At 67.5% G+C, this 114190-nt stretch carries 100 protein-coding genes, 3 tRNA genes and 2 pseudogenes (1 of these 105 cut by a window edge); 40 read left to right on the top strand and 65 right to left on the bottom strand.

Annotation, left to right across the window (positions count from 1 at the left end; translation table 11 throughout):
* The 11 genes from AC1DRE_RS07220 to AC1DRE_RS07170 all read right to left on the bottom strand — a co-directional run.
* Positions 1 to 44: the 5' end (the start) of a glycoside hydrolase family 32 protein gene (locus AC1DRE_RS07220; protein WP_476983986.1), read on the bottom strand. It extends 3697 nt beyond the left edge of the window; only the first 44 of its 3741 coding nucleotides appear in the window; its start codon is at positions 42 to 44; the stop codon falls past the left edge of the window.
* A 135-nt stretch (positions 45 to 179) separates the two neighbouring features.
* Entirely contained in the window at positions 180 to 1721 is a 1542-nt protein-coding gene (locus tag AC1DRE_RS07215; RefSeq protein ID WP_476983985.1) for a glycoside hydrolase family 32 protein, read from the bottom strand.
* Complete coding sequence (locus AC1DRE_RS07210; protein WP_476983984.1) at positions 1718 to 2857, bottom strand: ABC transporter ATP-binding protein; 1140 nt, start codon at positions 2855 to 2857, stop codon at positions 1718 to 1720. Before AC1DRE_RS07210 ends, AC1DRE_RS07215 begins: the two co-directional genes overlap by 4 nt.
* On the bottom strand, positions 2854 to 3789 hold the full coding sequence (locus tag AC1DRE_RS07205) for an ABC transporter ATP-binding protein (RefSeq protein WP_476983983.1): 936 nt from the start codon (positions 3787 to 3789) through the stop codon (positions 2854 to 2856). The genes AC1DRE_RS07210 and AC1DRE_RS07205 overlap by 4 nt, the downstream gene beginning before the upstream one ends.
* Positions 3786 to 4838 (bottom strand): ABC transporter permease, encoded by a 1053-nt coding sequence (locus tag AC1DRE_RS07200; protein WP_476983982.1) that lies wholly within the window; start codon positions 4836 to 4838, stop codon positions 3786 to 3788. Before AC1DRE_RS07200 ends, AC1DRE_RS07205 begins: the two co-directional genes overlap by 4 nt.
* 12 nt (positions 4839 to 4850) lie before the next feature.
* On the bottom strand, positions 4851 to 5828 hold the full coding sequence (locus tag AC1DRE_RS07195; RefSeq protein ID WP_476983981.1) for an ABC transporter permease: 978 nt from the start codon (positions 5826 to 5828) through the stop codon (positions 4851 to 4853).
* Between the two features lie 157 nt (positions 5829 to 5985).
* A complete protein-coding gene (locus AC1DRE_RS07190) occupies positions 5986 to 7665 on the bottom strand; it encodes an ABC transporter substrate-binding protein (protein WP_476983980.1) in 1680 nt (559 codons plus the stop codon).
* 78 nt (positions 7666 to 7743) lie between these two features.
* On the bottom strand, positions 7744 to 8826 hold the full coding sequence (locus AC1DRE_RS07185; RefSeq protein WP_476983979.1) for a LacI family DNA-binding transcriptional regulator: 1083 nt from the start codon (positions 8824 to 8826) through the stop codon (positions 7744 to 7746).
* Between the two features lie 402 nt (positions 8827 to 9228).
* Positions 9229 to 9304 (bottom strand) — tRNA-Phe (locus AC1DRE_RS07180).
* 48 nt (positions 9305 to 9352) lie between these two features.
* Positions 9353 to 9426 (bottom strand) — tRNA-Asp (locus tag AC1DRE_RS07175).
* 115 nt (positions 9427 to 9541) lie between these two features.
* Positions 9542 to 9614: transfer RNA gene (locus tag AC1DRE_RS07170), tRNA-Glu, on the bottom strand.
* 174 nt (positions 9615 to 9788) lie between these two features.
* Here AC1DRE_RS07170 and AC1DRE_RS07165 point away from each other — a divergent pair.
* Complete coding sequence (locus AC1DRE_RS07165; protein ID WP_476983978.1) at positions 9789 to 10811, top strand: PHP domain-containing protein; 1023 nt, start codon at positions 9789 to 9791, stop codon at positions 10809 to 10811.
* A 77-nt stretch (positions 10812 to 10888) separates the two neighbouring features.
* Here AC1DRE_RS07165 and AC1DRE_RS07160 read toward each other — a convergent pair whose 3' ends face one another.
* Together AC1DRE_RS07160 and AC1DRE_RS07155 are read right to left on the bottom strand one after the other, a co-directional pair.
* The gene (locus tag AC1DRE_RS07160; protein WP_476983977.1) at positions 10889 to 11434 is read right to left on the bottom strand and encodes a methyltransferase family protein; all 546 of its coding nucleotides are present in this window, start codon (positions 11432 to 11434) and stop codon (positions 10889 to 10891) included.
* 82 nt (positions 11435 to 11516) lie between these two features.
* Positions 11517 to 12119 (bottom strand): LysE/ArgO family amino acid transporter, encoded by a 603-nt coding sequence (locus tag AC1DRE_RS07155; RefSeq protein WP_476983976.1) that lies wholly within the window; start codon positions 12117 to 12119, stop codon positions 11517 to 11519.
* A 69-nt stretch (positions 12120 to 12188) separates the two neighbouring features.
* Here AC1DRE_RS07155 and AC1DRE_RS07150 point away from each other — a divergent pair, with 69 nt between their 5' ends.
* From AC1DRE_RS07150 to AC1DRE_RS07125, 6 genes and pseudogenes are all read left to right on the top strand, one after another.
* Positions 12189 to 13070 carry an ArgP/LysG family DNA-binding transcriptional regulator gene (locus AC1DRE_RS07150; protein WP_476983975.1) on the top strand — a complete coding sequence of 294 codons (882 nt, stop codon included), beginning with the start codon at positions 12189 to 12191 and terminating at the stop codon, positions 13068 to 13070.
* A gap of 131 nt (positions 13071 to 13201) precedes the next feature.
* Positions 13202 to 14227 (top strand): class A beta-lactamase, encoded by a 1026-nt coding sequence (gene bla / locus AC1DRE_RS07145; RefSeq protein WP_476983974.1) that lies wholly within the window; start codon positions 13202 to 13204, stop codon positions 14225 to 14227.
* 134 nt (positions 14228 to 14361) lie between these two features.
* Complete coding sequence (locus tag AC1DRE_RS07140; RefSeq protein ID WP_476983973.1) at positions 14362 to 15351, top strand: DMT family transporter; 990 nt, start codon at positions 14362 to 14364, stop codon at positions 15349 to 15351.
* A gap of 9 nt (positions 15352 to 15360) precedes the next feature.
* Entirely contained in the window at positions 15361 to 15789 is a 429-nt protein-coding gene (locus AC1DRE_RS07135) for a metallopeptidase family protein (protein WP_476983972.1), read from the top strand.
* Positions 15790 to 15803: 14 nt separating this feature from the next.
* Positions 15804 to 15977: pseudogene (locus tag AC1DRE_RS07130) on the top strand (cation diffusion facilitator family transporter); the annotation flags it as partial.
* A 73-nt stretch (positions 15978 to 16050) separates the two neighbouring features.
* Positions 16051 to 17199, top strand: coding sequence for an alpha/beta hydrolase family protein (locus AC1DRE_RS07125; RefSeq protein ID WP_476983971.1), 1149 nt, complete (start codon positions 16051 to 16053; stop codon positions 17197 to 17199).
* Here the strand turns inward: AC1DRE_RS07125 and AC1DRE_RS07120 are convergent.
* On the bottom strand, positions 17196 to 17417 hold the full coding sequence (locus tag AC1DRE_RS07120; RefSeq protein ID WP_476983970.1) for a hypothetical protein: 222 nt from the start codon (positions 17415 to 17417) through the stop codon (positions 17196 to 17198). The two genes, AC1DRE_RS07125 and AC1DRE_RS07120, sit on opposite strands and share 4 nt — an antisense overlap.
* 148 nt (positions 17418 to 17565) lie before the next feature.
* Here AC1DRE_RS07120 and AC1DRE_RS07115 point away from each other — a divergent pair.
* Positions 17566 to 17903 (top strand): annotated as a pseudogene (locus tag AC1DRE_RS07115) (cation diffusion facilitator family transporter); the annotation flags it as partial.
* Between the two features lie 6 nt (positions 17904 to 17909).
* Here AC1DRE_RS07115 and AC1DRE_RS07110 read toward each other — a convergent pair.
* Positions 17910 to 19829, bottom strand: a complete 1920-nt coding sequence (locus AC1DRE_RS07110; RefSeq protein WP_476983969.1) for an EAL domain-containing protein — start codon at positions 19827 to 19829, stop codon at positions 17910 to 17912.
* A 459-nt stretch (positions 19830 to 20288) separates the two neighbouring features.
* On the opposite strand from AC1DRE_RS07110, the gene AC1DRE_RS07105 reads away from it, so the two are divergent.
* The gene (locus tag AC1DRE_RS07105) at positions 20289 to 21704 is read left to right on the top strand and encodes a C40 family peptidase (protein ID WP_476983968.1); all 1416 of its coding nucleotides are present in this window, start codon (positions 20289 to 20291) and stop codon (positions 21702 to 21704) included.
* Positions 21705 to 21729: 25 nt separating this feature from the next.
* On the opposite strand, the gene AC1DRE_RS07100 is transcribed toward AC1DRE_RS07105, so the two are convergent.
* The 5 genes from AC1DRE_RS07100 to AC1DRE_RS07080 form a co-directional block, all read right to left on the bottom strand.
* The gene (locus tag AC1DRE_RS07100) at positions 21730 to 22605 is read right to left on the bottom strand and encodes an ABC transporter permease (RefSeq protein WP_476983967.1); all 876 of its coding nucleotides are present in this window, start codon (positions 22603 to 22605) and stop codon (positions 21730 to 21732) included.
* A 49-nt stretch (positions 22606 to 22654) separates the two neighbouring features.
* On the bottom strand, positions 22655 to 23692 hold the full coding sequence (locus AC1DRE_RS07095) for an ABC transporter ATP-binding protein (RefSeq protein ID WP_476983966.1): 1038 nt from the start codon (positions 23690 to 23692) through the stop codon (positions 22655 to 22657).
* A complete protein-coding gene (locus AC1DRE_RS07090) occupies positions 23689 to 24906 on the bottom strand; it encodes a LolA family protein (protein ID WP_476983965.1) in 1218 nt (405 codons plus the stop codon). The genes AC1DRE_RS07095 and AC1DRE_RS07090 overlap by 4 nt, the downstream gene beginning before the upstream one ends.
* Positions 24907 to 25034: 128 nt before the next feature.
* The gene (locus AC1DRE_RS07085) at positions 25035 to 27758 is read right to left on the bottom strand and encodes a PEP/pyruvate-binding domain-containing protein (RefSeq protein WP_476983964.1); all 2724 of its coding nucleotides are present in this window, start codon (positions 27756 to 27758) and stop codon (positions 25035 to 25037) included.
* A gap of 48 nt (positions 27759 to 27806) precedes the next feature.
* Entirely contained in the window at positions 27807 to 28838 is a 1032-nt protein-coding gene (locus AC1DRE_RS07080; RefSeq protein WP_476983963.1) for a universal stress protein, read from the bottom strand.
* Between the two features lie 459 nt (positions 28839 to 29297).
* Here AC1DRE_RS07080 and AC1DRE_RS07075 point away from each other — a divergent pair, with 459 nt between their 5' ends.
* Positions 29298 to 29930 (top strand): FAD-dependent monooxygenase, encoded by a 633-nt coding sequence (locus AC1DRE_RS07075; RefSeq protein WP_476984151.1) that lies wholly within the window; start codon positions 29298 to 29300, stop codon positions 29928 to 29930.
* 25 nt (positions 29931 to 29955) lie between these two features.
* On the opposite strand, the gene AC1DRE_RS07070 is transcribed toward AC1DRE_RS07075, so the two are convergent.
* Positions 29956 to 30585 (bottom strand): copper resistance CopC family protein, encoded by a 630-nt coding sequence (locus AC1DRE_RS07070; RefSeq protein WP_476983962.1) that lies wholly within the window; start codon positions 30583 to 30585, stop codon positions 29956 to 29958.
* Between the two features lie 112 nt (positions 30586 to 30697).
* Here AC1DRE_RS07070 and AC1DRE_RS07065 point away from each other — a divergent pair, with 112 nt between their 5' ends.
* Both AC1DRE_RS07065 and hutG read left to right on the top strand, forming a co-directional pair.
* The gene (locus AC1DRE_RS07065) at positions 30698 to 32143 is read left to right on the top strand and encodes an NCS2 family permease (protein ID WP_476983961.1); all 1446 of its coding nucleotides are present in this window, start codon (positions 30698 to 30700) and stop codon (positions 32141 to 32143) included.
* Between the two features lie 97 nt (positions 32144 to 32240).
* On the top strand, positions 32241 to 33212 hold the full coding sequence (gene hutG / locus AC1DRE_RS07060; RefSeq protein WP_476983960.1) for a formimidoylglutamase: 972 nt from the start codon (positions 32241 to 32243) through the stop codon (positions 33210 to 33212).
* 9 nt (positions 33213 to 33221) lie between these two features.
* Here the strand turns inward: hutG and AC1DRE_RS07055 are convergent, their stop codons facing one another.
* Together AC1DRE_RS07055 and AC1DRE_RS07050 are read right to left on the bottom strand one after the other, a co-directional pair.
* On the bottom strand, positions 33222 to 35174 hold the full coding sequence (locus AC1DRE_RS07055; protein WP_476983959.1) for a D-apionate lactonase family protein: 1953 nt from the start codon (positions 35172 to 35174) through the stop codon (positions 33222 to 33224).
* Between the two features lie 110 nt (positions 35175 to 35284).
* A complete protein-coding gene (locus tag AC1DRE_RS07050; RefSeq protein WP_476983958.1) occupies positions 35285 to 36028 on the bottom strand; it encodes a FadR/GntR family transcriptional regulator in 744 nt (247 codons plus the stop codon).
* Between the two features lie 216 nt (positions 36029 to 36244).
* Between AC1DRE_RS07050 and AC1DRE_RS07045 the strand changes: the two genes are divergently transcribed.
* From AC1DRE_RS07045 to AC1DRE_RS07015, 7 genes are all read left to right on the top strand, one after another.
* Positions 36245 to 37609: an MFS transporter gene (locus tag AC1DRE_RS07045; RefSeq protein WP_476983957.1), complete on the top strand. Its 1365-nt coding sequence runs from the start codon at positions 36245 to 36247 to the stop codon at positions 37607 to 37609.
* Positions 37610 to 37710: 101 nt separating this feature from the next.
* Complete coding sequence (locus AC1DRE_RS07040; protein WP_476983956.1) at positions 37711 to 39456, top strand: dihydroxyacetone kinase family protein; 1746 nt, start codon at positions 37711 to 37713, stop codon at positions 39454 to 39456.
* Positions 39453 to 39923: a ribose-5-phosphate isomerase gene (locus AC1DRE_RS07035; RefSeq protein ID WP_476983955.1), complete on the top strand. Its 471-nt coding sequence runs from the start codon at positions 39453 to 39455 to the stop codon at positions 39921 to 39923. The genes AC1DRE_RS07040 and AC1DRE_RS07035 overlap by 4 nt, the downstream gene beginning before the upstream one ends.
* Positions 39907 to 40725: a triose-phosphate isomerase family protein gene (locus AC1DRE_RS07030; protein WP_476983954.1), complete on the top strand. Its 819-nt coding sequence runs from the start codon at positions 39907 to 39909 to the stop codon at positions 40723 to 40725. The genes AC1DRE_RS07035 and AC1DRE_RS07030 overlap by 17 nt, the downstream gene beginning before the upstream one ends.
* Complete coding sequence (locus tag AC1DRE_RS07025; protein ID WP_476983953.1) at positions 40722 to 41537, top strand: sugar phosphate isomerase/epimerase family protein; 816 nt, start codon at positions 40722 to 40724, stop codon at positions 41535 to 41537. Before AC1DRE_RS07030 ends, AC1DRE_RS07025 begins: the two co-directional genes overlap by 4 nt.
* Position 41538: 1 nt before the next feature.
* On the top strand, positions 41539 to 42399 hold the full coding sequence (locus tag AC1DRE_RS07020) for a phosphogluconate dehydrogenase C-terminal domain-containing protein (protein ID WP_476983952.1): 861 nt from the start codon (positions 41539 to 41541) through the stop codon (positions 42397 to 42399).
* A 180-nt stretch (positions 42400 to 42579) separates the two neighbouring features.
* Complete coding sequence (locus AC1DRE_RS07015) at positions 42580 to 42813, top strand: hypothetical protein (protein ID WP_476983951.1); 234 nt, start codon at positions 42580 to 42582, stop codon at positions 42811 to 42813.
* 24 nt (positions 42814 to 42837) lie between these two features.
* On the opposite strand, the gene AC1DRE_RS07010 is transcribed toward AC1DRE_RS07015, so the two are convergent.
* The 4 genes from AC1DRE_RS07010 to AC1DRE_RS06995 all read right to left on the bottom strand — a co-directional run bounded on the left by AC1DRE_RS07010 (position 42838) and on the right by AC1DRE_RS06995 (position 47576).
* On the bottom strand, positions 42838 to 43074 hold the full coding sequence (locus AC1DRE_RS07010) for a hypothetical protein (RefSeq protein ID WP_476983950.1): 237 nt from the start codon (positions 43072 to 43074) through the stop codon (positions 42838 to 42840).
* 165 nt (positions 43075 to 43239) lie between these two features.
* On the bottom strand, positions 43240 to 44832 hold the full coding sequence (gene hutH, locus AC1DRE_RS07005) for a histidine ammonia-lyase (protein ID WP_476983949.1): 1593 nt from the start codon (positions 44830 to 44832) through the stop codon (positions 43240 to 43242).
* Positions 44829 to 46532 (bottom strand): urocanate hydratase, encoded by a 1704-nt coding sequence (gene hutU, locus AC1DRE_RS07000; RefSeq protein WP_476983948.1) that lies wholly within the window; start codon positions 46530 to 46532, stop codon positions 44829 to 44831. The genes hutH and hutU overlap by 4 nt, the downstream gene beginning before the upstream one ends.
* A 216-nt stretch (positions 46533 to 46748) precedes the next feature.
* Positions 46749 to 47576 (bottom strand): IclR family transcriptional regulator, encoded by an 828-nt coding sequence (locus AC1DRE_RS06995; RefSeq protein ID WP_476983947.1) that lies wholly within the window; start codon positions 47574 to 47576, stop codon positions 46749 to 46751.
* Positions 47577 to 47805: 229 nt separating this feature from the next.
* On the opposite strand from AC1DRE_RS06995, the gene AC1DRE_RS06990 reads away from it, so the two are divergent.
* On the top strand, positions 47806 to 48723 hold the full coding sequence (locus AC1DRE_RS06990) for an SDR family oxidoreductase (protein ID WP_476983946.1): 918 nt from the start codon (positions 47806 to 47808) through the stop codon (positions 48721 to 48723).
* 7 nt (positions 48724 to 48730) lie between these two features.
* On the opposite strand, the gene AC1DRE_RS06985 is transcribed toward AC1DRE_RS06990, so the two are convergent.
* The gene (locus tag AC1DRE_RS06985) at positions 48731 to 50392 is read right to left on the bottom strand and encodes an HNH endonuclease signature motif containing protein (protein ID WP_476983945.1); all 1662 of its coding nucleotides are present in this window, start codon (positions 50390 to 50392) and stop codon (positions 48731 to 48733) included.
* 205 nt (positions 50393 to 50597) lie between these two features.
* Here AC1DRE_RS06985 and AC1DRE_RS06980 point away from each other — a divergent pair, with 205 nt between their 5' ends.
* The gene (locus tag AC1DRE_RS06980; protein WP_476983944.1) at positions 50598 to 52103 is read left to right on the top strand and encodes an amino acid permease; all 1506 of its coding nucleotides are present in this window, start codon (positions 50598 to 50600) and stop codon (positions 52101 to 52103) included.
* Positions 52104 to 52131: 28 nt separating this feature from the next.
* On the opposite strand, the gene AC1DRE_RS06975 is transcribed toward AC1DRE_RS06980, so the two are convergent.
* Positions 52132 to 52866 (bottom strand): hypothetical protein, encoded by a 735-nt coding sequence (locus tag AC1DRE_RS06975; protein ID WP_476983943.1) that lies wholly within the window; start codon positions 52864 to 52866, stop codon positions 52132 to 52134.
* A gap of 331 nt (positions 52867 to 53197) precedes the next feature.
* On the opposite strand from AC1DRE_RS06975, the gene AC1DRE_RS06970 reads away from it, so the two are divergent.
* Both AC1DRE_RS06970 and AC1DRE_RS06965 read left to right on the top strand, forming a co-directional pair.
* On the top strand, positions 53198 to 53476 hold the full coding sequence (locus AC1DRE_RS06970) for a hypothetical protein (protein ID WP_104173761.1): 279 nt from the start codon (positions 53198 to 53200) through the stop codon (positions 53474 to 53476).
* A gap of 37 nt (positions 53477 to 53513) precedes the next feature.
* Entirely contained in the window at positions 53514 to 54149 is a 636-nt protein-coding gene (locus AC1DRE_RS06965; protein ID WP_476983942.1) for a LysE family translocator, read from the top strand.
* A 41-nt stretch (positions 54150 to 54190) separates the two neighbouring features.
* Here AC1DRE_RS06965 and AC1DRE_RS06960 read toward each other — a convergent pair whose 3' ends face one another.
* The 3 genes from AC1DRE_RS06960 to AC1DRE_RS06950 form a co-directional block, all read right to left on the bottom strand.
* A complete protein-coding gene (locus tag AC1DRE_RS06960) occupies positions 54191 to 54682 on the bottom strand; it encodes a hypothetical protein (RefSeq protein WP_476983941.1) in 492 nt (163 codons plus the stop codon).
* A gap of 139 nt (positions 54683 to 54821) precedes the next feature.
* Positions 54822 to 55571 carry a 3-hydroxybutyrate dehydrogenase gene (locus AC1DRE_RS06955; protein WP_476983940.1) on the bottom strand — a complete coding sequence of 250 codons (750 nt, stop codon included), beginning with the start codon at positions 55569 to 55571 and terminating at the stop codon, positions 54822 to 54824.
* Between the two features lie 77 nt (positions 55572 to 55648).
* Positions 55649 to 57028: an MFS transporter gene (locus AC1DRE_RS06950; protein ID WP_476983939.1), complete on the bottom strand. Its 1380-nt coding sequence runs from the start codon at positions 57026 to 57028 to the stop codon at positions 55649 to 55651.
* A gap of 133 nt (positions 57029 to 57161) precedes the next feature.
* Between AC1DRE_RS06950 and AC1DRE_RS06945 the strand changes: the two genes are divergently transcribed.
* Positions 57162 to 58058, top strand: a complete 897-nt coding sequence (locus AC1DRE_RS06945; RefSeq protein WP_476983938.1) for a LysR family transcriptional regulator — start codon at positions 57162 to 57164, stop codon at positions 58056 to 58058.
* A 192-nt stretch (positions 58059 to 58250) separates the two neighbouring features.
* Entirely contained in the window at positions 58251 to 58979 is a 729-nt protein-coding gene (locus AC1DRE_RS06940) for a GAF and ANTAR domain-containing protein (RefSeq protein WP_476983937.1), read from the top strand.
* Positions 58980 to 59169: 190 nt separating this feature from the next.
* Here the strand turns inward: AC1DRE_RS06940 and AC1DRE_RS06935 are convergent, their stop codons facing one another.
* Positions 59170 to 60108 carry a spermidine synthase gene (locus AC1DRE_RS06935; RefSeq protein ID WP_476983936.1) on the bottom strand — a complete coding sequence of 313 codons (939 nt, stop codon included), beginning with the start codon at positions 60106 to 60108 and terminating at the stop codon, positions 59170 to 59172.
* 205 nt (positions 60109 to 60313) lie between these two features.
* Here AC1DRE_RS06935 and AC1DRE_RS06930 point away from each other — a divergent pair, with 205 nt between their 5' ends.
* The 7 genes from AC1DRE_RS06930 to AC1DRE_RS06900 all read left to right on the top strand — a co-directional run bounded on the left by AC1DRE_RS06930 (position 60314) and on the right by AC1DRE_RS06900 (position 66803).
* On the top strand, positions 60314 to 61357 hold the full coding sequence (locus AC1DRE_RS06930) for an NAD-dependent epimerase/dehydratase family protein (protein WP_476983935.1): 1044 nt from the start codon (positions 60314 to 60316) through the stop codon (positions 61355 to 61357).
* Between the two features lie 142 nt (positions 61358 to 61499).
* Entirely contained in the window at positions 61500 to 62525 is a 1026-nt protein-coding gene (locus AC1DRE_RS06925; protein WP_476983934.1) for a hypothetical protein, read from the top strand.
* Positions 62522 to 62944, top strand: coding sequence for a phage holin family protein (locus tag AC1DRE_RS06920; protein WP_476983933.1), 423 nt, complete (start codon positions 62522 to 62524; stop codon positions 62942 to 62944). The genes AC1DRE_RS06925 and AC1DRE_RS06920 overlap by 4 nt, the downstream gene beginning before the upstream one ends.
* A gap of 15 nt (positions 62945 to 62959) precedes the next feature.
* A complete protein-coding gene (locus tag AC1DRE_RS06915) occupies positions 62960 to 63568 on the top strand; it encodes a DUF3618 domain-containing protein (protein WP_476983932.1) in 609 nt (202 codons plus the stop codon).
* A 75-nt stretch (positions 63569 to 63643) separates the two neighbouring features.
* On the top strand, positions 63644 to 64789 hold the full coding sequence (locus tag AC1DRE_RS06910) for a YihY/virulence factor BrkB family protein (RefSeq protein WP_476983931.1): 1146 nt from the start codon (positions 63644 to 63646) through the stop codon (positions 64787 to 64789).
* Positions 64790 to 64877: 88 nt separating this feature from the next.
* Positions 64878 to 65732 carry a universal stress protein gene (locus tag AC1DRE_RS06905; protein ID WP_476983930.1) on the top strand — a complete coding sequence of 285 codons (855 nt, stop codon included), beginning with the start codon at positions 64878 to 64880 and terminating at the stop codon, positions 65730 to 65732.
* 69 nt (positions 65733 to 65801) lie between these two features.
* Positions 65802 to 66803, top strand: a complete 1002-nt coding sequence (locus AC1DRE_RS06900) for a zinc-dependent alcohol dehydrogenase family protein (RefSeq protein ID WP_476983929.1) — start codon at positions 65802 to 65804, stop codon at positions 66801 to 66803.
* A gap of 85 nt (positions 66804 to 66888) precedes the next feature.
* Here the strand turns inward: AC1DRE_RS06900 and AC1DRE_RS06895 are convergent, their stop codons facing one another.
* Together AC1DRE_RS06895 and AC1DRE_RS06890 are read right to left on the bottom strand one after the other, a co-directional pair.
* Positions 66889 to 70056: a beta-phosphoglucomutase family hydrolase gene (locus AC1DRE_RS06895; protein ID WP_476983928.1), complete on the bottom strand. Its 3168-nt coding sequence runs from the start codon at positions 70054 to 70056 to the stop codon at positions 66889 to 66891.
* A 104-nt stretch (positions 70057 to 70160) separates the two neighbouring features.
* Positions 70161 to 71174 carry a polysaccharide deacetylase family protein gene (locus tag AC1DRE_RS06890; RefSeq protein ID WP_476983927.1) on the bottom strand — a complete coding sequence of 338 codons (1014 nt, stop codon included), beginning with the start codon at positions 71172 to 71174 and terminating at the stop codon, positions 70161 to 70163.
* Between the two features lie 252 nt (positions 71175 to 71426).
* Here AC1DRE_RS06890 and AC1DRE_RS06885 point away from each other — a divergent pair, with 252 nt between their 5' ends.
* Complete coding sequence (locus AC1DRE_RS06885) at positions 71427 to 73328, top strand: heavy metal translocating P-type ATPase (RefSeq protein WP_476984150.1); 1902 nt, start codon at positions 71427 to 71429, stop codon at positions 73326 to 73328.
* Here the strand turns inward: AC1DRE_RS06885 and ppsA are convergent.
* The 8 genes from ppsA to AC1DRE_RS06845 form a co-directional block, all read right to left on the bottom strand.
* Positions 73280 to 75661: a phosphoenolpyruvate synthase gene (gene ppsA, locus AC1DRE_RS06880; protein WP_476984149.1), complete on the bottom strand. Its 2382-nt coding sequence runs from the start codon at positions 75659 to 75661 to the stop codon at positions 73280 to 73282. The genes AC1DRE_RS06885 and ppsA overlap by 49 nt on opposite strands.
* A gap of 75 nt (positions 75662 to 75736) precedes the next feature.
* Entirely contained in the window at positions 75737 to 78244 is a 2508-nt protein-coding gene (locus AC1DRE_RS06875; protein WP_476984148.1) for a cation-translocating P-type ATPase, read from the bottom strand.
* A gap of 192 nt (positions 78245 to 78436) precedes the next feature.
* Positions 78437 to 79246 carry a glycosyltransferase family 2 protein gene (locus AC1DRE_RS06870; RefSeq protein WP_476983926.1) on the bottom strand — a complete coding sequence of 270 codons (810 nt, stop codon included), beginning with the start codon at positions 79244 to 79246 and terminating at the stop codon, positions 78437 to 78439.
* On the bottom strand, positions 79243 to 80652 hold the full coding sequence (locus tag AC1DRE_RS06865) for a PIG-L family deacetylase (RefSeq protein WP_476983925.1): 1410 nt from the start codon (positions 80650 to 80652) through the stop codon (positions 79243 to 79245). The genes AC1DRE_RS06870 and AC1DRE_RS06865 overlap by 4 nt, the downstream gene beginning before the upstream one ends.
* Complete coding sequence (locus AC1DRE_RS06860) at positions 80646 to 81716, bottom strand: acyl-CoA dehydrogenase family protein (protein ID WP_476984147.1); 1071 nt, start codon at positions 81714 to 81716, stop codon at positions 80646 to 80648. Before AC1DRE_RS06860 ends, AC1DRE_RS06865 begins: the two co-directional genes overlap by 7 nt.
* Positions 81717 to 81891: 175 nt before the next feature.
* Positions 81892 to 82371: a Dps family protein gene (locus AC1DRE_RS06855; RefSeq protein ID WP_476983924.1), complete on the bottom strand. Its 480-nt coding sequence runs from the start codon at positions 82369 to 82371 to the stop codon at positions 81892 to 81894.
* A gap of 122 nt (positions 82372 to 82493) precedes the next feature.
* Entirely contained in the window at positions 82494 to 83171 is a 678-nt protein-coding gene (locus tag AC1DRE_RS06850) for an O-methyltransferase (RefSeq protein ID WP_476983923.1), read from the bottom strand.
* Between the two features lie 87 nt (positions 83172 to 83258).
* Positions 83259 to 83612 (bottom strand): thiamine-binding protein, encoded by a 354-nt coding sequence (locus AC1DRE_RS06845; RefSeq protein ID WP_476983922.1) that lies wholly within the window; start codon positions 83610 to 83612, stop codon positions 83259 to 83261.
* A gap of 112 nt (positions 83613 to 83724) precedes the next feature.
* Between AC1DRE_RS06845 and AC1DRE_RS06840 the strand changes: the two genes are divergently transcribed.
* Positions 83725 to 84360: a TetR/AcrR family transcriptional regulator gene (locus AC1DRE_RS06840; RefSeq protein WP_104173782.1), complete on the top strand. Its 636-nt coding sequence runs from the start codon at positions 83725 to 83727 to the stop codon at positions 84358 to 84360.
* Here AC1DRE_RS06840 and AC1DRE_RS06835 read toward each other — a convergent pair.
* From AC1DRE_RS06835 to AC1DRE_RS06805, 7 genes are all read right to left on the bottom strand, one after another.
* Positions 84343 to 84681, bottom strand: a complete 339-nt coding sequence (locus AC1DRE_RS06835) for a hypothetical protein (RefSeq protein WP_476983921.1) — start codon at positions 84679 to 84681, stop codon at positions 84343 to 84345. The genes AC1DRE_RS06840 and AC1DRE_RS06835 overlap by 18 nt on opposite strands.
* 13 nt (positions 84682 to 84694) lie before the next feature.
* Positions 84695 to 85414, bottom strand: a complete 720-nt coding sequence (locus AC1DRE_RS06830) for a GAF and ANTAR domain-containing protein (RefSeq protein ID WP_476983920.1) — start codon at positions 85412 to 85414, stop codon at positions 84695 to 84697.
* 79 nt (positions 85415 to 85493) lie between these two features.
* Positions 85494 to 86231, bottom strand: coding sequence for a GAF and ANTAR domain-containing protein (locus AC1DRE_RS06825; protein WP_476983919.1), 738 nt, complete (start codon positions 86229 to 86231; stop codon positions 85494 to 85496).
* Positions 86232 to 86245: 14 nt separating this feature from the next.
* Positions 86246 to 86560 (bottom strand): hypothetical protein, encoded by a 315-nt coding sequence (locus AC1DRE_RS06820; RefSeq protein ID WP_476983918.1) that lies wholly within the window; start codon positions 86558 to 86560, stop codon positions 86246 to 86248.
* Positions 86561 to 86680: 120 nt separating this feature from the next.
* Positions 86681 to 86992 (bottom strand): AzlD domain-containing protein, encoded by a 312-nt coding sequence (locus AC1DRE_RS06815; protein WP_476983917.1) that lies wholly within the window; start codon positions 86990 to 86992, stop codon positions 86681 to 86683.
* Positions 86989 to 87771, bottom strand: coding sequence for an AzlC family ABC transporter permease (locus tag AC1DRE_RS06810; RefSeq protein WP_476983916.1), 783 nt, complete (start codon positions 87769 to 87771; stop codon positions 86989 to 86991). The genes AC1DRE_RS06815 and AC1DRE_RS06810 overlap by 4 nt, the downstream gene beginning before the upstream one ends.
* Positions 87768 to 88247, bottom strand: coding sequence for a DoxX family protein (locus AC1DRE_RS06805; RefSeq protein WP_476983915.1), 480 nt, complete (start codon positions 88245 to 88247; stop codon positions 87768 to 87770). The genes AC1DRE_RS06810 and AC1DRE_RS06805 overlap by 4 nt, the downstream gene beginning before the upstream one ends.
* 88 nt (positions 88248 to 88335) lie before the next feature.
* Between AC1DRE_RS06805 and AC1DRE_RS06800 the strand changes: the two genes are divergently transcribed.
* Together AC1DRE_RS06800 and AC1DRE_RS06795 are read left to right on the top strand one after the other, a co-directional pair.
* The gene (locus tag AC1DRE_RS06800; RefSeq protein ID WP_476983914.1) at positions 88336 to 89244 is read left to right on the top strand and encodes an ABC transporter ATP-binding protein; all 909 of its coding nucleotides are present in this window, start codon (positions 88336 to 88338) and stop codon (positions 89242 to 89244) included.
* Positions 89241 to 90878 carry an ABC transporter permease gene (locus tag AC1DRE_RS06795; protein WP_476983913.1) on the top strand — a complete coding sequence of 546 codons (1638 nt, stop codon included), beginning with the start codon at positions 89241 to 89243 and terminating at the stop codon, positions 90876 to 90878. Before AC1DRE_RS06800 ends, AC1DRE_RS06795 begins: the two co-directional genes overlap by 4 nt.
* Positions 90879 to 90920: 42 nt before the next feature.
* Here AC1DRE_RS06795 and AC1DRE_RS06790 read toward each other — a convergent pair whose 3' ends face one another.
* A complete protein-coding gene (locus AC1DRE_RS06790) occupies positions 90921 to 91820 on the bottom strand; it encodes a glycerophosphodiester phosphodiesterase (RefSeq protein ID WP_476983912.1) in 900 nt (299 codons plus the stop codon).
* Between the two features lie 50 nt (positions 91821 to 91870).
* Between AC1DRE_RS06790 and AC1DRE_RS06785 the strand changes: the two genes are divergently transcribed.
* Positions 91871 to 93211 carry a DUF445 domain-containing protein gene (locus AC1DRE_RS06785; protein ID WP_476983911.1) on the top strand — a complete coding sequence of 447 codons (1341 nt, stop codon included), beginning with the start codon at positions 91871 to 91873 and terminating at the stop codon, positions 93209 to 93211.
* A gap of 9 nt (positions 93212 to 93220) precedes the next feature.
* On the opposite strand, the gene AC1DRE_RS06780 is transcribed toward AC1DRE_RS06785, so the two are convergent.
* The 8 genes from AC1DRE_RS06780 to AC1DRE_RS06745 all read right to left on the bottom strand — a co-directional run bounded on the left by AC1DRE_RS06780 (position 93221) and on the right by AC1DRE_RS06745 (position 103832).
* Positions 93221 to 94447: an MFS transporter gene (locus tag AC1DRE_RS06780; RefSeq protein ID WP_476983910.1), complete on the bottom strand. Its 1227-nt coding sequence runs from the start codon at positions 94445 to 94447 to the stop codon at positions 93221 to 93223.
* Positions 94448 to 94484: 37 nt separating this feature from the next.
* Positions 94485 to 95330: a respiratory nitrate reductase subunit gamma gene (gene narI / locus AC1DRE_RS06775; RefSeq protein ID WP_476983909.1), complete on the bottom strand. Its 846-nt coding sequence runs from the start codon at positions 95328 to 95330 to the stop codon at positions 94485 to 94487.
* 2 nt (positions 95331 to 95332) lie between these two features.
* Positions 95333 to 95953, bottom strand: coding sequence for a nitrate reductase molybdenum cofactor assembly chaperone (gene narJ / locus AC1DRE_RS06770; RefSeq protein ID WP_476983908.1), 621 nt, complete (start codon positions 95951 to 95953; stop codon positions 95333 to 95335).
* A complete protein-coding gene (narH, locus tag AC1DRE_RS06765) occupies positions 95950 to 97641 on the bottom strand; it encodes a nitrate reductase subunit beta (RefSeq protein WP_476983907.1) in 1692 nt (563 codons plus the stop codon). The genes narJ and narH overlap by 4 nt, the downstream gene beginning before the upstream one ends.
* Positions 97641 to 101351, bottom strand: a complete 3711-nt coding sequence (locus tag AC1DRE_RS06760) for a nitrate reductase subunit alpha (protein ID WP_476983906.1) — start codon at positions 101349 to 101351, stop codon at positions 97641 to 97643. The genes narH and AC1DRE_RS06760 overlap by 1 nt, the downstream gene beginning before the upstream one ends.
* Before the next feature lie 135 nt (positions 101352 to 101486).
* Positions 101487 to 102236 (bottom strand): LamB/YcsF family protein, encoded by a 750-nt coding sequence (locus AC1DRE_RS06755; protein WP_476983905.1) that lies wholly within the window; start codon positions 102234 to 102236, stop codon positions 101487 to 101489.
* Complete coding sequence (locus tag AC1DRE_RS06750; protein WP_476984146.1) at positions 102220 to 103125, bottom strand: hypothetical protein; 906 nt, start codon at positions 103123 to 103125, stop codon at positions 102220 to 102222. The genes AC1DRE_RS06755 and AC1DRE_RS06750 overlap by 17 nt, the downstream gene beginning before the upstream one ends.
* A gap of 116 nt (positions 103126 to 103241) precedes the next feature.
* Positions 103242 to 103832, bottom strand: a complete 591-nt coding sequence (locus AC1DRE_RS06745; protein ID WP_476983904.1) for a hypothetical protein — start codon at positions 103830 to 103832, stop codon at positions 103242 to 103244.
* Between the two features lie 73 nt (positions 103833 to 103905).
* On the opposite strand from AC1DRE_RS06745, the gene AC1DRE_RS06740 reads away from it, so the two are divergent.
* Positions 103906 to 105240 (top strand): MFS transporter, encoded by a 1335-nt coding sequence (locus AC1DRE_RS06740; protein ID WP_476983903.1) that lies wholly within the window; start codon positions 103906 to 103908, stop codon positions 105238 to 105240.
* Positions 105241 to 105284: 44 nt separating this feature from the next.
* Here the strand turns inward: AC1DRE_RS06740 and AC1DRE_RS06735 are convergent, their stop codons facing one another.
* The 6 genes from AC1DRE_RS06735 to AC1DRE_RS06710 form a co-directional block, all read right to left on the bottom strand.
* A complete protein-coding gene (locus AC1DRE_RS06735) occupies positions 105285 to 107660 on the bottom strand; it encodes a glycoside hydrolase family 65 protein (protein WP_476983902.1) in 2376 nt (791 codons plus the stop codon).
* 55 nt (positions 107661 to 107715) lie between these two features.
* On the bottom strand, positions 107716 to 108513 hold the full coding sequence (locus AC1DRE_RS06730) for an HAD family hydrolase (protein WP_476983901.1): 798 nt from the start codon (positions 108511 to 108513) through the stop codon (positions 107716 to 107718).
* A gap of 143 nt (positions 108514 to 108656) precedes the next feature.
* Positions 108657 to 109667, bottom strand: coding sequence for a LacI family DNA-binding transcriptional regulator (locus AC1DRE_RS06725; RefSeq protein WP_476983900.1), 1011 nt, complete (start codon positions 109665 to 109667; stop codon positions 108657 to 108659).
* A gap of 175 nt (positions 109668 to 109842) precedes the next feature.
* A complete protein-coding gene (locus AC1DRE_RS06720; protein WP_476983899.1) occupies positions 109843 to 110460 on the bottom strand; it encodes an alpha/beta hydrolase in 618 nt (205 codons plus the stop codon).
* Positions 110461 to 110544: 84 nt separating this feature from the next.
* Positions 110545 to 111765, bottom strand: a complete 1221-nt coding sequence (locus tag AC1DRE_RS06715) for a beta-ketoacyl-[acyl-carrier-protein] synthase family protein (protein ID WP_476983898.1) — start codon at positions 111763 to 111765, stop codon at positions 110545 to 110547.
* Positions 111766 to 111902: 137 nt separating this feature from the next.
* Entirely contained in the window at positions 111903 to 112406 is a 504-nt protein-coding gene (locus AC1DRE_RS06710) for a MarR family winged helix-turn-helix transcriptional regulator (RefSeq protein WP_476983897.1), read from the bottom strand.
* Positions 112407 to 112525: 119 nt separating this feature from the next.
* Here AC1DRE_RS06710 and AC1DRE_RS06705 point away from each other — a divergent pair, with 119 nt between their 5' ends.
* Both AC1DRE_RS06705 and AC1DRE_RS06700 read left to right on the top strand, forming a co-directional pair.
* Positions 112526 to 113752, top strand: coding sequence for an FAD-dependent oxidoreductase (locus AC1DRE_RS06705; RefSeq protein ID WP_476983896.1), 1227 nt, complete (start codon positions 112526 to 112528; stop codon positions 113750 to 113752).
* 114 nt (positions 113753 to 113866) lie between these two features.
* Positions 113867 to 114124, top strand: a complete 258-nt coding sequence (locus tag AC1DRE_RS06700; RefSeq protein ID WP_214956179.1) for a DUF6458 family protein — start codon at positions 113867 to 113869, stop codon at positions 114122 to 114124.
* The last annotated feature ends 66 nt before the right edge of the window (positions 114125 to 114190 follow it).

The raw sequence follows: 114190 nt of genomic DNA, 5'->3' as shown, positions 1-114190 counted from the left end.
CCGAGCGCGGCCGCGGTGAAACCTGCAACTAACCTTTTGGACATTCAGATCGCCTTTGATCTTGGACAATGCTCAGGATGGATTGATTTAGGGCATCGGTTGGAAGGCCATCGACTGCTCCGTAACGGCCGTTATGAAGCCCCAAAAGGGCCGTTACGGAGCAATCGACGATGGTGGCGTCAGGGGAACAGCGGGCGGGGGCCGCCGAAGACTCCCGCCATGCGCCAGGCGTCCAGCTGCTGCAGCCGGACCGTTCCAGCCGCCGACAGCCGGACGGTCTCCCCGCCGAGGGATGGATACGCCCGGGCCGTCAGCGGCTTCCCGTTGACGAAGATTTCCAGCGCCGAGCGGTCCACCAGGACACGCAGGTGCAGCTTGCCGCCGGGCAAATGCACCGGGCCGGATTTCTCCCCGGCATCCACGGTCCGGTCCAGGCTGCTGTGCTCGCGGTCCAGGAGCACATAGGACTGCGCGAAGCCGCCGCTGCCGACGTCGTATCCGATCTCGATGACTGTTTCCTCGGCCCCGGTAGCCAGGATCCCCAGCCGGAAGACGCTCCCCGGCTCCATCTCGAGGTTCAGTTCAAGGTCCAGCTGGTTTCCCGAAACCCCGGCGAGCACCTCACTCGCGCCAACGGTGCGGGGACCGATCCGGACATGGTCACGCCGCAGCGACTCCACCTCCGGCACAGGAGCGAACGACAGTTCCCCGTCCGGGTCGAGGGTGGCCACCCGGGGCAGGCTCATCACGCCCGACCAGCCGGCCTCCACCATGGCGGCCTCCGTCCGGCCCTCCTGCAGCCAGCCGAACATGACCCGGCGGCCGGACTCGTCCGCGAAGGACTGCGGGGCGTAGAAGTAGCGGCCGCCGTAGTCGAGCCGGTGAAGTTCCCGGGGCGTGTACGAATCCCAGGCGTAGCGGCCTGTCCAGTAGAGCGGGTGGTGGGTGTCGCCGTCGTGCCAGGCGGAGAAGACGAGCACGTCGGTGGCCGGCTCCTGGGATTCCACGGCTCCGTCCCCCAGAATCCCGCCGCCTGCGCGGAACAGGTCCACGCACTCCCACATGGTGCCCTGCCAGTCCGTGGCCGCCTGGTCGCCGGAGGCGGCATCGCCGATGACCAGCGGGCCGATGTACTCCCAGCGGCGGAGGTCGGCGGACTCGTACAGGAAGGCAGTTCCCCCGCGGCCGCGGATTCCGGATCCCACGAGCTGGCGCCAGACTGATCCCTCACGCCAGACGCAGTGGTCGCGGTAGGCGGTGATGTCCACACCGGCCGGCGGCGCCGGAATCACCGGGTTTTCGGGTGCTTTGGTCCAGGCCAGGAGGTCCGGTGAGCCGACCGCCACGCAGGGCAGTTCGCGCTCCCCGAGCCGGCCGGAGTACACCAGGGTGGGCGTGCCGCCGTCGTTCACCAGCACACCGGACCAGCAGCCGTCGGCGTCCGGGCCGTCGGAAGGCTCCAGCGCCACGGGCTGGTCGGTCCAGTTGACCAGGTCCGCGCTGGTGGCATGGCCCCACAGGATGCGGTGGTGGAAGGCGCCCTCCGGGTTGTACTGGTAGAAGAGGTGGTAGGTCCCGTTCCACTGGCTCACCCCGTTGGGATCGTTGAGCCAGCCTGCGGGCGAGACGAAGTGGAAGCGCGGGCGGTGCGGGTCTGCCTCGGCCCGTGTGACGAGCTCATCCCGTGGCACGGTGGCCAGGGGGTGGGTCAGTTCGGTCATGCGGAAGCCTTGTTTTCTGTGCGGGATTCGTCGGTTGGCGACGCGTCGTGAGGTGTCGGGGGCACGGATTCGAGGGGCTCGGCGGACAGGGCATGGCTGGCTGCCGTTGCCGGTGGCCGGTACAGGTGGCAGCGGACCCAGTGCTCGTTGGCGGGATCGCCCACGCGGTGCCGGACGGGTTCGGTGGCGGAACAGCGCTGCTCCGCGTCGCCGTCGAACGCGCACGACGCCGACTCCATCACCGCTGCGCGCAGCGCCGCACGCTCGTGCGGGTCATAGGACCCGGTGCGGGCGGGATCCGGCACCGCCGAGACCAGCAGCCGGGTGTAGGGGTGGGCCGGGTTGGCCAGCAGGTCCAGCGATTCACCTTCCTCCACGAGTTCCCCGGCGAACATCACGGCGATCCGGTCTGCCAGGTAGCGGGCGGAGGCGAGGTCGTGGGTGATGTAGAGCATCGAGATGCCCTGTTTATCCCGCAGCTGGCGCATCAGGTTCAGGATGCCGATCCGCACGGAGACGTCCAGCATCGAGGTGGGTTCATCCGCGAGGATCACTTCCGGTTCAACGGCGAGCGCCCGGGCGATGGCCACGCGCTGCCGCTGCCCGCCGGAGAGTTCGTGCGGATAGGAGTTGAGCATGTCCGGGGTAAGTCCCACCGTCGTCATCAGCTCATCCAGGCGGCGGCGCAGCTGGTCCGGTGTCCCGGCCTTTCCGTGCAGCGTCAGGGAGCGGGTGAGGAAGTGTTCGATCCGGTGGACCGGGTTGAGCGAGCCGAACGGATCCTGGAACACCATCTGCAGCCGGGACCGGTATTCCCTGGATGCCTGGAACCGGTCGCGTTTGAGAACGTCCGTTCCGTCGATCAGGATCTGGCCGGCGGTGGGCTTCTCCAGCCGGGCGATGCAGCGGGCCAGGGTGCTCTTGCCTGAGCCGGACTCCCCCACGAGCGCCACGATCTCGCCTTTCCTGATGGCGAGGTCCACGCCGCCGAGCGCCCGGACCGAGGCCTGCGAGAAGAGGCCGCCGCTGTGGAAGTCCTTGACCAGGCCTTTCACTTCGAGGGCGGGAGCTCCCGTTTGGGTGAGGTCCTGCTCCTTGGCTGCCGGTGCCGGCCGTGCTGAAACCGGGGTGCTCATGGCTGTGCTCCTTGGAGGGCGGGAAGGGGGGACACGAAATGCGCGGGCGACACTTCCTGGAGATCGGCGATGTTGCTGAACTTCACGCCGTCGGCCAGGCCCGTCAGGGGAACACGGGGTCCGGTGAGCGGCGGGAACGCGCCCATCAGTGCCTGCGTGTAGGGGTGGAGCGGGGCGGCGTGGATGGCCTTGGCTTTGGCAGTCTCGACGATCCGGCCGCCATACATCACTGCCATCCGGTGCGAGAGCTCCACCATGAGGGACATGTCGTGAGTGATGAACAGGACGGAGAAGCCCAGTTCGCGCTGCAGCTCCTTGATCTGGGCCATGATCTCCTGCTGCACCACCACGTCCAGCGCGGTGGTGGGCTCGTCCAGGATCAGCAGCGAGGGCTTGAGCGCGACCGCCATCGCGATGACGGCGCGCTGACGCATGCCACCGGAGAGCTGGTGCGGGTAGGACTTCAAACGGGCGGGGTCGATCCGGACGAGTTCGAGCAGTTCGGCAGCCCGCCGCAGCGACTCCTTCCGGGTGTAGCCGGCGTGGGTGGTGTAGATATCCACGATCTGGTCGCCGATGGTCATCACCGGGTTCAACGAGTTCATGGCGGATTGGAAGACCATGGCCACGTCCTGCCAGCGGAAGCGGCGCAGCTCTTCCGGCCGCATGGCCAGGACGTCCTTGCCGCCGAAGCGGATGCTGCCGCCGGCGATTTCCGCCGGGTCCCGCAGGAGCCGCATGATGGCGTTGGCAATGGTGGATTTACCGCAGCCGGATTCGCCGGCCAGGCCGAAGATTTCGCCGACGCCGATGCTGAAGGAGACACGGTCGACGGCGGTGGTGGAGCGCGTGTCGCCGCGGTACTTCACGGTGAGGTCCTTGATTTCCAGGACAGGTTCGTGGGAGCCAAAGGAGGTCTGGGAGACGGTCATGCCGATGCTCGCTTTCCGGGTTTTGCAGGAGTGCGCGCGGGCTTGGGCTTGCGGATCTTCCGCAGCTGAATTTTCCTCAGTCGAGGGTTGGTGACCTCGTCCACCGCATAGTTGATCAGCGACAGCGAGAACGCCACCAGCGCGATGCACAGGCCGGAGGGCACGAACACCCACCAGCTGCCGGTGAGCAGGGCGCCCTCGTTGCCGGCCCAGTAGAGGTTATTGCCCCAGGAGACCGTACTGACGTCACCCAGCCCCAGGAACTCAAGGCCGGCCTGGGCGCCGATGCCGTAGATGATGCAGGCCAGCAGCGTGCCCATCACGATGGAGGCCATGTTGGGCAGGATTTCGCGGAACATGATGCGCAGGGGCCGTTCACCAGTGACCACGGCCGCGGCCACGAAGTCCTTGGACCGGATGGACAGTGCCTGCGAGCGCAGCACCCGGGCCGAGCCGGCCCAGCCGGTGACCACCAGGACCAGGATCACGGTGCCCAGGCCCGGCGGCAGGAACGCGGCCAGGATCACCAGGAGCGGCAACCCGGGCAGGAGCAGGAACACATTGGTGGTGAGGGACAGGGCCTCGTCGATGAACTTTCCGAAGTAGGCCGAGGCCAGGCCCACGAGGATGCCGATGAACGTCGAGGCGAAGCCCACGGTCAGGCCCACGAACAGGGAGCTGCGTGCGCCGTGGATGGTAAGGGCCAGGACGTCCTGGCCCTTGGCGGTGGTGCCCAGCCAGAATTCGGCATCGGGCTCCTGGGACGCCATGCCGGTGATTTTGGAGGGATTGTCCGGGTAGAGGACGGGGGCCAGGAGCGCCAGGGCGATGAAAACGAACAGGATGGCCGCGCCGGTCATGGCCTTCTTGTTGGTCAGCAGGCCGTGCAGCAGGCTGCGGTTGGGCCTGCGGACGGAGGCTCCGGGCGGGAGTCCGGCGCCGCCGTCGGGCGTTCCTGCCGTGTTTCCGGCCAGGGCGCCCGGCGGAGTGCCGCCGCCGGGGGTCTCCCCCGGCACGGTGGAGGCGGTGGTTGCGATGGAGGAGGTCATGGCCCGTCCTTCCTAGTTGGCGCGCACGCGCGGGTCGAGGCGGACGTAGAGGATGTCCACGAGGAAGTTGGCCAGCAGCACGGCGGCCGTGATGGTCAGGAAGAGCCCCTGCATCAGCGGGTAGTCAAGGCCCTGTACGGCGTTGAGGAGCTGGTAGCCCACGCCGGGGTAGGCGAACACCACCTCGGTCAGCAGCGCACCGCCCACCACGAAGCCCAGGCTCATGCCGAAGCTGGTGACGGACGGCAGCATGGCGTTGCGGGCGGCGTAGCGGAACATGATCCGGCCCGGGCGCAGGCCCTTGGCCTCGGCCATGGTGATGTAGTCCTCGGCGTTGGTGGCGATCATCGTGTTGCGCATTCCCAGCATCCAGCCGCCCACCGAAACCAGCACGATGGTGAGGGCCGGCAGCACCAGGTGCATGCCGACGTCGGACATGAACTCCCAGCTGAAGCTGGGCTCAATGGTGTCGCTGAACGCGTGGCGGATGGGGAACCAGCCCAGCGTGACGCCGAACAGGTAGAGGGCACCCATCGCGAGCCAGAAGTACGGGAAGGACCCGATGAAGATCAGGAAGGGAGGCAGCGCAGAGTCGATGGCTCCGCCGCGCCGCCAGGCGGCCAGGATGCCGAGCAGGTTGCCCACGACGGCGGCAATCACCAGCGCGGTCCCGCCCAGCAGGAGCGTCCAGCCCACCTGCGAGGCGATGACTTCGGTGACCGGGGTGGGGAAGCGGGAGATGGAAACGCCCATCTGCCCGGTGACCATATTGTGCAGGTAGCCGACGTACTGCTCCCAGATGGGCCGGTCGTCCACGCCGAGCAGCTTGCGCAGGGCGTCGATCTGTTCGGGCTGCATGCGGTCCTGGGTGCGGGCGAACATGCGGGATACGGGGTCCCCCGGCATAAAGCGCGGGAGGAGGAAATTCAAAGTGACGGACACCCAGAAGGCGATCAGGTAGAAACCCAGGCGGCGCAGGATAAAGCGCACGGTTTCCCTCCATTCGGGAATTGCGGAGATGGGGCCCCGTTACCGAAGGCCCCAAGCGAGCTTGCGGGTTTGGGGAGGTAGTGGGGAGTGGCGCACACCCGGCGCCGGAAACAGCACCGGGTGTGCGGTCTGGAGCGGCCCCGGAGGGTCCGCGGCCTTACTTGGCCGGTTCCAGCGAGGTCAGGACCAGCACCGTGGTGGGTGCCCGGACCGAGAGGGTGGCGTACGGGTTTTCTTCCGTGGGCCAGCCGGTGAAGCGCGTGTTGTTGTAGGCGCCCCATTCCGGCCCTGCGAACAGCGGGATGGCGGGGGCAACGGCGCTGTACTCCTCCTGGAGCTTGTCCGCGATCTCGTGCTGCTTGTCCTGGTCGGTGGCAGCCGCGAATTCGGTCAGCAGGGCGTCGGCCTTGGCGTCGCCGAAGCGGTGGTAGTTCTCGAACGTCTTCTCCCCCACCGGCTTGACCGTGGCGGTGCCCATCATGCCCGCGAAGTACTTGTACGGGCTGGGATCGTTGGCGCTCCAGACGATGCCGGAATCGAAATCACCGGTCTCATAGCCTGCAACCACGGCTGCCCAGTCCGGGGAATCAACCTTGGCCGTGACGCCCACCTCGGCGAGGTTCTGGGCGATCACGTTGGCCACGGAGAGCCAGTCGGAGGACGCCGCGCCCACGGAGATCTTGAACTCGAATGGCTTGCCGTCCTTCAGCGTGCGCTTGCCGTCGGCGCCCTTGGGGTAGCCGGCCTTGTCCAGGAGCTTGTTGGCCTCGTCAACGTTGAGCTTCGTCCAGTCGCAGTCGTCCTGGACGTCCTTGTTCTTCCAGGTTTCGTAGTTCCCGGACAGGCCGGTGCAGTCCGCCGGCTGGGTGTAGCCGCTCATGCCGATCTTGGTGACCTGCTCACGGTCCACGGCCATGGAGAGGGCCTTGCGGACGTCCGTGTCGTTGAACGGGGCCTTGGTGGTGTTGAGCTGCCAGTTGATCATGGAACCCGTGGGCGGGAACCAGTACTTGCGGTGGTCCGGGTCCTTGGAAATGAAGGTCTTCTCGATGTTGGGCATGTACTGCGGGGCCCAGTCCACGTCGCCGTTCGCGGCGGCGAGGTTGGCGCCGTCGTTCCCGGCGAAGGCGAGCATCTTGATGCCGGCGATCTTCTGCTTTTCCGGCTGCCAGTAGTTGGGGTTCTTCTTGAGCACAAACGACTGGGCCTGGAAGGTGTCCACCTCGGTGTACGGGCCGGTGCCCACGGGCTTTTCGTTGGCGTCCTTCTCGGGGTCCGCAATCTTGGACCAGACGTGGTCCGGCAGGATGCTCAGCTGGCCGAGGTCGAACAGCGCCGGGGACCATGCGGTCTTGAAGCTGAACTTGACCTGGTTGGTGCCTTCGGCCGTGACCGTGTCCAGGTAGTCGTATCCACCCTTGATTTTCTTCTGCAGCGCGAACGTGGTGACCACATCGGCCGGGACCAGGGGCTGGCCGTCGGACCACTTCACGCCGTCGCGGAGGGTGAAGATGATGGACTTGCCGTCCTCGGCTGCCTTCCATTCGCTGGCCAGCCACGGGGTGGTTTCACCCTTGGCCGGGTTGTAAACCAGTAGGGATTCATAGATGGCCTGCTGGGTCATGGGAGCCACGGTGGGGGCGAACGGGTTGAAGTTCCGGACGAACGTGCCCATGTCCTCGCGGGGAATGGTCAGGAGCGCGCTTTGGGCCGAGGCGTCAGCCTTCGCGGAGCCGGAGTTCCCCGCATTGGCGGAACACCCGGTGAGCACCAGGGCACCCATGGCCAGGCCGGCCGCCGCGATGCGGGCAGACCTCAGGAATCGTGCTTGTGTCATGATGGATATCTCTTTCCTCGTCTTCGCTATCGAAGGTGAAGGTGTGGTTGGGGTTGCTGTTCAGTAGTTGATTTGCCGTCAGACTGAATAGCGTTCTAGCAGCGGACAGTCGACCATTTGCTGATGTGCAGTGATCGGCTGTCCGGCTGTAAGGCTTGCGAGTGTCTGGACACCCAGCGCACCCATCTCCTCGAAGGGCAACGCAACCGTCGTCAGTTTGGGCCTGAGGTAGGCCGCGATGAGTTCCTGGTTGTCGAAGCCGATCACGGCGATGTCTTGGGGGATGGTCAGCCCGCGCTCCTTGATGGCGTCGTAGGCGCCCATAGCCATCCGGTCGTTGAGGCAGAACAGTGCAGTTGGCCTGCCTGCCCCAGCGGGATATTTGTCAAGAATTTTGCAGGCGGCCTCGTAGCCGCCGTCCGCCGTCGCGTATCCCGAGACTACAAGATCAGGATCCAGTTCCAGCCCTGCTTCGGCCAGTGCGTCACGGCACCCCTCCAGTCGTCCGACGGCGGCGGGGATGTTCGGATCCAGGTTGATGACACCGATTCTGGAGTGGCCTGCCTGGAGCAAACGCTCGACGGCGACACGCCCACCGGCGCGTTCGTCCGGGACGATCGAGGGCAGCTTCCCGTCCGCGTCGAAGCAGTTGATCAGGACAGTGGGCACCTCATTGGCGCTTTTCGGAACGTGCACGGCCCGGTGGAAGGTGGCCGCATAGAGGAGTCCTTCCACCCTCTGCTCCAGCAGCTTTTCAAAGGCTGCATCCTCCATGCCCTGGTTGGGTCCTACGGCATCGGCCTGGTCTGAAGGGGCGATGAGCAGGAACCGGCGGGAGAGCCAGGCCTGGTCCTGTGCGCCCTTGATGATGTCCACGGCGAACGGTGCCGTGACGATCTCCGTGACGATGCCGTACCAGTCGCTGCGCTGGGAAGCCAGGGCCCGGGCACCGGCGTTGGGCCGGTAGCCGAGTGTCTGGACCGCTTCGAGGATGCGGTGCCTGGTGTCCTCCGAGATGCTGGCGTTCTCCCGGTTGCTGAGGACGAAGGACACCGCGGTACGGGAGACGCCGGCAGCCTTGGCCACGTCCGCCATGGTGACGCCGCGGTGGCCGGGGGCCGACGGAGTCGCCTCCGCTGCGGTGGGTGTGGTGTTCGCCATTGAATGCTCCGGGTGTCTTGCCAACACTGGCCGCCGTGGTCAGCTGAATCTTCTTTAGTAACGCGCGTTACTTCGAGCGTGTGATTTAGGTTACGCGCGTTACTAGGATTCTGTCAACGGGTTTCGTGGGGATATTCCTGGGCTCGCACCTTGGGCCGGTAACAGCCACGCTGGCGCCGGACTCTGTGGTCGAAGGGGCGCCGCCGACGCGGTCGGTCGGTCCGGGCTGGCCTGGCCGCAAAGTCCCCTCAAAACGGTCCACTCCCCTGCAGACGGCTGGGGGAAAAGACCAGCTAAGGCGGAATACTACTCGGCACCTGGCCCTGGAGCTGCTGCGTCTCGGCGGCAGGATTGCTGGTTAAAGAAGAAAAGCACCAGTTCCGAAGAACTGGTGCTTCCCAGTGGTGGCTCCGACCGGCGTCGATCCGGTGACCTTTCGATTTTCAGTCGAACGCTCTACCAACTGAGCTACAGAGCCTAGGTGACATGTCACCTTGACGGCCGGAATTTCTTCTGGCAATCAGAGCGACCCTGACGGGACTTGAACCCGCGACCTCCGCCGTGACAGGGCGGCGCGCTAACCAACTGCGCTACAGGGCCTTGCTTGTTTACTGCTTGTACTGCGTGTTTCTTGCGTCCTGCAGTATCGCTACTGCAATTTTTCAAGGCCTTTAGCCTACCAGACTTTTCGGTCCGGTTTGACCACTTCCTTGCGTACCCCCAACGGGATTCGAACCCGTGCCGCCGCCGTGAAAGGGCGGTGTCCTAGGCCGCTAGACGATGGGGGCCTGAACTCAATCCGGCTCATTCAGGGCAAAAATAAAGGGCCGAAGCCTTTCGTTTTTGTCCTTTCGAGTTGCTCCGAACTGGACCTCTAAAACTATAGAGCCTACTTCCGGAATATCCAAAATCGGCCTCCCGCAGGTGCCGGATTCGGTGCCCGTCGGGTGCAAGATGGACTGATGGACGCCGTTGATGCCCTCAATGAGATCGCCTTCTGGCTCGAACGCGAGCTGGCCCCCACGTTCAAGATCCAGGCGTTCCGAAAGGCGGCCGCCATCATCGGGGCCCTGGACCCGGACGAGGTGGCAGCGCGGGCACGCAACGGCCGGCTGAAGAGCATGAAGGGCATCGGGGACAGAACCTTTGAAGTCATCCGGCAGGTGGTCGACGGCGGCGTCCCCGACTATCTCGAGGGCCTGCGGAAGCGCGGGCAGCAGCCACTGGCAAAAGGCGGCGCCGAACTGCGTTCCGCCCTCCGCGGTGACCTGCACAGCCACAGCGACTGGTCCGACGGCGGGTCCCCGATCGAGCTCATGGCTGACGCCGCCCGGACGCTGGGCCGGGGCTACCTCGCCCTGACGGACCACTCGCCCAACCTCAAGATCGCCAACGGGCTGAGCGCCGAACGCCTGACGGAGCAGCTGGACGTTGTTGCGGGGATCAACGACGGCGACGGCAGCGGCTTCCGCCTGCTGGCCGGCATCGAGGTGGACATCCTGGAGGACGGCACCCTGGACCAGTCGCCGGACATGCTGGACCGGCTGGACATCGTGGTGGCGAGCGTCCACTCGAAACTCCGGTCCGACCGGCGCACCATGACCGACAGGATGCTCGGCGCCATCAACGACCCGCACATGAATATCCTTGGCCACTGCACCGGGCGCCTGCTGCAGGGGTCGAGGGGAACCCGGCCCCAGTCCGAGTTCGACGCCACGCGGGTATTCGCCGCATGCGCCGAGCAGGATGTCGCCGTCGAAATCAATTCCCGTCCCGAGCGGCAGGATCCCCCGGACGAGCTGATCCGGCTGGCCCTCGACGCCGGCTGCCTCTTCAGTATCGACAGTGACGCCCATGCGCCCGGGCAGCTGGATTTCCTGCAGTATGGCGCCGAGCGCGCGGCTTCCAACGGGGTGCCCGCCGAGCGGATCGTCACCACGTGGCCGCTGGACCGGCTGCTGGAGTGGGCCGGCCGCGGAAAATAGCTGCCGGTCCGGTCAGCCCGTCGGCGGCCTCCCCTCGCTGGCGCGCTCCACCCATCGGCGACCTACCTGTACTGCGACTAGCGCCGGGGTGACCCCGGACCCTCTGGGCGCCACGGCGTGAGCCTGGGTAGCCAGCGTGGGACGTTGCGGCGGTACTCGTCGTATTCCGCACCGAACTTCCGGGTCAGCACCGGTTCCTCGTACAGCCGGACGAACGCCACCACCGGGACGGCCCCGATGGCCAGCGCCAGAAAGAGCTTCGGCTGCCCAAGCAATAGCCCTTGCCCTGCGACCGCCGCTGCTATGGACACGTACATCGGATTCCGCACGTACCGGTAGAGCCCGCCCACCACCAGATGCTTGGGAGGCGCAAAAGGCGCGGGGGTGCCGAGGCCCTCCACCGCGAAATGCACGAAGGAGTTCGCAATCACCGCCGCGCCGGCTCCGATCAGCAGTGCGCCAGTGACCTGCGCCGGCACACCCCCGGGGACAGGCGCCGCCACGTCCCAGCCAGTGAGGAGCCAGGGAACCACACCGGCCACTGTTGCCGGGGCAACAGCGAAAGCCGCCGTGCCGATGGCTGCGCGCCTTCTGTCGCGGGCCGAAGCTGCGGATGCTGTCATACCAGCAATCGTGAACCCGCCCCCTAGCGCGGGCAAGTGCCGCCCGGCCCTGTCCTTCCGGCGGGACGGGGGCGGGCGGTACTCAGACGACCAGCGAGATGGCCATCGTCACCATGACGGCGGCGATGACGGCATCGAGAACGCGCCACGCGCTCCGGCGCCGGAAGACCGGGGCCAGGAATCGTGCGCCGACGCCCAGTGCGGTGAACCAGGCGATGCTGGCCAAACACGCCCCGGCAGCAAACCACCAGCGGCCGTCCGGGCCGTGCGTGCTGGCCAGCGACCCGAGCAGCAGCACCGTGTCCAAGTACACATGCGGGTTCAGCCACGTAAAGGCCAGGCCGGTTCCCAGGACAGCGACCCAGCTGATGGCCTGCCCTGTCCCGAGCTGTCCGAGCGCCTGCCCGCGGATGGCCCGCCAGGCGGCGAAGGCTCCATACGCGGCCAGGAAAGCAGCCCCGACCCAGCGCACCGCTTCGAGCGCTGCCGGAGCCTGTTCAATCACGACGCCGATGCCCGCTACGCCCAACAGGATGAGCACCAGGTCCGATACGGCGCAGACGGCGATGACCAGGGCGACATGCGAGCGCTGGAGGCCCTGGCGGAGGACGAAGGCGTTCTGGGCACCGATGGCCACGATGAGGGACAGGCCGCTGGCCAGGCCTGAGAGCAAGGGAAGGATCACCCTCCCAACGGTAGGGGGATCGTCATCATGAAACCAGATAAACATTCTGCTCATAGATAAGATGAGCTAATGATAGACATCCATCCGGACCAGGCCCGGACGTTGGCAGCCATTGTCACGCAGGGAAGCTTCGATGCCGCGGCTAGCCACCTGTCGGTTACCGCCTCCGCCGTCAGCCAGCGCATCCGCGCCCTCGAAGTCGCCGTCGGCCGCCCTGTCCTGCGGAGGACACGTCCGATTGAACTCACCGAGTCCGGCCAGGCAGTGGTGCGGTTCGCCCGGCAGCTCGAAATGCTGTCCGCCGACCTCGCCGATGAACTGCAGCCCGGCAACCCCCATCCGGACACCCGCCTGACCCTCGTGATCAACAGCGACTCGCTGCACACCTGGGCGCTGGCCGGGCTGGCTGCGGTGGCCGGCACAGTCCAGCTGGAAATCCTGCGCGAGGACCAGGATTATTCGCTGGAGCTCCTCCGCAGCGGCGCAGCGGCCGCGGCCATCACGGCCACCGCCAAACCGGCCCCGGGCTGCACCTCCCGGCGGCTCGGCGTCATGCGCTACCTGCCGGTCTGCACGCCGGCCTTCGCCGAAACCTGGTTCGACGGCGGCGCGACGGCAGGTGCCTTTGCGAAGGCACCGGTCATCATCTTCGACCGCAAGGACGACCTGCAGGACCGCTACCTGCGGCGGTTCAGCCGCAAGCCCCTCCAGCCGCCGCGCCACTATGTGCCTGCAGCCCACGAGTTCGGCGAAGCGATCCGGCTGGGCATGGGCTGGGGCCTGCTTCCCGAGATTGAACTCGGCGACGACCTGGACCAGCGAACACTGCAGACCCTGGCCGCCAAATCCTTCGTCGACGTCCCGCTGCACTGGCAGCAGTGGCGCTACGGATCAGCCGTGCTGGACGGCGTGGCGGCGGCTATCCAGGACGCGGCCAGCGTGCTGAGATGAGAGGCGGTGCCCGGCCCCGGCAGGTTCCTTTGGATGGCGGCCGGAGCGCTGCCGGCTCCAGTAGCACCCCGAATGACAGCTTAGTAAAAGTGATTGACAAACTGCGGTGACATCGGTTGAGTGGACCTCGCGTGCACCCCGTCGGCGCGATCGGCATTAGCCTCGGCGATCCGGACGGCGGTGCGGGAAACAGGCCCAACACACGGGGAGCAGCCATGGCCGGACGCACTTCAAACCTTTCGCGGCGGACCCTGCTCACGGGAGCCCTGGCGGCGCCTGTGGCAGGAGGCATCGCCCTCGCCGGGGCACCGGTCGCAGCAAGTTCCCAAGGGCCGGCCGCGGCCAGTGTGCTCCTTCAACGGAGGGACTGGCTGATGCGGAGGGTGGAGCGGCTCGAGCGGGAGTTCTCCGCGAGAGTTGGGCTGTTTGTGGCAGACGGGCTCACCGGCGCGGAGTTCGGGCACCGGGCCGACGAACGGTTCGCCATGTGCTCCACGTTCAAGGTCTACGCCGCGGCCGCTGTGCTGGAACGCGCCCGGGAAGGACTGACGGACCTCAACCAGGGCATCCGCATCGATCCCGCCGGCGTGGTGGTGAACTCACCCGAATGCACCGACTTTGCCGGGAGCACCCTGCCGCTGAAATGGTTCTGCAAAGTGGCGCTGACGCACAGCGACAACACAGCGGGAAACCAGCTGCTGGAGGAACTGGGAGGACCGGCTGCGATCGGCGCCTACGCCCGGTCACTTGGCGACACCGAAACACGGCTTGACCGCTGGGAGCCCGAGCTCAACAACGCCGAGCGCGGTGATCCGCGGGACACTTCCACGCCGCGGGCCCTCGCGCAGGGGTACCGGAAACTGCTGCTGGGCAACGCCCTCAGCCCGGAAACGCGGACCCGGCTGACAGGCTGGATGCTGGCCAACGTCACGTCGGGAGCCCGGATCCGGGCGGGCCTGCCGGGCGGATGGACATCCGCGGACAAGACCGGCGCCGGGCTGTTCGGCACCGTGAACGACGTCGGCATCATCCGGAATCCCGCCGGCGAACCGCTGGTGCTCGCCATCCTCACTGACTCCGCCACCGGCGTGGCCGACACACCGGGGAACAACGAGCTGGTCGCGGCAGTGACCCGGGCGGTGACCAGCGGAAAGTGACGCGCGGATTTGACCGGCGAAGAGTAGCCCGCCGAAAGCGTCCGGCTGTCAGCCGGGAAAGTTTGGCAGGATCTCGACTAGACGTGACCGATTTCCGCCAGCCGCAGCGCTGCGGCGAGGGTTAGATTGGCAGCATGGCTACCACCGCCGCACCCGGCCCCACTCCGTCAGCAGGCCCCCACGAAGGGTCCCCGCATGCTGCCCCCGCACCCGCCCCGCAACCCGTGCCAGCCACGCGCAGCGTCGCCAACAGGAGCGCGCCGGTCAACAAACTTGGAGTGGCCGCCGTCGCCGTCACGGTGGTCCTGTGGGCCTCCGCCTTCGTGGGCATCCGCGCGGTGGGCCCAAGCTTCTCCCCGGGTTCCCTGACCCTGGGACGGCTGGCGATTGCCGCCGTCGTGCTGGGCGTGGTGGTGCTGCCCAAGCTCCGGAACCTGCCCCGAGGACGTGAGTGGTGGCCGATCCTCGCGTACGGCGTGATGTGGTTCGGCGGCTACAACGTGGCCCTCAACGCCGCCGAGCACATGCTGGACGCCGGCACCGCAGCCCTGCTGATCAACGTCAACCCCATCCTGATCGCCGTGATGGCCGGGGTAATCCTCAAAGAGGGATTCCCGCGCTGGCTGATCATCGGCAGCCTGATAGCGTTCGCGGGCGTGGCTGTCATTGCGCTGGGTTCCGGCCAACGGTCGACGGCGGACGTGCTGGGCGTGCTGCTATGCCTCCTGGCCGCCGTGCTCGCCGCCGTCAGCGTCATCGTCCAGAAGCCGGTGTTGAGGAAATTCCCCGCGGCGCAGGCCACCTGGTTCGGCATCATGATCGGTGCCCTCTGCTGCCTGCCGTTCAGCGGCCAGCTGGTGGTCGAACTGCAGCAGGCCCCGCTGCCGGCCACGCTGGGGCTTGTCTACCTGGGGATCTTCCCGACGGCGATTGCGTTCACCACGTGGGCGTACGCGCTGTCCCTCATTGATGCCGGAAGACTGGCCGCCACCACGTATCTGGTCCCCGGCACCACCATCCTCATCTCCTGGCTGGTGCTCGGCGAAGTGCCTACGGTGTGGGGCCTGGTGGGCGGGGTAATCTGCCTGGTGGGAGTGGGGCTGACGCGGCGAAAGTCCCGCTAGAGTCTTGGTATGCCCGCCAACCTGCCGCCAGGTCTCCCCATCGTCCCGGACGGCGCCGACAACGACGCGCCATTCCCCATGACCGAGGAAGACTTCGAATCGGCCGTCAGCGACGCCCTGGAGCGCATCCCGCCGGACGTGGCGCAGGCCATGGACAACGTTGCCGTGTTCATCGAGGACGATTACGTCCCGCAGCCCGGCGAGGACCCGGACACCGTGCTGCTGGGCCTCTACGAGGGTGTCCCGCTGACCGAGCGGGACGCCTGGTGGGGCGCCGGCTCGCTCCCGGACCGCATCACCATCTACCGCCAGCCGATCCTGGACATCTGCTCGTCACGGGAAGAGGTCATCCAGGAGGTGGCCATTACCGTGACGCACGAGATTGCGCACCACTTCGGCATCAGCGACGAACGGCTGCACGAACTCGGCTGGGGCTAGCTAGCCTTGTAGGCATGGGCCGCAGCCACGGCCACTCACACGGCATCCCTGCCGCTGGCACGGGCACTGCCAAGCACCGCAAACGCCTGATCGCCGTCCTCAGCATCACCCTGGCCGTGGTCCTGACCCAGGTCGTCGGCGCCGCGATCTCCGGTTCCCTGGCGCTGCTGGCCGACGCCGGACATATCAGGCGCCGAAGGGACGTTACGATGTGTGGGTTCCGTTGTTCTGCCTTGATCGGCGCTGGAGGATGAAGACCTAATGCAGACGTCACGGCGCATCCTGGCCTGCATGGCGTTCCTTGTACCGGCCGCCGGGCTATCTGGGTTCGCTGTCATCATGGCCCGCAAGATCGTCAAGCGGGGCCCAAAGGACTACCGCCGGGCCGAGGTGACACAAGACGGACGACGAATCCGCATCGATTTGGATGACTACACCAAAGCCCCGGGCGACTTCGGCGTGTTCGACCCCGCGACAGAGAAGTACACAGGAGTCAGCGAAGTCACGCTGATCAATGAGGATCAAAAGTACGTAGAGCGGCGGATTGATCCGCCCGGCTCCGCGCCGGGACGTCTGGGGCCAATCGTCGATTGGACCCCGGATGTGTTCTTCGAGCCCTCTGCTGTCGGCGGACGCTACAAAGAGGTGGACGTCCCCACCGCCTACGGTGCGGCGCCTGCATGGCTGTTCGAGGGAAACACTGACGTATGGGTGATCCACATCCATGGCAGCTGGACGGACCGCTCAATCATGTTCCGAGATGTCCACGCTTTCAGTTCATTGGGATTCACCTCCTTGGTTCCCACATTTCGCAGCGACCCGGAGGTCAGCCCACCACAGGCCGAATCGAGTCACCTTGGGCAAACTGAATGGCGTGACGTGGAAAGCGCTGTGACCTACGCCGTAGCTCATGGAGCCAGGCGCATCATCCTCTCCGGCTGGTCGATGGGTGGCACCATTGCCCTGCTCACAGCGGAGCGCAGCGCCCACCGGGACCGGATCGTAGGGATTGTCCTGGTAGGGCCCGTCACGAGCTGGCGTAAGACCATCACAGCAGGGGCGGCGCGGGCCGGCGTCCCGGCGATTGGTGCCGGCCTTGTCATGTGCCTGATGCAGACTCCCCCATTCGCGAAGATGCTCGGGCTGGAGGAGCCAATCGATTTCAATGCACTTGACTGGGTAGATGTACCTAACCGGGTGGAAGTCCCGACCCTGGTCCTGCACTCCATCGCAGACCAAGAGGTTCCCTGGGAGATCTCGGCGGCGTTCCAACGCGCGAATCCGGCCACCGTCACCCTGATTCCCCTACCCGAGGCGCACCATACCCAGGAGTGGAATGCCTCGCCTTCTACCTTCACCAACGAACTCACGAGTTGGATCAGCAAAACGATCTTGACCCAGCAAGGCTAGGTCTGCGCGTCTAGCTTGGCCTCAATTTGGCTGATCCTGCCCTGAACAGACTCCGGGAAGTCCATCAAGTTCACTCGCTCGTAGTTGTGCAGAACAATGAGGCTTTTGTAGACGCCACTTTCGAGCGTTTCATTGAAAAGGTCCCACGCCGGACTGACTCGTGATCGATCTGCATTAGCCCGCATCCTCAACGCAGTAAGCCAGAGCGCATCGATCATCCAGAGACGCAACCTCGGGAGCTGCTTCGACAGGAAAAGAATCAGCCACCCCGCCGCCGTCACCGAGAGGCCTACATAGAAAAGGCGGTCAAACCATGATCCGATCGCCTGGGCGAAGGCATGCCAGGGTGAGAAATGGAATGGCTCGATGATCCTCCCCCGGGCGTGGCACCTGCTCCGCGATGTGGTGGACGTGCTCCTGGAGGCCACCCCAAGGGCGTTGAAGTCCAGATGATCCGCGAACACATCCTGTCCGTGGACGGGGTGGTGTCCGTGCACGACATCCACATCTGGACCATCACCTCCGGTGTACCGGTCTTCTCCGCCCACGTGGTGGTGGAAGACGCCGTGCTGAGTGCCCGCGGCGCAGACCAGGTGCCGGACAAACTAACCACCTGCCTGGGCTCGCACTTCGACACCGAGCACTGCACGTTCCAACTGGAGCCCGAGAGCCACGCCGAGCACGAGTCCCACCAGCACGCCTGAGCGGCACTAGGGAATCCACCGCTGTTCGTCCAGGTCCCTCAGCTCCTGCGCCCGCCCTACGGAGAGCCCGTCGAGGATGGCCAGGTGCGAGTCGAGTCCTACCGGCCGTTCGCTGGGACGTCCCAGCAGGTAGCCCTGCCCGGCAATGACGGGCTGATGCCCGGCAGCAGCAGTGCCCCGTTGCAGCAGCATGGTGAGCATGCCGGGTTCTTCGATTCCCTCGGCTATGATCCATCCTCCGGCCTGCTGGACGAAGGTGACGGCGGCCGCCACCGTGGCCACCGCCGAGGGGTCGTTGTCGAGACGGGAGATAACGTCTCCATCAATCTTGATGATGTCGAATCGGACCAGTCCGAGGGAATGCAGGCCTGCGTTGCTCTTGCCCATGTCGTCCAGGGCCAGCCGGAAGCCGCGGCCCTGGGCATGCCTGAGCGTGCGGATCGAGTCCGGATGGTTCAGCCCGGCCTGCTCCGTGACCTCCAGGACGACGTCTTCAGCCTCCAGTCCCGCTGCCGCCAGCTCGGCGACCAGATGGTCAAGATCGAAGTAGGGCAATCCGTCCGGGTGCACGTTCAGGAACAGCAGCCCCTCCCAGTGCTGCCTGCCAACCGCCGACAGCACCGCTGACCGCGCCCGGGCGTCCAGGGCCGCGGCCATGCCGAGACGTTCGGCGAGTTCGAACGCCTCCTGCGGCCCGTTGATCCTCGAACCTGCCGGCAGGCGTAATAGTGCCTCGTGGGCGAGCACCACGCCACGGCGCAGGTCCCAGATGGGCTGGAACGCCACGTCGAGCGGCTCCGTGCTTGAGACCAAAGCGGTCAGCTCGTCGATTTTCTCGGCGCTGCCAATGTGGCCTTCGGCCATGGATTTGAATGAGACGCTTTGACGCCGGCCCAGGCGTTTCGCCTCGTAGAGCGCCGCGTCGCTGTGCTCCCACAGTTCGGTCACGGTCAGCGACTCCCCTGCGCTTGAGGCGACGCCCGCGCTGAACGTCACGCCCGGGAACCGTCTGGCAAGGGCCGCGCGGACCTGATCGAGCGCTTCGGTTGCCCGGTCCTCGTCGCTGCCGGGCAGGATGACTGCGAATTCGTCGCCGCCGAGGCGGAACGGAGTGTCGGTCGCCGGAAGTACCTGGAAGGAGTCGGCGAGGGCCTGCAGGACGCGGTCGCCGTGGCTGTGCCCCAGCCGGTCGTTGATCTGTTTGAATCCATCAATGTCGAGCAGAACCAGGGTGGTGGTGGCTAACCTTGTATCCGCCAGCGTCGCCTCAAGAGAGGGCTGGAACGGCCGGCGCCCCGCCAGGCCGGTCAGCGGGTCCCCGTCAGCCTGCTGCTGTGTTCGCATCTGGTGGCGCTGCAGGGAGCGTCCCCCGAAGACATACGACAACGGTATGGCGACCAGTATCGCAGTGAACAGTCCCAGGATTTTGTGCGGCCCAAGGTCCCCGATCAATTCCGTGATGATGTCCGCGTGCTGGTCAATCTCCAGTATCAGGGTTCCTTCCGGCGCGGACACCGGCACCAGGAACTCATACCGCGTGATGCCCTTACCCCCGATTTCGGCTTCGGTTTCAACGGTGGTCTCGCCGGTGGACAGCACCTCGGCAAAGCGGGTGGCGTCAGCATGATCCGACGCGCCGCCGTCCTCGCCGCCGCGTAAGATCAGCGTCCCTGCCGCGTCAAACAAGCCAACATACACAGTGCCTTGGCTGTGCTGCAGATGGCGGACCTCCGCCGCAACCCCCTGCTCGCGCCGCAGCGGGTCCGTCTCGTCTGCGAGGACTTGCTCAAGCCTTTCGGCCAGTGCCTCGTAGTTCCGCCGGGAATCCTCGACGCCGCGGTCGATGATGTGCTGGCGGGTGACGCCGTACTCAATAAAGCCGGCAACCAGCATCGCGGCCGACACCGCGAATACCCAGCGAACCATGAAGGACAGCCCTTCAGCATTGAAGCCGCGGCGCCTTCCGTGGCGTCCGGGGCTCCGGCGCCCGGCCCCACGGCGCCCGGGCTTGGGGGAGGGTCCGCTGTCAGGTCCGCCATCCGCCCATAGGTGGTGCCCACGTCTTTCCACAACGCCCCCGTCGCAAGGAAGAACGGATACCCTGCACGGGCAGGGAGCCGATTAGGGGCCACGATAGTCGAACAGGCCTGTTGTCCGACAGGGATTCCGTCCGCTGGGCCGGTTTTAGCGACACGCCGCAATAAATGTGACGAAATTACATCATTGTTGTTTATGTTATTGATGTGACCAGTGTTGCCAAAGTTGCTGCTGGCACGTAGCCTCGGGTGTGCCGGATCTCCGTAGCGGGGCATTTACTTGTGAAAATCACGCGTGAAAAATTCAAACTCCTCGCTCAGTCCGGCCTGACTGCTGCGAGGTTTATTGATGGGTTTGACCGGATCCGGCCGCAAAGCGGCTGTGCTGTGCACCGCCGTCGTACTCCTCGGATCCCTTACCCTGCCCGCCCAGGCCGCACCGCTTCCGGGCACGACCGTGCCGGCTGTGACGGTTCCGGCGTCGCCGGAGATTCCGTCCCCGGAAGAGATCGCGGCAGCCAAAGCCAGTGAAAGCGCGACGGCGGACCAGGTCACCCGGATCGACCGCCTCCTGGCGGACGCCGCCGCAGCCCAGGAAGCCAGCTTCGCGGCGGCCATGCAGGCCAACAATGCCTACGGTGATGCCCTGGTCACGCTCGAGATCCGCCGGGATGCCGCCACGCTCGCCTCGGCGAAGGCCGCGTCCGCCGAGGCCGAACAGGCGAAGACCCGCAAGCAGGTGGGACAGCTGGCCGGGGACCTCTACCGGAACGGCGGGCTCAATCCCGCACTGAGCACTTTTGTCAGTGGCAATGGCGATACACTGCAGCAGGCCGCCACCCTTGAAGCCATCTCTGCCGGCCGCAGCCGGGCCTTCGAAGCCGCGGAAAACGCCGCCTCGGCCGCGAAGTCACTGACCGCGGCGGCGGAAGACGCCAACCGTGCCGCCGACGATGCCGCCAGGTCGGCCGAGGACCGCAAGGTTGATGCGGAACGCGCCAACGCTGCCCGGACGAAGGCGGTGTCCGAGGCGAAGGCCCAGCGGACCGTACTGGTGGACCAGCTCGCAAGCCTCAGGAACACCACCGTGGCGCTCGAATCCGCCAGGGTGGACGCCCTGGACCGCCAGCGCGCCCAGGACCGGCTGGCGGCTGTCACCGCGGCCGCTGCCTCCCAGGCAGCGGACCAGGCCGCCGCGGCACCGGCCACCCCAGCACAATCCCCGGCAGCACAGAACCGGCCGGCGGCGCAGACACCGGCCGCACCGGCCGCTCCCGCGGCCCCGGCGGCGCCTGCTCCTGTGGCGCCCGCTCCCGTCCGTCCCGAACCGGTCACCCCTCCGCCGGCCGTTCCGGCTCCGGCTCCGGCTCCGACTCCGGCCCCGTCCCCGGGCGGCTCAAACCAGACCGCTATCTCGGCAGCGTTGGCCAAGGTGGGATCCCCCTACTTCTACAAATACGGCGGTTCCGGACCGCTGGGCTTCGACTGCTCCGGCCTGGTACAGAACGCCTTCGCCGCGGCCGGCAAATACCTACCGCGCACGGCAGCCCAACAGTATGCGCAGGCACCCGTGCACGTGCCGCTCTCCCAGGCACAGCCCGGTGATCTCCTGGTCTGGGGGTCGGCCCCCGATTTCTACCACGTGGGGATCTACCTTGGCGGCGGGCGCGTGGTCCAGGCCCTCAACCCTGAGGACGGCATCACGGTGACGGACCTGGCCTGGATGGCCGGAATGCAGCTGCACCCCACGGTCGCCCGTTACTAGGAGCAAAGGGGACCGGCTCCGGCAGCTAGGACAGAATGTCCTTCGTGACGAACCGGCCGTAGGCGAGCGCCCCGAAGACTGCAATGTATCCGGCCTGCAGCAGCGCATTGTTGCCGAAGGAATCCCAGGCAATCGGCTGGCGCAGCAGGTCGGCAAACCCGAACCAATAGTGGGTGAACAGCCAAGGGTGCAGCCACTCCAGCTGGGGCAGTTCACCCAGCACCTGGGACACCACCGAGGCCACGATGGTGGCGGCCATGGCACCCACCGGCACATCCGTCAGCGTGGACAGGAACAGCCCGACGGCGGAGAGCCCCAGCAGTGACACCGTCAGGTATGCGGCCACGAGCAGCAGGCGCACCACCGCTTCCTCCGGGCTGACCACGTCGCCGGACAGCAGTGTCACCGGACCCACCGGAAACAGCGCTGAGCCAATGCCGGCTCCCGCCAGTGCCACCACCAGCGGGGCAACAATGCAGAATGCGGCAGCCCCGGCGTATTTGACCAGCAGGAGCCGCACCCGTCCGGCCGGAGCCACGAGCAGATACCGCAATGTCCCCAAGCCAGCCTCGCCGGCAATCGTGTCGCCAGCCACCACCCCCACGGTGAGCGGCAGGAAAAGCGGCACGCAGACCAGCATCGCCGTCACGCCCACAAACAGCCCGTTCTGGGTGATCCTGTCCAGGAAGGCGGGTCCCCGGCCCGGCGGTACGGCCGAGGAGGCCCGGACGGCGATTGCCATCAGCACCGGCACGGCGGCGAGCGCAAGCATCATGGCCCAGGTCCGGCGTCGGCGAAACAGGACGGTCAGTTCGGAGGCCAACAGCGGCCACCCGGAGGGTGGCCTTCCCGACGGCGGTTCGGCCGTGCGTACGTCGACGGCACCGTCCGTACTGCTCATGTCCCCACTGCGCACTTCCCCAAAGGGCACTTCTTTGTCAGGCACGTCTCTATTGGGCAATGTCGAACCCCTCCCCCGTCAGCGCCACAAAGCGGTCCTCCAGGCTGCCCTGCTCCACAGCGAAGCCGCGGACCCGCACCCCGGCCGCCACCAGGGCGGCCACTATGGCCTCCGGTTCCACATCGCCGCCCGGGGGCGCGGCAGCGTCAGTACGCCCGACAGGACCGGCCTTCCGGCCGGGGCCTGCCTGCCCGCCCGTCTCCCCAACGGAGGCGGAATACACCAGCGCTCCGTTGCTCCGGCCGCCCACGGGAGTCATGCCCAACCGGGCGAAGACATCCTCGGCAAGGCCGGCGTCGGGCGTTACCAGGCGGATCCTCGCCTTGCCCGCGTCGCGCAATTCCGGGAGCGTTCCCTGCGCCACCAGCCGTCCGGCGCTCATCACGGCCGCGTGGGTGCAGATCTGCTCCACTTCGGCAAGCAGGTGGCTTGAGACGAAAACCGTGGCGCCGTCCGCCGCAAGTGACCGCACCAGGGAGCGGACCTCGCGCGTTCCCTGCGGGTCCAGCCCGTTGGTTGGCTCGTCGAGCACCAGCAGTTCCCGGGGTGAGAGGAGCGCGTTGGCGATGCCCAGGCGCTGTTTCATGCCCAAGGAGTACGCGCGGACCTTCTTCCCAGCGGCGTGTGTCAGGCCCACGCGTTCCAGCGCAGCCTCCACCCGGGCACGCCGTGTGGAAGCTTCCGCATGGGGGTCCGCGGCATCGAGGCGCCGCAGGTTGGCCGCCCCCGAGAGGAACGGGTAGAACGCCGGGCCCTCCACCAGGGCGCCCACCCTGGGGAGGACCTCGCGGAACCTGTCCGGCATCTCCAGCCCCAGCACGCTGACGGAGCCGTCGGTGGCGCCGGCGAGGCCCAGCAGCATGCGGATGGTGGTGGTTTTTCCGGAGCCGTTGGGCCCCAGGAAACCAAAGACAGACCCCGTCGGAACGGACAGATCAACTCCGTCCACGGCCAACTGATGGCCGAACCTCTTGCTGAGACCGTGCGTCTCTATGGCGAGTTCTCCGCCTCGGCCCGCGGCTGTCACCTCGCGGCAGCAGCGGTTAGCAGGCGCTCCGCAGGAACAGACCCGGCGAAGACTCGGCCGTCATCGGTGAACAGCACATTCACGACGGCGGTGCTGAAGAGCCGTCCGCCAGGCACTGCAACGGCCGCCTGCTGAAGCAGCGGATCATCGGACACCATCGCACCGGCCTCCGCGGACGCCGGGCTGGCGGGGAATTCAACTACCGTCTCCCAGCCGGTACCGGTCACTGTCGGTCGCGGCAGCCCGCCATTGGGATTTTGGTAGTCCGGGCGTACCGCATCGGGCGGAATTGTGCCAGGATCCACGGCGCCGCCCGGATCAACGGCATCAGGGACTACGCCGCTTTCCGTTCCGTGCATGGGCCCGGGCCCTTTCCCCGGATGTCCTGTCCCGTGGGCCGGGACTTGAATTTCCTTGACGGTGGCGCCCGGAGGCGGGTTGAAGGCGAACAGGGAAGCGTCCGGCGCCTCGAGCGTCAGGCTGGTGAACGCCAGCTTGAAGGCCGGCTCCGCCTGGCCGCGGGCCTTCAGTTCGACGCTGAGCGGCAGGCCGCTCTGGCCATCAACCGCAATGGAAACCGAACCGATCAGGGTACCTTCTGTCCGGGGTGTGATCACCAGGTTGTAGGCAGCCCGGCCTGCAACGTTGACCTCCGGAAGCACGGCAACTTCAGTGGTGGGATCGGCGGCGGCAAGCAGTCGCTGCGCCAGTTCCTCCGGCGTCGGCATTACACCGTGCACTCCGGCGTCCGGATGCTTGTACTGGCCGAAATCCCTGGAGTGGCCGGCGTCGGCGGGAAGCGTCAGGTGCGTGGCGGTGTTGTCCTTGGAGCTGTAGAGCCATACCTGGTCACCGCTCCGCACCGCATTGCGTTCAGCGAGGCGGTCCAGCACCTGGACTCGTACGTTGCTGGGTCCGTCCAGGAAGACCCGTGCTGTGTGCGGGCCGCTCAACAGCTCCAGGACGGAGGCGGCGCCGCTCCCGGACGACGGGCCTGCCTGGGGCAGCTCGGGAAGGCCGATCTGGGAGGTCTGTTCGAGGGTCCCGGAGAGGGACGGAGCAGTGTGCTGTGCCACCAGGGCCAAGACCTCGGCCGGGGATTTGGCGGGCAGCGGGTCCCCCGCGTTTGCAGGCAGGGAGCCAGCCAGCGCAGCGGCGGCAATTACGGCAGGCACGGCAACGGCGGGCATCCACCGCAGCCACTTTCTGGTCATGACAACTCCGCTCCGAGATCGCAGCCTATTGATTCCAGAGTACGCCTCGGGCCCGCCTGCTACACCCCTTGGAAGAGCTTCCGGGCTGCCTGTTTGGCCGGCGGTTCGGCTGGCGCGTCAGTCCGCGGTCAGCCCGCCGCCGGCGCGACTGTGCCGGCCCCGCCGTCGAGCGTGATGACCTGGCCGGTGCTGATGGCGGAGGTGGCGTCCGGGACGCCCACGACAGCGGGAATGCCGTACTCCCGGGCGACTACTGCGCCGTGGGAGTTGGGGCCGCCCATTTCCATCACCAGACCCCCGGCGGTGAGGAACAGTGGCGTCCAGCCCGGATCCGTTGACGGGGCCACCAGGATTTCGCCCGGTTCCAGCCGGGCTCCGTGCGGGTCCAGGATGACGCGTGCCTTGGCGGTGACGGTTCCGGCCGAGGCCGGCGTGCCGGACAGGACTCCGGCCGCGGCTCCCGTTCCGCCGCGGGCCTGTACCGATTCCGGTTCTGTCCCGTCGGACAGCAGCACCCGCGGGATGCGGCGGCGGCCCAACTCGGCATCGTAGGCCTCCCGGCGCTCCGCCACCAGTGCCCGCATGGATGCCCCGGCCAGACCCCGGTGCGCTTCGGCGAAGTCGAGGAAGAAGATGTCGCCGGCTTCGGCGATGCGGCCGGCGGCGGCGAGCTCCGCTCCTACCGCCGAGAGCTGCTGCCGTACCGAGCCCAGGCCTTCGACGAGGCGGTATTTCGGCAGTTCGCGCAGCCCGGCAAACAGCCTCGTCCGTTTCAGGGCGCCCCGGACCAGGCGGGCGCGGAGCCTGCCCGCCGGGCCGCCGCGGCTCCCTGCGGCAGCTGCGAGCCGCTCGATCCGCGCCTCCGCTTCGCGGGCGGCATTGGCGAACTGCCGGTCCGGCGCCAGCGCGGGATCGTCGAGCTTGAGGTAATTCGCGAGGACGCCGAGGATGTGCCCGGGATCGTCGGACCAGCGGGGCATGCCGAGATCGATTTCCGCGACGGCGCGGTGCCCGTACCGTCCGAGGAATCCCGCCAGCCCGGACTGCACGACGGCGGGCAACTCACCTGCGCGGTACCGCCGGGCCAGTTCCGGCGGTGACGCCTCAAAGGCTGCGGCGGCCCCGGCGTGGGCACGGATGTCCGTGGCGAGCTGCCAAAGGGCAAGGTCCATCTCCGTGGTTACGTTGTTGGGCAACCCGCGCAACACGGGCTGCAGGGCACCGGGCACCGCGCCCTGGCCTGACAGCCTCCCTGCGAGGTCCAGCAGCGCAAACCCCAATGCCGGCAGCGGGAGCACGGCCGGGATAATCGGGAAGAGCTCCTCACCGAGGATGCGTTCAGCGTGGTTCAGCCGTTCCGCCGCCGTGGCATTGGCCGGGACCACGAGGGCAGCCCTGAGCCGCTCGCCGAGACCATCCACGCGCCGGAGTGCCGCTTCCGGGCGGAACAGTGCACGGAGCAGCGTCTCCGGAATCCGCATCCTGGCTGCCACCGGGCCAACGTGCCGGACCAGCCGCCACGGGGTCCTGAGCGTGACGGAGAACCGGGGATCGGCGAAGAGTCCGCGCAGGACGGCGGCGGACCGGGCTTCCATGACGTCGAAGACCCTGGGCACGATCGCTCGGCCCACGCTGCTGCGGACAACAGGAGTGAGGTCGAAAAAGAGGCGCTGCCCTGCCTGCCTGAACGGGGCCGGCCCGTTGCGCGGCACCGGCACGTCAAAGCCTGCTGCGCGTGCAACGGAGGACGCAATCAGTTTGAGGCCGGCCATCCCCATCGGCGTGAGCGGCCTGGTCAGGCCCTGGGCAAGGCTGAAGCAGAGGTACACGCGGGTACCCTCCCGCTCCGGCAGGTCAAGACGGGGATCGGGAAGAGGGTACAGCGTGGTGATAGGCCGGGATTGCGTCAGCCAGAGCTTGTCCGCGCCGTCGATGGCCCATTCGATGTCCTGCGGGGAACTGTAGTGCCGCTCCACGCGGCTGCCCAGCGCGGCAAGCGACCGCACCTGGACATCAGTCAGGGAAGGGGCGGAATCCGGCGCCAGCGTGACCCGCTCGGTGCCGCCTCCCGGCACCGGCCGGATAGCGATCCCCTTGTCCCCGGGCCGCCGTTCCAGGATCTCCTTGGAGTCCGCGTCCACGACAAAGTGGTCAGGGTTCACGGCTCCGGAAACCACCGCCTCGCCCAGCCCCGGGCTGGCGTCGATCACGGCTTCATGGCGCCTGCCTGTCACCGGGTTCGCGGTGAACAGGACCCCGGCAACGGCGGCATCCACCATTTCCTGGACCACCACCGCGAGCGCCACGGTGGAGGGGCTGATCCCGTGAGTGGCCCGGTAGGTCACCGCACGGTCGGTCCACAGCGAGGCCCAGCACTGCCGCACCGCCGCCAGCACGGCATCGGCGCCCACGACGTTGAGGTATGTGTCCTGCTGCCCGGCGAAGCTCGCGAAAGGAAGGTCCTCGGCTGTCGCCGAAGACCTTACGGCCACGGGGACGTCGGTCCCCAGTGCCGCATAGGATTCCCGGACGGCCCCGGCAATCTCCGGCGGAATCTCCACGCCAAGGATGAGTTCCCGCGCCCGGGCCGCCAGCCCGGCCAAGGCTTCAAGGTCACTCGTTCCGGTGGCGGCCAGCGCGCTGTGCACCCCTTCGAGTCCCGCGGGACCCACTGCGTTCCGGTACGCATCCGTGGTCAGGCAGAATCCGGGCGGAACGGGCAGCCCCGCACCGATGGTTTCGCCGAGGTTGGCGGCCTTGCCACCCACCCGCGCCAGCATTCCGGCATTGGTCAGCTCCAGGCCCAGCACCAGGCCATCCGCCGACGCATCAGGGGTGTTGACCTGGTTCACTGCTGGCCTCCTGGTGTGTGCGCTGGGCGGACGGGCTGGGATGTCCGGCTAGGCCGCTCCGAGCATGGGCCCGAAGCTGGCCCGGTCCGCAAGCCGCGGATCGTCCCTGTCCGGAACCACCAGCACAGGTCCCTTGGCATGGTGAAGGATGCCGTCCGACGTCGACCCCAGCAGCATTCCGGTGAAGCCGCCGCGGCCGCGGGTGCCCACAACCACCAGCTCCACATGCCTGCTTTCGTCAACAAGCACATCTACGGGCGAGCCGTCCACGAGCTGGGTCTCTACGGTCAACTTGGGATAGTGGCTCTTCAGCCAGGCCACTCCGGCATCGAGCTGCACGCGGATGTCCGCGAACAATGCTTCCCTGTCCATGGGCGCCGGAACCCATGCCAGCGAACCGCTGTACTGCGGCACGGCGCAGACCACGCGAAGCGGGGCGCCCAGCCGTTCGGCCTGGTCCGCGGCCTCCAGCACGGCCACGCGGGCCTGCTCGGAGCCGTCAACGCCGACAACTACTACGTGCTCGACCGGCTGGTGGCCGGACTTGGCCTGCTCGGCCTTGATGTGCTTGTCGTCCGTGGTTTCGCCCAGGCGGTCGGCGCAGATCAGCGGCACAGTGACAGTGGGGCACTTTGCATGTGCCGGTAGGGCGCTGCTGACCGAGCCCAGGAGCCTGCCCACGAAGCCGCCCCGGCCGCGGGTGCCGAACACCAGCAGTTCAGCGGTTTCGGACATTTCCAGCAGCACACCGGAGGCGTCGCCGTTCTCCACGGAGGCGTCAACCTCGATGTCATAGGGGGCCACTTTGTCCATGGCCTGCTTGAGGATGGCCTCGGCGCCCTCACGGATCACCGAGTCGTCCACAGTGGCATAGCCGCCGTCCAGGCCGGACGCCGCGAAGATCGGCACGGAGTAGGCGGTCACGATATGGAGCGGGCGGCGGCGGCGTTCGGCTTCCCGGGCGGCCCACACGAGTGCGCACTGGCTATGGTCGGAACCGTCCACGCCCACAACAATCCCCTCGGGGGCGGCAGAACCGCCGTCGTCATCCCTTGACGGGTGCACCTGATCTCGGCCCATGGGGTCCGCCTCCTCGCGATACTGCCTGATGTTGCCGCTATTCTGCCAGAAGTGTCTGCCCGCGGCGTGAACCGGGAGCCAAGTACTGCTAATGGCTGAAAATCAGCTCTCTCTGATAACTATTCTCGGTTGCGGAACTGTAAGCAAGCGGCCTCAAAACGCCGCTCGGAGAGGCCCCGGACCCCCAAGCTGGCTCCCACTTTTTACAGCGCGGAAACATAGAGATCCCACCTCCGATGACGAAAATTACAGGTGTGAGATTGTTGGGGTAGCCAATGTCCGGCAAGGGCTATCCAGAGGTCGAAAAGTTCTGTAGTGTCGAGGCGTTGCGAATCTGAGATATGTGTTTCAGAACACACCATCCAGCTTCATGCGCGGCGGCCGGACTTTGGGGGTTACGGAAAGTGCAGGAGGGATCTGCACAGTGAACCATTCGAGGAGGAAGCAGCAGTGTCGAGCATGCCAATTTATGGCGGAACCGAGCAGACCACCACGGTGATTATCGGCTCAGGGCTGCCGGGCCTGGCAATTGCCAGCGAGCTCCGGCGGCGCGGCGTGGATTCCATCACCGTGGATGCGCTCGAAACCCTGGGCGGAATCCAGTCCGCCAAAACCACGTCCCTGCCCCGGTGCGACGCACCGAATTCAGCCACCATGCAGGAGCGAAACGAAATCCTCCGGCACCTGCGGAACTACGCCAGCAGCCACAACCTGGATATCCGCAATAACACCCGGGCCGTGCAATTGAACCTGCTGGGCACCGGGCTCTCCGAACCGTCCACGCACCAGTGGGCTGTCCACACACCTGACGGCGTCCTGCTGGCCCACCACATCGTCCTGACCCGCGGTGCACACAGTCAGCTGCGCCGCATGCTTGCCGACCTCGGGCTGGCCCTGGGGCAGAACCTGGCGGCCGCCATGCGCGCCATCGGCATCTACCTCGTCGGGGTTGGGGAACTCATCACACCCACGCCCAAGGAAGTGCTCCGCCAGGCAAAGGTTGTTGGGCAGGCGATTTCCGCCAAGGTTTATCCGGACAGTGTCCCGTCGGTGCTTACGGGAAGCTTCGCCGCACTGCAGGCGCGGGCCTAGCCCGGACGTCCTGTCCGGGCCGGACCTACTGCTCCTCGCCGGCCGCGCCGGCGTCGCCGTCCGGGGTCTTGAGGTTGCGTTTTGCCAGCACGGCCAGCGCCACGAGGATACCCAGGGCCGTTCCGGCAAAGAGCACCAGGCTCCATGGGAACGGCTCGGCAGCGTCCGGCGCAGGCTCCGGCGCCGTTGTGGTGCCGGGCTGGGCGGTGCCCGCCGTAGGAGCCGGCGCAGGTGTGGTCGAGCTGCCCGGACCCGCAGTCCCGGAGCCCGGGGCCCCTGCGGTGGCGGTAAACGTGAAGGTGCCCTCGATCGGGTGCGAATCGGAACTGACCACTCGCCACACCACGGTGTACTCCCCTGCGGGAGCACCGGCCCGGAGCTTCTGCGAGGCCACGTTGTCCACGATCTCCACGGGGCCCTCTGCCCAGCTGGTGCCTGCCGCATCCTTCACCTGGATCTGCGATCCGAGGGCCAGGGGGTCGTTGTTGAACGTGACCGACACCTTCTCCGGAGGTGTGGCCACGGTGGCTCCCTGGGCCGGGCTGCTGGATTCGGCGGCGTCGTGGGCTGAAGCCGGCGCCGCTGCAGACAGCACGGCGGCCGCGAAAAACAGTGCCCCGAGAAGGGCGCTCAGCAAGTGGCGGATGGGACGCATGGGGGGCTACTCCTGTGTGTTGGCTTCCTTACAGACTAGGCGAAATCACGGGGTTGCAACCCGCCCACCTACTAGGATTCAAGTAATCCCCACCACTCTCCCCGGAGGACTAATGCTTAAACAGGGCTCTGCACTGGACCGGTACTTCAAGATTTCCGAACGGGGGTCAAACTACTCCCGCGAGATCCGCGGAGGCTTTGCCACCTTCTTCGCCATGAGCTACATCGTGGTGCTGAATCCCCTGATCCTTTCCGGACCCGACTCCAGCGGCGCAACCCTGGGCTTCCCTGCCGTCGCAGCCGTCACCGCCTTCGTGGCAGGCGTCCTGACCATCCTCATGGGCGCCTGGGCAAAGCACCCGTTCGCCATGGCCACCGGGCTGGGCGTCAACGCTTTCGTGGCCGTGACCGTGGCCACCAATCCGGGCCTGACCTGGCCGGACATGATGGGCCTCGTGGTGCTCTCCGGCGTGACCATGCTGATCCTGGTCCTCACCGGGTTCCGCACCGCGGTCTTCAAAGCCGTTCCGGACGGGCTTAAGACGGCCATTGTCGTGGGCATCGGCCTGTTCATCGCCCTGATCGGGCTGGTCAACGCCGGTTTTGTCCGCCGTATCCCCGATGCCGCCGGCACCACGGTACCGGTGGGCCTTGGCTTCGATGGGAAGCTCCTGGGCTGGCCCACCCTCGTGTTCGTGTTCGGCCTGATCCTGACCATCGCCCTGGTGGTCCGCAAGGTCAGGGGCGCCATCCTGATCGGCATCGTGGCCTCCACCGTGCTCGCCGTGATCCTGGAATTCACCCTGCACATCGGCCCGAGCTTCTCCCCGGGCAAGCCGTTCAACCCGCAGGGCTGGTCCCTGGTGGCCCCGACCTTCACCGAGTGGGCCGCGCCCGACCTGTCGCTGATCGGCAAGGCCAACCCCATCGGGGCCTTCGAGCACCTGGGCTTCGTAGCGGCAACACTGCTGGCATTCGTGATCCTGCTGAGCATCTTCTTCGACGCCATGGGCACCATGGTGGGCCTGGCCAACGAGGCCGGAACCGTGGACAAGGACGGCAACATCCCCGACGTGGACCGCGTGCTGCAGATCGACGCGCTCGGCGCAATCGTGGGTGGAGGCGCCTCCGTCTCCTCCAACCAGATCTATGTGGAATCCGGGGCCGGCATCGGCGAAGGCGCACGGACGGGCCTGGCGTCGATCGTCACCGGCCTGCTGTTCCTCGTGGCCATGTTCTTCACCCCGCTGATCAACCTGGTGCCGTTCGAGGCCGTGGCCCCGGCGCTGGTGGTGGTTGGCTTCCTGATGGTCTCCCAGGTGGGCAAGATCGACTGGCAGGACTGGGGCATCGGGATTCCCGCGTTCCTCACCTTCAGCCTGATGCCGTTCACCTACTCGATCGCCAACGGCCTGGGCGCCGGCTTCATCGCCTACGTCCTGATCCGCACCTTCCAGGGCCGCGCGCGCGACGTCCACCCGCTCATGTGGGCCGTGGCGGCCGCGTTCCTGCTCTTCTTCGCCGTCGGCCCCCTCGAGCAGGCACTGGGCATCCACTAGCGTCCCAGCAGGCGGCTTTTGGGGCATGTCCGGGATTTGGGACAGGCAGACGGCGGCGGGGCTGGTTTTGGGGGCACTGCTGCGGTGAGCTTGGAGTATGCCTCACACAGCTCTAACAGTCGACGTCCCGCCGCTCACGTGGAAGGGCCGTTTCGACGGCGACGGCGCCGAGCACCGCCGCTGGTGGCAGGCCGTCACGCCGTATCGCCACGAGCCCGCCGCTCCCCTGCCCGGCCACGCAGGACCCGGCAGCCGACCCGCCGTCATTCTCGGCTTCAGCAGCGACGCGGGGGTGTTGCGCAACAAGGGCCGGGTGGGCGCCGCAGCGGCCCCCCGCGCCATCCGGGCCGCCCTCGGTCCGCTCGCCTTCCACCTCCCGCGCGAGGTGTTCGACGCCGGTGATGTGGCCGTCAAGGACAACGCGCTGGAGGCCGGCCAGGCGCGCGCCGGGCTGGCAGTTTCTGAAATGCTCGACGCCGGCAACCTCACCGTGGTGCTGGGCGGCGGCCACGAGACCGCGTTCGCCAGCTACCTTGGTGTGGCCGGTTCCGAAGCCGTCCGCGGCGGGAAGCGGCTGGGCGTGCTGAACCTGGACGCGCACTTCGACCTCCGCGACGCGCCGGAGCCGTCCTCCGGCACACCCTTCCTGCAGATGGCACGGGCGGAGGAGGCCGCCGAACGCAGACTGAACTACGCCGTCGTCGGAATTTCAGAGCCCAACAACACCCGCGCCCTGTTCAGGACCGCCGAACGGCTGGGCGTGAAGTACCTGCTGGATGAGGAGTCCTCCGCGGAGGCCACCCGGAAGTTCGTGGCCGACTTCCTGGATAGCGTGGATGTCCTCTACCTGACCATCGACCTCGATGTGCTGCCCGCCGCCGTGGCCCCGGGAGTCAGTGCCCCGGCCGCGTTCGGGGTGCCCCTGGCCGTGATCAGCGCAGTGTGCCGGCAGGTGGCTGCCAGCGGGAAACTGCTGCACCTGGACATCGCCGAGCTGAACCCGGAATTCGACATCGACCAGCGCACGGCCAAAGTGGCCGCGCGGCTGGTCAACACGCTGCTGGGCTAGAGGCCGGGGTCAGTCCCCGAAGGTGACGACGGCGGTGGACCACGGTCCCAGCGTTACAGCCAGAACTCCGTCGTCCGGTGATGAGGCCTCCGCGGGATCCGCAACCGCGGTGGCGCCGGCCGCGGCCCCGATCACCGTCACCTGTGGTTTCGCATTGGCGCCGCCCGGCAGGGATAGGACCGCTGTGGCTTCGCGCGGGCCCAGATTGCCTAGGAACACCTGCAGGCCGGCGGCTGACTGCACCGGGTAGACCGTCAGCAGGGTCTTCCCGGCGGCCCGTTGAACCGGCTGCCGGGTGGCCGCCAGCACAGGTTCCCCCTTGCACGCGGCCAGCTTTTGCAGTAGCTCCCCCACGGGATTGAGGGTGCCGTCTGCTGCAGCGATGCCCCGCGGAGATCCGGCCTCGAAGTACGTCGCGGAGGCCACGCCCTCGAGGGTGAGGGCCTGGAGGCTGGCCAGGGTCCACGCTGCGGTGAAGCTGTGGTCCTGGAGCTCATCGCCGTCGGCGTGCTGCTCAAGGGCGTGGAACCGGGGCTTGAGGGTAATGGGCCCCACATGGACAGGGCGCCCTTCCCCGAGCCTTACGGCATTGGCCGCGGCGACCCCGTGGATGGGTACGGTCTCCACGATGTGGGCAATCTCCGTGCTGTGGACCTGCGGCGTGAGGCTGAAGGCGAGGGCATCGGCGTCCTGCGGGACGGGGCTGCCGCCGGCAATCCACCGGTTAAGTTCGGTGAAATGCGAGCGGGTGCCGGCCAGGAGTTGCCCGGTGAATCCTGCGAGCTGCAGCGGCTGCTTCAGCGCGGCAAACGCCGCCGGATCCGTGCACTGCGTTTCGGGGTGGAACAGTCCCAAGCGGACAATCCGCGACAGCTGCCCGCCGAGGGCTCCGCTGAGGGCTTCCGCCACGCCGTCCGCGGACGCGGAAACGACCCGTACATCCAGCGCCGCACCGTGGCGGTCGGCCTCCCGGGCTGCGGCGGCAAGCTTGGCCGGCCAGAGCTCCCGGGGTTCGTACAGTTCCACCAGGACGGCGTCGAGGCCTGGAAGCTGCGCTCCCTCCCCCGCATTTGCAGTCGCCGTTCCGGCCGGGTCCGCTCCGGCCGGGTCCACGGAGAGCGCCAGCGCCGGGACGGTGCCCGCCGGCTCGCCAACCGTGAAAGCCACGCGGTCGTAGCCGCCGGGGGCGGGGTTGTCCGGCGTCTCGATGCTGAGGGCCTCAATGCTGACCGACTGGGTCACGGTGTCACCCGCGGCCACGTCCACCGGGATGGGCAGTGCGGACGGGGTGCTGTAGGTCTTGAAGGACCCGTCGCTCCAGTTCCGCTGGTCCTCGGTTTCGAAGATATCCCCGGAAAAGCCAAGGTCGAAGGCGGTCCCCGCGTCCGCCCACTCCAGCGAGGAGATGTCCGTGAAAACCAGGTCCGGCCTGATGTCCGTGGGGAAGGCCCCGGCGGTTACGTTGCCGTCCGGCGACACCACGCTGACGTCCCGTCCGGCTTCGCTGGTGGGATGGAGGACCACCAGGCCGATCCGGTTCCGCCGGAACGCCGTCTTCGCCCGGCCCGAGAACGATACCTCCACCGTGGCAGGAGTGATCCGGAGCATCAGCATGGCTTCGAAGGCGGGGGCAGCGGCATCCGCCGAGCCGGGTGCCGCATAGTCGACGTGGAGACGGAGGCTGACGCCGTCGTCGTCCTTCAGTTCGGCAAGGTCCCGTACCGACGGCGCAAAAGTACGCCATTCGTGGTCCCGCACCACCGCTTTGATGGCACGAAGCACGGGCCTGCCGCCGTAGCTGATGTTCGCCAGTTCGTCCCCCACCAGCTCCGCCGTCCAGACGCCCACGGCGAGCTTGCGGACCTGCGGATCAAGGCGCCGTTCGAGCGCGGGGCGCTGGTCGGATCCCGACTGGGCGGACAGTGTTGCGGAGTGCAGTGTTGCGGAGTGCTCGGTAGTCACGGAGGGCTGCTCTCTGGTGGCTGGTGACTGCACCCAGCTGACCCAGGGCGGTCCTGTCGCCTTGACGATATCGGATGGGGCGCGGCGGCTCAATGGCCGTCCGCCAGTGGTTACTGCGCGGCGTCGTAGCCGGCCAGCAGGCGGCGCGAGGCTGTGGTCATATGGGAGGCCATGGCTTCCGTGACTGCTTCGGCATCGTGTGATTCGAGCGCCTCGAAAATGGCCCGGTGCTCTGCGAGCGCGGCGGCAGCGTGCCCTTCATCCGTCAGGGCACGGTCAACCCAGATCCGCAGCAGCGAGCGGATGCTCTGCAGAAGTTCCTGCAGCACCTGGTTTCCGGAGCTGATGGCGATTTCCTTGTGGAAGGCGGCGTCAGCTTCCACGAATGCTGCCAGGTGGTCCAGGTTCTTTTCCATGGCATCGAGGTTGGCGCGCATGCGCCCCAGTGCGTCGTCCGTGATCCTGGCCGCAGCAAGCTGCCCGGCCTGGACCTCCAGGCCGCTCCGCAGCTCAACCAGCTCACGCGTCCTCGGCTCACCCAGCATGAGTCCCCAGCTAAGGGTCCGCGGCAGGAGTTCGGAGACGCCGTCGCGCAGATACGTCCCTGACCCCGGGCGGACGATCACGATGCCCAGGATTTCCAGGGCGGCCAGCGCTTCGCGGACCGCCGAGCGGCCCACCCCGAGCGAAGCTGCCAGCTGGCGTTCGGCAGGAAGGCGGGTTCCGGCGGCGATGTCACCGCTGGTGAAGTAGGCCATCAGCCTCTCGGCCACCTCGGAGACGACAGAACCCTGCCCCATGGAACCGAGCGCGGCACTGATTTTGGCCGTCGAGGCGGCGGAGTTTGCTGACACAGTCTCAGCGTAGCAACCGGACGCTCCCCTGAATGGCATCCGCACACGCGGGAAATAAATCAGTCAACCGGTTGACCAATTTACCGTTTCGCCCTTATGGTGGAAGTCACAGGCCTAGCCCCCCACCTTGATACGCACACCGGGCGCTATGCCTCGAAACCAGCCCCACGCCTCCAGCGCAGGATGCGGCCGGGACACCAACATCTAGGAGTCAACGTGGACACCACACAATCGGTGGTCGAAAAATCTGCAATCAGGAAAGTGGCAATCCGGCTGGTGCCGTTCGTTGCCCTGATGTTCTTCATCAACTACCTGGACCGGACAGCCATTTCGTTCGCCGGCCCCAACGGCATGAACACCGATTTGGCCCTCTCGGCAGCCCAGTTCGGCTTCGCGTCCGGCGTCTTCTTCATCGGCTACATCCTGCTCGAGATCCCCAGCAACCTGGCACTGCACAAGTTTGGTGCCCGCCGCTGGCTGGCCCGGATCATGGTCAGCTGGGGCATCGTGTCCCTGCTGTTCACCTGGGTGGGCAGCGTGGAGCACCTCTACATCCTGCGCTTTATCCTGGGTGTGGCCGAGGCCGGCTTCTTCCCCGGCGCCATCCTCTTCCTCAGCCTCTGGGTTCCGTCCCGGCACCGCAGCAAGATCCTCGCCCTGTTCTACTTGGCGCAGCCGCTGACCACCGTGATCGGCGCCCCGCTGGCCGGCCTCCTCATCCAGCAGCACGGCCTCTTCGGCCTCTCCGGCTGGCGCGTTATGTTCCTCGGCGTGGCGCTTCCGGCCATCATCGTCGGCATCATCGCCTGGTTCTACCTCGCTGACTCCCCCGCGAAAGCCAAGTGGCTGACCGCCGAGGAAAAGACCTGGCTGACCGGCGCCCTGGAGACGGAAAAGAAGGCGACCACCGCCAGCAACAAGCACGTCAGCGTCCGCACCGTCTTCGGCAACGGCAGGGTCTGGATGCTCTCGGCCATCTACTTCGGCTTCATCTACGGCCTGTACGCACTCGGATTCTTCCTGCCGACCATCATCGCCGGGTTCGAAGGCATCTACGGCACCAAGTTCGACGTGCTCCAGAAGGGCCTCATCACTGCCATCCCGTACCTGCCGGCGGCCTTCGCCCTGTACTTCTGGTCCAAGGACGCCACCAAGCGCGGCGTCAAGACCTGGCACATCGCCCTTCCGGCCCTCATCGGCGGCCTGAGCATCCCGCTGGCACTGTTCGCCGGTTCGCCGGCCGCCACGATCGCCGTCATCACCATCACGGCCATGTCCATCTTCGCCGCACTGCCCAACTTCTGGACGGTACCTACCCAGTTCCTCACCGGCGCAGCAGCCGCTGCCGGCATCGCCCTGATCAACACCGTGGGCAACCTGGCCGGCTTCAGCGCCGGCTACGTCACCGGCTGGCTCAAGGACCTGACCGGCGGGTACACGGTGCCGATGTTCGTCGTCGGCGGCTTTATGCTCCTGTCCTCCATCCTCATGGTGGCGCTGAGCCGCTCCGGCAAGGTCAGCGAAGGCATCCAGGCTGAAGCGTTGGACCCCGCGGGGGCCGGACACCACGCCGAGCCGTAACAGACCCGGAGGCGTCCCCTTTGCCCGGGGACGCCTCCGCACCAACCCAACAACCCGGTGGGCGAGCCACCGGAGCGAGCCATAACTCCAGGAGCTTTCCCATGACCCGCCTGTTCAATGAACCCTCAGCCTTCGCTGACGAGATGATCGAAGGCTTTGTTGCCTCCCACGGCCGCTGGGTGAAACGCGTCTCCGGCGGCGTCGTCCGCAACACCAGGAGCACCCCGGACACGGTGGCCCTGGTGATCGGCGGGGGCTCCGGCCACTACCCGGCGTTCGCCGGCCTGGTGGGACAGGGCCTGGCGCACGGCGCCGCGATGGGCAACCTTTTCGCGTCCCCCTCCGCGCAGCAGGTCTACAACGTGGCGAAAGCGGCCAACAACGGCGCCGGTGTGCTGCTGGGCTACGGCAACTACGCCGGCGATGTCCTGCACTTCAACCAGGCCCAGGACCGCCTCCGCAAGGAAGGCATCGACTGCCGCAGCATCGCCGTCACCGACGACGTCTCCTCCGCCCCGCTGGCCGAGCGCGCCAAACGCCGCGGCATCGCCGGGGACCTGACCGTCTTCAAGGTGGCCGCCGCGGCCGCCGAAACCGGCCACTCCATGGACCGGATCATGGCCATCGCCGAGCGCGCCAACGACCGTACCCGTTCCTTCGGCGTGGCCTTCACCGGCTGCACCCTGCCGGGCGCCGACCACCCCCTGTTCTCCGTCCCCGCGGGCCGGATGGCCGTGGGCATGGGCATCCACGGCGAACCCGGCATCGGCGAGACGGACATCCCGACGGCGGACGAACTCGCCGAACTCCTCGTTTCCAAGCTCCTCACCGAAGTCCCCGAGGGCCTGGAGACCAAGGGCGCGCGCGTTGTCCCCATCCTCAACGGCCTGGGCAGCGTCAAGTACGAAGAGCTGTTCGTCGTCTACCGCCGCGTCGCCCAGCTCCTGGCCGGGGCCGGCCTGGAAGCCGTGGACCCGCAGGTGGGCGAACTCGTGACCAGCTTCGACATGGCCGGCACCTCCCTCACCCTCTTCTGGCTCGACGACGAACTCGAGACCCTCTGGAACGCACCTGCCGACGCCCCGGCCTTCCGCCGCGGCGCCGTGAGCGCGGCAGCGCTGGAGGCGTCCGACGGCGGCGAGCCTGCCGACGTCGAACTTTCCATTCCTGACGCAACGGAAGAGTCCCGCGCCGGCGCCGTCCGGGTCCTCGCCGCGCTGGGCGCCGCGAAGGCCGTGGTGGACGCCAACGCCGACGAGCTCGGCCGGATCGATGCCATCGCCGGCGACGGCGACCATGGCATCGGCATGGAACGCGGCGTCCGCGCCGCCGTCGAGGCAGCCGGCGACGCCGTCGCCCGCGGTGCCGGGGCCGCCACCACCCTGCACTTCGCCGCAGATGCCTGGGCCGACAGGGCCGGCGGCACCTCCGGCGCCCTCTGGGGCATGGCCCTGCGGGCCGTCGGTGACGCCGTGGGCGACACCGAAGCGCCCGACGCCGGGGCTGTCGCCGCCGGAGTGGCCGGCGCCGCGGCCGCGATCATGGACTTCGGCAAGGCCAAGCCCGGGGACAAGACCCTGGTGGACGTCCTGGTCCCGTTCCGCGACGCCCTGGCTGCCGGCGTCGGGGCGGGCAGGTCCCTCACCGACGCGTGGGGCGCCGCCGCCACCGTTGCGCAGCAGGCCGCCGAAGACACCGCCGCACTGCTGCCCCTGATGGGCCGCGCCCGCCCGCACGCGGAGAAGAGCCTCGGCACCCCGGACGCCGGAGCGGTGTCCATGGCCCTGATCGTCCGGGCCATTCACAACACCCTCACCGAACAGACAGCTATTAAGGAGAAAGCATGAGCGCCAAACTGCGCCTGGTCATCGGAGCCGACGACGCCGGATTCGAATACAAGGAAGCCCTGAAGGCTGACCTGGAGGCATCCGACCTGGTCGAATCCGTGACCGACGTCGGGGTGGATGCCACCAGCCACACCCCCTACCCGTCAGTGGCCATCGCCGCCGCCGAACTGATTGCCGCCGGCAAGGCCGACCGCGCCCTGCTGGTGTGCGGCACCGGGCTTGGCGTGGCCATCGCCGCGAACAAGGTCCCCGGCGTCCGCGCGGTCACCGCGCATGACAGTTTCTCGGTGGAACGCTCCGTGCTGAGCAACAACGCCCAGGTCCTCACCTTCGGCCAGCGCGTCGTCGGACTGGAACTGGCCCGCCGGCTCGCCCGCGAATGGCTCACCTACACCTTTGACGAGACCTCCGCATCGGCCGACAAGGTCACCCTGATTAAGGACTATGAAGGTGTCACTTCCTGCTAAGCACTCCGGCCCTCAGCGCGCCAGTTCAGTGATCGGCGTCAGCCTGAAGATGTACTTCGGCTACGAACGCACGCTCGAATACTGCCGCGAAGTTGCCACCATTGCGTTCGCGCACCCGGCAGTCCAGAGCGGCGACATCGAACTGTTCGTGCTGCCCACTCTGCCGGTACTTCCCGAAGCGGCCCGCATCCTCGGAACCGCAGGGGCAGCCGCCGGCGCCCAGGACATCTTCTGGGAAGACGAAGGGCCCTACACCGGCGAGGTCGGCGGCAAGACCGTTGCCGAACTCGGCGGCAAGTACGCAGAAGTGGGCCATGCCGAACGCCGCCGGATCTTCGGCGAGGACGACAGGATCATCGGGCTGAAGACCGCTGCGGCGTACCGCAACGGCCTGACCCCCGTCCTGTGCGTGGGCGAACTCGTGCAGGGCTCCGTGGAGGAGGCCGTCACCCTCTGCAGCAACGAGATCGACGCGGCCCTGGTTCGGGCCCAGTCCCTCGGACCCGCAGGCCGGACCATCGTGGCCTACGAGCCGCAGTGGGCCATCGGCGCACCCGAACCGGCCACCCCGCAGTACATCAGTGCCGTCATCGCCGGGCTGGATTCGCACCTGCGCTCCCTGCCCGGGCAGGCCGGGAGCCGGGTCATCTACGGCGGCAGCGCCGGTCCCGGCCTGATCAGCCAGCTCGACATGTCCGTCGCCGGGCTGTTCCTGGGCCGCTTCGCCCACGATCCGAAGGCGCTCAAGGCCATCCTGGACGAGGCCGCCGCACGGCTTGCCGCGAACAAGGTGGCCGCATGAGCCCCGTTGGCGAGGGTTCACGAATAGGCCTGAGCAGCTACGCGTTCTTCTGGCAGCTCTCGGACCAGGTCTCCGAGCCGCTCAGTATCCACCAGGCACTGGAGCGGACCGCGGCCCTGGGCGTGGAACTCTTCCAGATCTGCGACTACGCCCCGCTGGAATCCATGACCGAGACGGAACTCGAAGCCGTGCGGGCCACCGCGGACCGCCTGGGCGTCGCACTGGAACTGGGCACCAAGGGCATCCGCCCGGACCACCTGCGCAGGTTCCTGCACATCGCCGGGATCCTCGGTTCTCCCCTGCTGCGGACCATGTTCAACGTCCCGGGCCACACCCCGACGGCGGACGAGGCGGCAGCAATCCTCGCCGACGTCCTGCCGGAATTCCAGGCGGCCGGGGTGAAGATCGCGGTGGAAACCTACGAACAGGTCCCCACCTCACGGATCCTGGACGTCATCCGCCGCGTGGACAGCCCCTACCTGGGCATCTGCAGCGACCCGGCCAACACGGTCGCGGCGCTGGAGATGCCGCGTGAGGTGATTGACGCCGTCGCGCCTTACGTCCTCAACATGCACATCAAAGACTTTGCGTTCAGCCGCAAGGAGGGCTGGGTCGGGTTCACTTACTCCGGCGCGCCCCTCGGCGAAGGCCTTCTCGACTATGACTACATGGCCGGGAAGTTTCAGCCCAAAGAAAGAAACATCAACCAGATCGTCGAACACTGGCTGCCGTGGCAGGACTCCGAGGCGGAAACCATCCGCCTCGAAAACCAGTGGACCCAGCAAAGCATCGATTTCCTAAGGAGCAAGTGAAATGTCAGCAGAACAATTGACCGTCGCCGTCATCGGAGCCGGTGGCAAAATGGGGATGCGCGTTTCCCGGAACCTCCAGAAGAGCGCCCACACCGTCTTCTACAGCGAGAACTCCCCCGCAGGCCAAGACCGCGTCCGCACCGAAGGCCGCGAGCTCACCTCCACCGACGACGCCGTCAAGGGCGCCGACGTGGTGATCCTCGCCGTCCCCGACACCGTCCTGGGTGTTGTGTCCGAGGGCGTGGTCCCCCAGATGAAGGCCGGCGCGATCCTGCTCACCCTGGACCCGGCCGCGGCCTACGCCGGGCTGCTGGCCAAGCGCGACGACGTGGTCCAGGCCGTGGCGCACCCGTGCCACCCTTCCGTGTTCCTGGAGCGCACCACCAAGGAGGAATGGGCCGACACCTTCGGCGGCGAAGGCGCCCCGCAGAACGTGGTGGCCGCCATCGACGAGGACGCACCGGCCACGACCCGCGATTCGGCCGAGGCCGTCATCCGCACCATCTACGCCCCCGTCATCGACGTGCACTGGGTCACCGTGAAGCAGCTCGCCATCCTCGAACCCACCCTGGTGGAAACCGTTGCCTGCATGATCGGCACCCTGCTCAACGAGGCGCTGCACGAGACTGTGCACACCGCCGGCGTCCCGGAGGAAGCAGCCAAGGCCATGCTGTTCGGCCACGTGCAGATCGCCCTGACCAACGCCCTCCGCGGTTCCAACCCGTTCTCCGAGGCCTGCGAAATCGCCATCCAGTACGGCAAGGACACCATCATCAAGGACGACTGGAAGAAGATCTTCGATGACTCCGAACTGGACGGCGTCATTGCCAAGATGCTGAAGCTGGACGCCGTCAAGCGCTAGGCGATTTGGTCCCGCCAGGGGCAGCAGCCTCGCTCCCGGAAGGCTGAAAACAGGCTGTCCCGCAGGACTTCGGTGGACCCGAAATCCTGCGGGACAAATGCCTGACATCTTACGTTTTTTGACAACGCCGGTAGACTGGTCTGTGGCCAAACCGGCAATCAGTTTAGAGAAAGTCCTGCAATGAGCTCCGCCATCATGGAATCCCAGACCAACGTTCGGTCCATCCGCCTCACCTTTTCGACAGCCGAGGAGGTTCACGACGGCTTGGAGAGCGCCGTCCGGGAGCTCATCGAAGCCGCCGTCGAGGACGGGAACTGCGGTATCCGCGTTACCCGCCACGAGCCCGGCGCCTACACCGTGGCCCTGGACGACTCCGTGCCGTTCGGTGAGACCTACGAGGACATCGCCGCCTAACTACGGCGGCTTAAGTCCGACGGCTTACGTCCTGCGGACCTGGACGCCGTCGGATTTCATAAACAGCTGGTTTTCCGACGGGCTTGAAGGCACCAGCCAGAGCACGTTTCCACTTACGGAAATTTCTTCAACTTCACCTGCGGCCACCACATGCGCATGCTTGAGAATTTCCACCCGTTCGCCTGCTTTGAGGCTCCTCCAGTCGGAAACCGTGGCAGCAAATGCCATCCGCCTGGACAGAACCGTCCCCCGTGCTTTCATTGAACTTCTACCCCTTTGTATATGTTCGTTTGCCGCAACATCGTTGGTGTGGACTTCATCACTACATCTTTAGTTCTACTACAATTCCCGGGCCCCCGCCCGTTGTGTCGCGTAGTGTTTCGGGGGCGCCGGGAATTTGTCATTCCTGATGCACAATATTCACTTTTAGGCCAGAATTCCGACGGCGGATTCGGCTGCCGCACGGACCTCGCCGGACGCGACGAGCCGGTCTGCGGCCTCCAGTTCCGGCGACAGGAACCTGTCGGTGCCCGGACCGTCCACCACGTTGCGAAGTGCCGCGATGACCGCCGTGCCGGCCGGTCCCGGAGTCAGTTCCCCTCCGGACAGCTGGATCCGCATGTCGATGGCCCGTGCCGAGGTCACCAGCTCGATGGCCAGGACGCGGCGCAGGTTCTCCACGGCCTTCCTCAGCTTGCGCGCTGCGTGCCAGCCCATGGACACATGGTCCTCCTGCATGGCGGAGCTCGGGATGGAATCCACCGAGGCCGGTACGGCGAGCCGCTTGTTGTCCGAGACGAGCCCGGCCTGCGTGTACTGGGCGATCATCAGGCCGGAGTCCACCCCGGGATCCGCGGCCAGGAAGGCCGGCAGCCCGTGTGAACGCGCCGGGTCCAGCATGCGGTCCGTGCGGCGTTCCGCGATGGAGCTCAAATCCGCCACGGTGATCGCCAGGAAGTCCAGGACATACGCCACGGGAGCGCCGTGGAAATTGCCGTTGGAGCTGACCCGGCCGTCCGGCAGGACCACGGGGTTGTCGATGGCCGCGGCGAGTTCACGCGAGGCGACGAGCGCCGCGTGGTCCACCGTGTCGCGGACGGCACCGGCCACCTGGGGTGCGCAGCGCAGTGAATACGCGTCCTGCACCTTGGTGTCGTTGATGCGGTGCGACGCCACGATCGGGGAATTGGACAGTACCCGCAGCATGTTGTCCGCAGACGCCGCCTGGCCCGGGTGCGGACGGAGCGCGGCGTGCAGCTCGGGCAGGAACACCTGGTCCGTGCCGAGCAGCGCCTCGACGCTGAGCGCGGCGGTGATGTCCGCCGTCGTGAGCAGCTGGCGGATGTCCGCGATGGCCATCAGCAGCATGCCCAGCATGCCCTCAGTGCCGTTGACGAGCGCCAGTCCTTCCTTCTCCGCGAGCGTGACGGGTTCGATCCCGTATGCAGCGAGGAGCTCGGCGACGGTGCGGCCGCCCTTGGCGCCATACAGCTCACCGTCGGGGCCGGTGGCTTCACCCTCGCCCATCAGGACCAGGGCGCAATGGGACAGCGGGGCGAGGTCGCCGGAGCAGCCGAGCGAGCCGAATTCGCGGACCACCGGCGTGATGCCGGCGTTGAGCACGTCCACCATGGTCTGCAGGACGACGGGCCGGACGCCGGTGCGGCCGGAGGCGAGGGTCTTGGCGCGCAGGAACATGATGCAGCGGACCACTTCACGCTCCACGGCCGGGCCCATTCCGGCGGCGTGGCTGCGGATCAGTGACTTCTGCAGCTGGGTGCGCAGCTCGTTGGGGATGTGCCGGTTGGCCAGGGCCCCGAAGCCGGTGGAGATGCCGTAGGCGGGAACCGCACTGTGTGCGAGGTCGTCAATGTGGGCGCGGACCTTTGCAACCGTGTCCAGCGCTTCCTGGGAGATGGTCACCTTTGCGTCGTGGCGGGCGACGGCGACGACATCCTCGGGTGTCACACCGCTGGAGCCGAGGGTGACGGTGAGCGGTGCTTGGGTTATTACAGTCACTTTGCAGTTCCTTCGTTCATCGGGATGCGGACGCCGCGTTCTTTGGCGACGTCGAGGGCGCGGTCGTAGCCGGCGTCGGCGTGGCGGATGACGCCCATGCCGGGGTCGTTGGTGAGGAGGCGTTCGAGTTTTTCGGCGGCGAGGTCGGTGCCGTCGGCGACGGAGACCTGGCCGGCGTGGATGGAGCGGCCGATGCCGACGCCGCCGCCGTGGTGGATCGAGACCCAGGTCGCGCCGGAGGCGGTGTTGAGCAGGGCGTTCAACAGCGGCCAGTCGGCGATCGCGTCGGAGCCGTCGGCCATGGCTTCGGTCTCCCGGTACGGGGAGGCGACGGAGCCGGAGTCGAGGTGGTCCCGGCCGATCACGATGGGGGCCTTGACTTTGCCTTCCTTGACGAGCTGGTTGAAGAGCAGCCCGGCTTTGGCGCGTTCGCCGTAGCCGAGCCAGCAGATGCGGGCCGGCAGGCCTTCGAACTCGACCCGTTCCTGGGCGGCGTCGATCCAGCGGTGCAGGTGCTTGTTCTCCGGGAACAGTTCCTTGATCGCCGTATCGGTGACGGCGATGTCCTCGGGGTCCCCGGAGAGCGCGACCCAGCGGAACGGGCCCAGGCCCTCGCAGAACAGCGGGCGGATGTAGGCCGGGACGAAGCCGGGGAACTCGAACGCGCGGTTGTAGCCGCCCGTGCGGGCCTCGTCCCGGATGGAGTTCCCGTAGTCGAAGACCTCGGCACCGGCGTCCTGGAACTCGACCATGGCCTGGACCTGGCGCGCCATCGAGGCCTGGGCCTTCTTGGTGAACCCTTCGGGGTCCGCGGCGGCCTCGGTGTGCCATTCCTCCACCGTGATGCCTTCGGGCAGGTAGGACAGGGGGTCGTGCGCACTGGTCTGGTCCGTGACGATGTCCACGGTGAGCTCGCCGGCGTTGTGGCGGCGCAGGATCTCGGGGAAGACCTCCGCGGCGTTGCCGACGTAGCCGACGGACCAGCCGCGGCGCTCTTCCTTGGCCTTGAGGACCTTGGCGATGGCGGTGTCGAGGTCGGTTTCGACCTCGTCGAGGTAGCGTTTGCCGGCGCGGCGGCGCAGGCGGGTCTCGTCGACGTCGACAATCAGGCAGGCGCCGTCGTTCAGCGTGACGGCGAGCGGCTGGGCGCCGCCCATGCCGCCGCAGCCGCCGGTGAGGGTCAGGGTGCCGGCGAGGGTGCCGTTCTCGTCCCCGGTGAGTTTGCGGGCGATCGCGGCGAAGGTTTCGAACGTGCCCTGCAGGATGCCCTGGGTGCCGATATAGATCCAGGACCCGGCGGTCATCTGCCCGTACATCATCAGGCCCTCGGCCTCGAGCCGGCGGAACTCGGGCCAGTTCGCCCAGTCCCCGACCAGGTTCGAGTTCGCCAGCAGCACCCGCGGCGCCCACTCATTGGTCCGGAACACACCCACGGGCTTGCCGGACTGGACCAGCAGGGTCTCGTCCTTCTCCATGGTTTCCAGAGTGCGGGTGATCGCGTCAAACGCGGCCCAGGACCGGACGGCGCGGCCGGTGCCGCCGTAGACCACCAGGTCATCGGGGCGTTCGGCGACCTCGGGATCGAGGTTGTTCATCAGCATCCGCAGCGGGGCTTCGGTCTGCCAGGACTTGGCGGTGAGCTCGGTACCGCGGGCTGCTTTGACCGGGCGGGCACCGGTGGTGAAATCGGCGGGTGCCATGAGGGGCTCCTTCGTGTGCTTGGTGATTGGTGATGGTGGTTCGGGCGGAATGAGGTTCTGTATCCACTAAAGCCTGTCCGGACGGACGGAAACAGGGCCTTCCGGCGAGTGCTGTCCGGGATTCCAGACGCGCCCGGCCTCCCCCAACTAAGTAGCAGCAGGTGTCGTTTTGGGCGCTCAAAACGACCCCTGCTGCTACCTAGTTGGGCCGGGGAGTTACTGGGCGGGGCGGCCGTGGATGCGCACGGAGAGTTCGTCGGCCACTTTCCGGATGCGGGCTGCGAGGGCGGGCCACTGGTCCGCCGGGAGCTTGTCCTCGAGGAAGGTCACGGCGACCGCCGCCGTCGGCCATCCGACGTGGTCCGTCACCGCGGCTGCGATCGAGCCGAAGCCGGGGGTTACCTCGCCGTGTTCGGTGGCGTAGCCGCGCTGCCGGACCTGGTCCAGGTGCGAGGACAGCGCCGAGTACTTCATGATGGCGCCTTCCACCTCATGCCGGGCCGTGAAGGCGGCGGCGTTCGGGTACAGCGCGCGGACCTGCGACTTGGGCAGCGCCGCGAGGATGGCCCGCCCGCTGGCGGTGAGGTGGCTGGGCAGCCGGACGCCGACGTCGGTCACCAGGGACGGCCGGTTCTTGGCGCGCTCCTCCACGATGTACAGCACGTCACGGCCATGGAGCACCGCGAGGTGCGCGCTTTCACCGATAACGTCCACCAGCGAGGCGAGCATCGGCCGGCCAATCCTGGACAGCGGCTCCTGGCGCGAATAGGCGGAGCTGAGTTCGAAGGCACTGATGCCCAGCCCGTAGCGCTGCTCCTCATGCAGGTGCATCACGAAGCCGTTTGCTTCCATGACCCCCAGCAGGTGATAGACACTTGATCGCGGCAGGCCCAGCGCAGTGGCAATGTTCGACGCCGCCATGGGCCCGCGCTTGGAGGCCAGCAGTTTGAGGATGCGCAGGGTGTTTTCTGCCGCCGGAACTTTCGACGTCACCTTTGTTGCCGTCCTTGATACCGCCCGAACGGGCGCCTCGACATCGGCCATGCTGTCCTCCATCGTTCGCGGGCGGACCCTTCGACTGATGATGGGCAGGTGTCCGGTATCCCGTACTTAAGCGTGCGCCCTCGCCGGGTGCCCCGACACGCCATCGAACCACATAGCCGTCCGGGATACCAGACCTTCGCCCAGGGGAGGCGCGGCCGGTGCTTCGATGGAGGTCACGGACCGTTGCCGCCGCCGTGGCAGCCAGCGCATAAGGGTGGGGAACGCAGCTATGACCAAACCGTTGGCAGGAAAAGTCGCCCTCGTCGCCGGGGCCACCCGCGGAGCAGGACGCGGCACCGCCGTCGCGCTCGGCGAAGCCGGGGCCGCCGTGTACTGCACCGGCCGCAGCACGCAGGGCCAGCGGTCCGATTACGGCCGGCCGGAGACCATCGAGGACACTGCCGTGCAGGTCACGGCCGCCGGCGGGGCGGGCATCGCCGTCGGCGTGGACCACCTGGATCCGGCGGCGGTGGAGTCGCTCGTGCAGCGGATCGACGACGAACAGGGACGCCTGGACATCCTGGTGAACGACATCTGGGGCGGGGAAAACCTCATCGAATGGGACACTCCGGTGTGGTCGCACAACCTGGGCTCCGGCCTGCGGATGCTGCATACCGCTGTCGATACGCACCTGATCACCAGCCACTTCGCGCTGCCGCTGCTGATCCGGAACCCCGGCGGCCTGGTGGTGGAAATGACCGACGGCACCCGCGAATACAACGCGGACCATTACCGGGTCTCGACGTTCTACGACCAGGCCAAGAACGCAGTGCTGCGGCTTGCCTTTAGCCAGGCGGAGGAACTGAAGCCGTTTGGCTGCACCGCGGTGGCGCTGACGCCGGGCTGGATGCGCTCCGAAATGATGCTGGAGCATTTCGGCGTCACGGAGGCCAACTGGCCGGACGCCGCGGCAACGCAGCCCCACTTCGCCGCGATCTCCGAGAGCCCGCGCTTTGTGGGCCGCGCCGTGGCGGCCCTGGCGGCTGACCCGGACGTGAACCGGCGCACCGGCGGCTCCTTCTCCTCCGGCGGCCTGGCGCTCGAGTACGGCTTCACCGACACCGACGGCTCGCGGCCGGACTGCTGGCGTTATCTGGTAGAAGTCCAAGAGGCCGGACGCCCGGCTGACGCCACCGGCTACCGCTGAGGCTCCGTCACGCCGCTGCCCGTGCGGGCGCGGCGCAATCCTGGGAGTCCTCGCGGGCCTCGGCGGTCAGCAAGAGCCATAGGTCAGCAAATGGGTCTTCGGGCACTGCGTCGTCGTGGGGTTGGCGTGGCAAGTCCCACTCCGGCAATGGGTCGTCGGGCAGCAGATTTTCGAGAACTGCCAAGTCACGGCCTCGATCCCGGTTAGGCGGCGAGTCTTCGGGACTCGCAGTGTCAAAGCTATTGGCCATGGCCAGGAGCGCGGCTGGCCACCGTGGCGGTTCCCAGTCGGGTTGTTCGCTGGGATAGCGGCGTCCGGTAGGAGAGGTCCAGCCGGGCGGTTCATGGGCGTTGGCGCCGGTTGGTGTCCATGCGGTGGCGTGTCTGAGCCGGTGGTGCTTGGGGCACGGTTGGCCGAGGTTGCTGATCCCGGTGGTCCCGCCGCAGGCCCAGGCGAGGAGGTGGTCGGCGTCGTTGTCCAGGGACTGGTTGTTACAGCCGGGGAACGGGCATTTCCCGTCCCTGAGACGCAACCATTGCCGCAGTGTTTTGGGAATACGGTAGCTTGTCCTGCCGATCTCCAGCGGAACACCATCCCGCGGGTCAATCAGCACCCGCAGGAACGACGACGCACCGTCGGCCACCAGGGCACGGCCCACGGACGGCGGCACCGGCCCGTACCCGTCCAACATGGCCGGTTCCTCGGTCAGACCCAGCAGCGAGAACACCGGAACGGTAATGAGGACCTGCGCTGCCGGTGCGGGAATCCCACTCAACGGCACAAGACCGTCCCGGTCCACGCCGCCGCCGGCAACACCATTCGCGGTGCCCGCCGGGGTTCGTTCACGGCCTGCAGTGAGGAGCCAGGTCGCGGTGATGTCGGCGCGGAGCTGGGTAAGGGTCCTGGCCTCGTCCGCGCCTTGGAGGGCCCTTGCGGCGGCGGTGGCACGGTTCCAGATCCCGGCGGCCTGGCCGGCGGGCAGATAGGCGGAAAGCCAGGCCATGCCATCGCGGTCCGGGGTGAACTCCACCCGCCGGTCGGCAGCGCTGCGGGCGTGGCGTTTTTCGATACTGACCGGGTGGTGCCGTTCCCGCCAGGTACGGGCCTTCGCCCGGAACCGTCCGGGGACGAGGTCCCCTGCCTGGCAGCCGCGCGCCGGAGTGGGTGCGGCCGGATCCAGGAAATGCGCCTCCAAAGCCGCAGCCCCTGCCTTGTCGAGGTTCATGGTCTCGTCGACCATCACCCGGGCATGCTGCCACGTGATGTCCCCGGCCTGCAGCGCGGACAACGTCAGCGGCAGGGTAGTGATCAGTGTGTGCGCTTCGGCCAGGAAGGCACCGGCACTGCGTTCGCTGACCGTCAGGACACACGCGACTTCGGCGGTCATGGCCATGTCCTGGGCGGTCCGTTCCTGCGGGGACACAGCAGGCGCCGCCATCGCCGCGGCGGCATCGGCGTACCCGGCGGCCAGACGCACCTTCAGGGCAGCCATTCCGGCTTCCACCCGAGCGAGCCGGGCCAGCCCGTCCAAACACGCATCCGCCTGGTCCCGCGCAGGATCAGCCCCCTCCGGGCCCGGACCATCAGAACCGCTGCGGAGCCCACCAGCCAGCGCCGCGACAGAAGCCTCCACGGCTTCCAACGCCCCCACCACGGCTCTGCTTTCCATACCCACAGCATCCCAGGAGGCACCGACATTATTGATCGCCATTTATCGCCCCGACGCCGGGGCCGCAACTGTCCGTTCGCGCAAGGACTCCGGAACCGAACAGTCTGGAATGAAAGACACCAAGAGCCCGTGAGTCTGATCACAGCCGCCCCGAACATGGTCTGCTGGATAGCGATCCCCCTCCCAATGACGAGAAGGTATTCGCATGCAACAAGCCCAGACAGAAGCCAAAACGGTGGCGCCCGAAAACAGCACCAGCGCCGGCGGCACGGTCCGCGCCGCCGCGGGCGCCGCCGTCGACACCGTCCTGAACCGCGGACTCAATGTCCGGCACATCCGCTTCATGGCGCTCGGCTCGGCCATCGGCACGGGGCTGTTCTATGGATCGGCCTCCGCCATCCAGAAGGCCGGCCCGGCGGTACTCCTCGCGTACATGATCGGCGGCGCGGCCGTGTTCATGGTGATGCGGGCACTCGGCGAGATGGCCGTACGGCACCCCGTTTCCGGTTCCTTTGGCCAGTACGCCAGCCGCTACCTCGGCCCGCTTGCCGGCTTCGTGACCGGCTGGACGTATGTCTTCGAGATGGCGATCGTCGCCATCGCCGACGTCACCGCCTTCAGCATCTATATGGGGTTCTGGTTCCCGGAAGTGGAGCGGTGGATCTGGGTCCTGGCCATCATCTTCTTCCTGGCGGCCCTGAACCTGCTCAGCGTCAAGGTCTTCGGCGAGCTGGAGTTCTGGTTCTCGCTGATCAAGGTGGTGGCCATCATCGCCATGATCGCCGGCGGCGCCGCCATCATCATCTTCGGCTTCCAGGCAGGCGGTACAACGGTGGCCCCCGGTATCGGCAACCTCGTGGAGCACGGGGGCATGTTCCCCAACGGCTTCGAAGGACTCCTGGCGTCGTTCGCCGTCGTGATGTTCGCCTTTGGCGGGATAGAGACCATCGGCGTCACTGCCGGCGAAGCGGCCGATCCCAAGAAGGTCATTCCCAAGGCAGTCAACACCGTGCCCGTGCGCGTGCTGCTGTTTTACGTTCTGACCCTGGCCGTACTGATGAGCCTGTTCCCGTGGAACGAAGTCGGCACCAACGGCAGCCCGTTCGTCCAGATCTTCAGCGGCCTCGGCATTCCGGCCGCCCCGCACATCCTCAACGCAGTGGTGATTACCGCGGCCCTGTCCGCCATCAACAGCGACATCTTCGGTGCCGGACGCATCCTCTTCGGGCTGGCCCGGCAGGGCCACGCCCCCGCCAGCTTCGGCAAGGTCTCCCGCCACGGAGTCCCGTGGATGACCGTAGTGATGATGGCAGTCGTCCTGTTGGTGGGCGTGGTCCTGAATGCAGTGATGCCAAAGGACGTGTTCCTGCTGATCGCCTCGATCGCCACCTTCGCCACCGTCTGGGTGTGGGTCATGATCCTGGCGTCCCATGTGGCAATGAAGCGGGAGATTGCACGTAAGGGCCTGCCGGCGTCGGAATTCCCGTCGCCCTGGTGGCCGGCGGCATCCATCCTGACCATCGCGTTCATGGCCATGGTGATCGTCATCCTGGGCGCCTTTGAAGACTCCCGGGTTGCACTCTACGTGGGCGCCGTGTGGCTTGGAGTGCTCGTGCTGGCATACCGGCTGTGGGTCCGCGGCCACGGCCGTTCCCGCGCGGAACTGGTGGATGAGACGGCGTCGATCCCCGTGGTGGAAGCCCGCCGCTGACACGCGCCGGGCCGCAACACCTGATGGGTCACCCCGACGGAAGCCAGTCGACGTGCGAATCGTAGTCATACACACGGCACACCCGCCGGTCAGTCTGGGCCGGGCCGTCCGCGGGCTGTGTGGTGACGGAGAGTTCGACGTCGTAGGACTCCAGGCCGGGACCCGCCGTTGACCGGTGCGGGGTTCCGGCATACTCCACGGAAACCAGCGAGTAGGGCCGCGGTACAACAGGTCCGCTGACGATCCCGGAATTGGCCGCGTCGCTCTGCAGGCGGCGGCTGCAGCTGTCCGTCACGCGCTGGACTGCCCGGGCGTCGGGGGCGGCGCCGGCCGGTTCGCCCGCGGGCGGCTGCCCGGACGACGGCGGTGCAACGGGCGGTGCGGCAACGGACGACGGCGGCTGGCCGCCCGGCGGTTGGCCCGCCGTCGGGGTGGCGGCCGGATCCGGAGCGGTCGCCGCGGGGTCCGCCGTAGCCGGCGCCGGGGAGCCCGACACCTGGCCCTGCGGCGCCTCACCGTTCGACTCCTGAGCATTGGAAGGCGCCGGGGAGCCCGGCGCGGCAGCAACCGGCGACTGACCAGCTGGCGCCTCAGCAGTTGTCGCTCGAGCTGCGGGCGGGGTGAGTTGAGCTGCACCGCCCGCCGCCGTCCCGGCTCCGCCGGGGATCTGGGCCAGGCCCACCACAACGGCCACCATGGCAACGGTGGCAGCAGCAACTCCCACCTGCCCGGGAATCTGCCTGCCGGATGAATTTTTTCGCACAGCCGCCCCTCACGACGTCGCGGGCCGTAGTCCCCGAGCCTAGGGCCGCTGCGGCGTGCCCGCACGCGTGCGCCCTACCTGTCTTTGCGGGCAGTCACTCAGGCCGCTGCCCGGTTGCCACCTGCCCTGCCGTCACGAAACGGGCCAAGTAGTCGGGCAAAAATTTCGAGTGTCGTACGGTACAGAAGGGGTAGGAGTTACGCGTGCGACGCGTGGGGTTTGGCTTTTACGGTGGTCAGCAGGCGCAGACCGGACGATTTGAACGCCTTGCCGCAAAATCCGGACCGCCTGCGAGTCCTGCTGGTCCAGGCACTGCAAAGGAGTGGTTTCGATGAAGGATCTTCGAGTTTCCCGGCCCGCCCTCCCCCGCGACAGGCGCCGCCTGATCTGCTGGCTCAACGACGCGGCCGAGAAGGTGCGCACGGCCTCGGTGCCGTTCAAGATCGGGGACGTTGTCCTCGGCGATGACCCCTTCAACGGCCGCCGGCTCGGCGTGGTGGCCGTGATCCGCGGTACGTCGCTTGGCCTGCGGACGGCGGCCGACGCCCACCCCGACCTGGTTCCCGAGTTCGTCTACTACGACTACCGCCAAGTGAGGCGGCCGGACTAGCATCCGATCCGACGGACCGGCGGCGCTAGAATCAGGCATGGTTCCACTGAGCAATCTGCTGACGTTTGCCCTGGCCGCGGCCGTTCTGATCGCCGTTCCCGGGCCCAGCGTGCTGTTTGTGATCGGGCGCAGCCTGGCCCTGGGCCGCAAGGGCGGCCTGCTGAGCGTCCTGGGAAACGCGCTCGGAATGATTCCCCAGATCGTTGCGGTGGCGCTCGGCGTCGGGGTTGCGCTGGCGCAGTCCGTGCTGCTCTTCACGATCGTAAAGTTCGCCGGCGCCGCGTACCTTGTGTTCCTCGGCATCCAGGCCATCAGGCACCGAGGGAGAAGCACGACGGCGGCCGATCCTTCGCGTTCCGCCTCCACTTTCCGGGTTCTCCGGGAAGGCTTCATTGTGGGTGCCACCAACCCGAAGTCACTGGTGTTTTTCGTGGCCGTGCTGCCGCAGTTCGTGGAATACACCTCCGGTGCCATCCCGCTGCAGCTGGCCATCCTGGGGGCCGTTTTCCTGCTGATCGCCCTGGTCTCCGACAGCATCTGGGCCCTCGTGGCAGGCACAGCCCGCCAGTGGTTCGCCCGCTCCCCCAGGCGCATCTCGACGCTGAGCACAACCGGCGGCGCCATGATGATCGCCCTGGGCGGCACCCTCGCTTTGACGGGCACCAAGAACTGACTCGGGACGCGCCCATCCCCGATTCAAGGGGGTGCCCTGCTTCAGCCGCCGGTTTTCAGCAGGTCGTTCATGTCGAACAGCCCTTCAAGGGGGGCCGCCGTGTCCGTCAATGGCGCGTCGGATCGGCCACCGCAGTTCTCGGCTGATTTCGAGTACTGCGCCTGGCCGCCGTCCAGGACAATGACCTTTGAGGCGGAGCCGCCCGTGCAGCCTGGCTTTGGTGCGGCAATATCCTGGGAACGCCCAGGCAGGGTGCCCGCCAAGTCAATGACCTTTGCCCATGTTTCGGCAGGCATTGCGGCTGTTTCCTGTCGCAGCACGTCGCCGTAGGAATCCACGGTGATACTGGCTTCCGTCGCCGATGCCTTGATGACGTAGCTGCGGTGGTACCGAGGCGGGACGGAACTGTCGCGGAAACTGTACTCCACCGTGGTTTCCGCAGGACTCAGTTGAAGATTTGCGGGTGCTGCGCAGGCGGCGGCCGGTCCGATACAGACCGCGGCAATGACAGTGAACGTGATGCGGCGACGCATGAATCCCCCTTTGGCGGCCGAACGTGTCATTAGCTTAGCGGGCGCGGACGGGGGCCCGGGCCGCCCGCCACTGCCTCGGTCAGTGTCGCCCTGAACGACGGGAATGTGGTCCTCTCCGACCTTCTCCCGCGAGCTCCGGTCAGCGCGCCGACCAGCCGCCGTCCATGGTGTAGCTGGCGCCGGTGACCATGCCGGCGTCGTTCGAGGCGAGCCAGGCGACCAGCGAGGCGACTTCCCCCGGCTCCACCAGCCGCTTGATGGCGGACTCGGTGAGCATGATCTGGGCCAGGACCTCGGACTCGGGGATGCCGTGGACCCTGGCCTGGTCTGCAATCTGCGCCTCGACCAGCGGTGTGCGGACGTAGCCGGGGTTGATGCAGTTGGACGTGACCCCGTGCTCCCCGCCCTCAAGCGCCGTCACCTTGCTCAGCCCTTCCAGGCCGTGCTTGGCGGAAACATACGCGCTTTTGAACGGGGAGGCACGGATTCCGTGCACCGAGGACAGGTTGATGATGCGGCCGAACCCGTTGGCATACATGTGGGGCAATGCCGCCCGGACCAGCAGGAACGGGGCCTCGAGCATCAGGGTGAGGATGCGCCTGAAGTCGGCGGGGTCGAAGTCCTGGATGGGGCTGATGCGCTGGATCCCGGCGTTGTTGACCAGGATGTCGCAGTCCAGGCTGAGGGTTCCCAATGCCTCGACGTCCAGCAGGTCCACGGCCCAGGCGGTGCCGCCGACTTCATCGGCCAGGGCGGTGGCGCCGGCTTCGTCGATATCCGCCACCACCACCTTCGCGCCCCGTGCCGCCAATGCACGGACGCTCGCAGCGCCGATCCCGCTGGCGCCGCCCGTGACGAGGGCCTTGCGGCCGTTCAGAGAGTTTTCCATAATTCCAGCCCTACATTCCAGAAATTCGATAGTCCAGCAAGAATCAGTCCAGTGCCCTCAGCCGGGAGCCGGTTGGTTTAGCGGACGCCCGCGCCCACCAGGCCTTCGCGCTCGGCATCGGCCCGGTCCACGTCCTCGAGGGCGATGCCCTTGGTTTCCTTGAGGCTCAACACTGCCACCGTGGTGATGGCACACGCCACTACCAGGTAGATAGCGGTGGGCATCCATGATCCGGTGTCCTTGAGCCACTGGGTGGCCAGGAGCGGCGCCAGCGAGCCGGCGAAGATCGAGGTGACCTGCGAGCCCAGCGACACACCGGCGTAGCGCATCCTGGTGGGGAAGAGCTCAGCCATGATGGCCGGCTGGCCGGCGTACATAAACGCGTGCAGGCACAGGCCAATGGTCACTGCGAGGACGATGACCACGGCGTTCTTCGTATCGAACATGGGGAAGGCGAAGAATGGCCAGGTTGCACCGGTGACGGCGCCGATGAGGTACACGGGCTTCCGGCCCCAGCTGTCCACCAGCCGCCCCACCTGCGGAATGACCAGGAAGTGGATGACGTGGGCGATCAGCAGCGCCAGCAGGAGCGAGGACGTGTCGTACTTGTGGACGCTTTTGAGGTAAACGATCGCGAAGCTGACTACGAGGTAGTACATGATGTTTTCGGCGAACCGGAGGCCCATGGCCTGCAGGATGCCCTTGGGGTACTTGCGGATGACCTCGAAGACGCCGTAACTGACGGCCTGCTCCTGCTCCAGCTGCGCCTTCGCTTCCAGGAAGATGGGCGACTCGGAGACGTTGGTGCGGATGTAGTAACCGACGAATACGATCACGGCGGAGAGCCAGAATGCCACGCGCCAGCCCCAGCTGAGGAAGTCGGCGCTGCTCAGGACGTTGGACATGATGAACAGGACCAGGGTGGCCAGCAGGTTGCCCACCGGGACCGCGGACTGGGGCCAGCTGGACCAGAAGCCGCGGGACTTGTTGGGGCTGTGTTCCGCGACAAGCAGCACGGCGCCGCCCCATTCACCGCCCAGCGCGAATCCCTGGATGAAGCGCAGGAACACCAGCAGTGCCGGTGCGAGGTAGCCGATGTCGGCGAAGCCGGGCAGGCAGCCCATCAGGAAGGTGGACACGCCGATGATCACGATGGTGAGCTGCAGCGTGGGCTTGCGGCCGAGCTTGTCGCCGATCTGGCCGAAGACGATACCGCCGAGCGGGCGGGCCACGAAGCCCACGGCGTAGGTGATGAAGGCCTGGATGATGCCGTCCAGCTCATTGCCGGTGGCGGGGAAGAAGTACTTTCCGAACACCAGGGTTGCAGCGGTGGCGTAGAGGAAGAATTCGTACCATTCCACTACGGTGCCAACCATGGAGGCGGCGACGATTTTCTTGAGGCCGGCGCCCTTTGGGGCGGAAGCGGCGGGTGTTGCCGAGCGTTGTTCTACGCTCATCTTGGTTCTCCTTAGTGTCCACGTCGACACGTGCTGTGATCCACAGCACTGAATGGGGCTCAAATGAGTATTGCCGCACAAACTTTGAGTTTCAATGGCCAAACGGGCACCCCTTGTGTGCAAAATTGCAGATATGGATACTAATCCCGATGACCTGCTGGTCCTGCTGGCTGTCTCGCGGTCAGCCAAATTCACGACGGCGGCGCAGGCCCTCGGCCTGAACCACACCACGGTGTCGCGCCGGATAGCTGCCCTGGAGAAGACCCTGGGCGGACGCGTCCTCTCCCGGGCGGCCGGCGGCTGGGAGCTGACGGAACTCGGGGCGGAGGCCGTGCTGGTGGCCGAGCAGGTGGAAAATGCAGTGCGCCGCCTCGGCCAGCCGGGCCGGGCACCGGATCCCATCACGGGCGTGGTCCGCATGACAGCCACGGACGGCTTCAGCGCCTACGTCGCCGCGCCCGCCGTCGCACGGCTGCGGCGCAAGCATCCCGGACTCAGCGTGGAGATCGTGACCGTCACACGGCGGGCCCTGCAGCAGCGGTCCGGCCTGGACATCGAGGTGGTGGTGGGCGAGCCCCAGGTGCACCGCGCCGAGGCCTTCAAATTGGGCGAATACGTGCTGGGCATGTATGCATCCCAGGACTATCTGGCCGAAAACGGGACCCCTGCCACGGTGGAGGAACTGACGGAACATCCGCTGGTGTATTTCGTGGATTCCATGCTCCAGGTGGATGACCTCGATGCCCCGCGCCGGCTTGTCCCCGCCATGAAGGACGGCCTGAGTTCCACCAACGTGTTTGTCCACGTGGAGGCGACGCGCGCCGGCGCAGGCATCGGCTTCCTGCCGTGCTTCATGGCAGATCTGCACCAGGACCTGGTCCGGCTGCTTCCGGACGCATTCTCCGAGCGGCTCCCCTACTGGATGGTCCTGCGTCCGGACTCCATGCGGAGGCCGGCCGTTGCGGCGGTGGTGCAGGCACTTCGCGACCAGACCGTGGAGCACCGAGAGGCCCTCCTGGGCCGGGGCTGACGTTCAGCGGCCGGGCGGTATATATTCGGACGGCCATACGGCGTAGTGTCAGAGGTAGGAGATGTCGGAGACCCTTCGCTGGTGTGAGCGCGTCGAATCTGTGTGCGTCCACCATCACGGCTGCGGACGATCGATAGTCCGCGGTCCCCCGCCCCGTTCCATGGGACCGGGCATTGAAGGATCGAGGCGGTCATGGATCCCGGCACCGGCAGCGCCCCGCCCCCCGAACAATTGCAGGACCTGTTGCTGGAAAGCCCGGGTTTCACGGAGTTCCTTCTGGGGCTGACCACCATCACTGCCTCCCGCCTGGGCGGGCGCGACCCGATGCTGTGCGCCATCACCGTTGAGCGGAACGGCACTCCGGCTACCGTGGCCAGCAGCGGCGAGGATGCGCGGCGGATGGACGAGAAGCAGTACGACTTCGACGACGGCCCGTGCCTGACGGCCCTCCGGCAGCAGCACACCGTGCTTGTCCAGGACCTGGGAAGGGACAGCCGGTGGTACCGCTACGCGGCGGCCGTATCGGGAGAAGCGATCCGCTCCGTCCTGGCCGTTCCCATCGGAACCGACCACGGGGCGGCCGCGGCCCTGAACTGTTACGCCCATGATGTCAACGCGTTCGACGCCGCCACCATCGCCTCCGTCGAGGAGCACGCGGACTCCATTTCCCGGATCCTCCGCCTGGCATTGCGCCTCCATCCGCCGGAGAACTATCCCGAGCACCTCCGGTCTGCCCTCAAATCGAGGGCGGTCATCGACGCAGCCGTTTCGCTGATCATGGTCCAGAACCGCTGCAGCAGGGATCAGGCGATGGAGCTCCTGCACCTGGCGGCACGTGTCACTGACACCAGGGTTCGCACCATTGCCACGGATATTTTGTCCGGCGCCGAACTTCCCGGCGGTGGAGTCCGGCCAGAGTGAAGAAACCCCCGCGCGAGTCCTGGGGACTCAAGCGCGGGGGCCTCTTTGCCCTCCGGTCTTGGGGGAAAGCGGAGAGCTTCCATAAACTTACAGCCGGCGCGGGGCCCACAGGGACAAAAGTGGCCCCGAAGGCACATTCTTGAGGCAACTTTGTTCCTGCCGGCACTTTTGTTGCGGCGGCCTTGCGCAATTATTGCGGGTCAGGGCGGGCTGGCTGGTCCCCGGAAGCGGAATCCGGTGGCGCCGGGTCATGGCGGACGGGCGCGCCCGCAGCAAAGGCGCGCACCTTGGCGTCATCCCAGATATGGGCGGGGACACCGCCGCCCAGGAGCCTGCGGGCCAGCCGGGGATCGTCGTCGAACGGCTGGTCGCTGCCGGCCATCACCATGTTGCCGTAGCGCCGGCCCTTGAGCATCGCGGGGTCGGCGATGATCAGTGTGTGTTCGAACGTGGCCGCGATGCCGGCGGCGTCCTCGCGGGCATTTTTCAGGTCCGGGGCATCGCCGGAGTTCACCACATAGATGCCGCCGGGTGCCAGCACGCGCCTGGCATGCTCATTGAATTCCGCGGTGGTCAGCGGCCGGGGCGTCAGTGCGCCGGCAAACACGTCGCGGATGATCAGGTCGCGGGTCTGCGGGGTCAGGGACTCGGTGACCTCGCGCGCTTCCCCCACGCGCAACCGCAGCAGCGGCGCCTTGGGCAGATCGAACCAGCCGCGGACGTACTCGGCGAGCTTGCCGTCCAGTTCCACCACCACCTGGCGCGCCTCCGGGTAGGCGGTGTGGAAATAGCGGGCCAGCGAGCATGCTCCGCCGCCAAGGTGCAGGGCGCGCAGCTTGGGCCTGGCCTCCCGCGGCCACCGCGATTCCACCAGCGCGGACATCCACCGCATGTACTCGAAGTCCAGGAAGAGCGGGTCCGCCAGGTCGATGTGCGAGCTCATCACGCCGTTGATGCGCAGGAGCCAGCCATTCGAATTGTCCTGGTCCGCGATCAGCTCGCAGTCCCCGGTGTCGATGTAGTAAACGCCCTCAACCGGCCCGTCAGGGCGGGTTCCCTTCGGCACTTCCACCACTCCCGGCGTCGAACGTTCAGCGTTCCTGCCGGCCGCCCGGCCCTTACGCGCCACTTAGCCAGCCACCGTATTGCTCATGCCTCAACCCTAGTTGACCGGCACCCGCAGCCGGCCCGCAGGTGACAGGAGACCGTTAGCTTGCTTGTCAACCAACGGCCACTGGCGCTAAACCGGAACCAGGAGGCTCGGGCACGCCATCGGCCAGAGGGTATGCCGGTGACTTCCTGCCTCTTGGAGGCTCTAGGAAGGGTGGCCCGGCATGCGGGTAGCAATCGTTGGCGCGAGCGGAAATGTGGGCACAGCCGTGCTGCGGCGCCTCCAGCAACAGCGGACGGAGCAGCCGGACGCGCTTGAACTCGTGGGAATCAGCAGGCGCCTGCCGGACCAGTCGGCCGCGCCTTATGGCGGCGTCGAATGGCACGCAGTGGACATTACCGACGACGACGGGCGGCTGCGCGCTGCGCTCGCCGGAGTGGATGCCGTGGTGCACCTCGCGTGGATTCTCCAGCCGAACCACGACATTGCGGCACTTCACCGCACCAACGTCACGGGAACCGCGAATGTCCTCCGAGCCGCAAGGGAGGCCGGTGTGGGTCACGTGGTGTGCGCCTCCTCGGTGGGTGCCTACAGCAGCTCAGCCAAGGAACCCCGGAGGACCGAGGACTGGCCGGCCACCGGCATCCGCGAATCCCACTACAGCAGGCACAAGGCTGAACAGGAAGCCCTCCTGGACCGGTTCGAAGCGGAAAACCCGGCCACCGCAGTCGCGCGGCTGCGCACAGCGCTGATTTTCCAGGGTGAGGCCGGGAGCGAGATCGGCAGGTATTTCCTGGGGCCGCTGATCCCCAGGCTGCTGCCGGGCAAAATCAGGCTCCCCCTCCTGCCGTTCCCGGCGGAACTGGCCTTCCAGGCCGTGCATGCGGACGATGCCGCCGACGCGTACTGGAGGGTCCTGGACCGGCGTGCCGCCGGCGCGTTCAACGTCGCCGCCGAACCGGTGATCACTCCGCCGGAACTGGCCAGGCTGTTCCACGCGCGGCGCTGGCTTCCGATTCCCGTGGGCCTCCTCCGCGCGGCTGTGGATCTGAGCTGGAGGCTCCGCCTGCAACCAACGGACGCGGGCTGGATTGCCATGGCTGAAGGCGCTCCGATCATGGCTACCGGACGCGCCCGCGAAGTGCTCGGCTGGGAGCCGCGCACTTCATCCCTGGACGCCGTGCGCGAAGTGCTCGAAGGGCTGGGAACCGGGCGCGGGACAGCAGGTTCCCCTGCCCTGAATCCACGGAACAGGCCCGGCCAGTAAGTACCCGACCCGCAAACTTCGCGGCCTCAAAAAGTAGTACAGAAAGGGTACTTACTATTTATAGTAATCATGCTTACTATTTTAAGGCCAGTAATTACTGGTTCTTGATCAGCAGCCGACCTTTTTGAAAGAGAGCGCGAAGATGACGGAGAACCAATGGCCGCAGGACGGGAGCTACGGCACACCTGGGGTCGCACAGCAAACGTCCGTCCCGGCAGCGCCGGACACATATGCGCCGGAAACAAATGCCGGCTACCCGGCCCCTCAAGGCACAACTCCCCAAGGCACAACGTCGAAGTCGGAGGCCGCCAGGCAGGAGGCCGGAGATGTTGCCCACCAGGCGACAGACTCCGCCCAGCACGTGGCCGAAACCGCCAAGGCCGAGGCCGCCAATGTGGCAGGCGAGGTTAAAGCCAATGCCAAGGACCTGCTCTACCAGGCCAAGCAGGACCTCACCGACCAGGCCGGGGCGCAGCAGCAGAAAGTTGCCCACGGCCTGCATTCCATTTCCGGCGAACTGCGCACCATGGCTGACGCGTCCGAGCAGCCCGGCGTGGCTACCGACCTGATCCGTCAGGCAGCCGACCGATCCGCCTCCGTGGCATCGTGGCTGGAAGGCAGGGATCCCGGCTCGCTGCTCAACGAGGTGAAGACTTTCGCACGGCAGCGCCCGGGCACGTTCCTGCTGCTGGCCGCCGGCGCGGGAATCCTGGCGGGCCGGCTGACCCGCAGCCTCAGCGAGGGTGCCCCGAGCTCCGCCGGCGGTGTTGCGGGCGGACATGCCGCACGGGCGCCGATATCCAGCGTGCCCGGTACCGGCGCCCCCGGTTCCTATGTTCCCGATACGGGCATGGCGGTTCCGCCGCCGCCGGTACAGATGCCGGCTCCGAACGTCACCACGGCGGGCCTGGCCGGCGCGGGAGCGGGTGCCGGAACTTATGCCGGTACAGGCGCGTACAGGGATGAGGCGGACACCAGCTACGCTGCCGACGCCAACTACCAGGCGGACACCTATCCGCCCAACCCGCTGGCGGACGAAGGAACGCCGCAGGACCAGTGGGCGGATGATCCCCTCGCCGGCGACCGAGTCCCGGAATACCCGCCGGCCACGGACCTCGCGGACGACGACCCATACCGTGACGATCCCCTCCGTGGTGGTCAGCGATGAGTCACCAATTTCCGGAACCACCCGCCTCGGCCGCGCATGTGAAGGCGGAGACGACATCCCTTGGTGACCTGCTCGGAGACGTGACCCGGGACATCTCCACACTGATGCGCCAGGAGGTGGAACTCGCCAAAGCAGAGCTGAAGCAGTCGGCCACCCGTGCGGGGAAGGGCAGCGGGATGCTGGCCGGCGCCGGCGTGGCCGGCCACTTCGTGCTCCTGTTCCTGTCCCTGGCGCTCTGGTGGGCGCTGGGAACGGTGATGGGGCTGGGCTGGTCCGCCGTCGTCCTCGCGGTGATCTGGGGCGTCATCGCCGCAGTCCTTGCCGCCGTCGGCCGGAAGCAGCTCAACGCGATCAAGGGCATGCCCCAGACCGCGGAGACGCTTCAGGAAATACCGCCCACCCTCAAACCCAGCCACTAGAGCAAGGTACAGACGATGACTGAAAACCCGGACGCCATCCGCGCCGACATCGAAGCAACCCGTGCACGGCTCGGCACCAACGTCGACGCCGTGGCGGACAAGGTCACCCCGTCGCACATAGTCCAGCGGCAGACGGACAAAGTTAAGGACGCCGTGTTCGGCGTGAAGGAGAAAGTCATGGGAGCAGCTGAGCACACCACCGACCGGGTCCATTCAGCGGCCCACGCAGGCACCGGCAGCGCGGGCGCGCACCTCTCCGATGCAGGCGCGGCGATCGGCGACGCGCCGCACCAGGTCAAGGCCAGGACCCAGGGCAACCCGCTGGCCGCCGGGCTGATCGCGTTCGGCGCCGGCATGTTGTTGTCGTCGCTGATCCCCGCCAGCGAGAAGGAACGTGAAGCCGCCGAGGCGCTCAAGGTAAAGGCCGAGCCGCTCACCACCGAACTGACCGAAACCGCCAAGGACATCGCCGAAGGCCTGAAGGCACCCGCGCAGGACGCCATGGAAAACGTCAAGGCCACTGCCGCGGAAGCTACAGACCACGTCAAGGCCGAAGGCCAGACCGCCGTCGACGACGTGAAGTACCGCGCCGCGGACGCCAAGGACAACGTCCAGCAGGCGTAACTACGCCGATACGCGTCAGGCCCGCCCCGCTGTTCCGCGGGGCGGGCCTGACCGGCAGATGTGAGGAAATTTCCCATGGCTAAGAACCCCGCCAACGCAGCCAGCGCCAACGCCGACGCTGAAACCGATGAAAGCAGCACGGCTAAGGCACGGACGGCACCGGCCCCGGATGATTCCCGCAAACCGGACAGCCCCACCGACGTCTCCAAGCCCTCCTGGAAGTACATCGCCAAGAAGACTTTCCGGGAATTCACCAAGGACCAGTGCGCGGACCTTGCAGCCGCCCTGACCTATTACGGCGTCCTGTCCTTGTTCCCGGCGCTCCTGGCCCTCGTTTCGCTGCTCGGCATCTTTGGCCAGGCGGAGAAGACCACCGCGGCAATGTTGGAGATCGTCCAGGGTATAGCCCCCGGTGCCGCGCTGGACGTCATCAAACAGCCCATCCAGGAGCTGGCCAGCTCGTCCACCGCCGGCTTCACCCTGATTCTCGGCATTCTGACTGCACTCTGGTCCGCCTCCGGCTACGTCGGAGCGTTCGGCCGGGCGATGAACCGCATTTACGAAGTGGACGAAGGCCGCCCCTTCATCAAGCTCCGGGGTGCCATGCTGGCAGTCACCCTCACCACCGTGATCATTGTGGCGCTGACGGCGGCCATGCTGGTGCTCAGCGGCCCCGTCGCCGAGGCAGTCGGAAATGCGATCGGTCTGGGCGGGGTCTTCCTGACTGCCTGGAACATCCTCAAATGGCCGGTGGTGGTACTGCTGGTCATCGCGGTCATCGCCATCCTCTACTACGCCACACCCAACGTAAAGCAGCCCAAATTCCGCTGGATGAGCCTTGGCTCCTTTATCGCCCTGATGATTTTCGTGCTCGCTTCCCTGGGCTTCGGGTTCTACGTGGCCAATTTCGGTAGCTACAACAAGACCTACGGCGCGATCGGCGGCGTCATTGTGATGCTGCTGTGGCTCTGGATCCTGAACATGTCCCTGCTCTTCGGCGCCGAGTTCGACGCCGAGATGGAACGCGGCCGCCAACTCCAGGCCGGCATCGAGGCCGAGGAGACCATCCAGTTGCCGCCGCGCGACACCAAGCAGAGCGACAAATTGCAGGTCCGGGAGGAAGAGGACATCCGGCGGGGCCGCGACCTGCGCGAACGCCACGACCGCGAGCGCCGGGACCGGGAAGGCCGGGAGCAGCGGGACCCGGACCGCCGGAGCTGAAGCCGGGACCAAAGCCCCTAGCGCAAACTGCCGGCCCGGACTCTACTGAGGGGACATTGCCCCGGCACCGCCTAGGAGGGGAGGTTCCATGCCGGCTACAGCAGGAAATCCGGACGGCCCCATCGTGGTGGGCTACGACGGGTCCGAGCCGTCCGAGCTTGCAGTCCGCTGGGCCACCGGATACGCCGCCGCCACGAAACGGAAGCTGAAAGTTATCCATGCGTGGGTATGGCCCGTCTTCACCAAGAATCTGGGCCCGGTCAAAGGGGTTTCGGGCAGTGGCCTGCGCCATGCTGCCGAGGCCACCCTGGCGGAAGGCCTGGACCTCGCCCGGTCGGTTGCGGCCGGACTCGGCGCCGAACTGGACATCGACGGCGTCATCGAGCCGGGCCTTCCCAGCCAGGTTCTCCGGCCGGCCGCAGAAGAAGCGAGCGTCCTCGCCATCGGCCACCGCGGCATGGGCCGGCTGCTGGGCCAGCTCGTCGGTTCGGCCTGCCTCGACCTGGCCGTCCACGCGCCCTGCCCCCTGATGGTGGTCCGCTACCCGGGCCGTCCCGGCCAGCCGATAGCTGCCGGAATCGACGAAAAACCCCGGAACCAGGCCGTGGTGGCGGAGGCGGCCCGCATGGCAGCGGTGTTGAACGTCCCGCTGCAGCTGATCCATGTGGCAGGAGAGCACGGCCACGCAGCGCACGGGCGCCACGCACCGCTCCACGGCAAGGAGCTGCTGGACCAGGCAGTGGAACAAGCCCGGGGACTCGCTCCCGACGTACCGGTGGAGGGCATCCTGTTGGAGAGGCACCCGGTCTCAAAGGAACTCCTGGCCGCCGCCGCCCAGGCTGACGTCCTGGTGCTGGGCGCGCACCACCGGGAGGGCCACCCGGGAAGCACGGTGTCCTCAGCGTTGGAGCGGGCACTTTGCAATGTGCTGATCACGCGGTGATGCGCGTTCAGGGATAACGGCTTGCTTCCCGGCCCCAGACAGGCAGGGAGACAGAACAGGAAGTGTGCAGTGCGCGCGTGGTGGGTGGACAAACCGGGTCCCGTGGCCGGGCATCCGCTGGTGTTCGGTGAACGCCCTGATCCCAGCCCCGGGCCAGGCGAGGTCTTGCTTTCCGTGCACGTGTGCGGAGTGTGCCGCACGGACCTCCATCTGGCCGAACGCGACCTCCCGCCCCGCCTGCCAGGGATTATTCCCGGCCATGAAGTAGTGGGGGAAGTGGTGGCGCTCGGCGACGGCGCCGCGAGGTTCCGGATCGGGGAACGCGTGGGGGTGGCCTGGCTGGGCGGCACCTGTGGCCGCTGCCGCTTCTGCCAACGCTCGGAGGAGAATCTCTGCCTGTCACCCATTTTCACAGGGTGGGACCGGGACGGCGGCTACGCGGACCGTGTGACGGTCAATGAGGACTACGCCTACCGGATACCGGAAGCTTTTTCGGACGAGCAGGCCGCGCCGCTGCTCTGCGCGGGCATCATCGGCTACCGGGCGTTGAACCGGGCCGAGGTTCCGGATGGCGGCCGCCTCGGCATCTACGGCTTCGGCGGCTCGGCGCACCTGGCCGCCCAGGTGGCCATCCACCGCGGAGCCAGCGTGTACGTCATGACCCGCTCGAAGGAAGCCCGCCGCCTTGCCCTGGAGCTCGGGGCAGTTTTCGCCGGAGACACCGACGACGAACCACCCGTGCCGCTCGATTCGGCCATCCTGTTCGCGCCGACAGGCTGGCTGGTGCCGCAGGCGCTGCGCGCCCTGGACCGCGGGGGCACGCTGGCCGTGGCAGGGATCCACCTGAGCGACATTCCGCCGCTGCACTATGGGTCCGAGCTGTTCCAGGAACGCCAGCTGCGCAGTGTCACCGCAAATACCAGGACCGACGGCGAAGAGTTCCTCCGCGTCGCAGCGGAAATTCCGCTCCGCCCCACCACCGTGCCCTACCGGATGGAGGCGGCAGGCCAGGCCCTTCAGGACCTTGCGCAGGACCGCATCACCGGGGCTGCGGTCCTGCATATGGCCTAACGCTCCATGGCTTACGCGCTGTTGGCTTACACGCTGTTGGCTTGGACAACATTTGGCTTGGGCGCCGGCGGTCCGGTTTCGGACCCTAGGTTCCGGTGCCGAGCCGGAATTCGTGATCCTGCCCGGCGTGGAGCAGGACCTGTTGGGTCCCCAGCCGAACCAGCACCGGGGAGGCGTCCCCGGGGGTGGCGGTAACCCGCAGCCGGCCCTCTTCCAGGGACACCAACAGCAGCTGGTCCCGGTACCGCACGTTGAACGCGACCCTGCGGAGTTCCTTGGGGAGGCTGGGCGAGAAATCCAGGGCGTCCCTCGTGATGCGCAAACCGGAGAAACTGCGCTGGACCACGTCGATGGACCCGGCCATGGCGCCCAGGTGGATGCCCGCACGGGTGGTGCCGCCCTGGGTGTCGTCCAGGTCGGCGTCGAGGGCCTCGCGGAACGTGTCCCACGCCCGCTCCGGATCGATCTGGGCGAGCACCGAAGCGTGCGCCACCCTGCTCAGGGTGGATCCGTGCGCGGTCCGGGCCAGGTAGAAGTCAACGGTCCTGGCGATCTGCCCGGCGGTCACCGCGTATCCGAGCCGGCCCAGGAAGGCGATGAGCTGGTCTTGGCCGAGGACGTAGAGCAACATCAGGACATCCGCTTGTTTGGCCAGCCGGTAGCGGTTGGCGCTGCTGCCCTCGGCTTCCAGGATGAGGTCCAATCGCTCAACGTTCCTGTACGTGCGGCGGTAATGCTCCCAGTCCAGCTCCCGGAGATTCTCATACCCGGCGAACTGGCTGATGACGCCGTCGGCGTGAAACGGCACAAACACCCTGCGTGCGAGCCGCGTCCAGCCGTCGATTTCGCTGTCCGTGACTCGCAGCCGTTTCCGGAAATCGTCCATGTCGAAGCCGCGCACGGAACTCATGATCCACACCGCCTGATCGCATACCCAGGCCGCCATGACATTGGTGTAGGCGTTGTCGTCCAGGCCGCCTCCGGGGTTGTCGGGGTAGCCGGTGTGGTACTCGTCGGGACCTACCACAGCCCGGATATGGAACCTGTCTTCGGCGGGGTCGTGCTCGGCCATCGATGCGAACAACCGGGCCACCTCCACAATGATCTCCGCACCGTGGTGCGTCAGCCAGGCCCGGTCCTGGGTGGCTTCGAAATATTGCCAGGCGTTGTAGGCCACAGTGAGCCCAGAGTGGCGTTGCAGGTGGGAGTAGTCCGGCATCCAGCGGCCGGAGCGGGAGTTGAACAGCAGTCTGGGAGTTTCCTCCCGGCCGTCGCTGCCGCTTTGCCACGGAATCAGGGCACCCTTGAGCCCGGCCTCTGCGGCCGCATCCCGGGCAGTCCCCAGCCTGCGCCACCGGTAGTCCAGGAGCGCCCGTGTCACGGCAGGAAGCCGGGATGTCAAGAGGGGCAGCACGAAGAGTTCATCCCAGAAGATGTGGCCCCGGTATCCTTCGCCGTGCAGGCCGCGGGCGGGGACACCGGCATCCAGCTCGGCTGTGTGCGCGGAAATGGTCTGGAGGAGGTGGAAGACGTGCAGATTCATGATCAGCTCGGCCTGGGTGGACGCGTCGAACTCGATGATGAAGGGTTTGAGCAGGCCCGTCCATACCGCCTCGTGACTGGCCAGCAGCACCTCGAAGCCGCCCCTGGCGCGGTTCAGGACACTAAGCGCCGCGGTCCGGGGGGAGGAAATGGCATGGTCGCGGGATGTCACCACTGCAACGGTTTTGGTGACAGTTGCCGGTTCGCCGCCCCGCAGCGCCACCTCGAAGCGGTGCACGAACAGTCCGCCAAGTTCTTCGGGCCGCGCCGGATGCAGGCTGGCGGGCACTTCGGTCCGAATCGCCAGTGCGATGCCGATCCCGCTCTGGCTTGTCCGGACCAGGACCACCTGGGTGGCGGCTCCTGGCCCGTCGTCGTACCCGGAGACCTTGACACCGGCCAGGTGCCGGTTGGACAGGAGGGCTTCCACCGGCACGTTCGAGTTGGTGATGTCCGTGTCACAGCCGCTGCGGATGCTGACGTGGCCGTCCCACCCGACGGCGGTCAGCGTCATCTCGAGCGCGGCGAGGTGCGGTTCCGCCATGGAAACCAGCCGGCGCTGCACCACATTGAGTTTCCGCCCCGCGTCGCCTTCCAGCACTGCTTCCCGCGTCAGCAGGGCGCGCTTCAGGTCCAGGGTGCGCCGCTCGCTGTGGAGCCGCAAACCGCCGTCGGACCACCACCGGCCGCCCTCCAAGCACAGGTCCAGCGGCAGCCAGTCCGGCAGGTTGACCATGTGCTCGTCCTCGGTCTCCTGCCCTTCGATCACGCTGGTGAGCCGGTTGTAGACACCGGCCAGGTAGGTGCCCGGATAGTGCACACCGTCCTTGCGGTGTTCGGGGGCCGCCCCCCGCGTGCCCATGTAGCCGTTACCCAGGGTGGTCAGGGCTTCCCGGTGGCCTTCGTGCGCGGGGTCGAATCCCTCATAGACCAGTTGCCAGGGGTCCGCGATGACCAGGCCGAGGTCCAGTTCACTGACGTCATCAAGGACGACGTCGGCGCCCGCGGCTTCCAGCTCGGCCCGGTGCCCGGCCCGGTCAATTCCCACCACCAGGCCGAAGCCGCCGCTGCGGCCCGCCGCCACGCCGGCTACGGCATCCTCGATGACCACCGCCCGTTCCGGCTCCACCTTGAGTTCCGTGATGGCGTGGAGGAACAAGGCCGGGTCGGGTTTGCCGGCGAGTCCCAGCTGCGCCGCGGTGTTCCCGTCGACTACGACGTCGAAGGCGTCCTCGAGGCCCGCGGCCGCCAGCACCGCGCGGGCGTTCCGGCTGGCAGTTGCGAGCGCCACCGGAACCTTCCCTGCCCTGAGCCGTTCAAGCAGGGCCTGTGTCCCGGGGAAAACGGGGACGGGCCTGCGGCCGAGAAGTTTTTCGAAAATCCTGTTCTTGCGTGCCCCCAGGCCCACCGCTGTCCACTCCTCCGGGCCGTCCGCGGACCCGCCGTGCGGCAGTGTCACGCCGCGCGACTGCAGGAACGCCGCCACTCCGTCTTCCCTGGTGCGGCCGTCCACATAGTGCAGGTAATCGGCGTCCGTGAAGGGATCGCGCCGGGCGGCCTGCGGAATCCGGGGATCCAGGAGGACGGCGTCGAACAGTTCCTTCCATGCGGCAGCATGCAGTTCCGCAGTGTCCGTGACTACACCGTCAAGGTCGAAAACCACGGCGTCGACCGGAGCCAGCGCGGCGGCAGCGGTCGGCGACTCAGTCATGGCTCAGTCCTACCAGCGTTGGCCCTGCCTGCCCAGTGACATTGGACCCGTCTTGCGGCTATCCGACTGGCCACCCGCTGACCACCGTCGGGCTATCCGGCTGGCTATCCGGCAACCAAGAGGTCCAGCGTGACGAAGCCGTAGCCGGCCTGGCGCATCCTCTCGATCATCCGGGGCAGGGCGTCAGCGTCCAGGGTTGAGCCGTCGTCCGGGTTGGAGCCGATGTGCATCAGCACGATTTCGCCGGGTTGCAGGGCGGACAGTGCACGGTCCGCCACTTGCTGCGCGGTGACGCCGCCGCTGGTTCCTTTCCAGCCGAGCGTGTCAACGGTCCAACGCACCGGGACATAGCCCAGGTTGTTCACCGCAGCGATGGTGCGCGCGTCACGGGCTCCGAACGGGAACCGGAACAGCGGACGGGGATCAGCTCCGGCGGCGATGATCGCCTGCTCCGCCGCACGGACCTGGTCCCCGATCCCGGTGTCCGGCAGGCCGGTGAAATCCGGGTGGCTCTGGGAGTGGTTGCCCACACGGTGGCCGCCGGCCACGATGGCAGCCACCCCGGCAGGATTGGCCGAGGCCCACGCGCCGGTCAGGAAGAACGTCCCGTGGACTCCGGCGCCCGCAAGGGTCTGCAGGATCGAGGGAAGGGCCGCCGAGTTGGCGCCTGCGTCGAACGTCAGGGCAACGGACGGCCCGGCGCCGGGAACAGCCTCCACGTCCTTGCCGGCCAGGCCAACAGGAAACGGGGCAGCCGGCGGAGGCTCCTGCGGAGCGGGCAGGGTTTCCGGCGGGGGCGTGGGGCCGGGTGCAACAGGAGCCGGGCCGGTCGCCTCGCCCGGAGTTTCGGGGGCCGGTGAGGGCGGGGGCTGCGGCGACGTCGGGACCCCCGGAGCAGCGGTGGCCGGCGTCGAGGGCGCCACATTGGCTGAACTGGAGGACGCCCCGCTTTCGGACGGAGAACCGCTTTGCGGGCCCGCTTCGTGCGGCGCACCGGACAGGATCACGGCCAGGACAACAGCGGTGATGGCTGTAGCCGCGACGAGGGTCGCGGCCGCCAGTTGGCGGCGTTTGCGGGGATCACGCTTGCCCGGTTCATCAAAGGGCTCCCTTGCCATGTTCAACCATGACAGCAGCGGCGCGGCCCCTGCCAGTGCTGAAGGGCCCGAGCCTGCGGCCCGCGGCACATCGGGGACCTATTCCCCTAGCTCCGCAGCCCGGATTGAATGGAGTGTTAGCCATAGGTGTGCCCTGCCGGGGGCGCCCGAGAGCATTAGCTAACCAGCGTGCCAGCTAACCGGAAGGAGGCGGGTCTGCCTGTGAAACTTGCGCTCCGGTATCCGCTCGTATTGGGGACGGTACTGGCCCTCATGGCTGTCGCCGTCCTGGTCATGTCCGGCCAGCCGGCGATCGCGAAGCTTGCGGCGAGCGGCTATGCCCTGGCGGTGGCGGCGTACCTGTCCGTCGGCATGGTGCGAAGGCTGCGCACCGGGCACTGGGGCATCGACATCCTGGCCGTGACGGCGATTGTCAGCACGGTGCTGGTGGGCGAGTTCCTTGCGTCCATGATCATCGTGCTCATGCTGGCCGGCGGCACCGCGCTCGAGGACTACGCGGCCGGCCGGGCGAAGGGCGAACTCAGCGCCCTGCTGGAGCGCGTACCGCAGACCGCCCACCGGGAGCGCACCGGCGCAGTTACTGACGGCGCACTTACTAACGGCGCTGCCGCCAATGGTGTCCCGAACGGCACCGGCGACAACGGCGCCCACGAGGATGTTGCCGCCACGGATGTCCGGGTGGGCGACATCCTGCTGGTCAAACCCGGCGAGGTGGTGCCGCTGGACGGCGTACTGCTTTCCGATGCCGGGACATTCGACGAATCGTCCCTCACCGGCGAAAGCCTGCCGGTGGAACGCTCGGCCGGCGAGGGCATCATGAGCGGCACCGTCAACGGCGAAGCCGCCGTCCGGATACGCGTCACTGCCGTGCTGGCGGATTCCCAGTACAGCCGGATCGTTGAACTCGTAAAGGAGGCCTCGGAGAGCCGCGCCCCCATGGTGCGCCTGGCCGACCGCTACGCCATCCCCTTCACCGCCTTCGCCTACGCGCTGGGCGCCATCGCCTGGATCGTCAGCGGCAGCCCCACCCGGTTCGCCGAAGTCCTGGTGGTGGCCACCCCCTGCCCGCTGCTCATCGCCGCGCCGGTGGCGTTCCTCGGCGGCATGAGCCAGGCGGCCAAGTCCGGCATCATCGTCAAGTTCGCCGGGGTCCTGGAGCAGCTCGGCAAGGTCCGCACGGCCGCCTTCGACAAGACCGGAACCCTCACCTACGGCCGGCCCTCGCTGGTGGCCATCGTGACGGCCGACTCCATGGACCAGGACGAACTGCTCCGGCTGGCGGGCTCCGCGGAACAGTACTCCTCCCACGTGCTGGCCGCGTCCGTGATGGAGGCCGCCACCTCCCGCGACCTCCATTTCGAGACCGCCAGTGAGGCGCTGGAGCATGCCACGCATGGGGTCCGCGCGGTGTTCGACGGGCGTGAAGTGGTGGTGGGCAAGCCCTCCTTCGTGGCCGAATATGCGCCCGGCGTGGTGGAAACGGAGCTGGTCAGCGGCCAGCTGGCCATCTACGTGGGCATCGGCGGGGTGTACGTCGGGGCCCTGGTTATGAGCGATCCGCTGCGCGCCGAGGCCCGCCGGACCCTGGCCGAGCTGTCCGCGCTGGGGGTCACCGAAACGGTGATGCTGACCGGCGACGCCCTGGCCACGGCCCAACACATCGCCGCCGAAGTGGGCCTTACGGACGTCCGTGCCGAGTGCCTGCCGCCGGACAAAGTGGAGGCGGTACGGTCCCTGAAGCGCCGTCCCGTGATGATGGTGGGCGACGGCGTCAACGACGCCCCCGTCCTGGCGGTGGCCGACGTCGGAATCGCCATGGGTGCCCGCGGTTCCACCGCGGCGGGCGAGTCTGCCGACGTCGTGATCATCCTTGACGACCTGTCCAAGGCGGCGCAGGCGGTGCGGATCGGGCAGCGCACTGTCCGGGTGGCGATGCAAAGCATCTGGATCGGCATCGTGCTGAGCGTGGGGCTCATGGTGCTGGCGGCGGCGGGTTACGTGCCGGCGGTCGCCGGCGCACTGTCGCAGGAGCTGGTGGACCTGGCCACCATCCTCAATGCGCTGCGTTCCCTGGGCCCGGGCCGGCACACGGCACGGCCCGCAGGTCAGGAGGAGCCCTCCACGTCCGCGATCACCCGCACGGTCTTGAGGTAGCTGTCCGGGTTGAGCGAGATGGAATCGATGCCTTCACCCACCAGGAAGGCCGCGAAGTCCGGATGGTTGCTGGGCCCCTGGCCGCAGATTCCAATCTTGATTCCGGCTGCGTGCGCCTTGCGGATGGCTTCGCTGATCATGGCAGTGACGGCCTCGTCGCGTTCGTCGAACAGGGCGGCCAGCTGCTCGGAATCCCGGTCCACGCCCAGGACCAGCTGCGTGAGGTCGTTGGAACCGATGGAGAAGCCGTCGAACTTGGGGGCGAACTTCTCGGCCAGCACCACATTGGAGGGGATCTCGCACATCATGTACACCTGCAGGCCGTTTTCGCCGCGCACCAGGCCATTCGCGGCCATGACGGCCAGCACGCGGTCCGCTTCGTCCGGCGTGCGGCAGAACGGGATCATGACAATGACATTGCTGAAGCCGATGGTTTCCCGCACCCGTTTGAGGGCGGCGCACTCCAGCGCGAAACCCTCCCGATAGCGCTCGTCGTAATAGCGCGAAGCGCCGCGGAAGCCCAGCATGGGGTTCTCTTCGGGCTGTTCGAAGAAGCCTCCGCCGATGAGGTGCGCATACTCGTTGGTCTTGAAATCGCTGAGCCTGACGATCACCGGGTGCGGGTGGTACGGTGCGGCGATCTTGGCGATGCCCAGCGCCAGCGCCTCCACGAAGTACTCCCGGGGGTCCGCGTAGCCGCTGGTCAGCTCCTTGATCTGCCGGGCCTGGTCTGCGTCCGTGACCCTTTCCGGATGAACCAGCGCCATCGGATGGACCCGGATCAGGTTGCTGATGATGAATTCCATCCGGGCCAGGCCTACCCCCGCCGCGGGCAACCGCCACCACTGGAACGCGGCCCCCGGGCTGGCAATGTTCACCATCACGGCGGTGCGGGTGGCGGGCAGGGCGCCCAGGTCCACGTCCTCGGTATCGAACGGGACTGTGCCCTCGTATACCCGGCCCTGGTCCCCTTCGGCGCAGCTCAGCGTCACGGCCTGGCCTTCGCCCAGGACGCTGGTTCCGTTTCCGGTTCCGACGACGGCGGGAACGCCGAGTTCCCGGCTCACGATGGCCGCGTGGCTGGTGGTCCCGCCGTGGTCGGTGACGATCCCCGCGGCCCGTTTCATCACCGGAACCCAGTCCGGATCCGTCATCTCCGTGACCAGGATGGCGCCGTCGCGGAAAGCGTCGATGTCCCGGGTGCTCCTGATGACGCACGCCGTGCCCTGCGCGATCGAATCGCCGATCGCTGCGCCTGAGGCCAGGACTTTGCCCGTGCCGCGGAGGTGATGGATGGTGAAGCGCGTCCCGCTTTTGAGCGCCTGCACGGTTTCGGGCCGCGCCTGCACCATGAACAGCTCGCCGGTGGCGCCGTCGCGGGCCCACTCCATGTCCATGGGGCGGCCGTAGTGGTCCTCCACTGTCACCGCCCAGCGCGCCAGGTCCAGGATCTCGGCGTCGCCCAGCACGAACGAGCTCCGCTCCTCCGCGGACGTGTCCACCGTCCGGGTCCGCGCGTGGCCGCCCCGGCTGTAGACCATTTTGCGCGCTTTGGAGCCGAGGGTCTTCTCGATGATCGGCGCCAGGCCTTTGTCCGCCAGGAGCGGTTTGAACACTACATATTTGTCCGGGTTGATGCTGCCCTGGACCACGGTTTCGCCCAGCCCCCAGGCGGCGCTGATCACGGCCGCGCGGGGGAAGCCGGAATCGGTGTCGATGGAAAACATTACACCTGACGCGCCGACGTCGGACCTCACCATCCGCTGCACCCCGATGGAAAGTGCCACGTCCAGGTGGTCGAATCCCTTGACCTCCCGGTAGCTGATGGCGCGGTCCGTGAAGAGCGAAGCGTAGCAGCGTCGGCAGGCGTCCAGGAGATCGCGTTCACCGGAAATGTTCAGGAACGTCTCCTGCTGCCCGGCGAAGCTGGCGTCCGGGAGGTCCTCAGCCGTGGCGCTGCTGCGGACGGCAACGGAAATCCGGTCCAGTCCCGCCCGTCCGGCGAGCGTGCGGTAGTGGCTGCGGATGGACTCGGCGATGCCTTCCGGGAATTCGCTGTCCAGGAACAGCTCCCGGATGGCCTCGCCGGCCGCCCGCAGCGTCGTCCCGCCGGCCCGGTACTCCGCGATCCGGGCGCGCATGGCGGCGTCAATGCCGTTGGCCTCGATGAACGTGCGGTAGGCGGCCGCCGTGGTGGCGAAGCCGTCCGGCACCCGCACTCCGCGGGACTTGAGCGAGCGCGTCATCTCCCCCAGCGATGCGTTCTTGCCGCCCACCTGGGGCACATGCTCCATCCCGATCTCGTCGAACCACACAACATGGCTTTCAGTCATGGCCGATCCCGCTGGTTGCTCCTCCATGGATTGATCCTCGTTTGCCGGACTCCTGCGGGTCAGAGGCTTTGGACCTCACCTGCCGCTGCGACGCCGGACCAGCTTGTAGATCCAGTCCGCCACGATGACGGCAGGCATGGCGGCGAGCGCCACCGCCAGGCCCCCGGGCGACGGCGGCGCGTGGCCCAGCAGTGCGGCGACGGGACCAATGAACAGGAACACAGCCAGCAGTCCAAGCTCCGCCAGCACGGCCCAGAGCAGCAGCCGGTTGCTGAACCAGCCCAGCCGCCACGGCGGGGCGGAGGCGCTGCGGCAGGCGAAGGCGTTGGCAAGCTGTGCCAGGACCACGGTGGTGAATGCGGCACCCGACGCGGCCATCAGCACGTCCGACGCCGGCAGTTCCGCGCCCGGCCGCCACCCCGCACCCAGGAGCACGGCGGTGTACGCGGTCATCTCGAAGAGGGCCTCCACCGGCCCCAGGAGCCCGAACACCCTCAACATCAGGGCCCGGTCCATCAGGTGCCTCCGCTCCGGCGGCCGTTTGAGCGCACCCTTGCTGGGGGCCTCGCTGCCCAGGGCCAGCGCCGGGAGCAGGTCGGTGCCGATGTCCAGGGCCAGGATTTGCAGCACGCTCAGCGCCAGCGGGAAGCGGCCGCCGGAGAGCGCCCAAATAACGAAGGGGGTGAGCTCGGCGACGTTGTCCGTCAGGTGGTACGTCAGGAACCGCCGGATATTCGCGTAGGTGGCGCGGCCCTGCTCCACTGCGGCGATGATGGTGGCGAAGTCGTCATCCAGGAGCACGAGGTCCGCCGCCTCGCGGGCGACGTCCGTGCCGCTCAGCCCCATCGCCACGCCGATGTCCGCCTGCTGGAGGGCCGGGCCGTCGTTGACGCCGTCGCCGGTCATCGCCACCACGTGGCCCCTGAGCTGGAGCAGGCGGGCCACCCGGAGTTTCTGCTCTGGCGTGACCCGGCTGACCACCACACCGTCACGGTCCAGCAGCGCTGTCAGCACGGCGTCGTCCTCCGGCAGGGTGTGTCCCTCCAACACCAGCTCGGGTGATCCGATCAGCCCGGTTTCCCGGGCGATGGCGGCGGCGGTGAAGGCGTGGTCACCGGTGACCATGGCCACCTTGATTCCCGCGTCGCGGGCGGCCTCGAGCGCCAGCCGGACCTCGGCCCGGGGCGGGTCATGCAGGCCGATCAGGCCCAACAGAGTCAGATCCTGCTCAACCGCCTCCAGCCTGAAGCTGGCGCCGGGCAGGCCGGGCAGGGGCCGCTCCGCCACGGCCAGGACCCGCAGGCCGTGGGAGGCCATCCGGTCGACCATCTGCCGGGCCCGGTCCGCGCCTTCTGGGCCGCACAGCGGAATCACGGACTCCGGGGCGCCCTTGACAAACAGGGTGGTGCCCACGATGGCGGACTCCCGCAGCCGGCGCGGATCGAAGGCAAAGCGGTGCGAAACGTCGAGCTCGCCGGGCTCGTGCCCGGGACCCGCCAGCCGGCTGGCCAGCGCATGGATGGCGGCCTCCATCGGGTCGCCCTCGGCGATCCATTTGCCCTCGTGGAGCACCGCGCGGCCTACGGAGGCGGCCAGCGCCGCGATGCTGAGGTGCCGGGCTTCCCCGGCTCCGCTCCCGGTGACCTCTGCCTCAGGTCCGTACCCTGCGCCGATGACGCTGAGCACCCCCTCCGGCGTCCAGACCTCGACGGCGTTCATCCGGTTCTGGGTCAGCGTGCCGGTCTTGTCCGTGCAAATGAAGGTGGTGGAGCCGAGGGTTTCCACGGCTTCGAGGTTCCGGACCAGGGCGTTGCGCTGCGCCATCCGCTGAGCCCCGACTGCCAGGGACAGCGTGACCGTGGGCAGCAGTCCTTCGGGCACGAGTGCCACGGCCACGCCGATCGCGAACAGGAACGCGTCCCGCCACGAGATGCCGACCAGCAGTGAGAGCACAAAAAACACCACGCCGATACCCAGGGCCATGGTGGCGGTAATCCGGACAATGCGCTGCAGTTCCAAGGCCAGCGGGGTGGGCGGCGCCTTGACCCGTCCGGTGAGGGCGGCGATTTCCGCGAGCCGGGTGTCCCCGCCGGTGACCATGACGATGCCCTCCGCCTCGCCGTTGACCAGGAAGGTCCCGCCGAACACGGTGTCCCCCGGAGCCTTAGCCAGGGGTTCGCTCTCTCCGGTGAGCATCGACTCGTCCACAGAGCACCCTGCGGCCAGCGCCAGCCGGAGATCCGCCGGGACCCGGTCCCCGGCCACCAGCACCACGGCATCGTCCGGCACCAGTTCGGTGGTGTGGACCTTGACGATGCGGTTGTCGCGGCGGACCGAGACCATGGCGGGCAACAGCTCGCGGAGCTTGGAGGCCGCATGCTGTGCCCGTTCCTGCTGGATGTAGGCGAACACCCCGTTCACAACGACCACCACCACGATCGCCACGGCCAGCTGCGGCATTCCGGCGACGTAGGCCAGCACGGCTGCGCACCAGAGCATGATGGCGAAGAAGTGGGTCATCTCGGCCAGCAGCCTGCGCCAGCCCGGGACGGCGCGGGCCTGCGGCAGCCGGTTTGGCCCCATCGTCCGCAGCCGGAGGGCAGCTTCCTCGGAGCTGAGGCCGGCGATCAGCGGCAGCGCACCAGCTCCGGAGCCGGCGCCCGGGATCACGGCTGCGGCCCGCTGTTCACGGGCAGCGCCAGGCAGGCGAAACCACGGCCATGATGGGAAACCCCATGGATCGAGGATGCGGTCTGGAAGTTCAGGCTCCTAGGGTCAAAGGTCACCACTGCCCTGGTCCAGTACGGGCAGGTCCAGCACCGGCAGGTCCAGCGCCAGTGCCCGGAGGTAGGCGGCGAACCCCTGCGGTGCGCGGGCATGCGTGCGCCCGGACGTCAGAACCCGGATCGTGTCGGTTGCCACCACAGCGAAGGCGCGCCGGCGCAGCCTTTCCACCAGGGCCCGGTCCTCGTGCACGTGCAGCCTGGGAAATCCGCCGGCGGCCAGGTAGCAGGACGCCCGGACGCCAAAGTTGGCGCCGTAGATGTGCGGGTGGTCCTCCAGGAACGGGTGCCGCTCCAGCCAACGGCGAAGAATCACCGGGTCCATACCGGCGGGATCAGGTTCCACGGAACCCAGAACGGCGTCCGCCCCGGCATCGGCCAGTTCCACCTGGCGCAGCAGCCAGTTCTCCGGCACCGCGGAGTCGGCGTCGGTGTTGGCCAGCCACATGCGGCTTGTCTCGGCATCCGCGGAGGCCAGCGCGGCCCTGGCCCCGGCCGCGCGGCTCGACCCGGTGCTGCGCAGCCGGACGTCAACGGCCGCAAAGCGCGCATCGGAAAGGACGTACGCTGCAGTGATTTCCGCGGAACGGTCCGTGCAGCTGTCCAGTACCACCGTGACGGTGACCCGCACGCCGGGATGTTCCCGCTGCAGCGCGTCGGCGGCGGCCCGCAGCGAGGCCAGGGCCCGGCCGATGTGCTGGTCCTCGTTATGGGCCGGCACCACCACCGCCACCCGGCTGATGCCCTCCCCGGCAGCTGGCAGTGGTGATGCCTGCGGAGAGTCCTGCACGGGCCCGGTCATTCCAGCGGGCTTCCGGGGCCGTGGCCGGGATCCCCGGCCACGGCCTGGCCCTTCTCCGGGGCCACGAACGTTTCCAGGACGAAGTCCTTCTCGCGGTAAAAGCCCCTGGTGGGCCAGCGGAGCTGCCGGCGTGCCATGGCGTGGACCGCGTCGCCATCGAGTTCCCAGCCTGCGACCGGGTGCCGCCAGTGGCAGAGGACCAGCGTTCCTCCGGGGTTCGTCGAGGCTTCCACCAGGGTGAACAGTTCGGCCAGTTCGCCGGGCGCCAGGTAATAGCCCACCTCCGATACTGCCACCAGGTCGAACGTGCCCCCGGGCCACTGCTGCGGAACGGTGAGGTGGAGGGTCTGCGCGGACGCATGGCCGGACAGCCGTTCCGCGGCCCGGACCAGGGCGGCGCTGCTCGCGTCAACCGCCACGAACTCCCTGCAGCGGGCAGCGAGCTCCACGCTGAGCGTCCCGATGGAACAGCCGATTTCCAGCCCGGCACCGTATTCGGGCTCAGGCAGGATGGCGAGGGTGAGCGCCCGTTTGCGCCGTTCATACCAGCTGCTGGCGTAGCTCCACGGGTCGGCGCTTTCGCCGTGCACGGCGTCGAAGATCCGCTCGGCGTCACCGGCGCTGTTAGTTCCGCCCGCGGGTCCGTGCCAGGCGAACGTTTCCCAGGGCCGGGAAAAGTGTTCCAGGAAGGCCCCGGAAAGGAGCGCCTCGTCGCCGGGCTGGCCGGACAGCGGTTGTGTCTGCGAGGCGTGGGCGCGCAGGGCCGCGGCTTTGGCCCGCTGCTCGTCCGGCGTCAGCGGCACCCGGACCCATGACTGCCAGGCCTTGTCCGCAGGCGACGCCCACAGCCAGTACCAGACAGGGTATTCCAGCAGTCCGTGGCCATCTTCCGCCGCCACTTCCGCGGCCACCGATCCCACGGCGTCGTGGTCCGCGTGGCCGTCGGCGCGGTAGGGTGCCACGATGGCCACCTGGTTCGCCGGGCGCCCTGAAGCGGCGATCGCCTCCCGCACGGCCTCGGCGATCCGGTGACGGTCGGCGGCAAGCTGCCCGTCCGCGAGGTGCAGGAACCGCCAGGAAGCGGGCGGTACCAATCCGGACACGGCCGCCCCGAACTCACCGAGCCTGACGGCGGCAAGCTGTTCCGGCGTCGTCGTCCGCGACTCCGGGTGTGATGCCTCCCCCGCAGTGCACAGCAGGACGTCCACTGCCGCGCCGGCAGCGTGCAGCCGGGATAGGAATCCGCCGGCGCCCAGGGTTTCATCGTCCGGATGCGCCGCCAGCACAATGAAGGCCATAGCCGCGAGTTCGCCCGCATCGAGGGGAAGCTCCGGGAGGACGGCCAGTCCGCTGGCCTCCCACTCAGACTCGGCCGTGCCGGCATCCGTGTGCGAGAAGGTCACCATGACCGGTCCCCTTTCAGTGTCAGGGCGCCCAGCTGGGCGTCGTCCCGCATCGCATGGTGCTGGCGGATGTAGAGCGACAGGTCCGCCATGCGCTTTCCGTACGCTTCGTTGAAGGCCAGGGGGCCCGGCCCCAGGTTCTGCGCCACCAGGGCCTGGACGCGTTCGACGGCGGCGGCAACTGTCCCGCGGACGCGCAGGGCTTCGCTCCACGCACCGGAGCCGGACAGTCCGCCGGAGTCGATCCGGTCCGCCGTCCGCGCAAGGTAGCCGGAAAGGGAGGTGATGATCCTGTCAGTTTCGCCCAGATGGGCCAGCGCGATCTGGTCCGGTTCCCGCCCCTTGTCCGAGGCGGCCGCCAGCGCGGAGCTGAAGTCGCGTGCCAGGGCCACGGCCCCGCCAAACCAGCAGGCCGCAACTCCCATGCCGCCCCAGGCGAAACCCGGACGCCGGAAGTACCACCCCGGTCCACCCACCGGAACGGCGCTGACCCCGTCGAAGTGCACCGTGCCGCTGGGGATTTCGCGCAGGCCCCGGCTGGTCCACTGCGGGGTCTCGCAGGAAACCCCGGGGGCGTGCAGGCTGACCGCGAAGGCCGCCCTGCCGCCGGACTCCGTTCCCGCGGTTGTTCCCGCGGTGGTTCCCGCGGTGGTTCCCGCGCTGCCGCCGCCTCCGCGGGCAATATGCGCGGTCACGACGGCGCCGTCCAGTTGGGCAGCGAGCGAGCACCACGGTTTGGAACCGTTCAGGACGTACCTCCCGGTGCCGTCCACCACTGCCTCGAGCCGCAGCCCCGGGCCCTCGGCGGCAAAAACGCCCCAGGCTGCGTCCGCAGCTTCAGGCACCAGGGCACCGGCCTGGGACAGAACGGCCACGGCGTCAAGGTGCGGTTCGAGCACCCGGCCGGACGCCACGTCCACGGCGGCCACCGATGCCAGCAGTTCCCACAGCCGGGCGGTGCTGCCCTCGCCCGGCCGGGCCGCTGTCCGCCCGATGTCCCGCGCCAGGGCCAGCAGCGCCGGGACATCCCCTACGGCTTCGCGCACTGAACCCAGCAACGGTGCCATCGCGCCGAGCTGGTCCGGCGTGGAACTGATCCGCACCGCCTGCGGTCCCCGCACCGCCTGCGGTCCCGCCGGAACGTCGCTCCCGCCCGCTAGTCCGCCGTCCGGGCCATGCCTGCCGGAATCAGGCCTGCCGGAATCATGCCTGTCGGAACCCATTCCGCTTGCCGTTGCGGTTTCAGTCTTCGTCCGGAGCCGTGACGGGGGCCGCCGGAGTCATCGTTTCGGCGTTCACCATCCAAGCCAACTGCTCCAGCCGGGCAATCCCGGCGTGAAGGAGGTCGGCGCTGGTGGGATCTTCCTCGTCAACCTCGTCGTGGACGTCGCGCATGGTCTTCACGGTACGCTCCAGCCGTGCCGTGATCAGCTTGACCGCGTCCTTGGTGGACGTGAGTCCCTCGGGGAACTGTGCCAGCCGGGTGTCCGAGGACACCGTGGTGCTGCGGCCGTCGGGCAGTGCGTGCAGGGCGCGCATGCGCTCGGCCGTCTCGTCCGCAAACAGGCGGACACTGGTGACGATTTCGTCGAGCTGGAGATGGAGGTCGCGGAAGTTGGTTCCCACGATGTTCCAGTGCGCCTGTTTGCCCTGGACGTGAAGTTCGATCAGGTCCGTGAGGACCATCTGGAGATTGGTGGCAAGGGTCGGTGAAGCCTTCATGTCTTCCTCACTGCAGGCGAAGCGGGACGGGTCCGTCCGGCATGAGCTTATTCTAAGCATACTTACCATCTGGAGGAGTCCGCTTCTCCCTGGGCGGAAACTGCCGGCGCCCCTCCGGGACTTCAGCGCACCACGGCGAGCGCGAAGCCGTCCCAGCCCTTTGAGCCCACGGTCTGCATGACGGTCCCGTCAAGGCGCGGATCCTCCCCCATCATTTCCAGGGCGGTGATGATTCCGGGCGCGTTGATCTCGTCCATGGACGGATCGAGGAGCGCGCCCTCCCACACCACGTTGTCCATCACGATGGCGGTGCCCGGGCGGCCCAGCCTGACGGCCCAGTCGAGGTACTGCGGGTTGTTTTCCTTGTCCGCATCAATGAACACAAAATCGAAGGGTCCGCGGCCGTCATCCAGAAGCTGCGGGAGCGTGTCCAGCGCGGCTCCCACGCGGATGTCCACTTTGTGCCCGACGCCCGCAGCGTCAACGTTCGTGCGTGCCACCCGGGCATGTTTGGGGAGGTATTCGCACGTGACCAGCTCGCCGTCGTCGGGCAGTCCCTGTGCCATCCAGATGGTGCTGAAGCCGGCCAGCGTGCCGATCTCCAGGACCCGCCGGGCGCCTGACAGCTGCACGAGCAGCTTGAGCAGCTTCCCGGCGTTGGGCGCCACTTCGATGGGGGGCATCCCGGCCTCGAGGGCGGACGCTACCGCCCGCTTGAGCGGGCTGCCGGGGCGGACCACGACGTCGGACAGGAACTCTTCGACGGCCACCCACTGGGGTTCTGGCTTGTGCTCAATCATGGGCCCAGTCTGGCAGTTGCCGCTCCTCCGTGGGAAGCATCACGGAAGCTCCCTCGCACGGCAGCACGGGAGCGGTAACCGGCTGTACTAGCCCGGGACGTTGGTGATGGCGTTTTCCAGCCGCTCCACTTTGCCGGTGAGTTCACCGGAATACCCCGGGCGGATGTCGGCCTTGATGACCAGCGAGACGCGGCTGCCGAAGCGGCCCACGGCTTCAGTTGCCTGTTTGACGACGGCGAACACTTCGTCCCACTCACCCTCGATGGTGGTGAACATGGAATCCGTGTGGTTGGGCAGTCCGGAGTCCCGGACGATTTTGACGGCGGCAGCGACGGCGTCGTGAACGGAAGCGTCAGCGGATGCGCCGCTGGCCGGGACGGCCGAATCCCCGGCCGGGTGGGCGGGCTGACCGGACGGTGCAACTGAGAAGGCTAGCAACATGGACCCAGTCTGCCACAGCGGAAATGGTCGATACATACGTCACATACGCGTACATTCGCCGCTACCAATCAGTAACCCGGGCGCTCGGCCGCAGCGTTGCTAACCTTGAAAAATGAACCTCGCAGTGGAACGCAAGCCCCTCCGTGCGGATGCTGCGCGCAACGTGGACAAGATCATTACGTCCGCACGCAAGTGCTTCCGCGAGTACGGCCCGGAAGTGCCGCTGCAGACCATCGCCGTCACAGCCGGCGTTGGACCCGCCACCCTCTTCCGGAACTTCGCGGACAAGGAGCAGCTGGTACTCGCCGCGCTCAACCGTCAGCTCCGCCTGATGGTGGACCCGGTGATCGACGACGCCCTGGCCGGACCTGACGCCGCCGCGGGACTCTTCCGCGTGATCGATGCGCTGATGGCGGCCGCCAGCGAGGATGCCAACCTGCTCGGAGCCGTCGCCGGCCGCCGCGGCCTGCTGACCGGAATCACCGGCAGCCTCTTTGAGTCCGTGGCCGTCCTGCTGGGACGCGGCCAGGGTCAGGGAACCCTGCGCACCGACATCTCCATGACCGACGTGATCCGCCTGCTGGCCATGCTGATCGGAGTGGTGGACACCATGGAACCCGGGTCGGACGCCTGGCGGCGTCCCGTGGCGCTGGTGGAGGACGCCATCCGCACCGAACGGCCGCACCGGGCTTTGCCTCCCCAGTCGCCGCTGCCCGGGACGGCATTCGATTCAGTCGTCCTGCCCTGATTCATCCTCCGGCCGGTCCGTGTCTTCGTGCTGCCGGTCCTCGTGCACCCGGCCGGCGTCTTCTGAGCCGCGGCTGTAAGGCGCCCTGCCGTCGGGTGCATTGATCTCGTCCAGCCGCTCATTCAGGGCATGGGCCAGGATGTCCCGCTGCAGGGACGGCAGCGCGATGGCACCGTGGATGTACGCCTCGACCTCAAACTGTCCTGCGATGCCGCCGATGCTGAAATACCTCAGCCACAGTTCTTCAATCCCCAACTCGGCATTCCGGAGCATCTCTTCGAACCGAAGCCGCTGCTCATCCTCGTCCTTGCCCAGTGCCAAAGCGCACCCCCGCTCACCGCGGCTGCCGGGTGGAGGACACCAGTTGGACGGAGACGTCGCGCAGCGGCTTCCTCGCACGCCGTGACTCCATCAGGAGGTCCTGCATGGCCGCGTCCTCATCCAGGCCGTGCCGGGCCATCAGGATTCCCTTGGCAACGGCGATGATTTCGCGGTGCGCGAGGGCATCACGAAGGTCCTCGCTGATGGTCCGGGCGCTCTCCCGGGCCTGCACATTGATCAGGAAGATGGTTGCCTGGGCCGCGAAGAGTTCCAGCAGGCGCACCGTGTTGTGGTCGAAACTGTTCTCGCGGCGGGCATAGAGTTTCACTGCGCCGAGGGCGGATCCTCCGGCGAGCAGCGGCGCACTAACGGAGGCGCGCAGCCCCAGTTCGGCGGCAGCACCGGCCCACTCCGGCCAGCGCTGATCGTTCACGGCGTCGTTGACCAGCACCGGTTCGCCGCTGGCCCAGGCCAGGATGCACGGCCCCTGGCCAAGCTCGTACTGGCGCGAGTCGGCAAGCTGGACCAACGGCTTGGATGCACTTGCCGTGTGCTTGCGTCCGTCCGCGTCGATCAGCGTGACGCCCGCTCCCGCGGCACCGGGTACGGCAACTTCCGCGGCAGCAGTAATCAGTTCGAGGGCCCTGGACACTGTCTCGTCCGTCAGCAGGAGCTCCGACGCCCGGGCAAAAATGGCCGCCAGCTCATCTGCCAGGGGAAGTTTCACCGCCATGGATGCACCGGTTCCACTGCTGTTGCCGCCCTTCGCGCGTCGACTGGACCTCTAACAAGCATATCCGCAGGGACGTCGGTCATCCCTCGAAATGGGTGGTGTCCGCCGCCGTTTCGAATTTTCGCAGCAGCTCGTCTGCCACCACCCGGAGCTTGACGTTGCGGTTGCCGGAAACCTTGCTCAGGATGGAGAACGCCTCGGCCTGCGAGCAGCGGCTCTGACCCATCACGATGCCGGAGGCGAGATTGATGTTTGTCCGGGACTTCATGGCTTCGAGGAGGTCCTCGTTGAGGTCCCTGGACGCTCCAATCCGGACGGCCAGCCGCACGGCCTTACCGGCCCGGGAGGCGAACGCCTCGCAGATCACGATTGCCTCCTCGTCAAAGGCCTCCGCCTCCGGCGCGAAGAAGCTCATCGCGGCCGTGGATCCCGGGTCCAGCACCAAAGGCACAGCCAGGATGCTGAGCCGGCGGGACCTTGTCACGGCCCGGCTGTACCGCGGCCAGAGGGTGTCGCACCTGGTATCCGGAAGGGACACGGTTAGCCCAGAGTCAAGGGCCGCCAGGGACGGGCTTTGACCGGTGGTCTTTTGGATTTCGTCGAGAAGCCTCGTCTCGGAGCCGCTGCCTGCGGCAGTCAGGGACCGCCTGTCACGCAACAGCGTAACGGCGCACAGCATAGGGAGCCCGGTGGCCTTCCCGATGAAGCGCGCCGAGAACACCGCCAGCTCGTGGAGGAAGCCGGGCACATCGGTGCTGTCCAGGACCAGGTCCTGCAAGTGTTCGGCCAGGTACGGACCCAGCCGGACGTCCCTCATAATTACGCTGGCCGCTAGTCGGCCGGCCTCTCCCCGGGCTCCGGCGCGGCGTCCCCGGCTGGAGAAGCCGCCGCTTCCGCGTCGCCGCGGGCGTCCTCGCCGTGTGATTCATCCTTGGCGGCTGATTCCTTCAAATGGGCCTGCACGTGGGCCTCGTGCAGCTGATCCGCTTCCTGCAGGTGCTGCTGGAGCTTCTCCTCAGCGTCCCTGCGGCGACGGGACATCTCGCGCATCTCACGGGTGGATTCGGACCCGGCCGAGGGCACATAGGGCCTTGTTTGAGGGTCTTTGTTGGCAGCAGGAACTACGGGCGCTTGTTCTTCGCTCATGTTCGAATCCTCCCACAGCAGGTTCAACGCGACTAGGGCCTAATGGCCGTCGCCAGCCTGGCCGGCCCCCGCTGCGGCGGAGCGCAGCGTTGATTCCGGGTCCGCCACCTATGCCCGGAATCAGCTCCAGCCCAGCAGCCGCAGCCCGGCGGCCGCTCCCGCCCCGGCCAGGACCACCACAAGGAACGGTGCCCGGAACCACAAGGCGATTCCTGCCGCGGCCAGGGCGCCCATCCGGGCGTCGAAGGCCAGCGCCTGGCCGGATGCCACCGCGTTCACGATGGTGAGAGAAGCCAGCAGGCCGATGGTCATGGTGCCCGCGATCCGGGACATCCGCGGGTTGCGAAGCAGGCTGGCCGGGACCAGATAGCCCAGGAGTTTCCAGGCGTAGCCAAGGAGGCAGGCAAGCAACAGCCACATCCAAAGGCTCATTTTGCGTCATCTCCCGAACGGGGAACACCGGGGCGGGGATGACTCAGATGGGGATTGCTGTGCGGGTGATGGTGCTCGGCATAGGGGTCCACATCGGGCTCCAGGCCCTCGTCGCTGCGGCCGTGGCTGAACCAGCCGATCGCGGCCGCCACCACCGCGGCGATCAGGATGGGAACGCCGCCCGGCACCAACGGCACGGCGAGGACGGTGGCCAGCGCGCACACCACAGCGATGGCCACCGGCTCGCGGCCTTTGAGCCGTGGCCACAACAGGCCGAGGAAGGCAGCCACCGCAGCGCCGTCGAGCCCCCACTGCTTGGGGTCCCCCAACGCGCTGCCCGCAAGCGCCCCGACAGCGGTGAACACGTTCCAGAGCACGAAGATGCCGATCCCCGCGGTCCAGAACCCCCGCTTCTGCTCGTCAGGATCGGTCTGCCCGGTGCTCGTGGCGGTTGATTCGTCGATGGTGACGTGGGCGGCGGCAAACTTGCGCCACCCGCGCGGCTGCAGCAGCGCGTTCAGCTGCATGCCGTAGATGCCGTTGCGCATGCCCAGGAGCGTGGCAGCGCCCATGGCAGCGGCCCCCGACCCGCCGCCGGCCACCACGCCGATGAACGCGAACTGCGAACCGCCGCTGAAGAGAAGCAGGCTCAGCGCCATGGTCTGCCAGAAATCCAGCCCGGACGTGACGCCGAGCGCCCCGAACGATACCCCGTACAGCCCGGTGGCGATGCTGATGGAGAGCCCTACGCGCACGGCCGGGGACTGCAGCAGCTTCATGGCCGCAGGCCGGTAACACGTCCGGCGGCAGGCCACCTCAGGGCGGGCTTCCGCAGGCTCCAGGCCCAGAGGATCAGTGGGACCTGCAGCGGGAACCGCGCGGTGTGCACCTTCCGCTGCCCGGGCGTTCCGGCCGGACCGTAGGCGCGGCGCAGGGCATCGGCATGTCCGGCAAGGAACACCGTGAACATCGCGGCGACGGCGCCCGCGGCGGTTTTGCGGGTGGCCGGAATCAGGAGTCCGACGGCGGCGACCGCCTCAAGCAGGCCGCTGAGCGCCACCCATTCATCGCGGGTCATCACGGCGAACGGGCCGTTGGGCCGGTCGCCGGAGTCGTCACGGCACAGGAAATCGGGAACCACCTGATGGAAGAAGGCGGGGTCGCGGAAATGCTTCATGGCGCTGGTCAGCAGCAGGGCGCTCATGGCAGCCGCTGAGAGTCTCTGTGTGGCCCGGGCGGACCAGGTGAATGGCATGGATCCATGCAACCACAGCCGCGGACACCCCGGTAAACGGGACTTTCCGCCCGTGTCAGGAGCCACAGCGCGGCGTAGCTTGTTGACTATGAGCAGCGTGGTGGAAATGACCGGCGTCGTCAAGCGCTTTGGAACGGTAACTGCCCTCGACGGGCTCGACTTCAACGTGGCGGCGGGCGAGGTTCACGGCTTCCTGGGTCCCAACGGGTCCGGCAAGTCCACCACGCTGCGGCTTCTGCTCGGCATGCTGCGTGCCAGCTCGGGCTCGATCCGGGTGCTGGGCCTGGATCCCTGGCACGATGTCGCCGCACTGCACCGCCGGCTGGCGTACGTGCCCGGGGACGTTGCCCTGTGGCCGAACCTGACCGGCGGGGAGGTGATCGACCTGCTGGGGCGCCTCCAGGGCGGACAGGACCGCGGCCGGCGGGACCGGCTGCTGCAGACCTTCGACCTCGACCCCACCAAGAAGTCGCGCACGTATTCCAAGGGCAACCGGCAAAAAGTTGCCCTGGTGGCCGCCCTGGCCACCGACGCCGAGCTCTTCCTCCTGGACGAGCCCACCAGCGGGCTGGACCCGTTGATGGAAGACGCCTTCCGCGGGTGCGTGCGTGAGCTGCGGGCGCAGGGCCGCACGGTCCTGCTGAGCAGCCACATTCTGAGTGAGGCCGAAGCGCTTTCGGACAGGGTCAGCATCATCCGCGCCGGCCGGGTGGTGGAGTCCGGGCCGCTCGAGCAGCTGCGGCACCTGACCCGGACGTCGGTCACGGCCGACGTCGCGCGCGTGCCGGCCGGCCTGGATCTCCTGCCCGGCGTCCACGACGTCGTGGTGTCGGACCACCGTGTGAGCGCCCAGGTGGACCCCGCGGCACTGGGCCCGTTCCTGCAGGCCGTGACGGCCGCGGGACTGCACGCCCTGACCAGCCAGCCGCCCACGCTGGAGGATCTGTTCCTGCGCCACTACGGCCCGGCCGGATCGCTCGAATCGGCACGGCGATGACCCGCACCGCCGAAGCCCGCACCAAGACGACCCGTACCTCCACCACCGGCACGCTGGCCGGCACCGGTGTTATGGTCCGGCTCGCGCTTCGGCAGGACCGCTGGATGCTGCCGCTGTGGATCCTGGGCTTCGCCATCATTGCCTACTCGACCGCGGCGGCCGGCGCCGGGCTGTACCCGGACGAGCCCAGCCGGGTGGCAGCCGCCACCGCGCTGAACGCCACGGCGTCCATGGTGGCGCTGTTCGGGCGGATCTACGATCCTGCCTCGCTCGGTGCCCTTTCGCTCATCAAATACACCGCTTTCATGACAGCCATCCTGGCCGTGCTCATGGTCATCCTCACCATCCGGCACACACGGGGGGACGAAGAAAGCGGGCGGCTGGAACTCCTCGGCGGCGGACGGCTGGGACGGGACGCACCGCTGGTGTCCGCGCTGGCCATCAGCTTTGCAACCAGCATCCTCACCGGGCTGCTCTCGGCGGCCGCGCTTGCCGTCGGCGGCCTGCCCGCCAGCGGGTCACTGGCCTTCGGGCTGGGCTGGGCCGCCACCGGGATGGCCTACAGCACCGTGGCAGCTGTGGCGGCGCAGGTGACGGCAAGCGCCCGGGCGGCCACCGGGTCCAGCATCGGGGTCATTGCCGTGACCTACGGGCTGCGCGCGGTGGGCGACCTCGCCGAACCCGGCCCCTCGGTCTGGTCCTGGCTCTCGCCCATCGGGTGGAACCAGCAGATCCGGGCCTACGCCGGCGACCACTGGTGGGTCCTTTCGTTGCCGCTGGCCCTCTGCGCAGCCCTTGTCCCTGTTGCGTTTTTCCTGCGGGCCCGCCGCGACCTCGGCGCCGGACTGCGTGATGAGCGGCCCGGCCCGGCGCGCGGAAAGCTCTCCGGTGTCCTGGGCCTCGCCGTGCGCCTGCAGTACCGCGTCCTGGCGGCGTGGGGAGTGGCGTTTGTCCTCTTCGGGGTGGTGATCGGCTCGCTCGTCGGCACCGTGGCCGATTTCCTGACGTCGCCGGGCGCCCAGGACCTGATGCGGGCGCTGGGCGGCCCGCAGGCCCTCACCGACGCGTTCCTCGCAGCCGAGATCAGCATCATGGGGGTCCTCGCGGCGGCCTACGGCATCTCCGCCGCCAACCATCTCCGCAGCGAGGAATCGGCCGGGCATACCGAGGCCCTGCTGGGCACCGCCGCCACCCGCATCCGCTGGGCGGGCAGCCACTACGCCGTGGCCCTGGCCGGCGTTGGGCTGCTGCAACTGCTGACCGGAGTCTCCATCGGAATCGGAGCCGCGTCCGCCGTCAACGACGCCGGACTGGTGGCCCGGTGCACAGTGGCGGCCCTGGCCCAGATTCCGGCGGCGTGGGTGCTGACCAGTGCGGCCCTGGCGGTGTTCGGCTGGGTACCCCGGATGACAGCGGCCGTCTGGGTGCTCCTGCTGGGACTCATTGCACTGGGTGAATTCGGCGTGCTCTGGAATGCCCCGGAATGGCTGATGGACCTCTCGCCGTTCCGGCATACCCCGCTGCTCCCGGTGGATGCGGAGGGAATTCCGGCGCTGGTGGCCCTCACGGCGGCGGCGGCACTGCTCGGCGCACTGGGTTTCGCGGGATGGCGGCGGCGCGACCTTGCCGCCTGACGCTGCGGCGGCGCAGGATGAACGGTGCGGAGGCGCAGGCCGTCAGCTGACGGGGTGGCTACTTTCCGAGAGCTGGGCCAGCACCTGCGCCGGCCGGTTGGTGGTGATCTCGTGGATTCCCAGCTCCTGGCACAGCTGCACGTCCTGTTCCGAGTCCACGGTCCACACCCTGAACCTGCGGCCGGATTCCAGCCATCGCCGGACGGCACGGGCGTGCCGGCGGACATAGTCGATGCCCGGTCCGGCCAGCCTGACTTCGCAGTCGTCCAGGATCCGTTCGCCTTCCACCTGTGCCGCCCGCATGACGTTCGCTACGGCCCCGCCCGTGATGAGGCCCAGGCCCAGTTCCTCGCGGACTTCGTCCACGGTGATGTCATCCACCAGCTGGCAGATGGACTCGGTGGGAACGGTCGCGAGCAGGTGCTTCACGGAGTCCGGGCTGAAGCTCATGAAGGAGACACTGACGTTGTCCACCTTGGACGTCTGCGGATCCCAGCCCTCGGAGGCGAGCACCTCGAGCACCCGGTCCTCCAGCGCCAGCAGGTAAGGGCTGGGATGCTTGAGTTCAATGGCGAGCCCGATTTCCCGGCCCGCCGCCCGGAGGATGTCCAGCAGATCCGGCAGCGTCAGCAGCTGATCAGACTTTCCGCCGTACTCGAGCGGTATCCGGGCGCCCTTCCACGAGGAAAAATCCAGCTGCCGCAGTTCATCGAGGGTCCGGTCGGCCACGGGGCCGGTTCCGTCCGAGGTGCGGTCCAGGTTCGCGTCGTGTAGCAGGACAACGTGCTGGTCCCGGCTGAGGTGGACGTCGCATTCCACCCCGTCGGCGCCGTCCGCAAGGGCCTGGAGGTAAGCAGCCCGGGTGTGCTCCGCGAAGGCGGCGCTGGAACCGCGGTGGGCGTAGACCAGCGGCCGGGTGGAGGCGGACTCGTCGGTAGTCATGGTGACACGTTAGCGGAGACCCGCCACGGATGCGGGGCTAGGCTGGGCACATGCAGGTGAACAGTGAACAAACCACCCGTCCCGCTGCAACGCGCCCGGCGCATGCGGGCCCGCCCGCTAGTGGTGCCGCCGTCGTCGATCCCGGGCTGGGCGGTGACGCCGAAAAAGCAGCTGCGCTGCGAAAGATGAAGCTGCTGGCGCTGGGACTGCTGATCGTGATGGCAGTGATTTTCGTCTTTGCCTTCGCCCTGCAGAAGCAGTACCCGTGGCTGGAGTATGTGCGGGCCGCGGCGGAGGGCGGCATGGTGGGCGCCCTGGCGGACTGGTTCGCCGTGACGGCCCTGTTCAAGTACCCCATGGGCATCAGGATCCCGCATACCGCCATCATCCCGCGCCGCAAGGACCAGATCGGCGCGTCGCTGGGCGAGTTCGTGGAGACCAATTTCCTGTCCGAACAGGTGGTCCAGGAAAAGCTCGCCTCCGTGGACATCGCCCGGAAGGTGGGCGCCTGGCTGTCCGGTCCCGGCGGTCCCGAGCGCGTGGCCAGGGAAGGTGCCGCCGTGATCCGCGGCGCGTTCAAGGTGTTGAACGACGACGATGTCCAGGCAGTGATTGAAAGCATGGTCCGCAAGCACCTGCTCACTCCGCCGTGGGGGCCGCCGGTGGGCAGGCTCGCCGAGCGGATCTTCGCCGACGGGCACCATCACACCCTGGTGGACCTGCTGGTGGACCGGACCGTGGACTGGGTCCGGGACAACCACGAGACGGTCAGCAGGCTGGTTTCGGACCGGTCCCCGCAGTGGGTTCCGCAGTTCGTGGACGGCCTCGTGGGAGACAAGGTCTACGTCGAAATCCTCAAGTTCACCAAGGCCGTGCAGGCCGATCCGCAGCACCAGGTCCGGCAGTCCATCGACACCTACCTCACCTCGCTGGCGCAAGACCTGCAACATGACCCCGTGATGATCGCCCGGGCCGAAGGCATCAAGGCGCAGGTGCTGGGCGACCCCGAGGTCCGCGAACTGGCATCCCGCACCTGGGGCACCATCAAGGCGGCGCTGCTCGGTGCCGTCGACGATCCGCACAGCGAACTCACCCTTAAGTTCAAGGCGGCCGTGCATGACTTCGGCACCCGGCTTGTGGTGGACCCCGAACTGGCAGGCAAGGTCAACGCGTGGATCGGGGACGCCGCCGGCTACCTCGTGAAGACCTACCGCTCGGACATCGCCGGCGTCATTACGGAGACCGTGGCCCGCTGGGATGCCGAGGAGACCTCACGGAAGATTGAGCTGCAGGTGGGCAAGGACCTGCAGTTCATCCGGATCAACGGCACGGTGGTGGGCGCCCTGGCCGGCCTGGCCATTTTCGCGGTGGCGCACCTGGCTTTCGGCTAACCGGAACAGCTACACCGGCACGGTCTGTGCCTTGGTCCGTCCCCGCACCGCGAACACCGTGAACGCCAGCGCCACGAGCGCAGTGACCACAAGCAGAAGCAACCCGATCGAATAACTGTGCGACGCGGCGTCGTACGTTGCGCCCATGACCAGCGGCGGGAAGTAGCCGCCCAGGCCCCCGGCTGCACTGACCACTCCGCTGATGCTGCCCACCTTGCCTGGCGGGGCCAGGACGCCGACCCAGGCGAAAACGCCGCCCGCACCCAGCCCCAGGGCCGCCGCCATGGCGACGAACGTCAGGCCGGCGGGGACTTCGCCGTCGGGCTGCAGGTTCACTACCCAGGCGAGCACCGCGACGCCGGCGAGCGAGGCGACGACGACGGGTTTGGGGCCCACCTTGTCCGCGAGCACACCGCCGACTGGCCGGGCAAGCACCGCGGCGAGGGCGAACCCGGCTGTGCGGGCGCCGGCTCCAGCGGGGTCGAAGCTGTAAACATCCCGCAGGTAGGTGGGCAGGTAGGTGGCGAAGGAAACGAAGCCGCCGAAGACGACGGCGTACAGGAAACACATCTTCCACGTGACCGGGGTGCGGGCCGCGACGATGAGCTTAGGCAGCACGGGGTCGTTATTACGGCTCCAGCCCGGAGACTCTTCCATGAGGAACCAGATGAGCGCAGCCATTACGGCCAGGAGCCCGGCGATCAGCACGTGCGCCTGAAAGTAGCCGATCCAATTAACGAGGCGTGGGTTGAGGAAAGCAGCGAGCGCCGTCCCGCCCATGCCCGCGCCGAAGACCCCTGTGGCGAAGCCGCGCCGGGACGGCTCGTACCAGGCGCTGACAAAGGGGATCCCGACGGCGAAGACGGTTCCGGCGACCCCCAGCAGCAGGCCGGCGCCCAGCACCACCGCGAAGGAACTCAGGGTGCCCCCGAGTGCCACGAGGAGGATCGGGAGGATGGTGGCCAGGAGGACAAACGTGAACATGGCGCGGCCGCCGTACCTGTCCGTCAGCGTTCCGACGACGATCCGCCCCAGTGATCCGACGAACACCGGCATGGCGACGAGCACGCCGGTTGTGGCCGGGTTGAGCTGGAGGTTCAGCGTGTAGAACGAGCCCAACGTGGCCACGGAGTTCCACGCCCAGAAGCACACCACCGAGGCTGAGGTGGCGAGCACCAGGTTGAGGGTCCGGCCGGCGGGGGCGGCGGATACGGACGGGGATGCTGCTCCGGCCACGGTGTGCTCCTCTCTTGTTCTCTAATCCCGGTGCGGCTCAGCGGTTCCGGGTGTCCCGGTCACGCGTCCCGACCGCGGACCAGCCGCGGCGCGCCGCCGTCCCTGAGGTCCGCGGGCCAGAGGCGCCGGCGCGTCTCCCAGTGCGGTCCCTGTCCCGGTCCCTGTCCCGGGAGCGGTAGACGATATACGGCCGGAAGAGGTAATGCAGCGGCGCCGTGAAGGCGTGGACCAGCCGGGTAAAGGGCCAGATGACGAACAATGCCATGCCCACAAGGGTGTGCAGGTGGAAGGAGAACGGCGCCGCTGCCATGGCCGCGATGTCCGGCTGGAAGATGAAGAGGGAGCGGAACCACGGGGCCACCGTTTCGCGGTAGTTGTGGCCGTGCTCGCCTTCGAAAACGCTGGCCAGCGTGGTCCACAGGCCGAACACGATCGCGGCGGTCAGCACCACGTACATGGTCTTGTCGTTCTTGGTGGTGGCCATGAACACCGGCCCGGTGGTGCGGCGGCGGTAGATCAGCAGGAGGATCCCGCCGAGGGTCCCGACGCCGGCGACCCCGCCCACAAGCAATGCGTTGAGATGGTAGAACTCCTGGCTCATCCCCACGGCCTGGGTCCAGGCCATCGGGATGACAAGGCCGAAGAAATGCCCGGCAATCACGGCAAGCAGGCCGAAGTGGAACAGCGGGGAGGCGATCCGCAGCAGCCGGGATTCGTAGAGTTGCGAGGACCGGGTGGTCCAGCCGAACTGGTCGTACTTGTAGCGCCACACCAGTCCGCCTACGAGGACCACCACCATGACGTACGGCAGGGCTCCCCAGAGCAGGATGTCCAATGAGGAGATTTCGACGGCGGATCCGGGCTCGGCTTCGAATGCCGGCATGGTCAGGCCCCCTTCACGGGCAGCAGGCGCGGATCGTACGGGTCCAGCCCAACGGCCTCGGTAGGCGGCCCGTAGCCGGCCATCCGCATGACGGCCTGCTCGTCCGCCGGGGACTTCCCCGGAAGCGTGGCGCAGATGGCCTGCAGGATACGAGCATGCGGGAGCTCGTCCCGGAGCAGCCCGAAGCGGAGCATCTCCAGGCTCGCCCGGAAACGGGTCAGCAACCCGCGGCCGGCCGCGAGGTCCACCACGGCGGCATACTCCAGGACCATCGGCAGGTAGTCGGGCAGTTCCCCGTGGGTGTCCACCAGAATGTCGCTTTGCCGGTACGTCTTCTTGAAGTTGCCCAGTACTTCGCCGCGGCGCCGGGTGTCCCCGTCCGTCCAATAGCTCAGGTGCAGGGCGTGGCGCTTGCCGAGGTCGAATTCGCGGACGTAGTGGGCCTGCACCTCCATGAGGGGCGTGGATTCCAGCAGGTCCAGCACCCCGGCGAAGTCAGCGCCGGCTCCGGGAAACTCTCCCAGTGCGTCCCGCATGAGCGGCACCCTGCCGATCAGTTCCTCGTCCGGGTAGGACAGGCACCAGGCCGCCGCAAGGTAAACCACCTGCTGGCGCCGGCTCACGGCTGCTCCCCCGCCGTATGTTTTTCCGGGAAAGGCGCTTTTTCCGGGAACAGCCCCGGAGGCGCGCCGGTGCCGTCCCAGTTGAGCAGGTTCACCCGGCCGCGCAGGGTTGTTTCGCTGGGAGCCTCGCCTGAGGTTTGGCGGTCCTTCAGGGCGTTGAAGGTTTCCACCGCCACCGGAACGGGCTTGCCGCTGGCTTCTCCGAACGGCGAGGAATCCTGCATGCCCGGGCCGCCGTCGAAGTCCAGCGAGCAGCCCATCTCCTCGAGGTCATGGGCCTGCTCCACGTGGGCCTTGGGGATGACGTAGCGCTCCTCGTATTTGGCGATCGCCATCAGCCGGTACATCTCGTACATCGTCTGCCCGTCCATGCCCACGGCTTCCGGGATGGAGTCGTCGGGGTCGTTGCCCATACTGATGCCACGCATGTAGGAGCGCATGGCCGCGAGTTTCTTCAGCACTGCAGTGACCCTGTCGGCGTCCCCTGCCGTGAAGAGCTCCGCCAGGTACTCCACCGGGATGCGCAGCGCGTCGATGGCGCCGAAGAGGTTGCCGGCGTCCTCGCCGTCGTGCCCCTGGTCGCGCAGCAGGTCCACCACGGGTGAGAGCGGCGGCACGTACCAGACCATCGGCATGGTCCGGTATTCGGGGTGCAGCGGCAGGGCCACCTTGTACACCTTTGCCAGGGCGTAGACCGGCGAGCGCCGGGCGGCATCGATCCAGTCCTCGGGGATGCCCTCGGCCCGGGCTTCGGCCAGGACGGCGGGATCGTTCGGGTCCAGCAACACGTCCATCTGGGCGTCGTAGAGTTCCTGGGGGTCCGTGACGGACGCCGCGGCGGTGACGGCGTCGGCGTCGTACAGGAACAACCCCAGGTACCGCAGCCGGCCCACGCAGGTCTCCGAGCAGACCGTCGGCAGCCCCACTTCGACCCGCGGGTAGCAGAAGGTGCACTTCTCGGCCTTGCCGGTCTTGTGGTTGAAGTAGATTTTCTTGTACGGGCAGCCGGTGACGCACTGGCGCCAGCCGCGGCACTTGTCCTGGTCCACCAGGACAATCCCGTCCTCCACCCGCTTGTAGATGGCACCGGACGGGCAGGAAGCCATGCAGGACGGGTTCAGGCAGTGCTCGCAGATCCGCGGGAGATAGAACATAAAGGTCTGCTCGTACGCGAATTTGATTTTGTCCTCGGACTCGCGGCGGACCTTCTCCACGATCGGGTCCAGGTGGCCGTATTCGGTGGCTCCGCCCAGGTCGTCGTCCCAGTTCGCGGACCAGGTGATCTTGGTGTCCTCGCCGGTGATCAGGGACTTGGGCCGTGCCACCGGGAAATCGTCGCCCAGCGGCGCGTCCACGAGGGTCTTGTAGTCGTAGGTCCACGGTTCGTAGTAGTCCTTGAGCTCGGGCTGGACCGGGCTGGCGAAGATCCCCAGCAGCTTCTTCACCCGGCCGCCGGCCTTGAGCACCAGCTTGCCGCGCTTGTTCAGCTCCCAGCCGCCCTGCCACTTCTCCTGGTCCTCGTAGCGGCGCGGGTAGCCCTGCCCGGGCCGGGTTTCGACGTTGTTGAACCAGACGTATTCGGTGCCCGCACGGTTGGTCCAGGCCTGCTTGCAGGTCACGGAGCAGGTGTGGCAACCGATGCATTTGTCCAGGTTCATGACCATGCCCATTTGAGCCATGACACGCATCAGTACTGCACCTCCTGTGAACGACGTCGGACGGTGGCAACCATGTCGCGCTGGTTTCCGGTGGGGCCAAGGTAGTTGAACGCGTAGGCCAGCTGGGCGTAGCCCCCGATCAGGTGCGAGGGTTTGACCAGCAGCCGGGTCACGGAGTTGTGGATGCCGCCGCGCCTTCCCGTGGCCTCGGACTTCGGCACATCGATGGTGCGCTCCTGCGCGTGGTGGACGTAGACCACGCCGGCCGGCATCCGGTGGCTGACAATCGCCCGGGCCACCAGGACCCCGTTGATGTTCACGCATTCCACCCAGTCGTTGTCCCTGACCTGGATGGCGGCCGCGTCGGCAGGGCTCATCCAGACCGTGGGTCCGCCGCGGGACAGCGAGAGCATCAGCAGGTTGTCCTGGTATTCGGAATGGATGGACCACTTGGAGTGCGGCGTCAGGTACCTGACCACCACCTCCATGGCCCCGTCCTGACCCAGTTTGGGTTCCCCGAACAGCCGGTGCATGTCCAGGGGCGGCCGGTAGATCGGCAGGGCCTCGCCGATGTCGATCATCCAGTCGTGGTCCAGGAAGAAGTGCATCCGCCCGGTCAGCGTGTGCCAGGGCTTGAGCCGTTCCACGTTGATGGTGAACGGTGCATAGCGCCGGCCGCCTGTCTCGGAGCCGGACCATTCCGGCGAAGTGATCACAGGGACCGGGCCGGCCTGCGTCTGGGCGAAGGTGATGAATTTTTCCTCGGAGCCCTCCGACAGGTCCGCGAGTTTCCGTCCGGTGCGGATTTCCAGGTCCTTGAAGCCCTGCACCGACAGCGCGCCGTTGGTGGTGCCGGAGAAAGCCAGGATGGCCTCGGCCATTTTCGCGTCGGTGTCGATCGCGGGGCGGCCGTCCGCGGCGCCGCCGAACATCACGCCGTTGGAGCGGCTGAGCCGCTCCAACGGGCCGGCGAGTTTGTACGTGACGTTCTTGACCGTGAAACCGAGCTTGTCGGCCAGCGGCCCGACGGCGGCGAGCTTGTCAGCGATGGCCGTGTAGTCCCGCTCCACCACGGAAAAGACGGGCATGTTCTGCCCGGGCACGGCGGGAATGTCCGTGTTACGCCAGTCCCGCACGATCCCGCCGGGCTGGGCCAGTTGGCCCGGGGTGTCGTGCTGCAGCGGCACGCTGACCAGGTCCCGGCGCACACCCAGGTGGGTTTTGGCCATCCGGGAGAACTCCTCGGCCAGCAGATGGAACATGTCGAAATCCGTCTTGGTCTCCCAGGGCGGATCGATCGCAGGAGTGAAGGCGTGCACGAACGGATGCATGTCGGTGGAGGACAGGTCGTGCTTCTCGTACCAGGTGGCGGCCGGGAACACGACGTCGGAGAGCAGCGTGGTGGAGGTCATCCGAAAGTCGGCTGACACCAGCAGGTCCAGTTTTCCTTCCGGCGCCTGCTCGTGCCACTTCACGTCCCGGGGCTTGAGCCCTTCGGCGTGGTCCTTGCCCAGGACGTTGTTGTGGGTGCCCAGCAGGTTGCGGAGGAAGTACTCGTTGCCCTTGGCCGAGGACCCGAACAGGTTGGAACGCCACAGCACCAGCGTCCGCGGCCAGTTCTCCGGGGCATCCACGTCCTCGATCGCCGGGGTCAGGGTGCGGTTCTTGAGCGCGTCCGCGATGTAGCCCGGGGTGTCCTTCGCGGTGCCGGCGGCGACGGCGGCCTCCGCCTCGTCCGCGAGGTCCAGGGGGTTCCGGTCGAACTGCGGATAGAACGGCATCCAGCCGAGCCGCGCGGACTGGGCCAGCGCGTCCGCGGTGTGCATGCCGTCCAGGGCTCCGGTGGAGAGCGGGGATTTGAGCGCGTCCGCGGAGTAGCCGTCCTGGCGCCACTGATCCGTGTGCATGTACCAGTAACCGGTGCCGATCATGGTCCGCGGCGGCCGGGACCAGTCCAGGGCATTCGCCAGGGACACCCAGCCGGTGGCGGGGCGCGTTTTTTCCTGGCCAACGTAGTGCGCCCAGCCGCCGCCGTTGCGGCCCATGCAGCCGGTCAGCATCACCAAGGCCAGCACCGCCCGGTAGGTCGCGTCGCCATGGAACCACTGGCAGATCCCGGCGCCCATGATGATCATGGACCGGCCCTTGGACTCTTCGGCGTTGCGGGCGAACTCGCGGGCCACCCGGATGCAGGCCTGCGCCGGGACGGACGTGATCTCCTCCTGCCACGCCGGAGTGTAGGGCGTCGAGGCATCCTCGTAGCCCGCTGCCCACTCCCCCGGGAGCCCTTCGCGGCCGACGCCGTACTGGGCCAGCATCAGGTCGAACACGGTGGTGACCAGCTGGCCCCCGACCTCGAGGACCGGCACTCCGCGCCTCAGTACGCTGCCGGCCCCGTTGGCGTCCTCGAAGCATGGCAGCAGGATCTCGGCGCTTTCCCCGGAGACCTCGCCCAGTGACAGTGCGGGCTCGATCCCCTCGAGGTCCAGGTTCCATTTGCCCTCGCCGCTGCCGGAGTAGCGGAAGCCCATGGAGCCGTTGGGCACCGCGGGGAGGCCGGTCTTCTTGTCGAACAGCACGGTGCGGAACGCAGCGTCCTCGGCCCCGGACTCGGCGGGGAGGTCCTTGGCGGTGAGGAACTTCGACGGCGTGAGGGTGCCGTCGTCGCGCGGTTCGAGCCGGACCAGGAACGGCAGGTCCGTGTACTGGCGGACGTAGTCGGAGAAGAACGGGACGTCGCGGTCCACGAAGAATTCCTTGAGCATGACGTGGCCCATCGCCATGGCCAGCGCAGCGTCCGTCCCGGCCTGGGCGGGGAGCCATTCGTCGGCGAACTTCGTGTTGTCCGCATAGTCCGGGCTGACCGTGACCACCTTGGTGCCGCGGTACCGCACCTCGGCCATCCAGTGTGCGTCCGGGGTCCGCGTGACCGGGACGTTGGAGCCCCACATCATGAGGTAGCCCGCGTCCCACCAATCACCGGATTCCGGGACGTCGGTCTGGTCCCCGAACACCTGCGGGCTGGCGACGGGAAGGTCCGCGTACCAGTCGTAGAAGGACGTCATCACCCCGCCGATCAGCTGGATGAAGCGGGTCCCGACGGCGTGCGACACCATGGACATCGCGGGGATGGGCGAGAAGCCGGCGCAGCGGTCCGGGCCGTAGGTCTTGATCGTGTTCACGTGGGCGGCGGCCGCGATCTCGATGGCCTCCTGCCACGAGACCCGCACCAGGCCGCCCTTGCCGCGGGCCTGCTGGTAGCGGCGGCGGCGCTCCGGGTCAGCCGCTATCTCCGCGAAGGCGAGCACCGGGTCGCCCAGCCTGGCCTTGGCCTCCCGGTACATCTCGACGAGGACGCCGCGGGCGTACGGAAAGCGGACGCGGGTGGGCGAGTAGGTGTACCAGGAGAAGGCCGCGCCGCGCGGGCAGCCCCTGGGTTCGTACTCCGGGCTGTCCGGGCCAACAGACGGGTAGTCGGTCTGCTGGGACTCCCACGTGATGATGCCGTCCTTGACGTACACCTTCCAGGAGCACGAGCCGGTGCAGTTCACCCCGTGCGTGGAGCGGACCACCTTGTCGTGGCTCCAGCGGTCGCGGTAGAAGATGTCGCCCTTGCGGCCGCCCTCCCGGAACACAGCCCTGCCGTCGTCGGTCTGGTCCCATTTCGTGAAGAATCGGCCCAGCTTCAACATTGCATCTGATGCGGGTCCATCTAACCCCGCATGGGGTCCGGAAGCCATGCCTTCCAGCTTCGTTGCGCGTTCGGGCCGGGGATAGGGCCGAACGGCACTGGCACCGCTCCGGCGTATTGGGGCGCGAACGGACACTTGAGCACCCTCCGGGAGGGCCATACGTGTCCGTTCGCGCTTGTAAGGCTAGGCGAAGGCTTCGATCTCCACGCCGGCTGCTTCCAGTGCCTTGCGGACGGCCGTTGCCGTCTCGACGGAGCCTGGTGTGCCGCCGTGCAGGCACAGTGAGTGGGGCTGGAGCCTGATCACGGAGCCGTCCACGGCCTCCACTTCGCCATGGATGGCAAGCCGGACCGCTCGTTCGGCCACCTCCCTGGCGTCCTGCAGCAGCGCACCGTCTTCGGAGCGCGGCACCAGCGTTCCGTCCGGGAAGTAGGCGCGGTCCGCGAAGGCCTCGTGGAACACGGGGTGGCCGGCCTCCGCCGCGACGAACAGAAGCGCGGATCCCTGCAGGCCCAGGATGGGCAGCCCGGGATCGTACGCCTGGATGGCGGCGATGACGGCAGAGGCCTGCTCGGCGTCACGCACCGTGCGGTCGTAGAGCGCGCCGTGGGCCTTTACGAAGTCCACGGATGCCCCGACGGCGTGCGCCACGCCGTCGAGCGCGCCGAGCTGGTACAGCACCGCCCCGAAGAGATCGTCGAAGGTCATGTCAATGGACCGGAGGCCAAAGCCTGCAAGATCCGGGTACCCGACGTGCGCACCCACGCGGACGTCCAGTTCAAAGGCCGCCCGGCAGGTGTCCAGCATGGTGACGGGGTCCCCGGCGTGCAGGCCGCAGGCCACGCTGGCGCTGGTGATAAGCGGGAACATGGCGGCGTCGTCCCCCATGGTCCAGGAGCCGAAGGACTCCCCCAGGTCAGCGTTCAGATCCAAGGAATCCGCCTTTCAACGTTGCGTCCCCACCGGGGGTGTTTGTGCCGGCGGGGTTGTCCCCGGCGGAGTCGATTGCGGCTGGCCCGCCGGCCCTGCTGCCGGGCGTGTTGCCCGGCGCCGGGTTGCCAGGGGTTCCGGCGGTCAGTTCGCCGGGAATCGTATCCGGCATCGGGCCAAAGGCCTCCTTGGCGCTGGCGACGACGGCGCGTCCCATCACGCGGTTGCCCACGCCGCCCACTACGGCTCCGACGCCGAACGGCAGCGCCCGGCCCAGCAGGGCCGTCCCCTGCCGCTGCAGCAGGTTGCGGAGGAATGCCCGCTGGATGCGGTCCCGCACCGAGCCGAAGCCGGGGAACGACGTCTTGCGGGCGAACGCGGAACCCCAGGCGTCCGTGGGGCCCTTGCTTTTGCCGGCGGCCTGGCCGCTGAGGCTACTGAGGAGGGCGGTCCCTTCCTCGCCCAGCATGATGGCCATGACCAGCGTGCTGGCCTTCTCGGGATCAACCATGCGGATGCCGTGCAGCTCGGCCAGGGACGTGGCGTACAGTGCGGTGGCTTCGAGGAAGCCGATGGTGGCCGCCGCGGAAAGCCCCAGCGCAGCAACCGTGCCAACGCCCGGGATGACGGCCGTGCCGCCCACGAGGGCGCCGCCGCCCGTCACGGCGAACACGTAGTCGCGCTCCAGCTTGTCCGCCAGTTGCGCGGCCGTGGCCCGCGGGTGCCTGCGCTGGAGCCGCCGGAGGTTGGCGAGCACCAGCGGGCGCTGGACCTCGACGGCCCGAAGCAGCATGCTGTGCAGTCCTGGCTTTGGCTTGCCTTGGGAGTCGAACACCGCCTTGTGGGCAGTTCTTTGTGCAATCTTCATTGCCGGGTTCTTCCGCATGGCTATCGTCACCTTTCCTGGTTCGGGTACAGCCGCCGGTGCAATCAGGGATAGCGACCGTGGTTGCAACCGGGCAAGGGCAGCTCGTGGCTGCCTCTCACCCTTAACACTAGGCCACGCCGCTACATCACCCAGGATTCGGCCACGGCAATATACGCGGACGACGACGGCCCCCGGGGTCCCGGGTACACCGCCGGTGAGCCGGGCCATTCCACCCCGAACTCCGACAGCCGCCCGGCGCTGCACGGAAGGTACACGTTGCTCAGCGCGGCGCTGCTTTCGCCGAGCTGGAAATCCGACGCCGAGAACTGGCGGCGGTCCAGGACGCCGCTGATCTCCAGCTCCGCCTTCCGCCCCACGGCCCGGAAGCCGCGCCCGATGTCCAGTTCGACGTCGAACTCGTCCTGAGTGTGGGTGATTTCAGTCAGCGGGAAGCGGGCGGCTTCCGGAAAATATCGGGTGAGTTCATTGGCCAGGTTCTCGGCGAAGTAACCGTTGGCGCCGTAGCTCCGCCAGCCTTGGCGGGTGGCGACCAGCAGGGCATTTCCGCTGCCCCACCTGGACCACTCGGCCATCCAGAAGGAAGCGAAGCAGCTGGCGGGCTCGCCGGGGACGTGGACGCCCTCGCCGTTGACCGGATGCAGCGCCAGCCCCGGGTTGTTACCGATGAATGCCATGCTGCGGCGCCACGTGCCGGCCGGACTGTTCCCCATGGGCAGAGCCTAGCCCGGCGGCGGCCAACCGTAGCGGCGGCACGGCCGGGCGGAGCAGGCCTAGACTGACCCTATGCCCGCCCCCAGAGCCCTCCGGCCCTTTGTGCACCGTGAGTACCGCGTGCTGATCGCGGCGCTGGCCGTTTCGATTTTCGGTTCCGGAATGTGGGCCGTTGCCATGGTCTACCAGGTCATCCACCTCGGCGGCGGCCCGCTGGAGCTGTCCCTCGTTGCCACTGCGGGCAGCGTGGGGCTGGTGGCATTCGTCCTGGCCGGCGGGATCGCCGCGGACCGCGTGCCCCAGCGGCTCCTGATCATTGCAGTCGAAGGCACCAATCTCGCCGTGATCGCCGGCATCAGCGGACTGGCCCTGGCGGGCTGGCTGCAGCTGTGGCATCTGGTGATCGGCGCCTTCGTGCTGGGCGTGGGGGCGGCGTTCTTCTTCCCGGCCTACTCGGCTATCCTGCCCAGGATTCTGCCGCGGGAGGACCTGCTGGCGGCCAACGGCATGGAGGGGACCATGAGGCCCATCCTGCAACAGGCTGCCGGTCCCGCCGTCGCCGGTATCCTGGTGGCCGCGCTGTCCCCCTCGCACGCCGTCACGGGTGTGGCGGCATGCCACCTACTCGCCTTCATCATCCTCAATTTCCTCGGCCAGCACGCCCTGGACGCTCCCGGCGCCGACGGCGGGCCCGCCCCGGAACGGGCCAAGACATCCTTCTTCCACGACCTCCGCGAAGGCGTCAGCTACACCGTCCGCACGCCGTGGCTGCTGTGGACACTGCTCTGGGCCTGCATCTCGGTGCTGTTCCTGATCGGGCCCATCGAGGTGCTGCTGCCGTTCGTTGTCCGCGACCAACTGGGCGGCGATTCCCGCATGTTCGGTTTCCTGCTGGCTGTGATGGGCGTGGGCGGGGCGGGCGCTTCCCTGGCCACGGCGTCCTTTCCGCTGCCACGCCGCTACCTCACGGTGATGATGGTCTCGTGGGGTGCCGGCAGCCTGCCGCTCGCCGCCATCGGGATCATGGACAGCTTCTGGATGGTTGCGGCGGCGCTGTTTATCTTCGGTGCCACCGGAGGCCTCGGAATGGTCATCTGGGGGACGCTCCTACAGCGCCGCGTTCCCCCGCACTTGCTGGGCCGGGTCTCCAGCCTGGACTTCTTCGTGTCCCTGGCCCTGATGCCCGTCTCCATGGCCCTGGCCGGACCCGCCGCGGCTGTGGTGCCCACGTGGGTGATCTTCCTGGTGGCCGGCGGCGTGTGCCCCATCATGGCGGTGGTGGCCATGATCGTTGCCCGGATGCCGTCCGACGAACTCGCGCATCCGCTGGACAGCAGTTCAGAAAACCCGGCGCCCGTGGACAGCCCTGCGCCGGCAGACAGCCCGAATTCCGTGGACAGCCCTTAGGCGGGCTGTCCACGGTCCGGCCACGGGATTGTTCCGGGCCGCTTTTAGCTCTGGCCCGCGAACGTGTGGGCGCGGACGATCGGGATGGACGACGTTGGAAGGCCGCTCGGGAAAACCGTGGGCTCCGGGGCGCCGACGGGGGCCAGCGGCACCCGTGCAACGTCGCTGCCCACGGTGAGAACGTCGCCGCGGACGTTGACGTCCAGGGGTTCGCCCTCCCGGATGCTGAGGCCGATGGACCCCTGCTCCAGCTCAACGAACACCCGGCGTCCCTGCACCTTGAGGTGGAAGGACAGCCCCTCCCATTCGACAGGCAGCCTCGGGTCGAAGTACGGAACGTCACCCTGGTCGCGAAGGCCCGCAAAGCCGCTGACCAGCGAACTCCAGACGCCGCCGGTGGAGGCGATGTGCACGCCGTCGATGGTGTTGCCGTGGATGTCATCGAGGTCAATGAAGAGCGCGTGGGTGAAGTGGTCCAGCGCGGCCTTCCCGTAACCCACCTCGGCGGCCATGATTCCCTGGACGCAGGCGGACAGGGTGGAGTCGCCGGTGGTGATCGGATCGTAGAAGTCGAACGCCCGCCGCTTTTCCTCGGCCGTGAAGTCCTGCCACTGCAGGAACATCGCCAGCACGGTATCTGCCTGCTTCAGCACCTGGTGCCGGTAGATCACCAGCGGGTGGTAGTTCAGCAGCAGCGGGTACTTGGACCGGGGCGTAGTCCAGTCCCACGGCTCCAGCGTCATGAAGTCGTTGTCCTGCGAATACACCTCGAGGTCTTCGTCGTAGGGCAACTGCATCCGGTTGGCGGCCTGCTCCCAGAGCTCGCGTTCGGCGTCGTCGATCCCCGGGTGGTCAAGCGCCGCCGCGGCGCGCAGGTTGAACCGGGCCATGACGTTTGTGTAGAGGTTGTCGTTGACCACGGCCGTGTACTCGTCCGGGCCGGTGACGCCGTGGATGTGAAAGAGCCCGTCCTTGCCGAAGAAGCCGAGGGAGACCCACATCCGGGCCGTTTCGATCAGCAGCTCCGAGCCCATCCCGTGATTGAAATCCGCGTCGCCGCTGGCCCACATGTACCTGTTGGTGGCGAAAGCGACAGCTGCGGCGATGTGGAACTGTGCGGTGCCGGCGGCGTAGTAGGCGCTGGCTTCGAGCCCGTTGATGGTGCGCCACGGGAACAGCGCGCCATCCACGCTGAGTTCCTTGGCGCGCACCTTGGCGTCCGGAAGCATCTCGTGCCGGAACTCCAGCACCTGGCGCGCGTTGTCCGGGTTGGTGTACGTCAGGTACGGCATCAGGTACACCTCCTGGTCCCAGAAGTAGTGCCCGTCGTAGCCGGAGCCGCTGACACCCTTGGCCGGGATGCCGGCAACGTCCGCGCGGGCGGTGGCCTGGGCCAGCTGGAAAAGGTTCCAGCGGATGGCCTGCTGCAGCTCGGGCTGGCCTCCCACCACGATGTCCGTGGTGGCCCAGTAGTCCCGGTAATACGCCTCGCTCTCGGCGAAGATGGCGCTGACGGGCTGCAGGGCGCTCTCGGCCGCTTCGGAGGGATCCTGCGCCGACCCGCCGTCTACCGCTCCCTCGCGGAAGGCCCGCGCCACGGCGTAACTGGCGCTCTTCTCCAGGCGGAAGGGCCGGTCCTCGCTCACGGCCAGCACGTACCGGACACTGCTGTCATCCTGGTCCACCAGGGTCTCAAAAGGCTGCACTTCGGCCGACGTCCAGTGGTCCACGGCCAGGCCAACGCGCTGACGTGACTCCGCTGCTTCCCAGGACAGGCGCAGCGAGCCGTCGCCGCCGTCGAGCCGTACCGGCAGGAGAACGCGCCCGGCGTGCCGTCCGGCGCGCCGCGGATCGTGCGTGGAGTGGTCCTCCACCGGCTGGTCCTGGCGGTTGATCACCGAGGATGTCACATCGGCGTACACGTCCCGGTCCGGCGCCACTTCGAGGCTGACGCCCATGGTGCCGCGGGACTGGTAGCCCACGGCCCGGCGCTCCGTGGTGGTCACGGTGGCACCGGAACGGCACTCCCACGTGATCCGGCATTCGTAGATACCGGTGGCGAAGTCCACGGACCGGCGGTAGTCCAGCACCGTTGATTCGCTGAGGCTCAGCGTCTCGCCGTCGATGATGACCGTGAAGTTGTTGACGTCCGGGATGTAGAGGATCCGCTGGCCCGTGCGGGCGAAACCGAAGGCATTCTCTGCGTGCTTGATGTCCCAGGTTTCGTGGAAGCCGTTGATGAAGCTGCCGGGAAGGTCGGCGTCCGCTGCGGCCCAGTGCGCGCCGCGGATGCCGAGATGGCCGTTGCCCAAGCTGAAGAGCGTCTCCAGGGTTCCGGCATTTCCGGGCAGGTGGACGGTCTCCACGAGCTGCCAGGGGTCGTTCGGGAATCGGGCGCGGTCAGAGGTGATGAGTGCCATGGCTGTTGGGGTTCCTTTTGGCGTTGTGCAGGTTCGGGGGTGGGGGCTGGCCGGGTTAGAGGAGTTCGTTCAGGTCGTCGACCACCAGGGTGGCGCCGGCGTCCAGCAGCGTCTGGCGGCCGGCTCCCCTGTCCACGCCGATCACCGAGTGGAAGCTTCCGGCGCTTCCGGCCTGGACGCCGGACACGGCGTCCTCCACCACGACGCATTCGTCGCTGGGCAGGTCCAGCAGTTGTGCGGCGTACTCGTACGTCGCGGGGCTGGGCTTGCCGGGCAGGCCTGCGGCCGCTGCCACGACGCCGTCCACCACCACGGTGAAGTGGTCCGCCAGTCCCGCTGCCAGCAGTACCGCCGGGGCGTTCCGTGAGGAGGAGACGACGGCGACCTTGAGCCCCAGCGCCTCCGCGGCTGCCAGGAAGCGCACCGAGCCTTCGTACGGTGCCACGCCGCCGGATTCGACGATGTCGTTGAAGACCTTGTTCTTGCGGTTGCCGAGGCCATGGACCGTGTCGTTCGCCGGGTCGTCATCCGCGGGACCCTCGGGCAACACAATGCTGCGCGACGCGAGGAAGTCCCGGACGCCGTCGAACCGCGGCTTGCCGTCGATGTGGTCGAAGTAATCGCTTTCGCGGTAGCCGTCCGCTCCGGGGACAGCCTGCAGGTAGCCGTCGAAAAGCTCCTGCCAGGCGCGCTCGTGGACAATCGCCGTGGGGGTGAGCACACCGTCGAGGTCGAAGAGGATGGCGGAAGCGCCGGTCCAGCCGCGGCTGCCGCCGGCAGTACTGGTGCCTGCGGCGGTGCTGTTGCCGGCAGTAGTGGTGCCTGCGGCGGTGCTGTTGGAGAGCTCAGTCATGCGGTACTCGGTGTCCTTTCAGACGGGGTGCAGGGGACGTGCATGGATACTGCCGGGTTTGGTACGGAGCGGACCGTCCGGCGACGGCCGGAGGGCGGAGTCGGGCCTCAATGCCCGGGAATGCATGTGCTTGGCGTTTACGCTCAGCGTTTTCGTCGCGTGCTCTTGCGTTCAATCAGCTTGGTATCCAGCACATGGCTGGCGGGGGCGGTCAGCGGCCCCGGACGTTGGAGTCCCTCAATCAGCAGGTTGGCTGCAAAGGCGCCCTGATCGGCTACCGGCTGGGCCATTGTGCTCAGGCCCAGGAACCAGCTCATCTGATGATCGTCTATTCCTATGATGGACACGTTTTTGGGCGCTGACAAACCGAGGTCCCGTAAAGCCATGAGGGCGCCGAAGGCCGTTTCGTCGCAACCGGCGAAGATCGCGGACGGCATCCGGCGGTTTTCGATGAGTTCCGTCATGGCCCGGCGGCCGCCTTCAATGCTGGAGCCGGCGTCCATCACCAGGTCCGGATCAACGGTCAGGTCATGCTCGGCAAGGGCCCGCCGGAAGCCGTTAAGGCGGTCCGTGGCCGTGACCACCGAGCGTGCTCCGGGTTCGCGTCCGGACAGGATGGCCAGGTCCCAGTGGCCAAGCCCCAGCAGGTGGTTGGTGGCTTTCCAGGCCGCGTCCTCGTTGTCGATGCCCACGTTGTCCCAGGGGACGTTATGCATGCCCACGCTCGCAACGGCCAGCCCGGAGGAGGCCAGGGCTTGGATTTCGTCGTCGCCGAGGGCGATGTTGAGGAGCAGGATGCCGTCCACGCGCTGGGACAGGGCGTCCAGGTCTCCGAACACCTTGCGGTGCACGCTCGGGGTGTTCCGCAGGCTGATGAGGACGGTGTCGAAGCCGCTGTCCGCGAAGACTTCCTCGGCCGCTTCGACGGCCTGGGCGAAAAACCAGGCGGTGGCCGTGGGCGCGATGATGGCTACGGACCCCGTGATTCCGCCGGCCAGGCGCGACGCCGCGGAGGATGCCTTGTAGCCGAGCTTCGTGGCGGCATCCGCCACCTTCAGCTGGGCGGTCTCGGAAACGTTGGGGAGCCCGCGCAGCGCACGGGAAACGGTACAAATGGACAGCCCAGACAATGCGGCAACGTCCTGAATGGTCACGCGCGGTGCTTTAGCCATGCAACACGGGCTCAGCCCTTTCTTCTCCTGAAGTCCTGGGCCCGGTACATGGCCGAAGAAGAGTGTAAGCGCTTACAAATTTAGCGCGCAACTGGTTTTTCTTCTGTGTTCGGATTCTTACGGGAATCCCAGGGCAGGGAAGGCTGCAACTCGCGCCTTAGCGCAGCACGTAGTGGCGCAGGAAGGCGCCCACATCCACCATTTCGGCCTTGGAAATGGTGTGGCCCATGCCCGGGTAGGTCCGTGCCGTCAGTTGTGTGTTCCGCTCCAGCCATTCCTGGGTGTGCTCAACGGCGTCGTCATTGATGACCAGGTCAGCCTTGTCCCGGCCCCAGAAGAACGGCGGCTTGGTGTCGAACGTTTCGCTCATGGAAAGCAGTTCGTTATCCAGGACGAATCCGGAGAGGCCCACGACGGCCCGGAAGTCGTGGGGCCGCAGCCGCAGCAGCGTACTGGCCATGGCCATGCCCTGCGAGAAGCCCAGCAGGCTGACGCTGCTGTGTTGCCCTTTGACCGAGTTGATCCAGTCGAACACCTTGTTGCTGACCGAAATGACGTCCGCGAAGTCATGGGTCAGGAAATAGTCCAGCAGGAACCAGCCGTAGTCGTCGCCGATCACCTTGGGTGCGCGAAGGGCCGCGCAGGTGAAATCGGGCGGCAACAGGCCGAAGAGGTCCGACATGCGCACCTCGTCCGTTCCGTAACCGTGCATCATCACCAGCAGCGGTGTTCCGGCGCGCTGATTCTCCGGCCTGGACCACACGACTGTCTCCATCGGAACAGCCTAACTTTGCCGGCGGGGCTCACGAGGCGGGGCTCACCTGGCAAAGCTCACCTGGCAAAACTCATCTGGTGGAACTCAGCCGGCCGTTATCACCAAGGAGGTGCTGTGGCCGCCGAATCCGAACGCGTTGGAAATGCCGGCCTTCGCCGCCAGTCCCCCGGTTGTCTCCGAAACGATGTTGAGGTGGATGTCCGGATCCAGGTTTTCAAGGTTGAGGGTCCCGGGGACCGTGCCCGTGCGCAACGCCTGGATGGTGACGATGGCACCCAGCGCTCCGGCCCCGCCCAGCAGGTGCCCGGTGAGGGATTTGGTGGACGTGACGGGAACGGAATGCCCGACGACGGCGCCGATTGCCTCCGCTTCGAGCCGGTCCCCTACAGGGGTGGACGTGGCGTGGGCGTGGACGAAGCCGATGTCATCTCCGGTGAGGCCGGCGGCGGCAATGGCCTTGCGCAGGACACGGCGCTGCATGGCGGGGTCTGCCGCCACGATGTCCACGGCGTCCGAGGTGACGGCGCTGCCGGCGATGATGCCGAGGATGTCGGCTCCGCGGGAACGGGCATGGTCTTCGCGTTCCAGCACCACAATCCCGGCGCCCTCGGCCATGACAAAGCCGTCGCGGTCCCGGTCGAAGGGGCGGGATGCGGCCGGCGGGCTGTCGTTGCGGGTGGAGAGCGCCCTGATCTGCGCGAAACCGCTGATGGTGAGGCCGTTGATGCAGGAGTCCACCCCGCCGGCGATCACCACGTCGGCTGCGCCGCTCCGGATCATGTCGGCTGCCTGGGAAATGGCTTCAGCCCCGGAGGCGCACGCGCTGACGGGCGTCCGCGCCCCGCCGCGGGCTCCAACATCAATCGAGACCCAGGCAGAGGGACCGTTGGTCATGATCCGGGTGAGGGTGTGCGGGGAAACCCTGCGCGGCCCCTTCCCGTCCAGCGTCCGGGTCTGCTCCAGCGTGGTGTCCAGGCCTCCGTAACCGGAGCCGATCACGACGGCGAGCCGTTCCGGGTCAGTTTCCGGCCGGCCGGCCTGTGCCCATGCCTCGCGGGCGGCAATGAGGGCAAGATGGCCGCAACGGTCCATCCTCTTGTACTCCAAAGTGGACAGCAGCGAGGGAACATCGGCGGTGACGCGTCCCGCCATACGGACAGGCAGCCCGCCGGCCCAGTCGTCGTCGAGGGCCGAGATTCCGGAGCGTCCGGCCAGCAGCGCGGACCAGGTATCGCCGGCCGTCGAGCCGACCGGGGTGACCGCTCCCAGCCCTGTAACCACAACTGTGGGGGAAACTTCAGACATCGGTAACCATATTTCTGTGAGTACGCCGGGAGATGCGTGGCGTCCGCCAAAGGGGGCCACGGAGGAGCCGGGATGGGTTCCACGTACCCATCAAGGCTAATGGCCCACGCCGCTGCCGCCGCGCTGCAGCCGGGTTGTTACGACTGGCCCGGCGGCTGGTCGATGCTTGACGCCTGGCCCAGCCGGCCCGCAGCTTCCTGTTGGATCCGGGCCGCCCTGCTGGAAAAATCGGCGATCACCCGGAGTTCGTCATCGCTGTAGCCCTCAAGTAATGTCGCCAGTCCCGCCATGAAATCCGCGAAATGCGGGGCGGCCGCGGCCGGCTGGTCGCCCACCAACTCGATGAGGACTTTGCGTTTGTCCTGGGCATGGCGGACCCGTTTGGCCACTCCCTTGCTCTCCAGCCTCTGCATGAGTCCCGTGACGGAGGCCGGCGCGAGCCCGGAGCGCTCGCCAAATTCCCCGGCCGTCATGGGGCCGAACCGCAGCAGGATGTCGATCGCCTTGCCTTCGGTCGCCGACAGCCCACGGAGTTCGGAGAGCTTGGCATGGAACATAACCGAGGCCGTGGACAGCTCCCGGCCCGAGTCGTAGACGGCTTGCAGCAATGCTTCGCGTTGACTCATCCGGGTTTGGTCCATAATCCGAGGTTAACAAAGTCTTTCGTCAAACCGAAAGGATTGACTCTTAGCCACCCTGGGAATATATTTCTTTCGACCGAACGAAATAACTTACGGAGGTATCCTGGATGTTGCATTGCATGGTTATCGGCTCCGGAATCGCAGGGCTTGCAACGGCCCTGTCCCTTACCAAGGCGGGCCACACCGCCGTCGTGTACGAGGCCTACGGCGCCGCGTCTGACGGCGTCGGCGGTTTCCTCACCCTCGCTGTCAACGGCTTCGACGCACTGGACACCCTCGGCCTCAAACATGGCGCCAGTCAACTCGGCTTCAGCACCCCCACAATGTCCATGCACCTGGGCAGCACCGATCGGCATCTGGCCGACTTCGACTACGGCGGCTCGCTGCCGGATGGGACCACCGCCCGGACCCTGACCCGCTCAGAGCTATACGGGCTGCTGCGGACGGAGGCCGCGAGGCGGGGCGTCCGCATTGAGCACGGAAAGCGCCTCGCATCGGTGGAAGAGGCGGCCGGGTCAGTCGCCGCCGTGTTTGCAGACGGCACGTCCGCCAGGGGCGACATGCTGGTCGGGGCGGACGGGCTGCGCTCGGCTGTCCGCACCGCGATTGACCCCACTGCCCCCGAACCCCGCAGCATTCCCTTGCTCAACACCGGCGGAATTGTCCCGGCGGGAACGCTTCCGGAAGGGACGCCGCTTCCCGAAGCCGGGCGAATGAAGATGGTCTTCGGCAAGAGGTGCTTCTACTGCTACATGCGCGATCCACAGGGGCGGACGTGGTGGTTTGCCAACCCGCTGGAGCGGTCCTCGGAAGACCCTGCGCAGCTTTCACCGGCCGAACTGAAGGACTGGCTGGCCGGCCTGGCTTCCGGTGACCGCACGCCCATGGCGGCCATCATCGCAGCCACAAGCGACATCATCCGGCCCTACCGCACCTACGATTTCCCCAGCGTTCCCCGCTGGTACGGCGGCCGCATGGTACTGGTGGGGGATGCCGCCCATGCCGCTTCCCCGTCGTCCGGGCAGGGTGCTTCGATGGCGATCGAGGACGCGGTGGCACTGGGGCGCGCCCTTCTCGGCACCACTGCCCGGACCGACACGGCTGCCCTCGAACAGGCCTTCGGCCGCTATGAGCGCGAGCGCCGCGCAAGGGCAGAGGCAGTGGTGGAGTGGGGAAGGCGCAACGCAGCTCCGAAGGTCCGGGGGCAGTTCAAGCGGGTCTTCGAGGACCTCACGCTCAGGGCCGTGTTCCGCTCGCTGTCCCGGAAGCCCGCGGATAACTTCGACTGGGTCTACGGCCATCACATTGAGTGGGAATCAGCGCCGAGCGCGGACTTCCAACACTGAAACGGACACCCCTGCCCGGTTCATTGAATCAGCAGGGGGCGGCCTGTAGCCTGTCGCTAGACAGCATGCTGATCAAGTTTGCCCGCACGCCCCCCGGACAGCTAGGAGCAAGTCATGAGAATCGGTTCCTCCATTTTCCTTATCGCCATCGGTGCCATCCTGGCGTGGGCCATTACCCCCGGCCTGATCCCCTACGTGGACCAGACCCTGATCGGCTACATCCTGATGGCCGTCGGCGTCATCGGCCTGATCGCCTCGCTGGTCCTGGCGTCGCCCGGCCGCAGCCGCCGGGTGAGCGAAACCCGCTCCGTGGTGGACCCGAACACGGGCGAACGCATTGTCCGCAACGAGAGCCGGGACGGCGGCATCTAGCCATGACCCTCCGGCCGCCACTGTCCCCGGACACAGGCGAACCGCAAGTGAACATCCCGGAAGAAG

Source organism: Arthrobacter sp. P4_H3 (genome assembly GCF_056400885.1).
Note: the sequence above shows the minus strand (reverse complement) of the source record. Positions and strands in the feature narration are given on the sequence as shown.

Coding starts and splice junctions, on each gene's coding strand:
- AC1DRE_RS06940 (WP_476983937.1), top strand. CDS start 58,251: ATGGATCCCGGCACCGGCAGCGCCCCGCCCCCCGAACAATTGCAGGAC.
- AC1DRE_RS06950 (WP_476983939.1), bottom strand. CDS start 57,028: ATGAGCGTAGAACAACGCTCGGCAACACCCGCCGCTTCCGCCCCAAAG.
- AC1DRE_RS06710 (WP_476983897.1), bottom strand. CDS start 112,406: ATGGACCAAACCCGGATGAGTCAACGCGAAGCATTGCTGCAAGCCGTC.
- AC1DRE_RS06790 (WP_476983912.1), bottom strand. CDS start 91,820: ATGACTACCGACGAGTCCGCCTCCACCCGGCCGCTGGTCTACGCCCAC.
- AC1DRE_RS06920 (WP_476983933.1), top strand. CDS start 62,522: ATGAGTCACCAATTTCCGGAACCACCCGCCTCGGCCGCGCATGTGAAG.
- AC1DRE_RS06785 (WP_476983911.1), top strand. CDS start 91,871: ATGCAGGTGAACAGTGAACAAACCACCCGTCCCGCTGCAACGCGCCCG.
- AC1DRE_RS06990 (WP_476983946.1), top strand. CDS start 47,806: ATGACCAAACCGTTGGCAGGAAAAGTCGCCCTCGTCGCCGGGGCCACC.
- AC1DRE_RS07125 (WP_476983971.1), top strand. CDS start 16,051: ATGCAGACGTCACGGCGCATCCTGGCCTGCATGGCGTTCCTTGTACCG.
- AC1DRE_RS07080 (WP_476983963.1), bottom strand. CDS start 28,838: ATGGGCCGAGATCAGGTGCACCCGTCAAGGGATGACGACGGCGGTTCT.
- AC1DRE_RS06910 (WP_476983931.1), top strand. CDS start 63,644: ATGGCTAAGAACCCCGCCAACGCAGCCAGCGCCAACGCCGACGCTGAA.
- AC1DRE_RS07035 (WP_476983955.1), top strand. CDS start 39,453: ATGAGCGCCAAACTGCGCCTGGTCATCGGAGCCGACGACGCCGGATTC.
- AC1DRE_RS07150 (WP_476983975.1), top strand. CDS start 12,189: ATGATAGACATCCATCCGGACCAGGCCCGGACGTTGGCAGCCATTGTC.
- ppsA (WP_476984149.1), bottom strand. CDS start 75,661: ATGACTGAAAGCCATGTTGTGTGGTTCGACGAGATCGGGATGGAGCAT.
- AC1DRE_RS07075 (WP_476984151.1), top strand. CDS start 29,298: ATGCCAATTTATGGCGGAACCGAGCAGACCACCACGGTGATTATCGGC.
- AC1DRE_RS06735 (WP_476983902.1), bottom strand. CDS start 107,660: ATGGCACTCATCACCTCTGACCGCGCCCGATTCCCGAACGACCCCTGG.
- AC1DRE_RS06720 (WP_476983899.1), bottom strand. CDS start 110,460: ATGGAGACAGTCGTGTGGTCCAGGCCGGAGAATCAGCGCGCCGGAACA.
- AC1DRE_RS06820 (WP_476983918.1), bottom strand. CDS start 86,560: ATGAGCGAAGAACAAGCGCCCGTAGTTCCTGCTGCCAACAAAGACCCT.
- AC1DRE_RS06955 (WP_476983940.1), bottom strand. CDS start 55,571: ATGGAAAACTCTCTGAACGGCCGCAAGGCCCTCGTCACGGGCGGCGCC.
- narH (WP_476983907.1), bottom strand. CDS start 97,641: ATGCGTGTCATGGCTCAAATGGGCATGGTCATGAACCTGGACAAATGC.
- AC1DRE_RS07165 (WP_476983978.1), top strand. CDS start 9,789: ATGGACGCCGTTGATGCCCTCAATGAGATCGCCTTCTGGCTCGAACGC.
- AC1DRE_RS06965 (WP_476983942.1), top strand. CDS start 53,514: ATGGTTCCACTGAGCAATCTGCTGACGTTTGCCCTGGCCGCGGCCGTT.
- AC1DRE_RS06745 (WP_476983904.1), bottom strand. CDS start 103,832: ATGGGGAACAGTCCGGCCGGCACGTGGCGCCGCAGCATGGCATTCATC.
- AC1DRE_RS06850 (WP_476983923.1), bottom strand. CDS start 83,171: ATGATTGAGCACAAGCCAGAACCCCAGTGGGTGGCCGTCGAAGAGTTC.
- AC1DRE_RS07110 (WP_476983969.1), bottom strand. CDS start 19,829: ATGGTTCGCTGGGTATTCGCGGTGTCGGCCGCGATGCTGGTTGCCGGC.
- AC1DRE_RS07090 (WP_476983965.1), bottom strand. CDS start 24,906: ATGACCAGAAAGTGGCTGCGGTGGATGCCCGCCGTTGCCGTGCCTGCC.
- AC1DRE_RS06825 (WP_476983919.1), bottom strand. CDS start 86,231: ATGAGGGACGTCCGGCTGGGTCCGTACCTGGCCGAACACTTGCAGGAC.
- AC1DRE_RS07210 (WP_476983984.1), bottom strand. CDS start 2,857: ATGAGCACCCCGGTTTCAGCACGGCCGGCACCGGCAGCCAAGGAGCAG.
- AC1DRE_RS06795 (WP_476983913.1), top strand. CDS start 89,241: ATGACCCGCACCGCCGAAGCCCGCACCAAGACGACCCGTACCTCCACC.
- AC1DRE_RS07160 (WP_476983977.1), bottom strand. CDS start 11,434: ATGACAGCATCCGCAGCTTCGGCCCGCGACAGAAGGCGCGCAGCCATC.
- AC1DRE_RS07215 (WP_476983985.1), bottom strand. CDS start 1,721: ATGACCGAACTGACCCACCCCCTGGCCACCGTGCCACGGGATGAGCTC.
- AC1DRE_RS07015 (WP_476983951.1), top strand. CDS start 42,580: ATGAGCTCCGCCATCATGGAATCCCAGACCAACGTTCGGTCCATCCGC.
- AC1DRE_RS06715 (WP_476983898.1), bottom strand. CDS start 111,765: ATGTCTGAAGTTTCCCCCACAGTTGTGGTTACAGGGCTGGGAGCGGTC.
- AC1DRE_RS07070 (WP_476983962.1), bottom strand. CDS start 30,585: ATGCGTCCCATCCGCCACTTGCTGAGCGCCCTTCTCGGGGCACTGTTT.
- AC1DRE_RS06885 (WP_476984150.1), top strand. CDS start 71,427: ATGGCTGTCGCCGTCCTGGTCATGTCCGGCCAGCCGGCGATCGCGAAG.
- AC1DRE_RS06815 (WP_476983917.1), bottom strand. CDS start 86,992: ATGAGCCTTTGGATGTGGCTGTTGCTTGCCTGCCTCCTTGGCTACGCC.
- AC1DRE_RS06740 (WP_476983903.1), top strand. CDS start 103,906: ATGCCCGCCCCCAGAGCCCTCCGGCCCTTTGTGCACCGTGAGTACCGC.
- AC1DRE_RS07105 (WP_476983968.1), top strand. CDS start 20,289: ATGGGTTTGACCGGATCCGGCCGCAAAGCGGCTGTGCTGTGCACCGCC.
- AC1DRE_RS06895 (WP_476983928.1), bottom strand. CDS start 70,056: ATGACTGAGTCGCCGACCGCTGCCGCCGCGCTGGCTCCGGTCGACGCC.
- narI (WP_476983909.1), bottom strand. CDS start 95,330: ATGCCGGCATTCGAAGCCGAGCCCGGATCCGCCGTCGAAATCTCCTCA.
- AC1DRE_RS07065 (WP_476983961.1), top strand. CDS start 30,698: ATGCTTAAACAGGGCTCTGCACTGGACCGGTACTTCAAGATTTCCGAA.
- AC1DRE_RS07120 (WP_476983970.1), bottom strand. CDS start 17,417: ATGATCGATGCGCTCTGGCTTACTGCGTTGAGGATGCGGGCTAATGCA.
- AC1DRE_RS06870 (WP_476983926.1), bottom strand. CDS start 79,246: ATGACCGGGCCCGTGCAGGACTCTCCGCAGGCATCACCACTGCCAGCT.
- AC1DRE_RS07020 (WP_476983952.1), top strand. CDS start 41,539: ATGTCAGCAGAACAATTGACCGTCGCCGTCATCGGAGCCGGTGGCAAA.
- AC1DRE_RS06800 (WP_476983914.1), top strand. CDS start 88,336: ATGAGCAGCGTGGTGGAAATGACCGGCGTCGTCAAGCGCTTTGGAACG.
- AC1DRE_RS06960 (WP_476983941.1), bottom strand. CDS start 54,682: ATGCGTCGCCGCATCACGTTCACTGTCATTGCCGCGGTCTGTATCGGA.
- AC1DRE_RS07100 (WP_476983967.1), bottom strand. CDS start 22,605: ATGAGCAGTACGGACGGTGCCGTCGACGTACGCACGGCCGAACCGCCG.
- AC1DRE_RS07205 (WP_476983983.1), bottom strand. CDS start 3,789: ATGACCGTCTCCCAGACCTCCTTTGGCTCCCACGAACCTGTCCTGGAA.
- AC1DRE_RS06875 (WP_476984148.1), bottom strand. CDS start 78,244: ATGGGGCCAAACCGGCTGCCGCAGGCCCGCGCCGTCCCGGGCTGGCGC.
- AC1DRE_RS06705 (WP_476983896.1), top strand. CDS start 112,526: ATGGTTATCGGCTCCGGAATCGCAGGGCTTGCAACGGCCCTGTCCCTT.
- AC1DRE_RS06840 (WP_104173782.1), top strand. CDS start 83,725: ATGAACCTCGCAGTGGAACGCAAGCCCCTCCGTGCGGATGCTGCGCGC.
- AC1DRE_RS06945 (WP_476983938.1), top strand. CDS start 57,162: ATGGATACTAATCCCGATGACCTGCTGGTCCTGCTGGCTGTCTCGCGG.
- AC1DRE_RS07200 (WP_476983982.1), bottom strand. CDS start 4,838: ATGACCTCCTCCATCGCAACCACCGCCTCCACCGTGCCGGGGGAGACC.
- AC1DRE_RS06980 (WP_476983944.1), top strand. CDS start 50,598: ATGCAACAAGCCCAGACAGAAGCCAAAACGGTGGCGCCCGAAAACAGC.
- AC1DRE_RS07025 (WP_476983953.1), top strand. CDS start 40,722: ATGAGCCCCGTTGGCGAGGGTTCACGAATAGGCCTGAGCAGCTACGCG.
- AC1DRE_RS06970 (WP_104173761.1), top strand. CDS start 53,198: ATGAAGGATCTTCGAGTTTCCCGGCCCGCCCTCCCCCGCGACAGGCGC.
- AC1DRE_RS06930 (WP_476983935.1), top strand. CDS start 60,314: ATGCGGGTAGCAATCGTTGGCGCGAGCGGAAATGTGGGCACAGCCGTG.
- AC1DRE_RS06730 (WP_476983901.1), bottom strand. CDS start 108,513: ATGACTGAGCTCTCCAACAGCACCGCCGCAGGCACCACTACTGCCGGC.
- AC1DRE_RS06915 (WP_476983932.1), top strand. CDS start 62,960: ATGACTGAAAACCCGGACGCCATCCGCGCCGACATCGAAGCAACCCGT.
- AC1DRE_RS06830 (WP_476983920.1), bottom strand. CDS start 85,414: ATGGCGGTGAAACTTCCCCTGGCAGATGAGCTGGCGGCCATTTTTGCC.
- AC1DRE_RS06810 (WP_476983916.1), bottom strand. CDS start 87,771: ATGAAGCTGCTGCAGTCCCCGGCCGTGCGCGTAGGGCTCTCCATCAGC.
- AC1DRE_RS06855 (WP_476983924.1), bottom strand. CDS start 82,371: ATGAAGGCTTCACCGACCCTTGCCACCAATCTCCAGATGGTCCTCACG.
- AC1DRE_RS06995 (WP_476983947.1), bottom strand. CDS start 47,576: ATGGCCGATGTCGAGGCGCCCGTTCGGGCGGTATCAAGGACGGCAACA.
- AC1DRE_RS06860 (WP_476984147.1), bottom strand. CDS start 81,716: ATGGCACCGTTGCTGGGTTCAGTGCGCGAAGCCGTAGGGGATGTCCCG.
- AC1DRE_RS07190 (WP_476983980.1), bottom strand. CDS start 7,665: ATGACACAAGCACGATTCCTGAGGTCTGCCCGCATCGCGGCGGCCGGC.
- AC1DRE_RS06905 (WP_476983930.1), top strand. CDS start 64,878: ATGCCGGCTACAGCAGGAAATCCGGACGGCCCCATCGTGGTGGGCTAC.
- AC1DRE_RS06845 (WP_476983922.1), bottom strand. CDS start 83,612: ATGTTGCTAGCCTTCTCAGTTGCACCGTCCGGTCAGCCCGCCCACCCG.
- AC1DRE_RS07185 (WP_476983979.1), bottom strand. CDS start 8,826: ATGGCGAACACCACACCCACCGCAGCGGAGGCGACTCCGTCGGCCCCC.
- hutU (WP_476983948.1), bottom strand. CDS start 46,532: ATGGCACCCGCCGATTTCACCACCGGTGCCCGCCCGGTCAAAGCAGCC.
- AC1DRE_RS06890 (WP_476983927.1), bottom strand. CDS start 71,174: ATGGCAAGGGAGCCCTTTGATGAACCGGGCAAGCGTGATCCCCGCAAA.
- AC1DRE_RS06865 (WP_476983925.1), bottom strand. CDS start 80,652: ATGGTGACCTTCTCGCACACGGATGCCGGCACGGCCGAGTCTGAGTGG.
- AC1DRE_RS06985 (WP_476983945.1), bottom strand. CDS start 50,392: ATGGAAAGCAGAGCCGTGGTGGGGGCGTTGGAAGCCGTGGAGGCTTCT.
- AC1DRE_RS07040 (WP_476983956.1), top strand. CDS start 37,711: ATGACCCGCCTGTTCAATGAACCCTCAGCCTTCGCTGACGAGATGATC.
- hutG (WP_476983960.1), top strand. CDS start 32,241: ATGCCTCACACAGCTCTAACAGTCGACGTCCCGCCGCTCACGTGGAAG.
- AC1DRE_RS07135 (WP_476983972.1), top strand. CDS start 15,361: ATGCCCGCCAACCTGCCGCCAGGTCTCCCCATCGTCCCGGACGGCGCC.
- AC1DRE_RS07140 (WP_476983973.1), top strand. CDS start 14,362: ATGGCTACCACCGCCGCACCCGGCCCCACTCCGTCAGCAGGCCCCCAC.
- AC1DRE_RS06925 (WP_476983934.1), top strand. CDS start 61,500: ATGACGGAGAACCAATGGCCGCAGGACGGGAGCTACGGCACACCTGGG.
- AC1DRE_RS06700 (WP_214956179.1), top strand. CDS start 113,867: ATGAGAATCGGTTCCTCCATTTTCCTTATCGCCATCGGTGCCATCCTG.
- AC1DRE_RS06805 (WP_476983915.1), bottom strand. CDS start 88,247: ATGCCATTCACCTGGTCCGCCCGGGCCACACAGAGACTCTCAGCGGCT.
- AC1DRE_RS07010 (WP_476983950.1), bottom strand. CDS start 43,074: ATGAAAGCACGGGGGACGGTTCTGTCCAGGCGGATGGCATTTGCTGCC.
- AC1DRE_RS06760 (WP_476983906.1), bottom strand. CDS start 101,351: ATGGCTTCCGGACCCCATGCGGGGTTAGATGGACCCGCATCAGATGCA.